107 protein-coding genes (1 of these 107 cut by a window edge) are annotated in these 113698 nt (G+C 61.2%); 51 read left to right on the top strand and 56 right to left on the bottom strand.

What is annotated here, in order from left to right; all coding sequences use genetic code 11:
* Window positions 1-364, top strand: partial view of a hypothetical protein gene (locus ACQRBT_RS27710; protein ID WP_412047056.1) — the final stretch only. Its footprint begins 1460 nt before the window's first position; 364 of the gene's 1824 nt are visible here — the last part of the coding sequence; its start codon lies off the left edge, out of view; the stop codon is at window positions 362-364.
* Between the two features lie 5 nt (window positions 365-369).
* Here ACQRBT_RS27710 and ACQRBT_RS27705 read toward each other — a convergent pair whose 3' ends face one another.
* Window positions 370-687: a hypothetical protein gene (locus tag ACQRBT_RS27705; RefSeq protein WP_060752295.1), complete on the bottom strand. Its 318-nt coding sequence runs from the start codon at window positions 685-687 to the stop codon at window positions 370-372.
* A gap of 309 nt (window positions 688-996) precedes the next feature.
* Window positions 997-3435: a Lon protease family protein gene (locus ACQRBT_RS27700; protein WP_412047057.1), complete on the bottom strand. Its 2439-nt coding sequence runs from the start codon at window positions 3433-3435 to the stop codon at window positions 997-999.
* Window positions 3436-3705: 270 nt separating this feature from the next.
* On the opposite strand from ACQRBT_RS27700, the gene ACQRBT_RS27695 reads away from it, so the two are divergent.
* The 4 genes from ACQRBT_RS27695 (at window position 3706) to ACQRBT_RS27680 (ending at window position 7894) form a co-directional block, all read left to right on the top strand.
* Window positions 3706-4194 (top strand): DUF3015 domain-containing protein, encoded by a 489-nt coding sequence (locus tag ACQRBT_RS27695; protein ID WP_060752297.1) that lies wholly within the window; start codon window positions 3706-3708, stop codon window positions 4192-4194.
* 91 nt (window positions 4195-4285) lie between these two features.
* On the top strand, window positions 4286-6139 hold the full coding sequence (locus tag ACQRBT_RS27690) for a DUF4105 domain-containing protein (RefSeq protein ID WP_104996025.1): 1854 nt from the start codon (window positions 4286-4288) through the stop codon (window positions 6137-6139).
* A 156-nt stretch (window positions 6140-6295) separates the two neighbouring features.
* Window positions 6296-6589, top strand: coding sequence for a chorismate mutase (locus ACQRBT_RS27685; RefSeq protein ID WP_412047058.1), 294 nt, complete (start codon window positions 6296-6298; stop codon window positions 6587-6589).
* A 210-nt stretch (window positions 6590-6799) separates the two neighbouring features.
* A complete protein-coding gene (locus ACQRBT_RS27680) occupies window positions 6800-7894 on the top strand; it encodes a type I restriction endonuclease (RefSeq protein WP_411985593.1) in 1095 nt (364 codons plus the stop codon).
* Between the two features lie 82 nt (window positions 7895-7976).
* On the opposite strand, the gene ACQRBT_RS27675 is transcribed toward ACQRBT_RS27680, so the two are convergent.
* Complete coding sequence (locus ACQRBT_RS27675) at window positions 7977-8267, bottom strand: DUF3077 domain-containing protein (protein WP_411985592.1); 291 nt, start codon at window positions 8265-8267, stop codon at window positions 7977-7979.
* 429 nt (window positions 8268-8696) lie between these two features.
* On the opposite strand from ACQRBT_RS27675, the gene ACQRBT_RS27670 reads away from it, so the two are divergent.
* Both ACQRBT_RS27670 and ACQRBT_RS27665 read left to right on the top strand, forming a co-directional pair.
* Window positions 8697-9053: a hypothetical protein gene (locus ACQRBT_RS27670; protein ID WP_060752300.1), complete on the top strand. Its 357-nt coding sequence runs from the start codon at window positions 8697-8699 to the stop codon at window positions 9051-9053.
* 70 nt (window positions 9054-9123) lie between these two features.
* Window positions 9124-9621 carry a GreA/GreB family elongation factor gene (locus ACQRBT_RS27665; RefSeq protein WP_060752301.1) on the top strand — a complete coding sequence of 166 codons (498 nt, stop codon included), beginning with the start codon at window positions 9124-9126 and terminating at the stop codon, window positions 9619-9621.
* On the opposite strand, the gene gdhA is transcribed toward ACQRBT_RS27665, so the two are convergent.
* Both gdhA and ettA read right to left on the bottom strand, forming a co-directional pair.
* Window positions 9618-10955, bottom strand: a complete 1338-nt coding sequence (gene gdhA, locus ACQRBT_RS27660) for an NADP-specific glutamate dehydrogenase (protein WP_412047059.1) — start codon at window positions 10953-10955, stop codon at window positions 9618-9620. The two genes, ACQRBT_RS27665 and gdhA, sit on opposite strands and share 4 nt — an antisense overlap.
* Window positions 10956-11303: 348 nt before the next feature.
* Window positions 11304-12968 (bottom strand): energy-dependent translational throttle protein EttA, encoded by a 1665-nt coding sequence (gene ettA, locus ACQRBT_RS27655; RefSeq protein ID WP_060752303.1) that lies wholly within the window; start codon window positions 12966-12968, stop codon window positions 11304-11306.
* A 284-nt stretch (window positions 12969-13252) separates the two neighbouring features.
* Here ettA and ACQRBT_RS27650 point away from each other — a divergent pair, with 284 nt between their 5' ends.
* Both ACQRBT_RS27650 and glyA read left to right on the top strand, forming a co-directional pair.
* A complete protein-coding gene (locus ACQRBT_RS27650; RefSeq protein WP_412047060.1) occupies window positions 13253-17104 on the top strand; it encodes a sensor domain-containing protein in 3852 nt (1283 codons plus the stop codon).
* A 157-nt stretch (window positions 17105-17261) separates the two neighbouring features.
* On the top strand, window positions 17262-18515 hold the full coding sequence (gene glyA, locus ACQRBT_RS27645; RefSeq protein WP_060752305.1) for a serine hydroxymethyltransferase: 1254 nt from the start codon (window positions 17262-17264) through the stop codon (window positions 18513-18515).
* A gap of 182 nt (window positions 18516-18697) precedes the next feature.
* Here glyA and yjiA read toward each other — a convergent pair whose 3' ends face one another.
* The 3 genes from yjiA to ACQRBT_RS27630 form a co-directional block, all read right to left on the bottom strand.
* A complete protein-coding gene (gene yjiA, locus ACQRBT_RS27640; RefSeq protein WP_090365719.1) occupies window positions 18698-19657 on the bottom strand; it encodes a GTPase in 960 nt (319 codons plus the stop codon).
* Between the two features lie 150 nt (window positions 19658-19807).
* Complete coding sequence (locus ACQRBT_RS27635) at window positions 19808-20005, bottom strand: YbdD/YjiX family protein (RefSeq protein WP_003194308.1); 198 nt, start codon at window positions 20003-20005, stop codon at window positions 19808-19810.
* 15 nt (window positions 20006-20020) lie between these two features.
* Window positions 20021-22087 (bottom strand): carbon starvation CstA family protein, encoded by a 2067-nt coding sequence (locus ACQRBT_RS27630; RefSeq protein ID WP_161548406.1) that lies wholly within the window; start codon window positions 22085-22087, stop codon window positions 20021-20023.
* Between the two features lie 173 nt (window positions 22088-22260).
* Between ACQRBT_RS27630 and ACQRBT_RS27625 the strand changes: the two genes are divergently transcribed.
* A complete protein-coding gene (locus ACQRBT_RS27625) occupies window positions 22261-22629 on the top strand; it encodes a PilZ domain-containing protein (protein ID WP_205344966.1) in 369 nt (122 codons plus the stop codon).
* Window positions 22630-22633: 4 nt separating this feature from the next.
* Here ACQRBT_RS27625 and ACQRBT_RS27620 read toward each other — a convergent pair whose 3' ends face one another.
* From ACQRBT_RS27620 to katB, 4 genes are read right to left on the bottom strand one after another with little or no spacing between them, the layout of a single operon-like run.
* Entirely contained in the window at window positions 22634-23371 is a 738-nt protein-coding gene (locus ACQRBT_RS27620) for a hypothetical protein (RefSeq protein ID WP_412047061.1), read from the bottom strand.
* 16 nt (window positions 23372-23387) lie between these two features.
* Window positions 23388-24755 carry a DNA repair protein RadA gene (radA, locus tag ACQRBT_RS27615; RefSeq protein WP_060752310.1) on the bottom strand — a complete coding sequence of 456 codons (1368 nt, stop codon included), beginning with the start codon at window positions 24753-24755 and terminating at the stop codon, window positions 23388-23390.
* 35 nt (window positions 24756-24790) lie between these two features.
* Entirely contained in the window at window positions 24791-25330 is a 540-nt protein-coding gene (locus ACQRBT_RS27610) for an ankyrin repeat domain-containing protein (RefSeq protein WP_060752311.1), read from the bottom strand.
* Window positions 25331-25385: 55 nt separating this feature from the next.
* Window positions 25386-26927, bottom strand: coding sequence for a catalase KatB (katB, locus tag ACQRBT_RS27605; protein WP_412047062.1), 1542 nt, complete (start codon window positions 26925-26927; stop codon window positions 25386-25388).
* A 287-nt stretch (window positions 26928-27214) separates the two neighbouring features.
* Here katB and mscL point away from each other — a divergent pair, with 287 nt between their 5' ends.
* Window positions 27215-27631, top strand: a complete 417-nt coding sequence (gene mscL, locus ACQRBT_RS27600; RefSeq protein WP_060752313.1) for a large-conductance mechanosensitive channel protein MscL — start codon at window positions 27215-27217, stop codon at window positions 27629-27631.
* A gap of 39 nt (window positions 27632-27670) precedes the next feature.
* On the opposite strand, the gene ACQRBT_RS27595 is transcribed toward mscL, so the two are convergent.
* Window positions 27671-28447, bottom strand: a complete 777-nt coding sequence (locus ACQRBT_RS27595) for a ferredoxin--NADP reductase (RefSeq protein ID WP_412047063.1) — start codon at window positions 28445-28447, stop codon at window positions 27671-27673.
* Between the two features lie 445 nt (window positions 28448-28892).
* Between ACQRBT_RS27595 and ACQRBT_RS27590 the strand changes: the two genes are divergently transcribed.
* Window positions 28893-29603, top strand: a complete 711-nt coding sequence (locus ACQRBT_RS27590; RefSeq protein ID WP_412047087.1) for a helix-turn-helix transcriptional regulator — start codon at window positions 28893-28895, stop codon at window positions 29601-29603.
* Between the two features lie 143 nt (window positions 29604-29746).
* Window positions 29747-30871 carry a methyltransferase gene (locus tag ACQRBT_RS27585; protein WP_412047064.1) on the top strand — a complete coding sequence of 375 codons (1125 nt, stop codon included), beginning with the start codon at window positions 29747-29749 and terminating at the stop codon, window positions 30869-30871.
* A gap of 65 nt (window positions 30872-30936) precedes the next feature.
* On the opposite strand, the gene ACQRBT_RS27580 is transcribed toward ACQRBT_RS27585, so the two are convergent.
* From ACQRBT_RS27580 to ACQRBT_RS27570, 3 genes are read right to left on the bottom strand one after another with little or no spacing between them, the layout of a single operon-like run.
* Window positions 30937-31104: a DUF2474 domain-containing protein gene (locus ACQRBT_RS27580; protein ID WP_081086932.1), complete on the bottom strand. Its 168-nt coding sequence runs from the start codon at window positions 31102-31104 to the stop codon at window positions 30937-30939.
* A 13-nt stretch (window positions 31105-31117) separates the two neighbouring features.
* Window positions 31118-32125 (bottom strand): cytochrome d ubiquinol oxidase subunit II, encoded by a 1008-nt coding sequence (cydB, locus tag ACQRBT_RS27575; RefSeq protein WP_060752317.1) that lies wholly within the window; start codon window positions 32123-32125, stop codon window positions 31118-31120.
* 1 nt (window position 32126) lies between these two features.
* Complete coding sequence (locus tag ACQRBT_RS27570) at window positions 32127-33566, bottom strand: cytochrome ubiquinol oxidase subunit I (RefSeq protein ID WP_104996036.1); 1440 nt, start codon at window positions 33564-33566, stop codon at window positions 32127-32129.
* A 317-nt stretch (window positions 33567-33883) separates the two neighbouring features.
* Here ACQRBT_RS27570 and ACQRBT_RS27565 point away from each other — a divergent pair, with 317 nt between their 5' ends.
* Window positions 33884-35122, top strand: a complete 1239-nt coding sequence (locus tag ACQRBT_RS27565) for an MFS transporter (RefSeq protein WP_104996037.1) — start codon at window positions 33884-33886, stop codon at window positions 35120-35122.
* Here the strand turns inward: ACQRBT_RS27565 and ACQRBT_RS27560 are convergent.
* The 4 genes from ACQRBT_RS27560 to ACQRBT_RS27545 all read right to left on the bottom strand — a co-directional run bounded on the left by ACQRBT_RS27560 (window position 35119) and on the right by ACQRBT_RS27545 (window position 39337).
* The gene (locus tag ACQRBT_RS27560) at window positions 35119-37302 is read right to left on the bottom strand and encodes a xanthine dehydrogenase family protein molybdopterin-binding subunit (RefSeq protein ID WP_412047065.1); all 2184 of its coding nucleotides are present in this window, start codon (window positions 37300-37302) and stop codon (window positions 35119-35121) included. The two genes, ACQRBT_RS27565 and ACQRBT_RS27560, sit on opposite strands and share 4 nt — an antisense overlap.
* On the bottom strand, window positions 37299-38288 hold the full coding sequence (locus ACQRBT_RS27555) for an FAD binding domain-containing protein (protein WP_412047066.1): 990 nt from the start codon (window positions 38286-38288) through the stop codon (window positions 37299-37301). Before ACQRBT_RS27555 ends, ACQRBT_RS27560 begins: the two co-directional genes overlap by 4 nt.
* On the bottom strand, window positions 38285-38794 hold the full coding sequence (locus ACQRBT_RS27550; protein ID WP_104996039.1) for a (2Fe-2S)-binding protein: 510 nt from the start codon (window positions 38792-38794) through the stop codon (window positions 38285-38287). Before ACQRBT_RS27550 ends, ACQRBT_RS27555 begins: the two co-directional genes overlap by 4 nt.
* Before the next feature lie 96 nt (window positions 38795-38890).
* Complete coding sequence (locus ACQRBT_RS27545; protein ID WP_090365702.1) at window positions 38891-39337, bottom strand: DUF4879 domain-containing protein; 447 nt, start codon at window positions 39335-39337, stop codon at window positions 38891-38893.
* A gap of 222 nt (window positions 39338-39559) precedes the next feature.
* Between ACQRBT_RS27545 and ACQRBT_RS27540 the strand changes: the two genes are divergently transcribed.
* The 4 genes from ACQRBT_RS27540 to ACQRBT_RS27525 all read left to right on the top strand — a co-directional run bounded on the left by ACQRBT_RS27540 (window position 39560) and on the right by ACQRBT_RS27525 (window position 43393).
* Entirely contained in the window at window positions 39560-40855 is a 1296-nt protein-coding gene (locus ACQRBT_RS27540) for an NCS2 family permease (RefSeq protein ID WP_034100857.1), read from the top strand.
* Entirely contained in the window at window positions 40852-41931 is a 1080-nt protein-coding gene (trmA, locus tag ACQRBT_RS27535) for a tRNA (uridine(54)-C5)-methyltransferase TrmA (RefSeq protein ID WP_090365700.1), read from the top strand. Before ACQRBT_RS27540 ends, trmA begins: the two co-directional genes overlap by 4 nt.
* Window positions 41932-42098: 167 nt before the next feature.
* Complete coding sequence (gene aroQ, locus ACQRBT_RS27530; RefSeq protein ID WP_060752326.1) at window positions 42099-42548, top strand: type II 3-dehydroquinate dehydratase; 450 nt, start codon at window positions 42099-42101, stop codon at window positions 42546-42548.
* Window positions 42545-43393 (top strand): shikimate dehydrogenase, encoded by an 849-nt coding sequence (locus tag ACQRBT_RS27525; RefSeq protein ID WP_104996040.1) that lies wholly within the window; start codon window positions 42545-42547, stop codon window positions 43391-43393. Before aroQ ends, ACQRBT_RS27525 begins: the two co-directional genes overlap by 4 nt.
* 184 nt (window positions 43394-43577) lie before the next feature.
* Here the strand turns inward: ACQRBT_RS27525 and ACQRBT_RS27520 are convergent, their stop codons facing one another.
* Window positions 43578-44219 (bottom strand): TetR/AcrR family transcriptional regulator, encoded by a 642-nt coding sequence (locus ACQRBT_RS27520; protein WP_060752328.1) that lies wholly within the window; start codon window positions 44217-44219, stop codon window positions 43578-43580.
* 77 nt (window positions 44220-44296) lie between these two features.
* Entirely contained in the window at window positions 44297-46198 is a 1902-nt protein-coding gene (quiC, locus tag ACQRBT_RS27515) for a 3-dehydroshikimate dehydratase QuiC (RefSeq protein WP_412047067.1), read from the bottom strand.
* Between the two features lie 224 nt (window positions 46199-46422).
* Between quiC and ACQRBT_RS27510 the strand changes: the two genes are divergently transcribed.
* Complete coding sequence (locus ACQRBT_RS27510; protein ID WP_161548411.1) at window positions 46423-47757, top strand: MFS transporter; 1335 nt, start codon at window positions 46423-46425, stop codon at window positions 47755-47757.
* Between the two features lie 36 nt (window positions 47758-47793).
* On the opposite strand, the gene ACQRBT_RS27505 is transcribed toward ACQRBT_RS27510, so the two are convergent.
* The gene (locus ACQRBT_RS27505) at window positions 47794-48672 is read right to left on the bottom strand and encodes a DMT family transporter (protein ID WP_090365694.1); all 879 of its coding nucleotides are present in this window, start codon (window positions 48670-48672) and stop codon (window positions 47794-47796) included.
* Between the two features lie 199 nt (window positions 48673-48871).
* Between ACQRBT_RS27505 and ACQRBT_RS27500 the strand changes: the two genes are divergently transcribed.
* Genes ACQRBT_RS27500 through ACQRBT_RS27490 form a run of 3 tightly spaced genes read left to right on the top strand, consistent with a single transcriptional unit; the run spans window position 48872 to window position 51217 of the window.
* The gene (locus tag ACQRBT_RS27500) at window positions 48872-49288 is read left to right on the top strand and encodes a membrane lipoprotein lipid attachment site-containing protein (protein WP_060752332.1); all 417 of its coding nucleotides are present in this window, start codon (window positions 48872-48874) and stop codon (window positions 49286-49288) included.
* Window positions 49289-49342: 54 nt separating this feature from the next.
* A complete protein-coding gene (gene ypfJ / locus ACQRBT_RS27495) occupies window positions 49343-50230 on the top strand; it encodes a KPN_02809 family neutral zinc metallopeptidase (protein ID WP_060752333.1) in 888 nt (295 codons plus the stop codon).
* Window positions 50231-51217 (top strand): alpha/beta hydrolase, encoded by a 987-nt coding sequence (locus tag ACQRBT_RS27490; protein WP_412047068.1) that lies wholly within the window; start codon window positions 50231-50233, stop codon window positions 51215-51217.
* Window positions 51218-51401: 184 nt separating this feature from the next.
* On the opposite strand, the gene ACQRBT_RS27485 is transcribed toward ACQRBT_RS27490, so the two are convergent.
* From ACQRBT_RS27485 to ACQRBT_RS27475, 3 genes are read right to left on the bottom strand one after another with little or no spacing between them, the layout of a single operon-like run.
* Entirely contained in the window at window positions 51402-52001 is a 600-nt protein-coding gene (locus ACQRBT_RS27485; RefSeq protein WP_412047069.1) for an HAD family hydrolase, read from the bottom strand.
* Window positions 51998-52867: an acyl-CoA thioesterase II gene (tesB, locus tag ACQRBT_RS27480; protein ID WP_060752336.1), complete on the bottom strand. Its 870-nt coding sequence runs from the start codon at window positions 52865-52867 to the stop codon at window positions 51998-52000. Before tesB ends, ACQRBT_RS27485 begins: the two co-directional genes overlap by 4 nt.
* Window positions 52868-52905: 38 nt before the next feature.
* Window positions 52906-53475 (bottom strand): GNAT family N-acetyltransferase, encoded by a 570-nt coding sequence (locus tag ACQRBT_RS27475; RefSeq protein WP_060752337.1) that lies wholly within the window; start codon window positions 53473-53475, stop codon window positions 52906-52908.
* A gap of 75 nt (window positions 53476-53550) precedes the next feature.
* Here ACQRBT_RS27475 and ACQRBT_RS27470 point away from each other — a divergent pair, with 75 nt between their 5' ends.
* Both ACQRBT_RS27470 and ACQRBT_RS27465 read left to right on the top strand, forming a co-directional pair.
* Window positions 53551-54471, top strand: coding sequence for a histone deacetylase family protein (locus tag ACQRBT_RS27470; protein WP_060752338.1), 921 nt, complete (start codon window positions 53551-53553; stop codon window positions 54469-54471).
* Between the two features lie 172 nt (window positions 54472-54643).
* Window positions 54644-55870 carry a TIGR03862 family flavoprotein gene (locus ACQRBT_RS27465; protein ID WP_412047070.1) on the top strand — a complete coding sequence of 409 codons (1227 nt, stop codon included), beginning with the start codon at window positions 54644-54646 and terminating at the stop codon, window positions 55868-55870.
* A gap of 116 nt (window positions 55871-55986) precedes the next feature.
* Here the strand turns inward: ACQRBT_RS27465 and ACQRBT_RS27460 are convergent, their stop codons facing one another.
* On the bottom strand, window positions 55987-57321 hold the full coding sequence (locus ACQRBT_RS27460; protein WP_104996045.1) for a DEAD/DEAH box helicase: 1335 nt from the start codon (window positions 57319-57321) through the stop codon (window positions 55987-55989).
* Window positions 57322-57369: 48 nt separating this feature from the next.
* Complete coding sequence (yedA, locus tag ACQRBT_RS27455; RefSeq protein WP_104996046.1) at window positions 57370-58266, bottom strand: drug/metabolite exporter YedA; 897 nt, start codon at window positions 58264-58266, stop codon at window positions 57370-57372.
* A gap of 161 nt (window positions 58267-58427) precedes the next feature.
* Between yedA and ACQRBT_RS27450 the strand changes: the two genes are divergently transcribed.
* Together ACQRBT_RS27450 and ACQRBT_RS27445 are read left to right on the top strand one after the other, a co-directional pair.
* Entirely contained in the window at window positions 58428-58883 is a 456-nt protein-coding gene (locus ACQRBT_RS27450; protein ID WP_090365685.1) for an Lrp/AsnC family transcriptional regulator, read from the top strand.
* Complete coding sequence (locus ACQRBT_RS27445) at window positions 58873-59571, top strand: cyclase family protein (protein ID WP_412047071.1); 699 nt, start codon at window positions 58873-58875, stop codon at window positions 59569-59571. The genes ACQRBT_RS27450 and ACQRBT_RS27445 overlap by 11 nt, the downstream gene beginning before the upstream one ends.
* Before the next feature lie 118 nt (window positions 59572-59689).
* Here ACQRBT_RS27445 and ACQRBT_RS27440 read toward each other — a convergent pair whose 3' ends face one another.
* From ACQRBT_RS27440 to ACQRBT_RS27430, 3 genes are all read right to left on the bottom strand, one after another.
* Window positions 59690-60301 carry a 3'-5' exonuclease gene (locus tag ACQRBT_RS27440; protein ID WP_104996048.1) on the bottom strand — a complete coding sequence of 204 codons (612 nt, stop codon included), beginning with the start codon at window positions 60299-60301 and terminating at the stop codon, window positions 59690-59692.
* 43 nt (window positions 60302-60344) lie between these two features.
* Entirely contained in the window at window positions 60345-60821 is a 477-nt protein-coding gene (locus ACQRBT_RS27435) for an NYN domain-containing protein (RefSeq protein ID WP_060752345.1), read from the bottom strand.
* Between the two features lie 128 nt (window positions 60822-60949).
* Window positions 60950-61714 (bottom strand): DUF2076 domain-containing protein, encoded by a 765-nt coding sequence (locus tag ACQRBT_RS27430; protein ID WP_090365680.1) that lies wholly within the window; start codon window positions 61712-61714, stop codon window positions 60950-60952.
* Window positions 61715-61895: 181 nt separating this feature from the next.
* On the opposite strand from ACQRBT_RS27430, the gene ACQRBT_RS27425 reads away from it, so the two are divergent.
* Both ACQRBT_RS27425 and ACQRBT_RS27420 read left to right on the top strand, forming a co-directional pair.
* On the top strand, window positions 61896-62555 hold the full coding sequence (locus ACQRBT_RS27425; RefSeq protein WP_126870832.1) for a YciC family protein: 660 nt from the start codon (window positions 61896-61898) through the stop codon (window positions 62553-62555).
* A 41-nt stretch (window positions 62556-62596) separates the two neighbouring features.
* Window positions 62597-63685: an endonuclease/exonuclease/phosphatase family protein gene (locus ACQRBT_RS27420; RefSeq protein WP_412047072.1), complete on the top strand. Its 1089-nt coding sequence runs from the start codon at window positions 62597-62599 to the stop codon at window positions 63683-63685.
* A 63-nt stretch (window positions 63686-63748) separates the two neighbouring features.
* Here ACQRBT_RS27420 and hrpB read toward each other — a convergent pair whose 3' ends face one another.
* Window positions 63749-66256 (bottom strand): ATP-dependent helicase HrpB, encoded by a 2508-nt coding sequence (hrpB, locus tag ACQRBT_RS27415; protein WP_412047073.1) that lies wholly within the window; start codon window positions 66254-66256, stop codon window positions 63749-63751.
* 252 nt (window positions 66257-66508) lie between these two features.
* Here hrpB and ACQRBT_RS27410 point away from each other — a divergent pair, with 252 nt between their 5' ends.
* Window positions 66509-66928: a hypothetical protein gene (locus ACQRBT_RS27410; RefSeq protein WP_060754700.1), complete on the top strand. Its 420-nt coding sequence runs from the start codon at window positions 66509-66511 to the stop codon at window positions 66926-66928.
* A 9-nt stretch (window positions 66929-66937) separates the two neighbouring features.
* Window positions 66938-67831: a cation diffusion facilitator family transporter gene (locus tag ACQRBT_RS27405; RefSeq protein ID WP_104996053.1), complete on the top strand. Its 894-nt coding sequence runs from the start codon at window positions 66938-66940 to the stop codon at window positions 67829-67831.
* On the opposite strand, the gene ACQRBT_RS27400 is transcribed toward ACQRBT_RS27405, so the two are convergent.
* Complete coding sequence (locus ACQRBT_RS27400; protein ID WP_412047074.1) at window positions 67828-68877, bottom strand: DUF6515 family protein; 1050 nt, start codon at window positions 68875-68877, stop codon at window positions 67828-67830. The genes ACQRBT_RS27405 and ACQRBT_RS27400 overlap by 4 nt on opposite strands.
* A 431-nt stretch (window positions 68878-69308) precedes the next feature.
* On the opposite strand from ACQRBT_RS27400, the gene ACQRBT_RS27395 reads away from it, so the two are divergent.
* Together ACQRBT_RS27395 and ACQRBT_RS27390 are read left to right on the top strand one after the other, a co-directional pair.
* The gene (locus ACQRBT_RS27395) at window positions 69309-69788 is read left to right on the top strand and encodes an Lrp/AsnC family transcriptional regulator (RefSeq protein WP_003194418.1); all 480 of its coding nucleotides are present in this window, start codon (window positions 69309-69311) and stop codon (window positions 69786-69788) included.
* 205 nt (window positions 69789-69993) lie between these two features.
* Window positions 69994-70203 carry a DUF2788 domain-containing protein gene (locus ACQRBT_RS27390; protein WP_032884769.1) on the top strand — a complete coding sequence of 70 codons (210 nt, stop codon included), beginning with the start codon at window positions 69994-69996 and terminating at the stop codon, window positions 70201-70203.
* On the opposite strand, the gene ACQRBT_RS27385 is transcribed toward ACQRBT_RS27390, so the two are convergent.
* The 4 genes from ACQRBT_RS27385 to ACQRBT_RS27370 form a co-directional block, all read right to left on the bottom strand.
* A complete protein-coding gene (locus ACQRBT_RS27385) occupies window positions 70198-70833 on the bottom strand; it encodes a pseudouridine synthase (RefSeq protein ID WP_412047075.1) in 636 nt (211 codons plus the stop codon). The two genes, ACQRBT_RS27390 and ACQRBT_RS27385, sit on opposite strands and share 6 nt — an antisense overlap.
* Window positions 70834-70905: 72 nt before the next feature.
* Window positions 70906-72378, bottom strand: coding sequence for an AMP nucleosidase (gene amn / locus ACQRBT_RS27380; protein WP_161548420.1), 1473 nt, complete (start codon window positions 72376-72378; stop codon window positions 70906-70908).
* Between the two features lie 100 nt (window positions 72379-72478).
* On the bottom strand, window positions 72479-74128 hold the full coding sequence (locus tag ACQRBT_RS27375; protein WP_412047076.1) for an acyl-CoA dehydrogenase family protein: 1650 nt from the start codon (window positions 74126-74128) through the stop codon (window positions 72479-72481).
* 110 nt (window positions 74129-74238) lie between these two features.
* Window positions 74239-76656: a hybrid sensor histidine kinase/response regulator gene (locus ACQRBT_RS27370; protein WP_412047077.1), complete on the bottom strand. Its 2418-nt coding sequence runs from the start codon at window positions 76654-76656 to the stop codon at window positions 74239-74241.
* Window positions 76657-76943: 287 nt separating this feature from the next.
* On the opposite strand from ACQRBT_RS27370, the gene ACQRBT_RS27365 reads away from it, so the two are divergent.
* The 4 genes from ACQRBT_RS27365 (at window position 76944) to ACQRBT_RS27350 (ending at window position 80495) form a co-directional block, all read left to right on the top strand.
* On the top strand, window positions 76944-77741 hold the full coding sequence (locus ACQRBT_RS27365; RefSeq protein WP_090365667.1) for a hydroxymethylpyrimidine/phosphomethylpyrimidine kinase: 798 nt from the start codon (window positions 76944-76946) through the stop codon (window positions 77739-77741).
* Window positions 77742-77773: 32 nt separating this feature from the next.
* Window positions 77774-78400, top strand: coding sequence for a thiamine phosphate synthase (gene thiE, locus ACQRBT_RS27360; protein ID WP_060754708.1), 627 nt, complete (start codon window positions 77774-77776; stop codon window positions 78398-78400).
* 30 nt (window positions 78401-78430) lie between these two features.
* The gene (gene hemL / locus ACQRBT_RS27355) at window positions 78431-79714 is read left to right on the top strand and encodes a glutamate-1-semialdehyde 2,1-aminomutase (protein ID WP_161548422.1); all 1284 of its coding nucleotides are present in this window, start codon (window positions 78431-78433) and stop codon (window positions 79712-79714) included.
* A 226-nt stretch (window positions 79715-79940) separates the two neighbouring features.
* Window positions 79941-80495, top strand: coding sequence for a tetratricopeptide repeat protein (locus ACQRBT_RS27350; RefSeq protein ID WP_161548423.1), 555 nt, complete (start codon window positions 79941-79943; stop codon window positions 80493-80495).
* 147 nt (window positions 80496-80642) lie between these two features.
* Here ACQRBT_RS27350 and ACQRBT_RS27345 read toward each other — a convergent pair whose 3' ends face one another.
* A complete protein-coding gene (locus tag ACQRBT_RS27345; RefSeq protein ID WP_040071161.1) occupies window positions 80643-80969 on the bottom strand; it encodes a DUF1820 family protein in 327 nt (108 codons plus the stop codon).
* A 132-nt stretch (window positions 80970-81101) separates the two neighbouring features.
* Here ACQRBT_RS27345 and miaB point away from each other — a divergent pair, with 132 nt between their 5' ends.
* The 5 genes from miaB (at window position 81102) to lnt (ending at window position 86509) form a co-directional block, all read left to right on the top strand.
* A complete protein-coding gene (gene miaB / locus ACQRBT_RS27340) occupies window positions 81102-82430 on the top strand; it encodes a tRNA (N6-isopentenyl adenosine(37)-C2)-methylthiotransferase MiaB (protein WP_412047078.1) in 1329 nt (442 codons plus the stop codon).
* 215 nt (window positions 82431-82645) lie between these two features.
* Window positions 82646-83644 (top strand): PhoH family protein, encoded by a 999-nt coding sequence (locus ACQRBT_RS27335; protein WP_060754711.1) that lies wholly within the window; start codon window positions 82646-82648, stop codon window positions 83642-83644.
* Window positions 83637-84095, top strand: a complete 459-nt coding sequence (gene ybeY, locus ACQRBT_RS27330) for an rRNA maturation RNase YbeY (RefSeq protein WP_060754712.1) — start codon at window positions 83637-83639, stop codon at window positions 84093-84095. The genes ACQRBT_RS27335 and ybeY overlap by 8 nt, the downstream gene beginning before the upstream one ends.
* 42 nt (window positions 84096-84137) lie before the next feature.
* A complete protein-coding gene (locus ACQRBT_RS27325; protein WP_017735641.1) occupies window positions 84138-84977 on the top strand; it encodes an HlyC/CorC family transporter in 840 nt (279 codons plus the stop codon).
* An 8-nt stretch (window positions 84978-84985) separates the two neighbouring features.
* On the top strand, window positions 84986-86509 hold the full coding sequence (lnt, locus tag ACQRBT_RS27320; protein WP_412047079.1) for an apolipoprotein N-acyltransferase: 1524 nt from the start codon (window positions 84986-84988) through the stop codon (window positions 86507-86509).
* Between the two features lie 48 nt (window positions 86510-86557).
* Here the strand turns inward: lnt and ACQRBT_RS27315 are convergent, their stop codons facing one another.
* Complete coding sequence (locus ACQRBT_RS27315; protein ID WP_244385031.1) at window positions 86558-87319, bottom strand: YdcF family protein; 762 nt, start codon at window positions 87317-87319, stop codon at window positions 86558-86560.
* Between the two features lie 102 nt (window positions 87320-87421).
* The gene (locus ACQRBT_RS27310; RefSeq protein ID WP_060754716.1) at window positions 87422-87745 is read right to left on the bottom strand and encodes a hypothetical protein; all 324 of its coding nucleotides are present in this window, start codon (window positions 87743-87745) and stop codon (window positions 87422-87424) included.
* Window positions 87746-88005: 260 nt separating this feature from the next.
* Here ACQRBT_RS27310 and leuS point away from each other — a divergent pair, with 260 nt between their 5' ends.
* The 5 genes from leuS (at window position 88006) to ACQRBT_RS27285 (ending at window position 94051) form a co-directional block, all read left to right on the top strand.
* A complete protein-coding gene (gene leuS / locus ACQRBT_RS27305; RefSeq protein ID WP_412047080.1) occupies window positions 88006-90612 on the top strand; it encodes a leucine--tRNA ligase in 2607 nt (868 codons plus the stop codon).
* An 88-nt stretch (window positions 90613-90700) separates the two neighbouring features.
* Complete coding sequence (gene lptE, locus ACQRBT_RS27300; protein WP_060754718.1) at window positions 90701-91306, top strand: LPS assembly lipoprotein LptE; 606 nt, start codon at window positions 90701-90703, stop codon at window positions 91304-91306.
* A 39-nt stretch (window positions 91307-91345) separates the two neighbouring features.
* On the top strand, window positions 91346-92383 hold the full coding sequence (gene holA, locus ACQRBT_RS27295) for a DNA polymerase III subunit delta (protein ID WP_090365653.1): 1038 nt from the start codon (window positions 91346-91348) through the stop codon (window positions 92381-92383).
* A gap of 116 nt (window positions 92384-92499) precedes the next feature.
* Complete coding sequence (gene arfA / locus ACQRBT_RS27290; protein WP_003176285.1) at window positions 92500-92664, top strand: alternative ribosome rescue factor ArfA; 165 nt, start codon at window positions 92500-92502, stop codon at window positions 92662-92664.
* Between the two features lie 61 nt (window positions 92665-92725).
* Entirely contained in the window at window positions 92726-94051 is a 1326-nt protein-coding gene (locus ACQRBT_RS27285; protein ID WP_412047081.1) for a lytic murein transglycosylase, read from the top strand.
* Between the two features lie 118 nt (window positions 94052-94169).
* Here ACQRBT_RS27285 and ACQRBT_RS27280 read toward each other — a convergent pair whose 3' ends face one another.
* The 13 genes from ACQRBT_RS27280 to ACQRBT_RS27220 form a co-directional block, all read right to left on the bottom strand.
* Window positions 94170-95090 (bottom strand): S66 peptidase family protein, encoded by a 921-nt coding sequence (locus ACQRBT_RS27280; RefSeq protein ID WP_244700714.1) that lies wholly within the window; start codon window positions 95088-95090, stop codon window positions 94170-94172.
* A gap of 138 nt (window positions 95091-95228) precedes the next feature.
* Window positions 95229-96230, bottom strand: a complete 1002-nt coding sequence (gene lipA / locus ACQRBT_RS27275) for a lipoyl synthase (RefSeq protein WP_161548486.1) — start codon at window positions 96228-96230, stop codon at window positions 95229-95231.
* A gap of 26 nt (window positions 96231-96256) precedes the next feature.
* Entirely contained in the window at window positions 96257-96904 is a 648-nt protein-coding gene (lipB, locus tag ACQRBT_RS27270; RefSeq protein ID WP_060754723.1) for a lipoyl(octanoyl) transferase LipB, read from the bottom strand.
* On the bottom strand, window positions 96904-97179 hold the full coding sequence (locus tag ACQRBT_RS27265; protein WP_060754724.1) for a DUF493 domain-containing protein: 276 nt from the start codon (window positions 97177-97179) through the stop codon (window positions 96904-96906). Before ACQRBT_RS27265 ends, lipB begins: the two co-directional genes overlap by 1 nt.
* Window positions 97180-97263: 84 nt before the next feature.
* Window positions 97264-98421: a D-alanyl-D-alanine carboxypeptidase family protein gene (locus tag ACQRBT_RS27260; protein WP_060754725.1), complete on the bottom strand. Its 1158-nt coding sequence runs from the start codon at window positions 98419-98421 to the stop codon at window positions 97264-97266.
* A 182-nt stretch (window positions 98422-98603) separates the two neighbouring features.
* A complete protein-coding gene (locus ACQRBT_RS27255; RefSeq protein ID WP_412047082.1) occupies window positions 98604-99605 on the bottom strand; it encodes a septal ring lytic transglycosylase RlpA family protein in 1002 nt (333 codons plus the stop codon).
* A complete protein-coding gene (mltB, locus tag ACQRBT_RS27250; RefSeq protein WP_060754727.1) occupies window positions 99605-100615 on the bottom strand; it encodes a lytic murein transglycosylase B in 1011 nt (336 codons plus the stop codon). Before mltB ends, ACQRBT_RS27255 begins: the two co-directional genes overlap by 1 nt.
* A 17-nt stretch (window positions 100616-100632) precedes the next feature.
* Entirely contained in the window at window positions 100633-101736 is a 1104-nt protein-coding gene (rodA, locus tag ACQRBT_RS27245) for a rod shape-determining protein RodA (protein ID WP_057703348.1), read from the bottom strand.
* Between the two features lie 31 nt (window positions 101737-101767).
* Complete coding sequence (gene mrdA / locus ACQRBT_RS27240) at window positions 101768-103666, bottom strand: penicillin-binding protein 2 (protein ID WP_060754728.1); 1899 nt, start codon at window positions 103664-103666, stop codon at window positions 101768-101770.
* 15 nt (window positions 103667-103681) lie between these two features.
* On the bottom strand, window positions 103682-104149 hold the full coding sequence (gene rlmH / locus ACQRBT_RS27235; protein WP_003176297.1) for a 23S rRNA (pseudouridine(1915)-N(3))-methyltransferase RlmH: 468 nt from the start codon (window positions 104147-104149) through the stop codon (window positions 103682-103684).
* A gap of 9 nt (window positions 104150-104158) precedes the next feature.
* Window positions 104159-104653, bottom strand: a complete 495-nt coding sequence (rsfS, locus tag ACQRBT_RS27230) for a ribosome silencing factor (protein ID WP_003176298.1) — start codon at window positions 104651-104653, stop codon at window positions 104159-104161.
* A gap of 69 nt (window positions 104654-104722) precedes the next feature.
* Window positions 104723-105367, bottom strand: coding sequence for a nicotinate-nucleotide adenylyltransferase (nadD, locus tag ACQRBT_RS27225; protein WP_412047083.1), 645 nt, complete (start codon window positions 105365-105367; stop codon window positions 104723-104725).
* Window positions 105367-106632 carry a glutamate-5-semialdehyde dehydrogenase gene (locus tag ACQRBT_RS27220; RefSeq protein ID WP_104996065.1) on the bottom strand — a complete coding sequence of 422 codons (1266 nt, stop codon included), beginning with the start codon at window positions 106630-106632 and terminating at the stop codon, window positions 105367-105369. Before ACQRBT_RS27220 ends, nadD begins: the two co-directional genes overlap by 1 nt.
* A 174-nt stretch (window positions 106633-106806) precedes the next feature.
* Here ACQRBT_RS27220 and ACQRBT_RS27215 point away from each other — a divergent pair, with 174 nt between their 5' ends.
* Both ACQRBT_RS27215 and ACQRBT_RS27210 read left to right on the top strand, forming a co-directional pair.
* The gene (locus ACQRBT_RS27215) at window positions 106807-107490 is read left to right on the top strand and encodes a DNA-3-methyladenine glycosylase (RefSeq protein ID WP_060754731.1); all 684 of its coding nucleotides are present in this window, start codon (window positions 106807-106809) and stop codon (window positions 107488-107490) included.
* 25 nt (window positions 107491-107515) lie between these two features.
* Complete coding sequence (locus tag ACQRBT_RS27210) at window positions 107516-108832, top strand: bifunctional DedA family/phosphatase PAP2 family protein (RefSeq protein ID WP_060754732.1); 1317 nt, start codon at window positions 107516-107518, stop codon at window positions 108830-108832.
* Here ACQRBT_RS27210 and ACQRBT_RS27205 read toward each other — a convergent pair.
* From ACQRBT_RS27205 to ACQRBT_RS27195, 3 genes are read right to left on the bottom strand one after another with little or no spacing between them, the layout of a single operon-like run.
* A complete protein-coding gene (locus ACQRBT_RS27205; protein WP_060754733.1) occupies window positions 108826-109419 on the bottom strand; it encodes an LON peptidase substrate-binding domain-containing protein in 594 nt (197 codons plus the stop codon). The genes ACQRBT_RS27210 and ACQRBT_RS27205 overlap by 7 nt on opposite strands.
* Before the next feature lie 21 nt (window positions 109420-109440).
* Window positions 109441-110157 carry an LrgB family protein gene (locus ACQRBT_RS27200; protein WP_161548431.1) on the bottom strand — a complete coding sequence of 239 codons (717 nt, stop codon included), beginning with the start codon at window positions 110155-110157 and terminating at the stop codon, window positions 109441-109443.
* Window positions 110154-110507 (bottom strand): CidA/LrgA family protein, encoded by a 354-nt coding sequence (locus ACQRBT_RS27195; protein ID WP_060754735.1) that lies wholly within the window; start codon window positions 110505-110507, stop codon window positions 110154-110156. The genes ACQRBT_RS27200 and ACQRBT_RS27195 overlap by 4 nt, the downstream gene beginning before the upstream one ends.
* A 160-nt stretch (window positions 110508-110667) precedes the next feature.
* On the opposite strand from ACQRBT_RS27195, the gene ACQRBT_RS27190 reads away from it, so the two are divergent.
* The 3 genes from ACQRBT_RS27190 to ACQRBT_RS27180 all read left to right on the top strand — a co-directional run bounded on the left by ACQRBT_RS27190 (window position 110668) and on the right by ACQRBT_RS27180 (window position 113619).
* Complete coding sequence (locus ACQRBT_RS27190) at window positions 110668-111123, top strand: MaoC family dehydratase (RefSeq protein ID WP_003194496.1); 456 nt, start codon at window positions 110668-110670, stop codon at window positions 111121-111123.
* 105 nt (window positions 111124-111228) lie between these two features.
* Window positions 111229-112947: a C13 family peptidase gene (locus ACQRBT_RS27185; RefSeq protein ID WP_060754737.1), complete on the top strand. Its 1719-nt coding sequence runs from the start codon at window positions 111229-111231 to the stop codon at window positions 112945-112947.
* Between the two features lie 30 nt (window positions 112948-112977).
* The gene (locus tag ACQRBT_RS27180; protein WP_412047084.1) at window positions 112978-113619 is read left to right on the top strand and encodes an oxidoreductase; all 642 of its coding nucleotides are present in this window, start codon (window positions 112978-112980) and stop codon (window positions 113617-113619) included.
* Window positions 113620-113698: the final 79 nt, after the last annotated feature.

Below are 113698 nucleotides of genomic sequence, written 5' to 3'. Positions count from 1 at the left end.
CCTGTTCCCGGAAACCCCGGCATACGTGGTGGGCTCGATTCCCTTGTTCCTGGCGAACATCGAGAAAAGCACGATTGACGTCGCCAAACTGCCCAAGGGCCTGACGCTTAAAGACAACGCCCTGATCGTCGACCAGAAGGCATTCCCTTCCGACAGCTGGCGCTTCTACGCCAAGGACGCCAGCGGCAACTATCTCAAGGAAATCCTCGGTGTCAGCCACCGTGCAGAGGAATACGGCACGGCCATGTTCGACGTGCATTATTTCTATGGCAAGCCGACCACTCTGGAAAGCTACCAGCGCACCGACCTGAGCACCGTGCAATACGGCTTTGAGGTCAAGTTGGACAAGCCTGAGAGCCAATAACCTGGCTACAGCGCCAGACGCTCCTGGCTACCGTTGAGCTGTCGCAGGTGTGCCTGCATATGCAGGCACCAGATCTGCGGATCGTCCGCCTGCTCGTAACCGTGCAGGGTCAGGCTGTCGACAATCGACTGAAGAATAGTTTCTGCCACGAAGGGTCCATGAAACGGGCCTTGGGACTTGATGGTGGAAGGCTGTTCGCCGGTCATTCCGGCGGCAAACAACAACGTCCACATCCCGTTATCCCCTGCCAGAGGACGAATGGAGCATTCGATACGGGTGACCAGGCCCAGGCACTGGCGGGTAAGGCTGAGGTTGCGCGACATGGCGGCGACCCTCGGTAGATCGGTGTTCAACCTCAGGCACATGGCGAGGCTGTTTCTATCCTGCGACTCCTGTGGATATCCCTTAAGTTGAGAATAGAGGAAAACCACAACAAACCAAGGTTGTAGGGACCAACGGGCATGGCCCCTCAATAATCGTCAATTTATTGGCTAGCCACCTCAAAAAAAATAAACCGCCAACCCAATGTGGGAGCTTGCTCCCGATAGCGATGTGTCAGTCAACCTATTCAGTGATGACCTACCGCTATCGGGAGCAAGCCCCCTCCCACACTTGCCGCGTCAAACCTAAATTCAGGTGGGTTTGGCTTCAACCAGGGCTTGCTGTGCCAGCTCTTTCTCCGCTTCCTTCAGGTCTTCCTCGCTGATCATCTCCGCAATCGCCCGCAGGCGCTCAACCACTCGCGCATTCACGCTGCCTTCCGGGAATTGCCCTTCGGCATCCGGCTCGCCGGCAGGCTCGCCCACCAGCAGGCTCAAGGCCTCATCCGCCTGACGCACGGCATAGATGTGGAATTGGCCGTTGCGCACCGCCTGCAATACCTTCTCGTCGAGCATCAGCGTGGCGACGTTGGCCTGGGGAATGATCGCCCCTTGCTCGCCGGTCAACCCACGGGCCTCGCAGAGGCGGAAGAAGCCTTCGATCTTCTCGTTGACCCCGCCCACCGCCTGCACTTCACCAAACTGGTTGATCGAACCGGTGATCGCAAAACACTGCTTGAGCGGCGTCTTCGACAACGCCGAGATCAACGTGCACGCCTCGCCCAGGGACGCGCTGTCGCCGTCCACGTAACCGTAGGACTGCTCCAGCGCGATACTCGCCGAGATCGCCAGCGGGAATTCCTGGGCATACCGGCTGCCCAGGTAACCGGTGAGGATCATCACGCCCTTGGAGTGAATCGGCTGGCCGAGGTTAACTTCACGCTCGATGTCGACGATGCCACTGCCGCCGGGATACACCGTGGCGGAAATCCGCGCCGGCACGCCGAAGGCCGAATCGCCGACTTCCAACACTGTCAGCCCGTTGCACTTGCCGACGGCTGCACCGGCGGTGTCGATCAGGATCACCCCGGCGAGCATGTCGTCGAGAATCCGCGCCGACACACGCCCGGTGCGCGTGGCCTTGGCCTTGAGCGCACGTTCGATATGGCCGGCGTCGGTCATTTCGTCACCCGCCAGATGGCGAATGAAGTCCGCTTCGCTGACCAATTGGAACAAATCGCCAATCCGCGCCGACAAACGCCCCTGATGTTCCGCCAGCCGCGCACTGTAGGTGGCCAGGCGCGCCACCGCATCCGAGGTCAGCGGTGCCATGCCTTCTTCTGACGTGCGGGTTTTAAGCAACTGGGCGAACTGCTCCAGGCTTTCGTCGACCATCGGGATGTCTTCGTCGAAGTCCACCAGCACGCGGAACATCTCCTGGAAGTCCGGATCGGCGTCCTGCAACGCGTAGTAGAGCTGGCGCGAGCCGATGATGATGACCTTGACCTGCAACGGAATCATCTGCGGGTTGAGGGTCACGGTGGCCAAGCGGCCCAGCTCGCCCAGGGGCGACTCCATCTTCAACTTGCGCGATTGCAGGGAACGCTTGAGCGCGTCCCACACAAACGGCTCGCCGAGCATTTTTTCCGCTTCAAGGATCAGGAAACCGCCATTGGCACGGTGCAGGGCACCCGGGCGCAACTGGCGATAAGTGGTGTAGAGCGCGCCCTGGTCGGTGCTGTATTCGATACGACCGAACAGGTTGTCGTAGGTCGGGTGCGGTTCGAAAACCACCGGCGCGCCGCCATTGGTCGGGTGGCCTACCACCAGGCTCGGGCAGTATTGCTCCTCGAGCAGCTTGCGGGCCTGGGCGTCGGTCTTGGCATCGTCCACCAGTTGCTCGACCACGGTCTTGAGCAGGTACACCTGCATGGCTTGCAGGTAACCGCAGACGGCGGCGTTTTCCGCGTACTTTTCCGACAGCGGAGCGAGCAATGGCTGCAGGGCCAGGGTGATGGTTTCTTCGTTGAATTGGCGCAGTTGGTTGTTGGACTCACGCTTCCACTGCGGCAGGCTGGCCAGTTCCTCGTTGAGGCGCTCTTCCAGCTCGGAAATGTCCGTGTGGAAGCGCTCGCGGTCGGCTTCCGGCAATTGCGAGAACTCGGCTTCGTCCAGCGCCTTGCCGTCGAGCATCGGCGTGAAAGCGATGTTGGAGCTGTCGCGGTACAGCGCTACGTCTTTTTCCAGGGCCAGGCGTTCGATGACGTCCAACGCCTTGTCGTAACGCTGGTTGAAGGCGCGGTCGATGGCGCTTTTGCGCTGTTGATAAGTCGGGTGTTCGAAGACCGCCGGGAAAGTCGCCACCAGGTTGTCGACCAGGCCGTTGATATCGGCGATGAACGCTGCGGCGGCGCCGCCTGGCAGCTCCAGGGCACGCGGTTCGCGCGGCTCATCGAAATTATTCACATAGACCCAGTCCGCCGGGGTCTGCAGGCGTTTGCCTTCGGCCTTCAGGTAGCGTTTGACGAACGAAAAGCGGCCAGTACCGGGCTCGCCCATGACAAACACGTTGTAACCGGGGCGTGGCATGGCCACACCGAACTGCAAGGCTTCGACCGCACGTTCCTGGCCAAGCACACCGCGAAAAGGCTCCAAATCATTGGTGGTCGAGAAGCTGAACTGTTCAGCGGAGAAAGGGCGAGTCAGCGCTTCGGGCGCTAGACGCAAGCTGGCAGCAACAGGATCAGGCATCGGGCTTCCTTACATCAGGCGGGGCAGATGACGGCATTCTGGCTCTCGCTTGCGCGCTATGGCAAGGCGCGCCGTTGGGAAAGCTGCGCTGCGGTAGGCGCCCTGCAAAAAAAATCGCGATAAGGCCGATTGTTTTATAAAAAATAACGGAACCCCAGGATCATGCCTAAACTCCAAACTGCGCGGGTTGGACTAATAACTGGCCCCTTAGGGCGCTGCGAAGCGCCTGAACCCCTTGTCCATTGGTTTGCACACAAAGAGAACAAAGCTATGAAACGGATCCTTCTTGGTACTCTCTTCACCGTTGTCTCCCTCAATGCTATGGCAGAAGCACCAGGCGGCCCGAACTGCGGTTGGGGCAACATGCTGTTCGAAGGCCAGCGCGGTACTCCGGCGCACTTCCTCGCGTCGACCACCAACGGCACCTCGGGTAACGCCACCTTCGGCATGACCTCGGGCACCAACGGCTGTAACACCAACAGCAAGCTGACCTACGGCGGCAAGTCCTGGATTGCCATGAATGGCATGATGAACGAGCTGTCCGAAGACATGGCCAAAGGCAATGGCGAAGCACTGACCACCTACGCGGTGGTACTGGGCGTAGCCCCTGAGGACCGCGAGCACTTTGCGGCAGTGACCCACGAGCACTTCCAGCAGATCTTCAGCAAAGCTGACGTGACCGCCGACGACGTGCACACCAACACCCTCGCTGTACTGAAAGGCGATGCCCGCTTGGCGAAATACGCGACCCAAGCTTAAGCTCGACCCGCCCGCGTCTTGCGAGACGCGGGCCTTATTTTTTGGACCCGCCCCCCTTTGGGTCTCACTTATTCCGACTTAAGTTGCCCCTATGCTCAAACGCTTTGCCTGGTTGGCACTCTTCGCTTGCGCCCCGCTGTATGCGGCCGCGCCTATTGATGATCAACGTTTGCAGCAACTGGCCAACGACCCGTTCTGGCTATCTTTGGGCCATTACGAAGCCGGCAAAATCAGCGGCTGGCGCAGTTATGTCAGCGACAAGAAATTCTTCATTGCTGCCGATGGCGCACACCACCCGGATGCCGAACTCAAGGCCACCGTCCAGGCGCTGTACCAACCTGCCAGCCTGGGTGAAAAACACGCCCAATGCGTGTACCCCGCACGGACCCGCTGGCTCAAGGACCAGTTGCACCTGACCGACCTGCCCGCCGTGGACTGCACAGAGTTCAAGCAATGGTTCAAGGACGTCGCGCCCCACAGCGCCGTGATGATCTTCCCGGCGGCCTACCTCAACAGCCCGTCGTCGATGTTCGGTCACACGCTGCTGCGCATCGACCAGGCTGACGTGCAGAGCAACAACACCGCCCTGCTCAGCTATGCAATCAACTTCGGCGCCTATATCGAAGGCTCCGACAACAGCATTCTTTACGCCTGGAAGGGCCTGATGGGCGGTTATCCCGGCCTGTTCGCGCTGGTGCCTTACCAGGAAAAACTTTCGGAGTACCGTAGCCTCGAAAACCGCGACCTGTGGGAATACCGCCTGAACCTGACCCAGGTCGAAACCGAACGCATGGTCGAGCATGTGTGGGAGCTCAAGCAGATCCAGTTCGACTACTTCTTCTTCGACGAAAACTGCTCGTACCGCCTGCTGGAGCTGCTGCAAGTAGCCCGTCCCGGCCTGCGCCTGACGGAGCAATTCCCGCTGACCGCCATTCCAACCGACACCGTCAAGGCGGTAAAGGATGCGGGGTTGGTCGAGAAGATCGACTATCGCCCGTCCCGCGAGCGCGAGTTGCTGGAGCGCGCCAAACCACTGGATGGCGATGAACAGCAATGGGTGCTGAAAATCAGCGACGACCAGAAGCAATTGCAGGCGCCGGCCTTCAAAGCCCTGCCCCGCGAGCGCCAGGCGCTGATCATCGACGCGGCCTACCGCCTGGGTCGCTACCGCGCCAATGGCCTGGAGCGCGACACCGAACGCTCCCAGCGCAGCTTCGAACTGCTGCGCGCCATCAACCAGAACCCGGCGCCCGACCTCAAGATCGAACGCCCCGGCCTGCCCGAGAACGGCCATGAGTCACGCACCTGGCAGGCCGGCATCGGCACACGCGGCAGCAAGACCTTCGGCGAATACGGCCTGCGCATGGCCTACCACGACCTCAACGACAACGCCGAAGGCTTCCCGCTTGGTGCACAGATCGAAATCCTGCAAATGAAACTGCGCCAGTACGAAGGCAACCACTGGCAGCTGCAGCAACTGGACCTCGCCACCATCCGCTCCCTGACCCCGCGCAACGCCCTTTTGCAACCCTGGTCATGGCAAGTCACCGGCGGCCTGGAACGCGTGCCGGGCAAGCACGACGACCAAACCCTGGTGGCCCACGTCAACGGTGGTGCGGGCAGCACCTGGCAACTGAGTGACGACATGCTCGGCTTCGCCCTCGGCACCGTACGCGTGGAGCATAACAACGACTTCAGCGAAGCCATCTCCCCTGCAGCCGGGTTCAACACCGGCGTGCTGTGGAAAAACCCGTTGGGGAATCTGAGCCTGGAAGCCAAGGGCGACTTTTTCACCAATGGTGAAGTGCGGCGCAGTATCAGCCTGAACCAGCAATGGGAGTTGTCACGTAACCTCGGATTACGCTTGAGTGCGCAGCGCGAGTACAGCCACCTGTCGACGCCGATGAATGAAGTGATGCTTGAAGTGAAGTGGTACCACTACTGATTCCAAGTGTGGGAGGGGGCTTGCTCCCGATAGCGGTGTGTCAGTCACTGGCTACTTGACTGATGCCATGCCATCGGGAGCAAGCCCCCTCCCACATTTCGGCTCGCGTATATTCAGCTACATCGCATCGCCCACCCATTCAGGAGCTCAACCAACATGGCTGTTACCTGCACTACCCTCGAAGAAGTCCGAACCCACATCGACCACCTCGACCAACAAATCGTCACCCTGCTGGCCGAGCGCGGCCGCTACGTCTCCCAGGCCGCACGCTTCAAAAAAGACACCGATGGCGTCAAGGCGCCCCAGCGGGTTGAACAGGTGATCGCCAAGGTAAGAGGTTTATCGCAGACCGTGGGCGCCAACCCTGCAGTCACTGAACAGGTGTATCGCGCGATGATTGCGGCGTTTATCGAGCAGGAATTGGCGGAGCATGCAGTGCTGACAAACTAAACCGTCATCTACGCATCAAATTCGCAACCCACTTCTAACCCTTTGATAAATATGAGGGAAATTTCGGACAAAATTTTAGCTTTTTTCAATCAACCCAAAATGTGCCTCTTACTTCATTCTCTTTATGGGATTTTATGACTAGTATCGGATGGCAAATCAAATTGCCACCACCCCATCTATACACGGATCTGAATAGGTAAGAGGCTCACCATGGATTTCTTTGAAAAGCTAACCAGCTTGGCAGCAAAAGTGCGGTTACAAGGCCCCGCCATCCAAACAGAAGAAGCGACAAAAAATGCTTTCGTAATGCCTTTCATCAACACCGTATTGGGCTACGACGTATTTGATCCACAGGAAGTGACACCAGAATTTGTCTGTGATATTGGGACAAAGAAGGGTGAAAAAATTGACTACGCAATCATGAAAAATGGTGAAGTCCAAATACTCATCGAATGTAAAAAGATTGGCGAGTCATTGAGCATCAATCACGCCTCACAGCTTTTTCGGTATTTCCATGTTACGAGTGCAAGAATTTCAATTCTCACTAACGGCCAGGTCTACAGGTTTTTTACCGACTTGGACGCTCCCAACAAAATGGACGAAAAGCCATTTTTAGAGTTGGACCTACTGGATATTGATGAGTACGCCGTACCGGAGTTGATTAAACTTACCAAGTCGGCTTTCGATGTTGACTCCATCATCAATGCTGCCGGAGAACTGAAATACGTTAGCCAACTCAAAAAACTCATCGGCGCCCAAGTTATCAAGCCAGAGGATGACTTCGTAAAATTTTTCGCATCTCGTGTTTACGAAGGCGTGATCACGCAAAAAGTGCGTGAGCAGTTTTTCGAACTGACTCGAAAAGCATTAGCACAATTCCTGAACGACCAGATCAACGAACGGCTGAAATCCGCAATGAGCGGTGCTATCGCACCGACAATGGCATCACTCCCCGTCGCGAACAGCGCGAACAGCGCGAGTGCAGATGTTCAGGACAGGAACGAGTCAGAAGACAAGATTCTAACGACGCTTGAAGAGCTAGAGGGTTATCACATCGTCCGAGCCCTCGTTAGATCCGTCGTTGATGCAAAACGGATAGTTCAACGGGATACCCAGAGCTATTTCGGAATACTGCTGGACGACAACAATCGCAAACCTATTTGCCGCCTTCACTTCAATCGCAGCCAAAAGTACCTCGGAATATTCGACGAGGAAAAAAATGAGACCCGGCACGCGATTTCGTCTATCGACGAGATTTACGAGTACGCGGAACAGCTGAAGAAGACAGTGGGCTATTACGACTGAAGGCCACATCGGCCTGCCTTGAGCCATTGGAAGTCCTATGGCGAGCAGAGCAAGCCTGCTCGCCACATGCGTGGTCCTGGCGTTAAGTGTCGGGCGTCATCGCTTGGGTCAGGTCGTCCACGACGGCCTTGCCCATCTCACACAGATAATGCGCAGCCCATGCGTATTGTTCGCCACGCACATCCATCGCAGCTTCCATAGCGAGTTTCTTGGAGTAGAAAAGCAAAGTGGAGGCGTGTTCCAGAGCCTCATCAATCGGCATGCCGGAATTGACGCGGAACAGTGGTTTTTCGTTTTCACCGTAGTCGCCGAAGGTAACGACGCCGAGAGTGGTAATTGAAGATAGGGGCGGATCTGGGACGACTTTAGACATGGTGTACCTACTAAGTGAGATGAAGGACCACCACAACACGTCGCTAAACATATAGGGGTGGCAGCTGTACGCAGGTTAGCGAACCGGTCACCTAGACACCCGGCAGATCCGAAGATCTCCCGCGCACAGCCGCCATGACACGTTATCGACAGGCGTAAAGAATTCCTGCCAAGTGTGTAAAGAGGATGAATCTTAGTGATTCGGGTCGCTAAACCCGGTCGCTGTTTTCACAGCGAAGCCAGGAGACTAGTGACCCAAACCGTAAGGCACAATAGGTCGGAGATTCTCTAGGAATCGTCCTGCAAATTAAAGAGAATCATCGTTGATGGCCCTTTAACCCAACACCGTTCTCACACCCCTTTCACGCCGCCCCGACAAATTCCCTTCTAGACTTCCCCTATCAGCCGTGAAACGGCCAGGGAGCAAGCAATGTGGCGGTATGCGGTAATGCTGTGTGCGGCAGTGTGGTTGTCGGGTTGCCAGTCCACCCATCAAGAGTTGCTGGCCAAGGGTTATCCACCGGCCTTTGCCGATGGCTTCGATGATGGCTGCAGCAGCGGTCGCCAGGCTGCCGGGGTGATCAGCGGGGAGTTTCGCAAGAACGTGCCGCGTTATCTGAAAGACCGCGAATACGCCGCGGGTTGGGAAGATGGCTTTCGCCAGTGCAAGGCCATGCGTGAGAACGAAGAGCTGCGTGACTACAAGGACAACCATTGGGACGAGCGTGAGCGCGCCTGGCAGCAGGAAAAGGACCGCGACGCCGCCCGGGCTTATCGCTCGCAATAGGTCGCTTTCAGACATCCGCAGAAACTAAAGCGCGGCGAACATGGCCCAAGCTCCATAGAGGGAGAATGTCATGAGCCGAGCTTTTGTTAATGAAGACAGCGCCGCCGCCCAGGCCGACCAGCCGGTGGAGCGTCAGGTCAGCGGCCAGCCCAATCGCCTTACCGCCCAAGGGCTGGCGCAGTTGCAGGCCAGGGTTGCGCAATTGCAGCACGCGTACAGCGCCGAAGCCGCCAAGGGCGAGCAGGCCGACAAGCAGCGCCAGGCCGACCTTGAGCGGGATTTGCGTTACTTCAACCAACGCGTCCAGAGCGCTCAGGTCGTGCCTCCCGCCTTGTCGACCGACAAGGTGCAGATCGGCAGTTGGGTGACCTTTGCCAATGAGCAAGACGAGCAGCAACGCATTCAACTGGTCGGAGAAGACCAGGCCGATGCTCACGCCCATTTGATCAACTGGGGCTCGCCGCTGGGCCGCGCATTGCTGGGCGCCCAAGTGGGCGACGAGGTGCTGTGGAAGCGCCCCGTCGGCGATCAGTTGATCGAAGTGATGCGTATCGAGCCCGAGGCTTAGACGATGCCTTGGGCCAGCATCGCGTCGGCCACTTTCACGAAGCCTGCGATGTTCGCGCCCTTCACGTAGTTGACCCGGCCGTTTTCTTCGCCGTAGTGCACGCAGGCGTGATGGATCGACTGCATGATGTTGTGCAGCTTGCTGTCCACTTCACCGGCGGTCCACAACAGGCGCATGGCGTTCTGCGACATTTCCAGGCCACTCACGGCCACCCCACCGGCGTTGGACGCCTTGCCCGGCGCGAACAGGATGCCCGCATCGATAAAGATATCCACTGCCTCCAGCGTGCTCGGCATGTTGGCACCTTCGGCCACGCAGAGGCAGCCGTTGCGCAGCAGGGTACGGGCGGCCTCGGCGTCGAGTTCGTTCTGGGTGGCACACGGCAGGGCAATATCGCAGGCCAGTTCCCAAGGGGTTTTACCCTTACGGAATTCCAGGCCGAAGCGTTCAGCCAGCTCACTGATGCGACCGCGCTGCACGTTTTTCAGCTCCAGCAGCGCCGACCATTGCGCTTCGGTCAAACCGCTTTCGGCGTACAGGGTGCCCTCGGAGTCGGACAGGGAAATTACCTTGCCGCCCAGGTCCATCACCTTACGCGCCGCGTATTGCGCGACGTTGCCGGAACCCGAGATGGCCACGCGCTTGCCTTCAACGCGCTGGCCGTCGCGCTTGAGCATTTCTTCGGCGAAGTACACGCAACCGAAACCGGTGGCTTCAGGTCGGATCAGGCTGCCGCCGTAGGTCATGCCCTTGCCGGTCAGCACGGAGGTGAACTGGTTGCTCAGGCGCTTGTACTGGCCGAACAGGAAGCCGATTTCACGCGCGCCCACGCCGATATCGCCGGCGGGTACGTCCACGTCAGCGCCGATATGACGGTACAACTCGCTCATGAAGGCCTGGCAGAAACGCATGACTTCGGCATCGCTCTTACCTTTCGGGTCGAAGTCCGAGCCGCCTTTGCCGCCGCCCATGGGCAACGAGGTCAGGGAGTTCTTGAAGGTCTGTTCGAAGGCGAGGAATTTCAGTACGCCGAGGTTCACCGACGGGTGAAAACGCAGGCCGCCTTTATAGGGGCCAATGGCACTGTTCATCTGGATGCGGAACCCGCGATTGACCTGGACCTTGCCGTGATCATCCACCCAAGACACCCGGAAGGTAATGGCGCGTTCCGGCTCACAGATGCGCTCGAGAATGCCCGACGCCAGGTAGTGGGGATTGGCTTCAAGAAACGGCCACAGGCTGCGTAGGACCTCTTCCACGGCTTGGTGGAATTCCGGCTGGTCGGGGTCGCGTTTCTTGAGGCGAGCGAGGAAGGATTCGACGGATTCGATCATGAAAAGTCTCGGCAATTTTATTGTAATCAGGGTCGATTTGACCCGGACCTTAACAATTCATATCGCACCTGAAAAGCGCAAAATGTCGCCTTTGTGAATTTAAATGGTGCATTGGATATAAATAACTGGGCTTATTTGCACCAAAAAAGTGATTTCAACCTGGAGCACGCACCAGCAGTTGGAGCGCTATCGGGAGCAAGCCCCCTCCCACATTTGATTGGGTTCCAGCCTTTGGAATGCGGTCGAATGTGGGAGCGGGCTTGCTCGCGAACGAATCCACCTCGGTCTCCGGATAAAAGCAAAAAAAAACGGAGCCCGAAGGCTCCGTTCTTCTATCAACCAGCCAAATCAGGCCAGTTTCTTGTGCCGCACACGGTGCGGCTGGGCAGCTGCTTCGCCCAGGCGCTTTTTACGGTCCGCTTCATACTCGGTGTAGTTGCCTTCGAAGAACACTGCTTGGGAGTCATCTTCGTACGCCAGGATGTGGGTCGCGACGCGGTCAAGGAACCACCGGTCGTGAGAGATCACAATGGCGGCGCCCGGGAAGTCCAGCAGGGCTTCTTCCAGGGAACGCAGGGTTTCAACGTCGAGGTCGTTGGACGGTTCGTCGAGCAGCAGCACGTTGCCGCCCTCTTTCAGGGTCAGGGCCAGGTGCAAGCGACCCCGCTCACCACCCGACAGGTCCTTGACGAACTTCTGCTGGTCACCGCCCTTGAAGTTGAAGCGCCCCACGTAGGTACGCGACGGGATTTCATAGTTGCCGATGCGGATCTGGTCGGAACCGTCGGAGATCTGCTGGAACACGGTCTTGCTGCCGTCGAGGTCGTCGCGGCTTTGGTCCACACAGGCAAGCTGCACGGTTTCGCCGATCTCGATGCTGCCGGAGTCCGGTGTCTCCTTGCCCATCAGCATGCGGAACAGCGTGGACTTACCCGCACCGTTACCGCCAATAACGCCGACGATCGCGCCTTTTGGCATGGAGAACGACAGGTTGTCGATCAACACGCGGTCGCCATAGCCTTTGGTGACGTTCTTGAATTCGATGACCTTGTCACCCAGGCGCGGGCCGGCCGGGATGTAGATCTCGTTGGTTTCGCTGCGCTTCTGGAATTCCTGCGATTGCATTTCTTCAAAGCGTTGCAGACGTGCCTTGGATTTGGACTGGCGGGCCTTGGCGCCTTTGCGCACCCATTCCAGTTCTTCCTTCATGGCTTTTTCGTGGGCCGATTGCTGCTTGGATTCGGCGGCCAGACGCTCGGACTTGGCTTCCAGCCAACCGGAATAGTTGCCCTCGTAAGGAATACCGGCGCCGCGGTCGAGTTCCAGAATCCAGCCGGCAACGTTGTCCAGGAAGTAGCGGTCGTGCGTGATCGCAACCACGGTGCCCGGGAAATCGTGAAGGAAGTGTTCCAGCCAGGCGACGGAGTCGGCATCCAGGTGGTTGGTCGGTTCGTCGAGCAGCAGCATGTCGGGAGCCGACAGCAGCAGGCGGCACAGGGCCACGCGACGTTTTTCACCACCGGACAGGTGTTCGACCTTGGCGTCCCACGCCGGCAGGCGCAGCGCATCGGCGGCGACTTCCAGCTGGCGCTCCAGGTTATGGCCATCGCCCGCCTGCAAGATGGCTTCGAGCTTGGCCTGTTCGGCGGCAAGCTTGTCGAAGTCGGCATCCGGTTCGGCGTAAGCGGCGTAGACCTCGTCCAGGCGCGCCTGGGCGTCCTTGATAACGCTGACGGCCTCTTCGACCACTTCACGTACGGTCTTGGCCGGGTCCAGTTGCGGCTCCTGCGGCAGGTAGCCGATGTTCAGTTCCGGCATCGGGCGGGCTTCGCCTTCGAACTCGGTGTCGACGCCGGCCATGATTTTCAGCAACGTGGACTTACCCGAACCGTTGAGGCCGAGCACGCCGATCTTGGCGCCAGGGAAGAAGGACAGCGAAATGTTTTTCAGGATTTCCCGCTTCGGCGGAACAACTTTTCCCAGCCGATGCATGGTGAAGACGTATTGAGCCATGGTAAACCTAGCGTCAGTGACTGATGGATTAAGCGGGCGAAGCCCGTGCAGGCCATGCGCCACGCGGGCCGTTGACGGAAATCAATGCCTGCGTGCGGAAAAAGCCTGAATGTCTGGGGCTGGAACGCCCCCGCGTAACCGGCAAAGCTACCTCAATGCGCTTGGTCAGTCCAGCCAAGCGGGACTGGCACTTTGCCACAACTCAAGGCATGCTAGCCGCCCTTCGGGCGTCCGGCTTATAGTGCACGTCGCGCGCCAGTCCAGCCAAACCGCAGGATCACAGCTTGTCCAAAGTCACGCCGCCAACTCCCTTGCGCGCCGCTCATATTGCGCCGGGAGCGCCCCTGCACGGCACCCTCAAAGGCGCGTTGGCGACGCTTGTCCTCATGCTGCTCGCCCTATTGTTCTGGCAGTTGCTGGACCAACTGCAGCAAAACCAGAAAAACCAGCAGCAGTACACTATCGATTACAGTGCCGACCTGGCTGAACAGATCAGCCTGAACATGGCCCTGAGCGCGCAGATCGCTCTCAACCTGCTGCCCATTGTCGAGCCGCCAAGCACTCCCGAGCAGCAACAAGCCTTGATGCGCAGCTTACAGCGCTCCTTGCCGGAGCTGCGCAGCTTCGCCCTGCTCGCGCCCAGCGGCGCGATGATCAGCGATACCGCCAGTGACAGCCAGGACAGTGCCTGGCTGGAAGAACTGGTCAAGCGCAGCCATTCCCAGTCCTATTACCTGAGCAACAACAAGGACGGCACCCTCATCTATCTGCTGCTGCACCAGCCCAGCGGCGGCTCGAAGGTGTATTGGGCCTTGCGCCTGGCCCCCAGCTACCTGACCAACCTCACGCCCCAGGACGGCCAGGGGCCGCGCCCGATGTGGGCGATTGAAAACCGCCTGAACCAGCGCGTGGTCAGCCGTGACAGCGGAATGCCGGCTCACTGGCCTGCTGCGCTGACCCCGGACGAGTTGGATAAAAGCGTACTGGTCACGCCCTTGAGCAAAAGCGACTGGCAATTGCGCGGGCTGTTCGACCGCAGTGCGGTGCTGGAGCAGCTGTTGCCGGCGTTTATCGGCAAATGCCTGCTGGGCCTGGCCTTCTCGCTGGTGCCGGTGATCGTGCTGCTGAACATGCGTCGCCGCCAACGCCAGGTGCATGAAGGCCGGCGGCGCTATCAGGACATTTTCGAAGGCACCGGCGTGGCCCTGTGCGTGCTGGACTTGTCGGGCCTCAACAGCTTTTTTGACAAGCCCTACCTGCAGACCCGCGAGCAACTGAATCTTTGGTTGCAGGACAACCCCCACGGGCACAAGCAGTTGCTCAAAGAGTTACGCATCACCGAGGTCAACCAGGTTGCAGTGCGCCTGCTCAACGTGTCGTCCTGCGAGGAAGCCTGGCAGCGGTTGATCAATGACTGCCCGGACAACGCCACGTCCATCGGCCACCAGATACTCGAAGCGTTGCGCACTCACCAGAACCAGCTGGAGCTGGAAATCCGCTGCAAGGACCTGGCCGGCAACGAGCAATACCTGTGGCTGGTCATGCGCCTGCCGGAGCAGCAGGACGATTTTAATGCGGTGATCCTGAGCATCAGCGATATCACCAGCCGCAAGCTGATCGAGCTGTCGCTGGTGGAGCGCGAAAGCTTCTGGTCGGACGTGGTGCGCACCGTGCCCGACCACCTGTATGTGCAGGACGTCATCAGCCAGCGCATGATCTTCAGCAACCACCACTTGGGCCACACCCTGGGCTACAACAAGGCCGAACTGCAGCAAATGGGTGAGTACTTCTGGGAAATCCTGCTGAACCCCGAAGACGCCGAGTACTACCACGACCTGCGCCAGCAACAGCGCCAGGCCGGTTACTCGACCCAATTGCAATGCCAACTGCGCTTTCGCCATCGCAATAACCAGTGGCGGCGCTTCGATATCCGCGAGCAAGCCCTGGCACGCGACAAGAGCGCAGTGGTCACGCGGATCATCGGCGTGGCCAAGGACATTACCGACCAGATCGAAGCCAGCGAATCCCTGCGCGACAGCGAGCAGCGCTACCGCATGCTGGCCGAGAGCATCAGTGACGTGATCTGCTCCACCGACAGCCAACTGGCCCTCAACTACATCAGCCCGTCGGTCAACGCCGTGCTCGGGTATGACGTGGACTGGGTGTTCAAGAACGGCTGGCAGTCGATTATCGCCAACCCGCAGCAATTGACCGGCATTTATACCCTGATGGAGCAAGTCAGCCGTGCCCTGGGTGATGCCGACGCCCTGAATACCCTGCGCGATGAAATACAGACCCAGTTGTTCCTGTTCGACTGCCTGCGCGCCGATGGCCGCAAGGTGCCGATCGAGTTGCGCCTGGTGCTGGTGTGGGATGAGCACGGCGCGTTCGAAGGCATCCTCGGCGTGGGCCGCGATATCAGCCAGCAACGCCGCGCGGAGAAAGACCTGCGCATGGCGGCCACGGTATTCGAACACTCGACGTCGGCGATCCTGATTACCGACCCGGCGGGTTATATCGTGCAGGCCAACGAGGCGTTCAGCCGGGTCAGCGGGTATGACGTGGCGGATGTGCTCGACCAGTTGCCCAACATGCTCACCGTCGACGAACAACAGGAAGCTCATCTGCGCTACGTGCTCAAGCAGTTGCACCAGCACAGCACCTGGGAAGGCGAAGTGTGGCTCAAGCGTCGCAACGGCGAACATTATCCGGCCTGGGTCGGCATTACCGCCGTGTTCGACGATGAAGGCGACCTGGCCAGCTACGTGTGTTTCTTCAGTGATATCAGCGAGCGCAAGGCCAGCGAACAACGCATCCACCGCCTGGCGTATTACGACGCCCTGACCCACCTGCCCAACCGCACGCTGTTCCAGGACCGCCTGCACACCGCGTTGCAGTCGGCCGAGCGGCAAAAGTCGTGGGTGGTGCTGATGTTCCTCGACCTCGACCGTTTCAAGCCGATCAACGACTCCCTCGGCCACGCCGCCGGCGACCGCATGCTCAAGGAAATGGCCACCCGCCTGCTGGGCTGTGTCGCCGAGGACGACACCGTGGCACGCATGGGCGGCGACGAGTTCACCTTGCTCCTGCAACCGCGGGTCAGCCGTGAGATGGCGTTGAACCGTGCGATCACGGTGGCCGAGCAGATTCTCGCCAGCCTGGTGCGGCCTTTTGTACTGGAAGGCCGCGAGTTTTTCGTGACCGCCAGTATTGGTATCGCCTTGAGCCCTCAGGACGGCAACGAGCTGAGCCAGTTGATGAAAAACGCCGACACCGCGATGTATCACGCCAAGGAGCGCGGCAAGAACAACTTCCAGTTCTACCAGGCCGACATGAACGCCAGCGCCCTGGAGCGCCTGGAGCTGGAAAGCGACTTGCGCCACGCGCTGGAGCAGAACGAATTCGTGCTTTATTACCAACCGCAATTCAGCGGCGACGGCAAACGCCTGACGGGCGCCGAGGCCCTGTTGCGCTGGCGCCACCCCCGTCGCGGCCTGGTGCCACCAGGCGACTTTATCCCGGTGCTGGAAGAGTTGGGCCTGGTGGTGGATGTGGGCGACTGGGTGCTCAGTGAAGCCTGCCGTCAACTCAAGACCTGGCACCACAACAAGGTACGGGTGCCCAAAGTCTCGGTGAACATCTCGGCGCGGCAGTTCTCGGATGGTCAGTTGGGTGAACGCATCGCCACCATCCTCAAGGACACGGGCCTGCCGCCGGCGTGCCTGGAGCTGGAACTGACCGAAAGTATCCTGATGCGCGAGGTCAACGAAGCCCTGCAAATCCTCGCCGGCCTGAAAAACCTGGGCCTGAGCATTGCGGTGGATGACTTCGGCACCGGCTATTCGTCGCTCAATTACCTCAAGCAGTTTCCCATCGACGTACTGAAGATCGACCGTACCTTTGTCGACGGCCTGCCGTCAGGCGAACAGGATGCCCAGATCGCCCGCGCCATTATCGCCATGGCCCACAGCCTGAACCTGGCGGTGATCGCCGAAGGCGTGGAAACCCATGAGCAACTGGACTTCCTGCGTGAGCATGGCTGTGATGAGGTGCAGGGTTATCTGTTTGGGCGGCCGATGCCGGCCAACCGGTTCGAGGCGCAGTTCAGCAATGATGCGCTGTTCATGTTCGACTGAACTGGCCTCATCGCGAGCAAGCCCCCTCCCACACAATGGCACCGCTGATCCGTGGATGAGCCCCACTTGTCCGCGACATGATGTCCTTTCATATGCCATCTAAAACCCATTGAGTTAGAATGCCTTCCTTTTCTGCCCCCGATCCTTGAGGACCGCCATGTTCAGCCGTGATTTGACTATTGCCAAGTACGACGCCGATCTCTTCGCCGCCATGGAGCAAGAAGCTCAGCGCCAGGAAGAGCACATTGAGCTGATCGCTTCGGAAAACTACACCAGCCCTGCGGTGATGGAGGCTCAAGGTTCGGTTCTGACCAACAAATACGCCGAAGGCTACCCAGGCAAGCGCTACTACGGTGGTTGCGAGTACGTCGACGTGGTCGAGCAGTTGGCGATTGATCGCGCCAAAGAACTGTTCGGTGCCGATTACGCCAACGTCCAGCCGCACGCCGGCTCCCAAGCCAACAGCGCGGTGTACCTGGCCCTGCTGCAAGGCGGCGACACCATCCTGGGCATGAGCCTAGCCCACGGCGGTCACCTGACCCACGGCGCCAGCGTTTCCTCCTCCGGCAAGCTGTACAACGCCGTTCAATACGGTATCGATGCCAACGGCCTGATCGACTACGACGAAGTCGAGCGCCTGGCGGTTGAACACAAGCCGAAAATGATCGTGGCCGGTTTCTCTGCCTACTCGCAGATCCTGGATTTCCCACGCTTCCGCGCCATTGCCGACAAAGTCGGCGCTTACCTGTTCGTCGACATGGCCCACGTGGCGGGCTTGGTCGCCGCTGGCGTCTACCCGAACCCGGTGCCTTACGCTGATGTGGTCACCACCACCACCCACAAGACCCTGCGCGGTCCACGTGGCGGCCTGATCCTGGCTCGCGCCAACGCCGACATCGAGAAGAAGCTGAACTCCGCCGTCTTCCCAGGCGCCCAGGGTGGCCCGCTGGAGCACGTGATCGCGGCCAAGGCGATCTGCTTCAAGGAAGCCCTGCAACCTGAGTTCAAGGCTTACCAGCAACAAGTGGTGAAAAACGCCCAGGCCATGGCCAAAGTGTTTATCGACCGCGGCTTTGACGTGGTATCCGGCGGTACTGAAAACCACCTGTTCCTGCTGTCGCTGATCAAGCAGGACATTTCCGGTAAAGATGCTGACGCTGCCCTGGGCAAAGCCTTCATCACCGTGAACAAGAACTCGGTACCGAACGACCCACGTTCGCCGTTCGTCACCTCCGGCCTGCGCTTCGGCACCCCGGCTGTGACCACTCGTGGCTTCAAGGAAGCAGAGTGCAAGGAACTGGCCGGCTGGATCTGCGACATCCTGGCTGACCTGAACAACGAAGCCGTGATCGACGCGGTCCGTGAGAAGGTCAAGGCCATCTGCAAAAAGCTGCCGGTATACGGCGCTTGATTGCAGTGGTTTGAATAAGAAGCCCGGCTCCAGAGCCGGGTTTTTTTATGCCATTTTCAATTTGAAATGCCATCAACTGTGGGAGGGGGCTTGCTCCCGATGACGGGGTGCCAGGCAGTTATCTATCACTGCCATACCGCCATCGGGAGCAAGCCCCCTCCCACAGTTGCCTGTATTTCAAGTCAGGATTGGTAAACCTGCTGGAACCCGTCGCGAATCTTCTGTTCCGGCAACTCATCGGCAATGAACACGATCACACTCTCCCGCGCCTCGCCCTCGGCCCATTCGGTATCCCAATCGAACCCGTACAGCTTGAGCACGCCCTGGAACACCAGGCGTCGATCCTCCCCGGCAATGTTCAGCACGCCTTTGTAGCGCAGCAGTTGCTTGCCGTGATCTTCGAGCAACTCGTTCATGAACGCGCTGAGACGATCGATATCCAGCGGCTGGTCGGTGCGCAGCACCAGGCTTGAGATGCGGTCGATGGAAGGCGCGGCACTCACCGGACGCAGTGTCATGCCGGCGTTGAGGTTGAAACCGCGCACATCGAGCAGTTCGGCCAGATCGATAGCGCCATGGTCCACCACACGAATCGGCGCACGGCGGTTGATGCGTGTCAGGCGCTGGCTCAGGGCGTCAAACGTCGCGTCATCCACCAAATCACGCTTGCTCACCAGCAGGCGGTCGGCGAAACCGATCTGGGCCTGGGCGATGGTCTGGGTCAGGTGATGTTCGGCGTGGGCGGCGTCCACCAGGGTGATGATGCCGTCGAGGATGTAGCGCTCGCGCAGTTCTTCGTCGATGAAAAACGTCTGGGCCACGGGCGCGGGGTCGGCCAGGCCGGTGCATTCGATCACCAGGCGGTCGAAGGCGATCTCACCGCTGTCCAGGCGTTCCAGCAGCAGGTACAGGGCTTTGGTCAGGTCGGTGTGGATGGTGCAGCACACGCAGCCGTTCGACAGGGTCATGACTTGCACCGGCTCATCACCCAGGAGTTGGGTGTCGATACCGGCGTCGCTGAATTCGTTTTCGATCACGGCGATCTTCAGGCCGTGCTCGGCTTTTAGCAGGTGCCGCAGCAAGGTGGTCTTGCCGGCGCCCAGGAAACCGCTGAGGACCGTGACTGGAATGGGAGAGGACAAGCGCAATTCTCCTGAAGCAATACATAAACAAATGTGGGAGGGGGCTTGCTCCCCATAACGGAGTGTCAGCCACTAATAAGGTCACTGACACTCCGCTATCGGGAGCAAGCCCCCTCCCACAGTAGAAAACCGCCAACCCGCGCTAACGGGTCAGCAGCACTTGGGCCCACCCTTGCCGCCGTAACGGGCCTCTTGGCGTTCCCGGAAGAACGCCTTGTAGTCCATCACCGGTTTGTCCGGGTGTTTGGTTTGCATATGCTCGACGTAAGTGTCGTAGTCGGGCATGCCGACCATCAGGCGCGCGGCCTGACCGAGGTATTTACCGAGGCGACTGATGTCATTGAACATGGTTGCAACCCTCGATTACGCGTCTGGTACAGCCTGGAATGGGGCTTCTTTATCCGTACGTTCCTTGTTGCCCCAGGCGGCGACACCCACCTTGAGCGCATAGAACAGGATACTGAACACCACAAACAGGAACAGCGCCGTCAGCGTTGCGTTGGTGTAGGCGTTGTAGATCACGTGCTGCATCTGGTCGATGCTCTTGGCCGGGGCCAGGATCTGGCCGTTCGCCAGGGCATCGCTGTACTTCTTGGCCAGCGACAGGAAACCGATCGCCGGGTTCGCGTCGAACAGCTTGATGAAGCCTGCGGTGGTCGTGCAGATCAGCAGCCATACCGCCGGCAGCAGGGTGACCCAGATGTAGCGTTGGCGTTTCATCTTGATCAGCACCACGGTGCCCAGCATCAGCGCGATACCCGCGAGCATCTGGTTGGAGATACCGAACAGCGGCCACAAGGTGTTGATGCCGCCCAGTGGGTCGATCACGCCTTGGTACAGCAAGTAACCCCACATCGCTACGCACCCTGCGGTGGCGATCAGGTTGGCGGTCCAGGATTCGGTGCGTTTGAGCGCCGGCACGAAGGAACCCAGCAGGTCCTGCAGCATGAAGCGACCGGCACGGGTGCCCGCGTCGACGGCCGTGAGGATGAACAACGCTTCGAACAGGATCGCAAAGTGGTACCAGAACGCCATGGTGTTTTCACCCGGCAGTACGCTGTGCAGGATCTGCGCGATACCCACCGCCAGGGTCGGCGCACCACCGGCACGGGCCAGGATGGTGGTTTCACCAATGTCGTGGGCCACGGCCTGCAGCGCCTCGGGCGTAATCGCAAAGCCCCAGCTGCTGACGGTTTGCGCCACGGCCATCACATCACCACCGACCACGGCAGCCGGGCTGTTCATGGCGAAGTACACGCCTGGCTCGATCACCGAGGCGGCAACCATGGCCATGATCGCCACGAACGACTCCATCAACATGCCGCCGTAACCGATGTAGCGGGCGTTGGTTTCGTTATCCAGCAGCTTGGGCGTGGTGCCCGAGGAAATCAGTGCGTGGAAACCCGACACTGCGCCACAGGCGATGGTGATGAACAGGAACGGAAACAGGCCGCCCTTCCAGACCGGGCCGGTGCCGTCGATGAATTGGGTCAGGGCCGGCATTTTCAGCTCTGGCATGGTGACCAGGATGCCGATTGCCAGGGCGATGATGGTGCCGATTTTCAGGAAGGTCGACAGGTAGTCACGTGGCGCGAGGATCAGCCACACCGGCAGCACCGCGGCGACGAAACCGTAGCCGATCAGCATCCAGGTGATCTGGATACCGGTGAAGGTAAAGGCTTTGGCCCAGACCGGGTCGGCCGCGATCTGCCCGCCCAGCCAGATCGAACCCAGCAGCAGGAACACCCCGAGGATCGAGATCTCACCAATGCGGCCCGGGCGGATGTAGCGCATGTACACGCCCATGAACATCGCGATCGGGATGGTCGCCATCACCGTGAAGATGCCCCATGGGCTCTCGGCCAGTGCCTTGACGACGATCAGCGCCAGCACCGCGAGGATGATGATCATGATCAGGAAGCAGCCGAACAGCGCGATGGTTCCCGGGATGCGGCCCATCTCTTCACGGACCATGTCGCCCAGCGAACGGCCATTGCGACGGGTGGACAGGAACAGCACCATGAAGTCCTGCACCGCACCGGCCAGTACCACACCGGCAATCAGCCACAGGGTGCCGGGCAGGTAGCCCATTTGCGCCGCCAAGACCGGGCCGACCAGCGGGCCTGCACCGGCAATCGCCGCAAAGTGGTGACCGAACAGAATATGTTTGTTGGTCGGCACATAGTCCAGACCGTCATTGTTGAGCACTGCGGGGGTGGCCCGCCGAGGATCGAGTTGCATCACGTTGTTAGCGATGAACAAGCTGTAGTAGCGATAGGCAACCAGATAAATGGCCACCGCCGCGACCACAATCCACAAGGCGTTGATCGCCTCGCCGCGGCGCAAGGCCACTACGCCCAGGGCGCACGCTCCTACAATCGCCAGCACCAGCCAGGGTAGGTGGCGTAGCAGGCTATTATTATTTTTCATTTTTATATTCCAGCCAGGGTGGACAGAAGGACAGCCACCCCGAGTTTAGCGCTGTTGGCTTCAAAGACCACCCCCCTACGTTGGTCTAGAGCCTTGCAATGGCAAAAAAAGCAGAAAACCACGCCCGATGATGGCGCAGGGCTACAATGCTTCTATCCACAGAGGGATTCACCATGACCGAACACCCGCCTGAACGTCGCTGCTTCCGCCGGATCGCAATGGACGCTGTGACCGAACTTCGGCAAAACGGCCACGAATGGCCGGTTAAATTAGTGGACTTGTCGCTGAAGGGTTTGGCAATAAAACGACCCGAAGCCTGGAAGGGTAACAAGGCATTACCGTTCGAGGTCGATATCCGCCTGGACCCAAAGGCGCACATCAAGATGCAGGTGAAACTGGCCCACGATGGCGACGACCAATTAGGGTTTGTGTGCAAGGAAATCGACCTGGAGTCGATCAGCCATCTGCGCCGGCTGATCGAGCTGAACCTGGGTGACCCGGAAGAACTCGAGCGCGAACTCGGCGCCTTACTGGAAGTGTGATCCCTCAGGGAAATGCCGTTCGTGCCGGGAAGTCGCTTTCCATGTCCCAGTAACCCTGTTTCTGACTTGAAGTGCTCTGCCATTGCCCGTCGACAAAGCGATAAGTCTGATAACGGGCGGTGAAATCATCCTCCTCACCTTCACCCTCGCCCTCCATGAAGCATGACACCTGCAATAACTCATCCGGCCCGCCGCTGGCCGGATGAGCCACTTTCCAGGCCGCCTTGCCCGTGTGGGCCAGGGTCAACGGCTGGACTTTGCCCTCGGCATTCTTGTAGCTCATCGGCTTGAGTTGCTGTGTAGCCGGCTGCAACAGTTGGGTGGCCGGGCCGCTGTAGGTGCCCATCGGCGCGGTTTGATCAACGATCAAAAAATACACAGGTTCGGGCAGCCCGTTGAGCGCAGCTTTCTTGACCTTGGCCAACGGGTAGCCCAGGTCCTGCTGCGCGATCTCCTCACCGGCAGCCGACACCAGCCGCACGCGGGCTTCAAGCAGCGGGTTGTCGACCAGGTCGCCAGGCTCGTCAAACGAGTCTTCAAGCTGCCCGTTGCCCCAACTGTCCTTATGCAGCTGCGCGCTGATGCGCTGGTCCTCCAGCACTTGCAACTGACGGCCCTCTTCGATCGTCAGTGTCTGCGCCAGGCGGTAACCGGCCGGTAGCTGCGCAGCCCAGGCCATGGCGGGTGCGCCGACCAGCAGGACAAACAGGGCCGCGAGGCCCGGGTAACTCAATCGTTGCATAGCGTCCCTTCCCGATTTATTCGAACAGTGCGTCCAACGCCTGCTCCAGGCGCGTGACAGCAATAATTTGCAAACCTGCCGGCGACTCTTTAGGCGCGTTGCCCTTGGGGACGATAGCGCGCTTGAAACCATGCTTGGCGGCTTCCTTCAAGCGCTCCTGGCCACTGGGCACCGGGCGTACTTCGCCAGACAGGCCGACTTCGCCGAACACCAGCAGGTCATGGGGCAATGGCCGGTTGCGCAGGCTGGACATCACCGCCGCCATCAACGCCAGGTCGGAGGCGGTTTCCAGTACCTTGACCCCGCCGACCACGTTGAGGAACACGTCCTGGTCATGGGTGGGAATACCGCCGTGACGGTGCAATACCGCCAGGAGCATCGCCAGGCGATTCTGATCCAGGCCGAGGGTGACCCGTCGCGGGTTGGCCAAGTGGCTGTCATCCACCAGCGCCTGGACCTCCACCAGCATCGGGCGGGTGCCTTCCCACGTTGCCATCACCACGCTTCCCGGGACTTCTTCCTGGGCACGCGTCAGAAAAATTGCCGACGGGTTGGAGACTTCTTTCAACCCCCTGTCGGTCATCGCGAACACGCCGAGTTCGTTGACCGCGCCAAAGCGGTTCTTCACCGCCCGCAACAAACGCAGACGACCATCGGATTCGCCTTCGAAATACAGCACGGTGTCGACCATGTGCTCAAGCACTCGTGGCCCCGCCAGCGCCCCTTCCTTGGTCACATGGCCGACCAGGAAAATCGCCGTGCCGCTCTGCTTGGCATAACGCACCAGCAGCGCCGCACTTTCGCGCACCTGGGACACGCCGCCCGGCGCCGATTGCAGTTGTTCGGTGAAAATGGTCTGGATCGAGTCGATCACCATGACCTTGGGCTTTTCGATACGGGCCGTGGCGATGATGCTTTCGATGCAGGTCTCGGTCATCACCCGCAGTTGGTCCTGGGGCAAACCGAGCCGTCGAGCACGCATGGCCACTTGCTGTTGGGACTCTTCACCGGTGACGTACAGCGCCGGCATGCGGCTGGCGATGCTGCACAGGGTTTGCAGCAGGATGGTCGACTTGCCGATGCCCGGGTCGCCACCGATCAACACCACCGAGCCATCCACCAGGCCGCCGCCGAGCACGCGGTCCAGCTCGCCGGACGCCGTGGAGAACCGCGGGATCTCCTCGACGCTGACCTCGGCCAGCGTCTTGATCTGCGCCTGTTGCCCGGTCCAGCCGGCACGCCCGGCAGGCGCCGCCGCACCGCCGCTTTCGATCATGGTTTCAGTCAGGGTATTCCATGCGCCGCACTCGCTGCACTGGCCGGCCCACTTGGGAAAGGTCGCGCCGCACTCCGTGCAGCCGTACATGCGCTTGGCCTTTGCCATTTGAGAACCTCCAACCGAAAAACCGCGATGATAGCTCAGCGCGGCGCCGGGGTCCGGATTTCACCACTGGCCAGTCGTGAAGCGCTGTTGCCGATCGGGTCCTCGGCGTTGAGATCGGCGCCTTTGGCTTTCAACGCATCCAGCAACTCGACACGCTTGAACAAGCCGGCGTACATGGCCGCAGTCTGCCCGGCGCCATTGCGTTGGTCGGGGTTGCAGTCGGTGGCCAGCAGGCGCTGGGCGATTTTCAGCTCGCCCTTGAAGATCGCGCCCATCAGCGCAGTGTTGCCGCGTTTGTCCTGCACACAAGCGTCGGCGCCGGCGTTGAGCAAACGTTCCACGAAAGGGCCCTGGCCGTGGTAGGCGGCGAGGATCAGCGCGGTGTAACCCTTGTCGTCCTGCGTATTGAGGCTGTAGCCGGACTCGATAAAGGTATTGAGCATATCGAGGTCGCCACGGCGGGCGGCGTCAAAGTAATAATCCTGAAGCTGCGCCTTGAGTGCCGCCGGTTCTGGGGATTCGGCATGGGCGACAAACGCCAGCATGGCCATCAGCAAACCGATAGAAATTCGCATAGGGTTCTCCTGTCAGAGATCGACGCCCCAGGGAGCGTCGATCGGAACCAACGGATCAGTCAGTCAGTTTTTCAGCCAGCGCCTTCACACGCGCCAAATCACCCTTGGCGACCTTGGCCACGCCGGTGCCGTACTCCGGGTCGGCTTTGTAGAGGAACGACAGGATGATGTGCTTGCTCTCGTCATCGGTGGTGGCCAGGGAGCCGCCAAAGTTTTCGATCAAGTCCTGACGCTCTTTCTTGCTATAGGAGCGGTACAGATCACCGGCCTGCTTGAAGTTCTGCTCACGCTGGATCTTCGCCTGCTGAGTGCTGCCCGACAGGGCCGACTGGCTGTAGCGCGCAGTTTGCGGCTCTTCCCGCGGCATCAGGCGGCTCGGCTGGTAGTTCACACCGGTGGTGGTCTTGCCGATATTCATCGCGCCATCCTGGTTACCGTTGTTGACGGTCACCCGGGGGGCGTTGATCGGCAGTTGCAGGGCGTTCGGCCCCAGGCGGTACATTTGTGTGTCGGCATAGGAAAACACCCGACCTTGCAGCAAGCGGTCTTCCGACGGTTCGATGCCCGGTACCAGGTTGGCCGGGGCCATGGCGACTTGCTCGGTTTCCTGGAACACGTTGGCCGGGTTGCGGTTCAGCACCATTTGCCCGACTTTGCGCTCCGGCACATTCGGCCAGATCTTGGTGGCGTCCAGCGGGTCGAAATCAAACTTGGCCAGGTCTTCGGGCTTGAGCACTTGCACATACAAATCCCACTTGGGGAAATCGCCCTTATTGATATGGGTGACCAAGTCATTGGTCATATGGCTGTAATCACGGCCCTGTACTTCGGTGACTTGCTTGGGATCAAGGTTCTTGATGCCTTGCAGGCTCTTCCAGTGGAACTTGACGTAGTGCACTTCACCCTTGGCGTTAATCAACTTGTAGGCATGTACGCCATTGCCGTCCATTTCCCGGTAACTGGCCGGGGTGCCGGAGTCAGAGTACAACTCGGTCAACGTACGGGTGGACTCTGGAACATGGGAGAAGAAGTCAAAACGGCGTGAGTCGTCGTCCAGGTTAGTGCGTGGGTCCGGTTTGAAGGCGTGGACCATATCCGGGAACTTGATGGCGTCGCGAATGAAGAACGTCGGGAAGTTATTGCCCACCAGGTCCCAATTACCCTCGGCGGTATAGAACTTGGTGGCGAAGCCACGTGGGTCACGCAGGGTTTCCGGGGAATGGTTGCCGTGAACCACCGCAGAGAAGCGCACAAACACGGGGGTGGTTTCACCGGCGGCGAACACTTTGGCCTTGGTCAGGTCGCTGAGGTTATCCGTGACCGTGAAGGTGCCATGGGCGCCGGTGCCACGGGCGTGTACCACACGCTCCGGAATGCGCTCGCGGTCGAAGCGTTGCAGTTTCTGAATCAATTGCACGTCTTGCAGCAGTACCGGGCCGTTGGCGCCGGCGGTTTGTGAGTTCTGGTTGTCACCGACGGCTGCACCGTTGTCACGGGTCAGGTTGGCGGCTTGCACGGAGAGGGAAAGCAGGCTGGCGGTCACCAGTGCCAGCGCACTGCGCGCCGATACCGGCTTGCGGCTAATGAGAGTGTTCATCAAGGTTTCCTCTGGTTTTTTTAGTGCACATTCAGTTGTGCTTGCCAGAGGCTAGTGACCTGGGAGTCAGAAGATAAATAGAAAAACGCCACAGGGCCGATTAAGAAAATAATGTGGTAAACCACTGAATTCAGGCGTATTTCGCGCGCGATTGATGGCACTTTGCAAACTAATTACGATTTAATGTGTCGATAAAAGCCGTCAGTGTTAACAGTTGTGTCAAGCAAGCCTGCTGTGACTGACTTACACTGACCTCCACCCTTCTCATCTGTAACAAGGAATAACCTATGGGCGTGATCAGTGAGTTCAAGGCCTTCGCGGTCAAAGGCAATGTCGTCGACATGGCCGTCGGTATCATCATCGGTGCCGCCTTCGGTAAAATTGTTTCCTCGTTTGTAGGCGACGTGGTGATGCCTCCTATCGGCCTGCTGATCGGTGGCGTGGACTTCGCGGACCTGGCGGTGCAACTCAAGGCCGCACAAGGCGGCGCTCCGGCGGTGGTACTGGCCTATGGCAAGTTCATCCAGAGCATCATCGACTTTGTGATCATCGCGTTCGCGATCTTCATGGGGGTGAAGGCCATCAATCGTCTCAAGCGCGAAGAGGCGGTGGCTCCAACCTTGCCACCGACGCCGACCAAAGAAGAAGAGTTGCTCACCGAGATCCGCGACTTGCTCAAGGCTCAGAACAACAAGCCGCTTTAACCGATGCAACCCAAAGGCGCCCTTCGAGGCGCCTTTTTTCTACCAGTAGTTTTCTACGGCCACCTGGCCCGGACGACGGCTCAGGCTCAGTTGCAGATCGCGCTGCTTGAGCAATTGGCGTGTGTCGTCGACCATTTGCGGGTTACCGCAGATCAGTACGCGAGAGTGTTGCGGGGTTAACTCGACACCGGCCGCACGCTCCAGCTCACCATTTTCGATCAAGGTGGTGATGCGCCCATTCAGCGCACCCGGATGCTGTTCACGGGTGACAATGGGGATATAAGTCAGCTTGTGGGCGTGCTCAGCCAGGTACTCCCGCTCGCCCAGCGTGTGGATCAACGATTGGTAGGCCAATTCCTTGGCCTCGCGGGCGCTGTAGACCAGCACGATACGCTCAAATTTCTCCCAGACTTCGAAGTCCTGCAGCATCGACAGGAAGGGTGCCACACCGGTCCCCGTGCCCAGCAGCCAGAGATCACGCCCATCCACAAAGCGGTTCAGGGTCAGGAAGCCGGTGGCCTGACGCTCCACCATCAGCGTATCCCCCACCTGCAAGCGGCTCAGCTCGCTGGTGAATTCGCCCCCCGGGACGACAATCGAAAAAAAGTCCAAGTGCTCGTCAAAAGGCGCAGACACGATGGAATAGGCGCGCCATACGGTGCTGCCATCCGCCTTGGTCACCCCCAAGCGCAAGAACTGGCCGGCGGTAAACCGAAAGCCGGAGTCGCGCGTGGTGCGCAGTGTAAAGAGACTGGGGGTCAGCGACTGCACGTCGAGCAAGGTCTGGCGGGTAAATTTCTCAGCACTGGCCGTCATGGGGAACTCCGTTTTGCACAGAGCCCTAGTGTCCCTCAAAGCAGCGTGCGCAAACACCGCTGATTTGTACTGGCATTGCCGAAGGGGTCGTGATGCGCACCGGTACAGATTGCGTCAAGATCAAAAACAGTTGCCGAATAACGGCACATTAGTTCAGACAAACTATTTAGCTATTAGCCCGGCGACTTTCTACTGGCAGATGGAACAGTGCGCTCAAGCGCCATCAGTTTGGCACTACCCACAACCCATTAAATTCAATAAAAAAGTTATTGCAGGCAAGACTATTTGTACAAATCAACACCAAACGTACAACTTACTAAGAACTACGCCCTGGTTACTTAGAGCATTTTTTCCCACGCAAAGATAGGCGATGTCCTACACTATTTTCGTGCTGCGTAGGGATGAGGACGTACCCACGCCACGCAAAATCCATGGAGAGTTACAAATGGTGAAATGGCGCAATACCCGGCTCCCCAAACTGGAAGGTGAAAACGATATTACCAGTGTATTTGACATGGTCCTTAACCGTACCAATGAACTCGGCTTCCAATTCTGTTCCTTTACTATGAGTACCCAACTCGCTGACGACCAAACAAAACCCATTCAAGTCAATAACTACCCAGAGAAATGGAACGAGCTGTATCAACAGGCGCACTTCTTCCCCATCGACCCTGTTGTTGCGCACTGTAAACGCTGTGTACTGCCTATTGTCTGGGAGCAAAAGGCATTCGACTCCTCACCCAACTTATGGTCGTTGGCCCAGACGTTTGGTGTGGATTGTGCCTGGACACAGCCGGTGCACGACTTCCAGGGTGTCTACAGCATGCTGACCCTCGCACGCAGCAGTGGTGAAGTGAGCCCGCAGGAGCTGTATGAAAAAGCCGGCCAGGTGTTATGGCTTTGCCATGCAATGCACTCGGTGGTCGCACGCAAGTACACCGATGAGCCCAGTGCATCGCCCTGCTGCAAACTGACCCCTCGGGAGACGGAAATACTCAAATGGTCAGCCTTGGGCAAGACCGCCGGGGATATTGCGACCATTCTGTGCCTGTCAGAGCGCACCGTAGGCTTTCACATCAAAAGCACGTTCAACAAACTGGGGGTCAACAACAAGATTGCCGCCGTCCTCAGAGCCTCCAAAGCGGGGTTGTTTTAGCCGGCACGGAAACACCACATGTCATCAGGCTCAAAAAAAAGTACCATTTACGACCCATTCTGAGTGTTGAGCGGCGCCTTCAGGTGTCACCTCGTAGTTCACTCAGACGGTTCCGCCGATGATCACCCAGAGCCTCCCCCGCCATGCCCCTGCTCCACAGCCCGTTCGCCCAGCTCGATCTGATCCGCCAACCCGAGCAACATAACGATCCGCTGCAAGCCTTCGATGCCGCCGACGAATACCTGCTCGACTATCTGGCGCAGCAGCAACCGGCGGCGACCACTCGCGTGCTGGTGCTCAATGACAGCTTTGGCGCCTTGGCCGCCAGCCTCCAGGGGCAGGTGCAAGTGACCTCCAGCGGTGATTCGTTTCTTGCAGCCTTGGGGTTGGAAAAAAACCTGGTGCGCAACGGCAAGACGTTTGATGCGGTGCCGTTCATCCCGGCCAGCCAGATGCCCACGGGGCCGTTCGACCGGGTGCTGATCCGCGTGCCGAAAACCCTGGCATTACTGGAGGAACAGTTGATCCGCCTGCAGGGTCAGCTGGCACCGGGTGCCGAAGTGATCGCCGGGGCGATGATCAAGCACCTGCCACGGGCTGCGGGGGAATTGCTGGAGCGCTACATCGGGCCGATGCACGCCTCACTGGCGGTCAAGAAGGCACGCTTGTTGATCGCGACCGTCGACCAACGGCCCACCGCCCTCTCGCCCTACCCCACCCGCTACGCCCTCGACGCCCCGGCCATCGAACTGCTCAACCACGCCAACGTATTCTGCCGTGAAGGCCTGGATATCGGCACCCGCGCCATCCTGCCCCACCTGCCGAAAAACCTCGGCAACGCCCGCGTGGCGGACCTGGGCTGTGGCAACGGTGTATTGGCAATCGCCAGCGCCTTGCAAAACCCCGCTGCGCACTACACCTTGGTGGACGAGTCCTTTATGGCGGTGCAATCGGCCGCCGAGAACTGGCGCGCCGCGCTGGGTGAGCGCGACGTGGTGATACGCGCAGGCGACGGCCTGGCCGGCCAGGAGGCACAGTCGCTGGACGTGGTGCTCTGCAACCCGCCTTTCCATCAGCAACAGGTGGTCGGCGATTTCCTCGCGTGGCGCATGTTCCAGCAGGCGCGGGAAACCCTGGTCGTCGGCGGTGCTCTTTACATCGTCGGCAACCGTCACTTGGGCTACCACACCAAACTGGCCCGGTTGTTCCGGGGTGTCGAGCAAATCGCCACCACGCCAAAATTCGTGATTATCAAAGCGCGCAAATAAAAAAACCCTGCCACTCGTGCAAATGGCAGGGCTGAAAGCCGGGCCGTGAGGCCCGGATTGGGATGTCAGTGCGTGGTCAAGCCGGCCGCGTTCATGAACAGGCGCATCAGGCTGGCCACGATGAACAGGGCCAGCACGCTGCCGGTCCAGATCATCGCCAACCACCCCAGGCGCCGCCACAACGGCTGTTTCTCGGCCTGTTCAATCTCGTGCAACGTCGGTTTGCCGGACATGGGACGCTCCCTCCTAGTGGTAACCGTCTTCATGGGTGACCTTGCCGCGGAACACGTAGTAGCTCCAGAAGGTGTAGCCCAGGATGAACGGAATGATGAACAACGTACCCACCAGCATGAAACCCTGGCTCTGCGGCGGTGCGGCGGCATCCCAGATCGAAACTGATGGCGGGATGATATTTGGCCACAGGCTGATCCCCAGGCCGCTGTAACCGAGGAAGATCAACACCAGCGTCAGCAGGAACGGCGTGTAATGGGCATTACGTGCCACTGCGCGAATCAGCCCGTACATGGTCACCAACACCAGGATCGGCACCGGCAGGAACCAGAACAGGTTCGGCAGGGTGAACCAGCGCGAGGCGATTTCCGGGTGCGACAGGGGCGTCCACAGGCTGACGATACCGATCACCGCCAACACCACGAAGGCCAATGGCCGCGCCAGGTTGTGCATCTGCTCCTGCAACTTGCCTTCGGTCTTCATGATCAGCCAGGTGCAACCCAGCAGGGCATACGCAACCACCAGGGCGACACCGCAGAACATCGTGAACGGCGTCAACCAGTCCAGCGAGCCGCCGGCGAACTGACGATTCACCACCGGGATGCCGTCAATGAACGCCCCCAGCGCCACACCCTGGAAGAACGTCGCGGCAATCGATCCGCCGATAAACGCCTTGTCCCACAGGTGGCGCTTGTGGTCCTTGGCCTTGAAGCGGAACTCGAACGCCACGCCACGGAAGATCAGCCCGACCAGCATCAGGATCAGCGGCAGGTACAGCGCCGACAACACCACCGAATAGGCCAGCGGGAAAGCGCCGAACAACGCCGCGCCGCCCAGTACCAGCCAGGTCTCGTTGCCGTCCCATACCGGGGCGACGGTGTTCATCATGACGTCACGGTCGACTTTGCCCGGAATAAACGGGAAGAGGATGCCGATACCCAGGTCGAAGCCGTCCATCACCACGTACATCATGATGCCGAAGATGATGATCACGGCCCAGATCAGCGGAAGATCAATACCCATCTCAATTCCCCTTGTGCTGGATGTCGGCGTGTTGGTCATCACTGCCGTCATCGGCCGCCGACAACGGACGCGCCGGTGTACGTTTCTGGCCAGGGCCACCGTGGGTTGGCTCGGTACTTTCGTGGGTGACCGGACCTTTGCGCACCAGACGCATCATGTAACCCAGACCTGCGCCAAACAGCGCGAAGTACACCACCACGAACAACACCAGGGTGATCGTCATCTGCGCCAGGCTGTGTCCGGAAGACGCATCCGCCGTGCGCATCAAACCGTAAACCACCCACGGCTGGCGGCCAATTTCGGTGGTGAACCAGCCGGCGAGAATCGCGATCAACCCGGACGGGCCCATCCACAACGCCAGGTACAGGAACGGTTTGCACGAGTACATTTTGTCGCCCTTGCGCAGCCAGAGGCTGAACAAGCCGGTGAAGATCATCAGGAAACCCAGGCCAACCATGACCCGGAACGACCAGAACACGATGGTCGAGTTGGGGCGGTCCTCAGGCGGGAACTCCTTGAGCGCCGGCACCTGCTTGTCCAGGGAGTGGGTCAGGATCAGGCTGCCCAGGTACGGAATTTCCACCGCGTACTTGGTTTTTTCGGCCTGCATGTCCGGCCAGCCGAACAGGATCAGCGGCGTCGGTTCGTTGCCGACGTTTTCCCAGTGGCCTTCAATCGCGGCAATCTTTGCCGGTTGGTGCTTGAGGGTGTTGAGGCCATGGAAGTCGCCGATGACCGCCTGGATAGGCGCGACGATCAGGGCCATCCACATGGCCATCGACAACATGGTGCGGATTGCCGGGTTGTCCTTGCCGCGCAACAAGTGCCAGGCCGCCGAGGAGCCGACGAAGAACGCGGTGGCCACGAAGGCCGCCGTGGCCATGTGTGCCAGGCGGTAAGGGAACGACGGGTTGAAGACCACCGCGAACCAATCGGTCGGGATCACGCGTCCGTCAACGATCTCAAAGCCCTGAGGCGTCTGCATCCAGCTGTTGGACGACAGGATCCAGAAGGTGGAGATCAACGTACCGACGGCCACCATCACCGTGGCGAAGAAGTGCAGCTTGCGCCCCACTTTGTTCCAGCCGAACAGCATCACCCCCAGGAAGCCTGCTTCCAGGAAGAACGCCGTGAGCACTTCATACGTCAACAGCGGGCCGGTGACGGAGCCGGCGAAGTCCGAGAAGCGGCTCCAGTTGGTGCCGAACTGGTAGGCCATGACCAACCCGGAGACCACGCCCATGCCGAAGTTGACGGCAAAGATCTTCGACCAGAAGTGGTAGAGGTCACGGTAGGTGTCGTTGTGGGTCTTGAGCCACAAACCTTCCAGTACCGCAAGGTAACTGGCCAGGCCGATGGTGATCGCCGGGAACAGGATGTGAAACGAGATGGTGAACGCAAATTGAATTCGGGCGAGATCTAGCGCCTCCAAACCGAACATAAGTTTTCCTCTGTCAGGTAATACCGGCTGCTGGCGGGAGCCTGCACCCACTGCCCCCACGGATATGGAGCCTGTCGAATTTCAATTCGTTTCTTTTTTTTACCCACCACGCGGGGAATCTGGCCTTGCGGCCGCCAGAACAATTCCGGGGCCGGTTTTGATCTGGATCAAGCATTGCTGAAAGAGTAGTCCCATTTTCGTTGCAGGACGGCGTGGTCTTTTGCCGCGTGACAGACTGCCTCAGCTCAGTTCCTGCAACCATCTGTTACAACTTGATGATAATCTCGGCCTTTCTCCGGCCCTGACCTGAACTCCCGATGCCAAGCGAACCCGTGTTGCTGTTGCGCCATCACCGCCCTTTCATCGCGTTCTGGCTGGCGCGGATCTTTACCGCCAGCGGCTTCCAGATGCTCACCGTGGCGATTGGCTGGAACCTCTACCAATTGACCGGCAACGTGCTGGACCTGGGCTTGGTGGGTTTGGTCGAATTTGTGCCGCGCGTACTGTTCATGCTGCATACCGGGCATGTGGCCGACCGTTACGAGCGCCGCAAGGTGGCCGCCATCTGCCAGACCGTGCAGGCATTGATTGCCCTGAGCCTGGCCATCGGCGGCCTGACCGGCCACGTGACCCGCGAGATGATCTTCATCCTCGCGTTCCTGTTGGGCGCCGCACGCTCTTTTGAAATGCCCACCACCCAGGCGCTGCTGCCAAGCATCGTGCCCAGCGCATTGTTCCCACGGGCGGTGGCGTCATCCCAGTCGGCCCAGCAACTGGCGACCATCGTCGCGCCGGCGCTTGGCGGTTTGCTGTATGCATTCGGCAGCGTGTGGGTCTACGGGCCTACCGTGGTGCTTTACCTGATTGCCTGCACGCTGACCCTCAACCTGCCCGCCCGCCAGACCCCACTCAATAAAGGCAAGGCCACCCTGGATTCGCTGCTGGCCGGCATCCGTTTCATCCGCAGCCGCCCGGACATTCTCGGCGCCATTTCCCTGGACCTGTTCGCCGTGCTGCTGGGCGGCGCCACAGCGTTGCTGCCGGTGTTCGCCAAGGACATCCTGCTGACCGGTGCCTGGGGCCTGGGCCTGCTGCGCTCGGCACCGGCGGTGGGTGCGTTGTTGATGTCGTTGTGGCTGGCGCGGTTTGCCGTGGACCGGCACGTGGGACGCGTGATGTTCACCGCCGTAGGCGTATTCGGCGTGGCGACTATCGCCTTCGGCCTGTCGACCTCGTTCTGGTTCTCCCTCGGGGTACTGGTGGTGTTGGGCGCGGCGGACATGATCAGCATGGTGATCCGCGCCTCGTTCGTACAACTGGAAACCCCGGATGAAATGCGCGGGCGCGTCAGTGCGGTCAACGGCCTGTTCATCGGCGCGTCCAATCAACTCGGCGAATTCGAGTCCGGGATCACCGCCCACTGGTTCGGCACCGTGCCCGCCGTGGTCATGGGCGGGGTCGGGACATTGCTGGTCACCGGCGTGTGGATCAAGCTGTTCCCGACCCTGGCCAACCGCGACCGGATGCATGTTCCGGTCGAAGAGGCCAAGGTTTAAAGCACCTTATCCAGGGTGATCGGGAAGTCCCTGACCCGCTTGCCGGTGGCGTGGTAGACCGCATTCGCGACGGCCGCCGCCACCCCGACAATGCCGATTTCACCGACCCCCTTGGAACCCAGGGCATTGACGATCTCGTCGTGTTCTTCGACGAACAGCACGTCAATGTCACCGATATCGGCGTTTACCGGAATGTGGTACTCGGCCAGGCTGTGATTCATGTAACGACCCAGCTGATGGTCAACTTGGGTTTCTTCGTGCAGCGCCATACCGATGCCCCACACCACCCCGCCGAGAATCTGGCTGCGGGCCATCTTGGGGTTCACCACACGCCCGGCCGCAACCGCGCTGACCACCCGGCTGACGTGCACAGTGCCGAGGTCTTCGTCCACCCGCACCTCCACGAACACCGCTGAATGGGTGGCGGTGGCGTAGCCTTCGCGCTTTTTGTCGGGCTCGCTGTCGACCTGGACTTCCAACGCCTCTTCACCGCTGTCCTTGACCAACTGGGCCAGTGAAACACTGACATCCCCGCAGTGCAGTTGGCCGTCTTCGAAGCGCACCGCTTCAGCCCCTTTAAAAACCGGGTAAGTCTGCCGGGCGATTTTCAGCAACTTGGCGTTCAACGCTTCGCACGCTTGCTGAACGGCGGTCCCGACGGAAGACACAGTAAACGAGCCCCCTTGCAGCGGCGCCGTGGGCAACGATGAATCCCCCAACAGAAACGCCACGTCCTTGACCGCCACCCCACTGGCCTGCGCCGCAATCTGGGTCATCACGGTATAAGTTCCGGTGCCGATATCCGTGGTGGCGCTGCTCACCGTCAGCTTGCCTTGCGCGTCGATCCGCGCCTTGGCGCTGGCCTTCATCTGCATGGCCTCCCACACACCGCCGGCCATGCCCCAGCCGATCAATTGCCGGCCCTCCCGCATGCTGCGCGGCTCCGGGTTGCGCCGCTGCCAGCCGAAACGTTCGGCGCCTTCGCGGTAGCACTCACGCAGAGCTTTACTCGACCAGGGTTTGTCTTCGTTCTGGTTGCGCTCGGCATAATTGATCAGGCGCAGTTGCACCGGGTCCATGCCCAAGGCACACGCCAGTTCATCCATGGCGCATTCCAGGCCGATCACACCCAGGGCGGCGCCAGGCGCACGCATATCTAGCGGGGTGAATACATCGAGCGGCACCAGTTTGTAGGTCAGTTGCACGTTGTCGCAGTGGTAGAGCATGCCGCTCCATTCCACCACGTGCTCACTGAAGTCCTCGAAACGCGAAGTCTGGCCGATTGCGGTATGCCCAAGTGCCAGCAATTGCCCGTTGGCGGCGGCGCCCATTTGCAGGCGCTGCAAGGTGCGCGGGCGGTAGCCGAACGTGAACATCTGCTGACGCGTCAGGGTGACCCGTACCGAACGCTTGAGCGCCAGCGACGCCATCACCGCCAGCGGCAATTGATACTGCGGACGCAAGCCCGAGCCGAACGCCCCGCCGACGAAAGCGGCAAAGATACGCACCTGGCTTTTATCCAGGCCGAACACCTTTTGCACATAGGCCTGGCAGTTCTGTGGCCCTTGGGTTTTATCATGGATATGCAGGGTGCCATCCGGCTGATACAGCACCGTACTGGCATGCGGCTCCATAGGGTTGTGATGCTCGATGGGCGTGCTGTAGTGCAGATCCAGGCTGACGGCGGCGGCGCTCCACTGCGCCTGAAAGTTGCCACGCGGCTTGGGCGGCGTTTGCGGGGAAGCGTGGGCCTGCTCCTGCATCGCCAGCAAGTCGGTCTCGAAAGCCTCGCGCTCGTACTCGATATGCACCAGCGAACCGGCATGCCGCGCCAGCTCCAGGTTATCGGCTATCACCAGGGCCAATGGCTGGCCGCTATAGAGCACGCGGTCGTTGTACAACGGGCGAAACGGCGACCCGTCCGCGGCATCGGCATCGGCAAACGCGTCGTCGTAACTGGCGAGTTTCGGCCGGTTGAGGTGATCGAGCACCATGACCACGCCGGGCAATGCCAGGGCCCTGGACGCATCAATCCTGACCACTCGCCCCTTGGCGATAGTACTGGATACCACGCTGCCGTGGAGCAGGTCCTGACCGGCAAACTCACCGGCATAACGCGCCTGGCCCGTCACCTTGAGCAGACCCTCGACGCGGTCCAGGGGTTTTCCGATAGCGGTCATGGGCGTTCTCCTGCGACAGCGGCATCGCTCAGGGCGCGGATAATCGCCCGACGCGCCAGCTTGATCTTGAAGGCGTTGTGTTCCAGCGGCTCGGCATCCTGCAACAAGGCGTCAGCGGCACTGCTGAAGGTTTCGCGGCTGACCGTACGGCCGATCAGCGCGGTTTCCACCGCACGGTCTCGCCAGGGTTTGTGCGCCACGCCGCCAAGGGCCAGACGGGCGTCGACGATGGTGTCACCGTCCAGCTCCAACGCGGCGGCAACCGACACCAGGGCAAACGCGTATGACGCACGATCGCGCACTTTCAAATAATGACTGTGGCCCGCCAGACGGTCGGCCGGTAACTCAATGGCCGTGATCAGTTCATCATCGGCCAACAGGTTGTCGCGCTGCGGCGTGTCGCCCGGCAAGCGATGGAAATCGGCAAACTCAATCACACGCGAACCGCCACGCCCCTCCACATGCACCCGTGCCTCCAGGGCGGCCAGGGCGACACACATGTCCGACGGGTGGGTCGCCACGCACTGCTCGCTGGCACCGAGAATGGCATGAATGCGGTTCAAGCCGGTTCGCGCCGGGCAGCCACTGCCCGGCTCTCGCTTGTTGCAGGGCACGCCGGTGTCATAGAAGTAATAGCAACGGGTGCGCTGCAACAGGTTGCCGCCAGTACTGGCCATGTTGCGCAACTGCGGTGACGCACCGGCGAGGATCGCCTGGGACAGCAAAGGGTAACGGGCTTCGATCAACGGGTGCCAGGCCAGGTCAGCGTTGCTGACCAAGGCGCCGATCATCACGCCACCACTGGCCGTAGGTTCAACGCCATGCAGCGGCAGGCCGGTGATATCGATCAAGTGTTCGGGCCGGCTGATGTTCTCTTTCATCAGGTCCAGTAAATTGGTGCCGCCGGCAATAAAGCGCGAGGCGGCGCTACTCAGCCGCACCGCTTCATGTACGTCGGTCGGCTTGCTGTACTGGAAAGGGTTCATGGTTTGTCTCCCAGCACGACCGCTTCAATCGCATCGCGGATGTTGCTGTAGGCACCACAGCGGCACAGATTGCCGCTCATCAGTTCCTGGATCTGCGCGGGGTCCTGGGCCCGCCCCTCATTGGCCAGGCCAACGGCAGAGCAAATCTGCCCGGGCGTGCAATAGCCACACTGGAACGCGTCATGCTTGATAAACGCCTGCTGCATCGGATGCAGCTCGTCTCCGTCAGCCAAGCCCTCGATGGTGGTCAACTCGGCACCGTCGCACATCACCGCCAGGGTCAGGCAGGCATTCACGCGTTTGCCGTCACGCAACACGGTGCAGGCACCACATTGGCCGTGGTCGCAGCCCTTTTTGCTGCCGACCAGGTCAAGTTGTTCGCGCAGCAGGTCGAGCAAGGTGGTCCAGGGCAACACGTTCAGCTGGCGCTGCTGGCCGTTCAGGGTCAGGCGTATCGGGTGGCTGACGAACGGTTGAGCCGCCGCGTCATTGGGGGTTGCGCTCATAAACACCTCACGGGTTGAAGTCCGTTCGCGGCGTTCGGGAAAGTCGCCGTCTCTGGGGTACGACTACCCGTGGTTATGAGCGTTCAAGAGGATTGATCAGCGGATATTGAGCATCACCTTCAAGGTATTTTGCGGGCCGTTGATCGACGTATTACTGAACTCGAACCACCCCTGGGCTTCGACATTCAAGTCAAACACATAGATGTAGCCCATCAGCGTGCCCACGCCATTGCACGCCTCGCTGATATTGCCGACCTGGCACACCGGCGTGCGCCGCCCGTCCAACTCGGCGCCATTGAAGCGGCCCATGGGGCTGTTACCCAGGCCGACTTCCATCACCGAAACCTGGGTCGGGCCACGGTGCTCGCACATCTGGGTACTCTGGGCGCCTTCCGCGACTTTCTCGCTGCAACGCGCCGACTCGACCTTGAACACCCGCACCTCGCTCAAGGGCGGTGCAGCTGCGCCCCACGCTGGTGCCGCGCCCCACCACAGGCTGAGACTGGCGATCAGAGCTAGACTCCACGCGTTGGCTTTTTTCATGCTGTTAACGACCCTGCCTTGAACGTCGGCGCAGTATGCCTCAAGGCCATGATCCACAGCCATGCATCGCCAAGCCAACCCCGTGCGCCACACGGCCTCGGCTGCTGGTATGATGCGCCGCTTTTTCCGATCCTCTCTGAAACCACAGGCGCTTGGCGCAGTTTGTGCTTTGACTTAGAGGTCAACAAATAACGACGCAAGATAGCGTCACAGGGAGCCGGCATGCTGGAAAAGCTGTTTCAACTCAAAGCACACAACACCAACGTGCGCACCGAGATTCTCGCGGGTATCACCACGTTCCTGGCGATGGCCTACATCCTGTTCGTGAACCCGAGCATCCTCGGCGAAACCGGCATGGACAAGGGCGCCGTGTTCGTCGCGACCTGCCTGGCGGCCGCCATCGGTTCGACCGTGATGGGCCTGATCGCCAACTACCCGATCGCCCTGGCACCGGGCATGGGCCTCAACGCCTTCTTTACCTACACCGTGGTGCTGCACATGGGCCACACCTGGCAGGTTGCCCTGGGTGCGGTATTCATTTCGGCAGTGCTGTTCTTCCTGCTGTCGATCTTCCGTATCCGTGAGTGGATCATCAACAGCATCCCGCTGCCGCTGCGCTCGGCGATTGCCGCCGGTATCGGCCTGTTCCTGGCGCTGATCGCCCTGCATAACGCCGGTATCGTGGTCAGCAACCCGGCCACCATGGTCGGCCTGGGCGACCTGAAACAACCGGCGCCGATCCTCGCCACCCTCGGTTTCGCGCTGATCGTGGCGCTGGAAGCCCTGGCCGTGCGCGGCGCGGTGCTGATCGGCATCCTGGCAGTGACCATCGTCTCCATCGTCATGGGCTTCACCCCGTTCGGCGGCGTGACCTCGATGCCACCCTCGCTGGCCCCGACCTTCCTGCAACTGGATATCAAAGGCGCGTTGGATATCGGCCTGGTCAGCGTGATCTTCGCGTTCCTGTTCGTCGACCTGTTCGACAACTCCGGCACCCTGATCGGCGTCGCCAAGCGCGCCGGGCTGATGGGCAAGGATGGCCACATGCCGAAAATGGGCCGTGCGCTGATCGCCGACAGCACCGCCGCCATGGCCGGTTCCCTGCTGGGCACCTCGACCACCACCAGCTACATCGAGTCCGCCGCAGGCGTAAGCGCCGGTGGCCGTACCGGCTTGACCGCCATCGTGGTGGCGATCCTGTTCCTGCTGGCGCTGTTCTTCTCGCCACTGGCCGCCAGCGTACCGGCCTTCGCCACCGCACCGGCGCTGCTGTTCGTGGCCGTGTTGATGACGTCGGGCCTGGCGGAAATCGACTGGGATGACATTACCGTGGCAGCACCGGTGGTGATCACCGCCCTGGCGATGCCTTTCACTTACTCCATCGCCAACGGCATCGCCTTCGGTTTCATCGCCTGGACCGCCATCAAGCTGCTTTCGGGCCGCTACCGTGAGCTGAACCCGGCACTGGTGATCCTGTCGATTCTGTTCGTGATCAAGCTGGGCTGGTTCAACGCATGACTTTTGACGCCGCACGCTACACCGCTCAACTGCAAGACAAGGTCACGCGCTTGCGTGACCTGCTGGCACCGTTCGACGCACCCGAGCCACAGGTCTTCGATTCGCCGCTGCAGAACTTCCGCCTGCGGGCGGAGTTCCGCCTGTGGCGCGAAGGTGGTGAACGCCACTACGCGATGTTCTCCCAGGACGACAAGCGCACGCCGATCCTGATCGAAGAGTTCCCCATCGCCAGCCACCGCATCAACCAGTTGATGCCGCAACTCAAGGCCGCCTGGCAAGCCAGCGCCGCCCTGAGCCACAAGCTGTTCCAGGTGGAGTTCCTCACCACACTGGCTGGCGACGCGATGATCACCCTGTGCTATCACCGCCCACTGGATGAGCATTGGCACACCGCCGCCAAACAGCTGGCCGCCGACTTGAATGTCAGCATCATCGGCCGCTCCAAGGGCAAGCGCGATGTGATCGGCCATGACTACGTGGTGGAAAAACTCGAAGTCGGCGGCCGTACCTTCAGCTATCGCCAACCCGAAGGCGCGTTCACCCAGCCCAACGGCACGGTGAACCAGAAGATGCTCAATTGGGCGTATGAAGCCTTGGGCGATCGCCCGGATGACTTGCTGGAACTGTACTGCGGCAACGGCAACTTCACCCTGCCGCTGGCCACCCGCGTGCGTAAGGTGCTGGCCACCGAGATCAGCAAAACCTCCGTGAACGCAGCGCTGGCCAACCTCGATGAAAACGCTGTGGATAACGTCACCCTGGTGCGCCTGTCTGCCGAAGAACTCACCGAGGCGCTCAATGAAGTGCGTCCGTTCCGTCGCTTGCAAGGTATAGACCTGAAGAGCTATGAATTCGGCAGCGTGTTCGTCGACCCGCCCCGCGCCGGCATGGACCCGGACACCTGCGAGCTGACCCGGCGCTTCGACAACATCCTGTACATCTCCTGCAACCCGGAGACCCTGGCCGCGAACATCGCGCAACTGCATGACACGCACCGCATTACCCGCTGTGCAATGTTTGACCAGTTCCCGTGGACGCACCATATGGAATCCGGCGTGTTGTTGACCCGACGCTGACCCGTACGCCGCCCGCATTCGGGCGGCGCACCTTCTGCAGCGACTGCCCTGGATTAATGGTTCGATAATCGAACACATGCCAACCCGGGTACACTGCCGTCGATTGACCAAATTAACCATTCAGTACATTTTACCTCCACAACGAACAATAATTGTGGAGACACCCCATGCCGCCCCTCATCCTGGTGCTCAACGGCCCCAATCTCAATCTGCTCGGCACCCGTGAGCCGGCCACCTACGGGCATGAAACCCTGGCCGACATCGCTGCCCTATGTGGCCGCAGCGCTGAACAACTGGGGTTGAAACTGGAGTTTCGCCAAACCAACCACGAAGGCGAACTGCTCGACTGGATCCACGGCGCCCGCGCCCGTTGCGCCGGGATCGTGATCAACCCGGCCGCCTGGACCCACACTTCAGTCGCGATTCGTGACGCACTGGTAGCCAGTGAAGTGCCGGTGATCGAAGTGCACTTATCCAATGTGCATGCGCGTGAGGCGTTTCGGCATCACTCCTTTGTATCGCCGGTCGCCACCGCAGTGCTGGCCGGCTTCGGCAGCCACGGCTACCACTTGGCCCTGAGCCACTTCAGCCAGTTGCTAAAAGGATCGACCCGATGAAACCGCGCATCCTCGCCGGCCTGATCGGCTCGGGCATCCAGGCTTCCCGCACCCCGGCGCTGCATGAGCAGGAAGGCGACGCCCAAGGCCTGCGTTACCTGTATCGCCTGATCGATCTTGCACCGTTGCACCTGGACATCAACGCCCTGCCCGACCTGCTGCGCGCCGCCGAGTTGATGCACTTCACAGGGCTGAACATTACCTACCCGTGCAAGCAGGCGATTCTGCCGTTGCTCGATGAACTCTCCGACGAAGCCCGAGGCATCGGCGCGGTCAACACCGTGGTATTCAAGGCCGGCAAGCGCATCGGCCACAACACCGACTGCCTGGGGTTTGCCGAAGGGTTTCGGCGCAACTTCAATGATGTCGCGCGCCAACGCGTGGTCCAGATGGGCGCCGGCGGTGCGGGAGCGGCCGTGGCCCACGCACTGTTGGCCGAAGGCGTACAGCACTTGAGTATTTTTGACGTGGAGATCAGCCGCGCCCGCGACCTTGTCGATAACCTTGCGCAGCGTTTCGGCAGCGGGCGTGCCCAGGTCGCCAGCCACTTGGAAAGCGCCATGGCCGAAGCCGATGGGTTGGTCAACACCACACCGATGGGCATGGACAAACTGCCGGGCACGCCGGTGCCGCCCGCGCTGTTGCGGGCTGAATTATGGGTCGCGGAAATTGTGTACTTCCCCCTGGAAACCGAACTGCTGCGCGACGCCCGCGCCTTGGGTTGCCGCACCCTGGATGGCGGCAACATGGCGGTGTTTCAGGCGGTGAAGGCGTTTGAGTTGTTCAGTGGCAAGGCGCCAGACGCCGACCGCATGTTGGCGCACTTCCAGAGCATGAATACCTGACCGGCAAAAAAATCCCAATGTGGGAGCGGCTTGCCCTAATGCCAGTCAGTTAAGCGATAGAGCGGACGATGGTTAACCTGTGGGAGGGGGCTTGCTCCCGATAGCGGCAAGTCAGTCGAAAAACTGCTGACTGGCACAACGCTATCGGGAGCAAGCCCCCTCCCACATGGGTCCTGTTTCAGCCTTAGGCCTGCAAGTAACGCATCACCGAATCACAAATCATCTCGCGGTGGCGCTGCTTGATCGCCTCGTCCGACAGCTCGATCTGAAAAATCTCACTGAACGTATGGCGGTTGGACACCCGGTAAAAGCTGAAAGAGTTGATCAGCAGGTGCACGTCCAACGGCTCCAGCCCCTCGCGGAACAGCCCCATCTCGGCCCCCCGACGCAAGGTGGCGCCCAGCGCTTCAAGGATGTTGCTGTTCATCGCCTTGATCGCATCCGAACGCTTCACGTATTCGGCGTTGTGGATATTCTCGATGCTGACGATACGCACGAAATCCACGTTCTGGTCGTGGTGATCAAAGGTGAACTCCACCAGGCGCCGGATCGCTTCACGGGGCTCCAGCGCGGTGAGGTTCATACGGGTTTCGGTATTACGGATGTCGCCGTAGAGCTTCTCCAGTACTTCGACGTAGAGCTGCTCCTTACTGCCGAAGTAGTAATAGATCATGCGTTTGGAAGTGTGGATGCGCTCGGCGATCGCATCCACGCGAGCGCCGGACAGGCCCTGTTGAACGAACTCGACGATGGCTTCCTGAAGGATGTTTTCGCGGGTCTTTTCCGGATTGTTCTTACGACTCTTGCGCGGTGCTTCGGAGGTCATGGTGCGCTCACGGCCAGTGTTATGCAGGCGGTGATTATGGGCCGCGCCGCCCGCCGAAGGAAGCACCCGACACGCCGTTATAAACGCGCCTGCCGCGCCGCGCCGCTACGGGATTTGGCCATCGCCGCAAGACGTACCGCCACGTTGGCCGCGCCATAGCCGGCGTAACCGTTCTTGCGCTGGATAATCTCGAAGAAAAACCGCCCTTCGAACGCCTCGGTGTACACATGAAACAACTCACCGCCCTGGGCGTCGCGGTCGTACAACACGTTGTAGTACGCCAACTCGCTGAGGAACTCATCGTCGAAATCGAACCGCGCCGCCAGGTCGTCATAGTAGTTGAGCGGGATATCCAGCAACGGCACACCCGCCGCCTTCGCCCGGCTGACCTCGGCGAAAATATCCGCGCAGTCGAACGCAATGTGGTGCACCCCCGAGCCTCGATAGCTCGATAGTGCGTGGGAAATGGCGGTGTTGCGGTTCTCGGAAATATTCAACGGCAGGCGGATCGAGCTGCAACGGCTGCGCAGCGCACGGCTTTTCACCAGGCCGTAAGGGTCGGGCAACACCACTTCGTCATCGGCCTCGAAATCCAGCAGGCTCTTGTAGAACAGCACCCAACTGTCGAGGCTGTCGGCCGGCAAGGCCATCGCCATATGGTCAATGCGCAGCAGGCCGCCGCTGGAAAGCGCTGCCGGCTGCAAGTTGAAATCAGTGTCGTACAAGTCGCCTTCGCTTGGGTCCACCAAGTAAATCAGGCTGCCATCCGGTGCGCGAACCGCGCCCAGTTCCAGCTCGTTGGGCCCCACCAATCCGCGATACGGCTGGCCTTTGTAGGCCACTGCCCGTGCCATCGCCTTGGCACTGTCCTTGACCCAAATCGCCGTGGCACACAACGATGGCCCATGGGCCTCGAAAAAATTGTGCGCGAAGGAATACGGCTCACAGTTGAGGATCAGGTTGATATCCCCCTGGCGCAACAGGCTCACACTCTTGGAACGGTGCTGCCCGGCCTTGACGAAGCCCAGGCGCTCCAGCCATTGAGTGAGCCTGGCCCCGAGGTTTTCATCCACGGCGAACTCCAGGAACTCGATGCCACCGTATTCGCTGGCGGCCGGGGTATCGAACAGGATATCGACGGGCTGGGCAGGCGCTTGCTGCTGGAGGCGTTCACGGGTTTTCTCTTCCAGGTACAGCAGCGAGCGCAAGCCGTCCGCCGCATTCGCCCGGGTGGGTGCCGCGCGGAAACCATCGTTGAAGATCTCCAGGGATAACGGCCCGGTGTAGCCGCTCTGGATGATCGGTGCGAGGAACCCCGCCAGGTCGAATTCGCCCTGCCCGGGGAAGCAACGGAAGTGCCGGCTCCACTCCAGCACATCCATGGCCAGGATCGGCGCGTCAGCCATTTGCACAAAGAAGATCTTGTCGCCGGGGATCTGCGCGATCGCGCTCGGGTCGCCCTTGAGCGACAAGGTGTGGAAGCTGTCGAGCAGCACGCCGAGGCTGGGGTGATCGACCTGGCGCACCAGGTTCCACACCTGCTGCCAGGTGTTGACATGCTTGCCCCAGGCCAGCGCTTCATAACCAATGCGCAGTCCACGGCGCCCGGCGTGTTCGGCCAGCAGGCTCAAGTCGTCGAGCAAAATGCGTTCATCGCCCACGCAATCTGCCGAAGCATTACTGCACACCAGCACCAGGTCGGTGCCCAGTTCCTGCATCAAGTCGAACTTGCGCTCGGCCCGTTCAAGGTTGCGCGCCAGGCGGTCGCGGCGGCAGCCTTCGAAGTCGCGGAAGGGCTGGAACAAGGTGATGGCAATGCCCAGGTCGGCACACATTTGCCTGACTTCCCGCGGGCTGCCGTCGTAATACAACAAGTCATTCTCGAAGATCTCGACCCCGTCAAACCCGGCGGCGGCAATGGCTTCAAGCTTTTCCGGCAGAGTACCGCTCAAGGAAACGGTGGCAATGGAACGTTGCATGGGGCGACTCCCGGCAATTGTTGTTTGTAGCAAATTATTCGCCCCCAGCCTACACGCAGCAATTAAAATGTACGAACCGGTTAGTTTTTGGTGCGATTATCGAACACTAAGCCCCTTTGGCGAATTGACGATTTTTTAACCGCTACGCACCATCGTTCTCGCAGCTACACCCGAAAAAGAAGCCCAGCACACACCATAACAATTTCAAAAACGGGTACCACCTCATGCCTTCGCAAAACTCCGTCCTGGCCGCGCGCCCGGGCAACCCGCACGCCGGCATCGGCGACAAGATCCGCGGCGCCCTGGCCGTGGGTAAAACCCGCTGGGGCATGCTGGCCCTGGTGTTCTTCGCCACCACACTGAACTACATCGACCGCGCCGCCCTGGGCGTGATGCAACCGATCCTGGCCAAGGAAATGAGCTGGACGGCGATGGACTACGCCAACATCAACTTCTGGTTCCAGGTGGGTTATGCCATCGGTTTTGTACTGCAAGGCCGGCTGATCGACCGCATCGGCGTCAAGCGCGTGTTCTTCTGCGCGGTCTTGCTGTGGAGCCTGGCCACCGGCGCCCACGGCCTGGCCACCTCGGCGCTCGGCTTTATGATCTGCCGTTTTATCCTCGGCATCACCGAAGCCGCCAACTATCCGGCCTGCGTCAAGACCACGCGCCTGTGGTTCCCGGCGGGTGAGCGCGCAGTCGCCACCGGCATCTTCAACGCCGGCACCAACGTCGGTGCGATGCTGACGCCGATGCTGCTGCCGTTGATCCTGCACGTGTGGGGCTGGCAGGCGGCGTTCCTGTGCATGTCGGCACTCGGCGGGATCTGGCTGGTGTGCTGGGGCCTGAAGTACTACAACCCGGAAGACCACCCCACCGTTAAACAATCCGAACTGGATTACGTACAGCAGGAACTCGAACCGGAACAACCTCGCGTCCCGTTCAGCCGCATCCTGCGCATGCGTGGTACCTGGGCCTTCGCCCTTGCCTACGCGATGACCGCACCAGTGTTCTGGTTCTACCTGTACTGGCTGCCGCCGTTCCTGAACCAGCAATACAACCTGGGCATCAACGTGACCCAGATGGGCATCCCGCTGATCATCATTTACCTGACTGCCGACTTCGGTAGTGTGGGCGGGGGCATTCTGTCGTCGTTCCTGATCGGCCGCGGGATGAACCCGATCAAGGCGCGGTTGCTGTCGATGCTGCTGTTTGCCTGCTGCATCATCGGGGTGATCATGGCGGCCGGTTCCAGCCAGCTGTGGGTCGCAGTGTTTGCCATTTCCCTGGCCATCGGCGCGCACCAGGCCTGGACCGCCAATATCTGGAGCCTGGTGATGGACTACACGCCCAAGCACATGATGAGCACGGTGTTCGGTTTCGGTGGCATGTGCGCGGCGATCGGCGGCATGTTCATGACCCAGATCGTCGGGCATATCCTCACGGTCACGAACAACAACTACACGGTGCTGTTCACCCTGATCCCGGCGATGTACTTCATTGCCCTGACCTGGATGTACTTCATGGCACCGCGCAGAATTCCTACCGTAGACGTCTGAGCTACCCCACGAGCTATCCCCCGAGCTCCCCCCGAGCTATCTGCGCCGCTGCTGCCAGGCAGCGGCCAACCCGCTCATGCAGATCACCCCGATCCCGACCACCGTGGTCAGGTCCGGGGTGTGATTGAACACCAGCCAGCCCAACAACCCTGCGAACACGATCTGGCAATAGCCGAACGGTGCCAGCAAGGCCGGCGCCGCGAAGCGGAACGCCTGGGTCAACAGCAGGTGCGCCGTCATCCCGCACGTACCCAGCGCCAGCATCAGCACTGCGTGCCATAGCGTGGGGATTTGCCAGAAGAACGGCACCATGGCACTCATCACCAGGGTATTGCACAGGCCGGCGAAGAAGTTGCTGGTGGTCGGTGTGTCGTATTGGCTGAGGATGCGCGTGAGCAGTTGGTAGAAGCAGAAAAACAGCGCCGAACACAGCGGCAACAACACCGCCGGGGTAAACAACTCGCCCCCCGGATGGATGATCACCAGCACCCCGACAAAACCGCAGATCACCGCCAGCCACTGGCCGCGCGTGACATGCTCGCCGAGCAGCGGCACGGACAGCGCCGTCACCAGAATCGGCGCGAGGAAGTTCACCGCCGTGGCTTCCGCCAGCGGGATGTAATGCAGCGCCGTGGTGAAAAACAGGCTGGTGCCTAGCAGGCACAAAGCGCGCACCACCTGCATCCCCGGCCGTTTGCTGCGCAATACCCGCAAGCCCGATTGCGGCAGGAAGATCCCGGCCATCAACAGGGTGTGCACCAGGTAACGCGCCCACACCACCATCACGATCGGATAGAACCCGGCCAGGTATTTGGACAAGGCGTCGTGGCTGGAAAACAGAAAGGTCGCCACCACAATCAGCAAAATGCCTTTGAAGGGACGGTTGACGCCGGAAAGGGGGGTGCTGACGGTCATTGAATTCTCTTGCATGGCGGGCTGAACGCTGAGCACTGAACACGGCAGCACTCAACCCGGTAATCTAGCAGTCGGGTCGGAGTCTGCCCCAAGAGCATAACCAAACACCGTGCGAACAGCGCACTAAATCACGGTATTCGAGTCCAACGCAGCACGTTTGCCCAAGGGCTGCACACTTTTTGATCAAGGCCATGTCGCTATGAAAAAAATACTCTTTGTTCTGCCTGCCCTTGCCCTGCTCACCGCCTGCAATAAAGAGCCAACGCCCGCGCCCAAACCCGCTCCCGCCTCGGTACAGGCCACGCTGGTACCGGCAACCCCGCCGACCGATAAATGGGTCGGCAAGTGGATCGGCGTCGAAGGCTTGAGCCTGACCATCGCCAAGGACGACAGCATCGGCCGTGGCCACTACCTGCTGACCATGAAATACGGCCTGGATAACGACGACGCCGGCACCTTCAAAGGGGAAGCCAACGAGGACGGCATTACCTTTACCCGTCCCGACGGTCCGCAGCAATTGAGCGCCGGCGACGGCGAGGCCACCGGCCTGAAATGGCTGGCGGATAAAAAGGACTGCTTGATTGTCGATACCGGCGAAGGTTATTGCCGCGATTAACGGCCATACTCTTTCCCAATTAATGTAAGACCGTTTACCGAGAGGATTGCCCCCATGCTATGGAAAAAAGGCCGACGCAGCGACAACGTGGTGGATGCCCGCGATGACAGTGGCGGCGGTGGTGGAGGCATGCGCTTTGGTGGCGGCAAGGGCCTGAGCCTCACGGCGATTGTGCTGATCGTCGGCATAGGCTGGCTGACCGGCCAGGACCCGCTGCAGATCCTCGGCCAGTTGACCGGCCAGATGGAACAAGCGCCCTCGGTGAGCACACAAACCCGCCAGGCACCGCCGGCCAACGACCAACAGGCTGATTTCGTGCGCGCCGTGCTGGGCGATACCGAAGACACCTGGGGCCAGGTGTTCAAGGAAAATGGCCTGGTCTACAAGAACCCCAAGCTGATTCTGTTCCGTGGCCGGGTCAACTCAGCGTGCGGTAGCGCCACCTCGGCCAGCGGCCCGTTCTACTGCCCGGCCGACCAACAGGTGTATCTGGACCTGGATTTCTTCCGGGAAATGTCGCAACGTTTCCAGGCTGCCGGCGAGTTCGCCCAGGCGTATGTGATCGCCCACGAAGTCGGGCACCATGTGCAAACACTGCTGGGCATCTCATCCAAGATCCAGGCCGCGCGCCAGCAAGGCCGGCAAATGCAAGGTGACGGCGGTTTGCTGGTACGCCAGGAGCTGCAGGCCGACTGCTTCGCCGGGGTGTGGGCCAACCGTGCGCAAAAACGCCTGAACTGGCTGGAGCCCGGCGACATTGAAGCCGCACTGAACGCCGCCAACGCCATTGGCGATGACCGTTTGCAGCAACAGGGTCAAGGGCGCGTCGTGCCGGACTCGTTTACCCACGGCACCTCGGCACAGCGCGTGCGCTGGTTCAAGACCGGCTTTACCGAGGGGCAGATCACTCAATGCGATACCTTCGCCGCCAAGAGCCTCTAAATGAACCAACGACTGGGTCTACTGCTGGGCTTGATGATCAGCTGTTCCGCCAACGCCTGGGCCGCCGAGAAAGCGCACGGCGTCAAAGTGGTCAGCCCCGAGCGTTTTCATCTGCAGGCGGGTGACCTGAGCCTGGGCCTGAGTCAGGACTGGCGCCAGCCGCTGCCCAACGTCACCCGTGCACTGATCATCGTGCACGGTCGCTTGCGCAATGCGCAGACCTACCTCAAAAGCGGCGAAGATGCCGCCGCACACGCAGGCGTTGCCAGCCATACCCTGGTGATCGCACCGCAGTTTCTCAATGAGCTGGATGTGCAACGCAATCACCTGGCTAAGCAGGTGCTGCGCTGGCACGGCAATGACTGGATGGCCGGCGAACTGTCGACCGGCCCGGGCCAACTCAGCTCCTACGGTGCGCTGGACCAGATCATCAAGCACCTGGGCAACCGCAAACTGTTCCCGGCGCTGAAAGAAATCGTGGTCGCCGGCCACTCCGGCGGCGGCCAAGTGGTGCAGCGTTTTGCCCTCACCGGCCATGATCACCCGCTGCTGCAAACCGAAGGCATCAGCCTGCGTTACGTGGTGGCGAACCCCTCGTCGTACGCCTATTTCAGCCCGCAGCGCCCAGTGAAGTTCGATGTGGCCAGTTGCCCAAGCTTCAACGAATGGAAGTACGGCATGCAGCACCTGCCCGCCTACGCAACAGGCCAGGGCGCCGAGCAGCTTGAGCAGGCTTATGTGTCACGCGACATCACCTACCTGCTGGGCCAGCAGGACACCGACCCGAACCACCCGGCCCTGGATAAAAGCTGCGAAGCCGAGACCCAGGGCGCGTACCGGCTGGTTCGTGGGCACAACTACTTTGACTACCTCAAGACGCGCCATCCGCAACTGAGCCATAAGCTGGTGGAAGTACCGGGCGTGGGCCATGACGGCGACAAGATGTTCACCTCGCCTGCGGGCGAGAAGGTGCTGTTTACCCAGTAAGCACTGAATAAACCAACTCAAAATGTGGGAGGGGGCTTGCTCCCGATGGACTGCGTAGCAGGCCCATTTTTGAGGCCGCTGCGCGGCCTATCGGGAGCAAGCCCCCTCCCACAGGTTATCCATCGTCCGCTCTATCTCTTAACTGACAGGCATTAGGGCTTGCCCCCTCCCACACTTCGCTTTTTCAGTGGCTGGCCTGGATCATCTGGTGCAATGCCACACAGTCTGCGGCATGCCAATCCGCCAACGCTGGCCACGGGTTCTCCGGCAAGTTCACCAACACCGTCCGGGCTCCCGCCGCCCGGCCGCAATCCAGATCAAAGCGGTAATCCCCCACCATCACCATCCGGCCCGGCGAAACATCCCAGGCCGCCGCCAGCTTCAGCAAGCCGCCCGGGTCTGGCTTGGGCGGCGCATCATCACGGCCTAATACATCCTCGGCGGCAAAGCAGTCCGCCAAGCCAATCGCCGCCAGGGTGATATGCGCCAGCTCCCGCGCATTGCGGGTCAGGATGCCCAGGCGATAACCGCGCCCGGCCAGCTCGCGCACCAGCTCCACCGCGCCTGGCGCGGCAACCGAGCCCACCGCCAACTCGCGCTCATGCTCCAGCAACCAGGCATGCTTGGCCGCTGCCACATCGGCCGGCAACGCCGCCAGGTGGGTGAGGATGTCGTCCTCCGGCGGAATGTCCAGGGCCACGCGAATGGCCGCAAAATCATGCACGGCCACCGTGAGGGTGCCGTCCATGTCAAAGACCCAATGTTGGATATGCGCCAGGCTCATGCCCAATCCTTGCGATGACGAATCAAGCCTTCCTGGGTCACCGAGGCCACCAGCTGCCCGGCGCGGTTGTACACGCTGCCACGGGAGAAACCACGGGAGTTGCCCGCCCATGGGCTGTCCATGGCGTAAAGCAGCCAGTCATCGGCACGCAGGTCCGCGTGGAACCACAGCGCATGATCGAGGCTGGCTACCTGCATATCTTTCTGCCACACGGTCTTGCCGTGGGGCAGCAGCGAGGTGGTCAGCAGACCGAAGTCCGAGGCGTAGGCCAGCAGGTATTTATGCAGCGCCGGCAAGTCGGCCAGGGCGCCGTCGGCACGAAACCATACGTACTTGACCGGGTCGGACGGCTGCGGGTTGAACGGGTCTTTCTCGGTCACCGGGCGCACTTCGATCGGCTTGGGGCACAGCAGCTTGTCGCGCATGTGCTCGGGGATCAGGTGGGCGCGTTGCTGGGTCAGTTCCAGCTCGGAGGGCAGGTTTTCCGGGCCGACCACCACAGGCATGGTGCTCTGGTGCGTAAAACCTTCCTCGTCATATTGGAACGAGGCGCTGCAGGTGAAGATCGGGTTGCCCTTCTGGATCGCGGTGACACGGCGCGTGCTGAAACTACCGCCGTCACGTACGCGGTCCACCGAGTACACCACCGGCAATGCGGCATCGCCCGGGCGCAGGAAATAGCCATGCAGGGAATGCACATGCCGCGCGTCTTCTACGGTCTGGCTGGCCGCCGACAGCGACTGGCCGAGCACCTGGCCGCCGAACAGTTGGCGAAACCCCAGGTCCTGGCTGCGGCCACGAAAGAGGTTTTCCTCGATCGGCTCCAGGGTCAGCAGGTCCACCAGATCTTCCAATACTTGGCTCATAGAGCAACTCCTACAATCTATGGGGCATTCCGGTCTGCTTATCCGTGCAGCGTGTCCAACCATTGGGCGCGGGTGATGCGATACAAAACATGATGGCGCAGCGGGTCATCGGCTGCGACCTTGGGGTGTTCAAAATCTGCCTGGGGATCGTAATGCATACCGATGGCCTGCATGACTTTTTGTGATGGCAGATTGGACTCAGTGGTGAAGGCCAGGATCTCATCCACCTGCAAACGATCGAAGCCGCAACGCAAGGCGGTCCACGCCGCCTCGCTGGCATAACCCAGGCCCCAGTGTTCGCGGGCCAGGCGCCAGCCAATCTCCACGGCCGGGGTAAAGTCGGCCTCGAAGTTGACATTCTGCAGCCCGGTCAAGCCGATAAACTCGCGAGTGTCCTTGCGCTGCAAGGCCCAAAAACCAAAGCCGTACTCGGCAAAGTGCCCGCGAATCCGCCCGATCAACGCAGCCGTTTCCAGGTGGCTCAATTTAGCCGGGAAATAGCGCATCACCTGCGGGTCGGCGCACATGCGCGCAAATTCCGGCAGGTCGCTGTCGCGCCATTGGCGCAGCACCAGGCGTGCGCTTTCCAATTCCAGTATCGGCTCCATGGGTCCCCTCCCTTGCCATGTGCGTGAGTGTACAACGCGGGTAAGATGCGTCGCAGGTTCCCGTCAGAAAATCCCATGCCCTTGCCATTGATCTATCACGATGACTACAGCCCCGAGTTCCCGGCGGACCATCGGTTCCCCATGGACAAATTCCGCCTGCTGCGCGACCACCTGGTCGACAGCGGCCTGACCGAAGACCGCCAACTGCTGCGCCCGCAACTGTGCCCACCCGAGATTCTGGCCCTGGCGCATGACCGTGGATATATCGAGCGCTATATGAGCGGCGAGTTGTCCCGTGAAGACCAGCGGCGCCTCGGCCTGCCCTGGAGCGAAGCCCTGGCCCGGCGCACCGTGCGGGCGGTCGGCGGCTCGCTACTGGCGGCGGAGCAGGCATTGGAACACGGCCTGGCCTGCCACTTGGCGGGCGGCACCCATCACGCCCATTACGATTACCCGGCGGGCTTTTGCATCTTCAACGACCTGGCGGTGATCAGCCATTACCTGCTGGCCAGCGGCCGGGTCAACCGCGTGCTGATCTTCGACTGCGACGTGCATCAGGGCGACGGCACCGCGCGTATCCTCCACGACACGCCGGAGGCGATCACGGTGTCGCTGCATTGCGAAAAGAACTTCCCGGCACGCAAGGCCCAAAGCGACTGGGACATCCCGCTGCCCATGGGCATGGGGGACGCCGACTACCTCAAAGTGGTGGACGACGCACTCAACTACCTGTTGCCGCTCTACCAGCCGGACCTGGTGCTGTACGACGCCGGCGTCGACGTGCACAAGGACGACGCCCTCGGCTACCTGAAGCTGACCGACGCAGGTGTCGCCGCCCGCGACGAAAGCGTGATGCGCCACTGCCTGGGCCGTGATATTGCGGTGATGGGCGTGATCGGCGGCGGTTACAGCAAAGACCGCCCCGCCCTGGCCCGTCGCCACGGCATCTTGCATCACAGCGCCCAGCGGGTGTGGGCGTCATCAGGTTGTCATTGAACCCTGGGCGTTACCCACAATGCCTGTGGAACCACCTGTGGATAACTTGAGCGTAAGCGTCTGAACGCTGCTTTACATAAGGCTTGTAGGAAGCTGTATGTTTTTTGATCAGGCGTTTGCGCTGTCGTCGGGTAGAATGCTCGGCCTATTCAAGCGACCGTAGCCCTGCCCCATGCCCGATACCCCTTCCCAACACGTCATCATTATCGGCGGCGGCCCTGCCGGGCTGATGGCCGCTGAAGTCTTGAGCCAGGCAGGCGTGCGGGTCGACCTCTACGACGGCATGCCGTCGGTGGGGCGCAAGTTCCTGCTGGCGGGTGTAGGCGGCATGAACATCACCCATTCGGAAGCGTACCCGGCGTTCCTGTCGCGCTATGCCGAACGCGCCCCACAAATGGCGCCATTGCTGCGCGCGTTTGGTGCCCAAGCGTTGTGCGAATGGATTCACGGCCTAGGCATACAGACCTTTGTCGGCACTTCGGGCCGCGTCTTTCCTACGGACATGAAGGCCGCCCCGCTGTTGCGCGCCTGGCTCAAGCGCTTGCGCGACCAGGGCGTGGTTATCCACACCCGCCATCGCTGGGTGGGTTGGGCCGCAGACGGCGGGCTGGTTATCCACAGCCCGGACGGCGAAAAAACTGTCCACAGCCCTGCCGTATTGTTGGCCCTCGGCGGCGGTAGCTGGTCGCGCCTGGGTTCCGACGGAGCCTGGCTTAAGCTGTTCGAAGATCAAGGCTTGCCGTACGCCCCTTTGCAGCCGAGCAATTGTGGTTTCGAGGTGTCGGCCTGGAGCGACTTGATGATCAGCAAATTCGCCGGTGCACCACTGAAAAACGTCGCCATCGGCCTAGCGGATGACAAGCCGCGGCTGGGGGAATGTGTGGTCACCGCCACGGGCATCGAGGGCAGCTTGATCTATGCGCTGTCGGCACCGATTCGCGAAGCGATCAATCGCGACGGTTCAGCCACCGTGCATATCGACCTGCTACCGAGCAAGCCGCTGGACAAGGTGCAAGCCGCCTTGGCCAAGCCCCGTGGCTCGCGTTCGATAAGCAAGCACTTGCACAGCCAGTTGGGTCTGGATGGGGTCAAGTCGGCCTTGTTGCGTGAGCTGACGCCAGCTGAACACTTCAATGATCCGACGCAGTTGGCGGTGGCGATCAAGGCACTGCCGTTGACACTGGTTAAAACCCGGCCAATCGATGAAGCGATCAGCACAGCGGGCGGCGTGCCGTTCGAGGCGTTGGATGAGCGCTTGATGCTCAAGCAGTTACCGGGGGTGTTCTGTGCGGGAGAGATGCTGGACTGGGAAGCACCGACGGGCGGGTACTTGCTGACGGGGTGTTTTGCCAGCGGCAAAGCGGCGGGGCATGGGATGCTGGAGTGGCTCAAGCGCTGAGATTTGTGGTGATTTTAATGCCGCCATCGGAGGCAAGCCCCTCCCATATTTTGAACGGTGAACAGATTCAAAATGTGGGGGCTTGCTTCTGATGAGGCTATCAGCCACGCAGCAAATTACTTCTTCTTACGCGGCCCGGTGTTAAACACCGGCACCTTGCGCACCGGTTTGATCGATGGCTCTGCCGGCGCCACTTCGCCACTGTCCACCCATTTGCCCAGGTTACGTTTGCCGCCACCGCCCGAAGCCTTGGGCTTCTTCGGTTTTTTCGGTTTCTTTACCACCTGCCCACTGGCATCGGTGTCCGGCACGCGGTGCTCGGGCTCGAAATCCGGCTCGACTTTGCGGGTCAAGGTCTGACGCGTCAGCATCTCGATGGCCGACAGCATGTTCACTTCATCGGCGCACACCAAAGAGATCGCCTCACCGGTGTTGCCCGCACGCCCGGTGCGGCCAATGCGGTGGATGTAATCTTCGGCGACGATCGGCAGGTCGAAGTTGACCACCAGCGGCAAGTCTTCGATATCCAGGCCACGGGCGGCCACATCGGTGGCCACCAGGATCTGCACCTCGCCGGCCTTGAAGCGGTCCAGCGCCCGTTGGCGGGTGGCCTGCGGTTTGTCACCGTGGATACCATCGGCATTGACGCCCAGGCCCTGCAACTTATCCACCAGTGCATCCACGCCGTTGCGGGTCTTGGCGAACACCAGTACCTGCTTCCAGCGGCCTTTGCGCATCAGGTGCACAAACAGCTCTGGCTTGCGCTTCTTGTCCACCGGCACCACCCATTGCTTGACGGTGTTGGCCGCGACGTTGCGCGGGCTGACTTCGATGCTCAGCGGGTCGTTGAGCATCTGCCCGGCGAGCAGGCGGATGTCATCGGAGAAGGTCGCGGAGAACAGCAGGGTCTGGCGCTTTTTCGGCAGCATGCGGTAGATGTTCGCCAGTTCTTCGGAAAAGCCCAGGTCGAGCATGCGGTCGGCTTCATCCAGCACCAGGGTTTGCAGCTGATTGAGTTTCAGCGCGTTCTGGCGGAACAGGTCGATCAGGCGGCCAGGGGTGGCGACCAGAATGTCGACACCTTTGCGCAGCTTCATCATCTGCGGGTTGATACTCACGCCGCCGTACACCGCGTAAGTGGTCAGCGGCAGGTGTTGAGCGTACTCGGCGACACTGGCGTGAACCTGCTCGGCCAGCTCGCGGGTCGGGCACAGGATCAGCGCGCGCGCCGAGTTGGGAGCGACTTTCGGCCCTTCCAGGGTCAGCAATTGCAGGAGCGGCACGGCGAAACCTGCGGTCTTGCCGGTGCCGGTCTGGGCCGCGGCCATCAGGTCGCGACCGGCCAGCACCGCCGGAATGGCCTGCGCCTGCACCGGCGTCGGGGTCTGGTAGCCAAGCGTCTCAAGGGCGCGCAGCAAGGGTTCGATCAGGCCAAGGGTGGCGAAAGTCATGTGTTTACCGTAGGAAAAATTCAGCGCAAGTGCTTAATGCGCCGCAGTTTACCTTATTTCAGGCTTGGGCTTTCGCCACTGGGGCAGGCTGATCAACAGCACCGCGCTGATGATCACCAGCATTGCCAAGGCTTCTTCCATGCCGATGGTCTCACCGACGAACACGATCCCCAGCAACACGGCCACTGCCGGGTTCACATAGGCATAGCTGGTCGCCGCCGCCGGCCGCACGTGCTTGAGCAGGTACATGTAGGCGTTGAAGGCAATGATCGAACCGAACACGGTCAGGTAGGCCAGCGCCAGCCAGCCTTCCAGTGGCGGCACGGCCTGCAGGCGCTCACCGGAAAGCGCGCTGACCAGCAGCAGCGCCACACCGGCAACCAGCATCTCCGCAGCACTGGCCATGGCGCCCTGGGGCAGCGGCAATTGCCGGCTCCACACCGAACCGAACGCCCACGACGCGGCCGCCACCAACAGCAGAACCGCGCCCATGGGGCTCGACTGCAACGTGCTGCCCATGTTGAGCATGGCAATGCCGATAATACCCAGGATCACCCCGGCCCATTCCAGACGGGTATTACGTGCGCCCCAGAAATACCCACAGAGCAAAGTGAACAACGGCACGGTCGCCACGGCCAACGCCGCTACGCCGGACGACACGCCCATATGTTCAGCCATGCTCACGCCACCATTGCCGATGGTGAGCAGCAAAATGCCAATCATCCCGGCCGCTTTCCACTGAGCCCAGGTCGGCGCCGGCACCCCGCGCCACCTGAGGAAGCCGTACATCAACACCCCGGCCGTGCAAAACCGAATCCCGGCCAGCAACAACGGCGGCCAGTACTCCACGCCGACGCGAATCACAAGGTAGGTAGACCCCCATATCACGTACAACGCAAAAAAGGCGGCGATCAACGGTAAGGGAAAGCGACGTGGGCCAGGCATTGGGCGGCTCTATGGCAGGAGGACAGAAGACATATTCTAAAAAGGCAGGTTGATAAACATAAGTTACAAAACCTGTTTAAAACGCCAATACACTTTTCAAAACACGGTTATGAGGGATATAAACCATAGATTCGAAAGCCACACATTACGGAGCCTTATCATTGGACAAATACGACCGCATGCTCCTCAGTGCCTTGCTCGAAGACGGCCGCGCCTCGTTTGCGCAACTGGCTCGCACGGTCAACCTCTCCGCCCCCGCCGTGGCTGAGCGCGTGGCCAAGCTGGAGGCCAGTGGCGTGATCACCGGGTATCAGGCCAAGGTGGATCTGTCCAAAGTGGGTTTGCCGATTCAGTGTGTGATTGAGCTGCGCCTGACCAATCACGGCAGCCAGAAGGTGTATGACGCCTTATCCGAAATTCCCGAGCTCACCGAATGCCACCGCGTCACCGGTGACCCGTGCGTGATCATGCAAGCCGCCGTGGGCTCGATGCCGGAGTTGGAGAACCTGATCAACCGGATCGCAAAATTCGGGTTCAGCAAGACCTCGATCATTTTGTCGAGCGCGATAGAGCGGCGGGTGCCGCTGGGGCAGTTGGAGGCCAGAAATGCTGGATAAACAGCGCAAGGTCGTCAGCCTCAGCCACCCGGTCAGCCCACGTATCCCGCTATGGCCGGGCGACCCTCCGGTGGTTTTTGCAGAGGTCGCCGCCCTGGAAAAGGATGGCTATTTCCTGCGACGTTTCAGCATGGGTGAACACAGCGCCACGCATATGAATGCGCCGAACAGCTTCTACGCCGACGCAATGGGGATCGACGGTTATCAACCCGAAGACCTGGTGCGGCCGGCAGTGGTAGTGGACGTGCGCAGTAAAACCCAGGGCAACCCCGATTACGCAATCAGCCGGCAGGATATTGAAGAGTGGGAACGCCAGCACGGGCCAATCGAGCCCGGCTCGGTGGTCTTGATGTACACCGGCTGGCAACACCTTTGGCACGACCCGGCGGCGTTCTTCGGGCTGGACGCGCAAGGCTCGCACTTTCCGGGGATCGGCGAGGCGGCGATTGGTTTTTTGCTTGAGCAGCGTCGGATCGCCGGGGTCGGTATTGATACCCATGGGGTTGATCCGGGGCAAAGCACTGCATTCGCGACCAATCGTGCGGTGCTCGCCAGGAATGGGATTGTGCTGGAGTGTTTGACCCATCTCGACCGCCTGCCGGCCATGGGTGCAACATTGGTGATAGGTGTCTTGGCGCTCGAAGGCGGATCAGGGTCGCCCGCATCGGTGATGGCGTTTATTCCCTGACGACACTGTGGGAGGGGGCTTGCTCCCGATGGCGGTGGACCAGCCCGCTAATCTGGAGCTGACACACCGCTATCGGGAGCAAGCCCCCTCCCACAGTTGGAGTTTCATTGTCAGGGGCTCAGAACCCGCGGTGCTTCTTCAGGTGTTCGGTGATCTTCGCCGCCGGTACTTTCTGCAAGGTGCACAGCAGGTCGTGGGAGAGTTCGCGCAAGCCGTGAGTCCCGCGCAGTTCCTGGGCCAGGTACGCCGTGAGGTTGGCCGCCATCTCCGCATCCGCCAGCGCCCGGTGAGCCTTGCCGGTATGGGGCAACTGGGCGTAGCTGTTGAGGGTGCCGAGTTTGTGGTTGGGCGCCGCGGGCATCAGGCGGCGGGCGAGTAACAGCGAGCAGGCGAATTTCTGCAGGCGGGTGCGGCGGATCAGGCCCAGCTCATAGTCCCAGAACTTCTGGTCGAAGGCCGCGTTGTGCGCCAGCAGTGGCGTCGTGCCGACGAACTCGTTGACCTCGTTCATCACACGCTCGGCCGGCGGTGCACTGCGCAGCATGGCGTTACTGATGCCGGTGAGTTGCTCGATAAAGCCCGGCACACGCACACCGGCGTTCATCAGGCTCTGGTAGCGATCCACGATCTGGCCGCGCTCGAGGATGACCACCGCGATTTCCGTGGCCCGGCAGTGGCTGCTCGGGGTGATGCCGGTGGTTTCAAAGTCGATGACCGCTATACGTTCCAAACCCGTTCCAACTCCGTCTAACTGTTTATCAAGCCGCAGCGTTCTATTTGAGCAGCAGCGCGCCTTCGATCGGCACATAGCGGCTGGCGGCGCGTATCAGTGAGTTGGCCGTCAACCCCGGGACACCGTAGGCCACGGCTTCGACGCCATGCTTGTGGATAACGCGCTCGAGCAGCATGTCGAAATCACCGTCGCCGGAGGCCAGTACGATTTCGTCGACGTGGTCGGCGGCATCCATGATGTCGAGGGTGATGCCCACGTCCCAGTCGCCCTTGGCCGAGCCATCGCTGCGCTGGATGTAGGGCTTGAGTTTTACCGTAAAGCCCAGGTTGCGCAGGATCTGCTGGAATTGCTGCTGCTTGCTGTCGCCACGGTCGATGGCATAGGCATACGCCTCTACGATCTGCCCGCGTGAGCTGATGTCAGCCCACAAGGCGGCGTAGTTGAAGTGGCAACCATAGGCTTGGCGCACGGTGTAATAGAGGTTTTGTACATCGGCGAACACCGCAATTTTTTTCACCGCACTTCCCCAGGCTTACCACTTGAACGCCGGACACGAAGGTCCGCAAAGGCGCCAGTATGCCAGCCATGGGAAAGTTTCCGAGAAAAATCAGCCCGGGGCGACGAAGCGCCCCGGTTGAATGCAGGTCAAACGTAGGAGTCGTCGTCGTCAAAAGACGAAGAATTGTCGGAATAGTCGCTGTCTGAAAAGTTGTCAGCGTTGTTGCCGCCCCAACTGTCATTCCCGGCGAAACGCTGGTCGTCATTGCCCCAGTTGCCGTTGTCACTGGCCGGCGCGGGCTCTTCGCGGATGATTTCTTCCACGACCTGCGGCTGTTGCGAATTATGGTTGAACAAGCTGCTGATGCCTTCGGCCAGCATCACACCACCGGCCACGCCGGCGGCAGTTTTCAGGGCGCCACCGAGAAAACCACTGCCAATCGGCGCTGCCGGCGCCTGTTGCGGCTGTTGATAGTTCTGCGGCGGTGCAGCGTAGTTTTGTTGCGGCGCAGGTTGGCCGAACGATGGCCGCCCCGGTTCACGCCAGCCGCCACCCGTCGAAGCCGGCGCGCTCTGAGCCGGTTGTGGATCGCGGGAACCGCCGCCAAAGATGCTCGACAGGAAACCGCCACTGCTCGGCGCAGGCTGGGCCGCCTGGGAACGGGCTTGTTGCAGCTCATCCTGCAATTGCTGGATCTGCTGCGCCTGCTGCTTGTTCTGCGCGTCGAGACTCTTGATCGCGTGTTCCTGCACCAGGATCGATTGGGTCATGTAGTAGCCGGCGGCCGGTTGGCGAGTCATGTGTTCCTTGATCCGCGCTTCGGCCAGGGCGTCGCGGGGGGCTGAGTCCTTTTCGGCTTGTTGCAACCGTGAAAACAGTCCATCGATCAGGGTTTGCTCTTCGCTGTTCATGGCGACCTCGTTAGATTGCCGGTAGAAATCATGGGCCTGCCTGGGACCAGGCAAGCTACGCGACTAGTTATGGGGCTGTTACCAGACGTTTCAATAGTCTTTACCTAAGGTTTACGTTTGCTTAACGCCAGCCCTGATCGGTTAAAGTGTGGGCCTTGCTTTTTGGCCTGCGATGACCCTGATGAATCCGTTAGACGTACTGCGCGACTCCTTCCGTTTCACCCAACGCAACCTGGGCGCCATCGTCCAGCTGTGCCTGCCGCTGGTGATCCTCGAAGCCCTGCTGCAACAGGTGCTGGACCACACGCTGGGGCCGGATGCGTTCCCCGGTTACAGCGTGGTCGTCGGGCTGCTGGTGTATCCGCTGTACACCGGCGCCCTGATCCTGTTTCTGGATGCGCGCACCCGCGGCGAGTCGCCGCGCACCAAGGATGTCTGGGCCATGGCCCTGACCCTGTGGCCACGCTTCGCCCTGCTGACGGCCATGAGCACGCTGCTGATTCTGCTGGGCTTGTCGTTGTACTTCCTGCCCGGCCTGTGGCTGATGGTGGTGCTGGCGTTTGCCGAGTACCTGCTGGTGCTGCGCGGCATGCCGGCACTGGACGCGATGAAGGAAAGCTTTCGCCTGAGCCGTGGGCACTTCTGGCGAATCCTGGTCTGCCTGCTGTGCGTGATGACGCCGCTGTGGTTGCTCAAAGGCGCGAGCGCTGCGGCCTATCCAGACCCGGGTCCGTTACTGGGGCTGTTGATGGACAGTGCCCACAGTTTCCTGCAGTTGTTTACCAGTGTGGTGTTGTTCCGTTTATTCATGCTGATCGGTGGCGACGCCGACGCACGGTGATATGCTCCGTGCCTGTCCTGACACGCTGATAAGCCGAGCCAATGACCCGTTTATTGCGCATCTTCCTGCTGGGCCTGCTGATCATCGCAGGCCTGCTCATTGCCCTGATCTACAGCTTGACCTGGCGCCCTGCCGACAAGCAAACCCTGCCCGTCAGCTGTGGCGCCCCCCGCGCGCCGACCCTGCTGCCGGGGCAGGCGCTCAAGGTGATGACCTGGAACGTGCAATACCTGGCCGGTAAAAACTACGTGTTCTGGTACGACACCCCCGACGGCAGCGGCCCGGACGACCGTCCGACCGTGGAAGATATGGCCTACAGCCTCGATGAAGTGGCGCGGGTGATCCGTGACGAACAACCCGACATCCTGCTGTTGCAGGAACTCGACGAAAACGCCAAGCCATCCCACTATCAAGACCAGTTGGCCCTGTTGCAGGAACGCCTGGTCGACCTTTACCCGTGCAGCGCCCAGGCGTTCGACTGGAAAGCCGATTTCATCCCCAGCCTGCATATTTTCGGCAGTGTCGGCCGCAAACTGGCGATCCTGAGCCGCTACCAGATCGAACACGCCGAACGCCTGCAACTGCCGGTATCACCCGGCAACTTCATCAGCCGCCAGTTCCAACCCAAGCCGGCCTTGCTGCTGACGTACCTGCCGCTGAGCGATGGCGGCCAACTGGCGGTGCTCAATACGCGTCTGGATAGCGATGTGCCTGGGCGCTCGGCGGTGGATGAGCAAGTCAAGGCAACGGTGAAACTGCTGGATAAGCTCGAAGGCCGAGGCACGCCCTGGTTGATCGGCGGGGATTTCAACCTGCTGCCGCTGGGGCAGTTCCTGCGCCTGGAAGCGGGCAAGCGCGGTCAGTATTCGCCGGACAGCGAGTTGCATTTGCTGTGGGACAAATACCCGATGATCCCCAGCAACAGCGAAGCCAGCGGCATCGACCGCGCGAAATGGCTGACGCACTACCCCAACGACCCAAGCCTCGACGGCCCGGATCGCACCTTGGACTATCTGTTCTACAGCCCACGCATCAAGCGGGTCGAAGCCAAGGTGCGGCAGGAGGATACGTTGCGCATTTCCAACCATTTGCCGGTGATTGCCCGGTTCCTGCTGCCCGCCGCGCCCTGACAGGCACCACCGAAATAATGTGGGAGGGAGCTTGCTCCCTCCCACAGTTGTTCTCTGTTGTGGCTACTTGCGGGGTTTGATCCGGGCCGTCGCCTCGGCGACCAACGGATCATCCGGCCAGTAATGCTTTGGATAGCGCCCTTTCAAATCCTTCTTCACCTCGGCATAGGTGCTGCGCCAGAAGTTAGCCAGGTCCTGCGTCACCTGCACCGGGCGCCGCGCAGGCGATAACAAGTGCAGCTTCACCACCTGCCGCCCACCGGCAATGCGCGGCGTATCCGCCAACCCGAACAATTCCTGCAGGCGCACCGCCAGGATCGGCGGCTGTTCGCTGTAGTCCAGTCGCACCGACGAACCCGATGGCACCTTCACATGCTGCGGTGCCAGTTCGTCCAGGCGCTGTGGCAGCGGCCAGGGCAGCAGGTTGTGGAGGAAACTGGAGATATCCAGGTTGGAAAAATGACTGAGGCGCGAGACCTTGCCCAAGTACGGCATCAGCCAGTGCTCCAGGCTGGCGAGCAAGGCGCTGTCGCTAAGGTCGGGCCATTCGCTGGTTTTTCCGGCGTCCAGCTGGCGCAGCAGCATGACACGGGCCTGCCATTGGCGCAGCTCCGGGGTCCAGGGCAACAGCGCCAGCCCCTTGCGGCGGATAAGGTTGACCAACGCCTGGCTGCGGGCGGACTCATCCAGGCCGGTCAGCGGCTCGCGGCTGAGCACCAGTTCGCCGACTTTGCGTTGGCGCTCGGCGCGCAGCACGCCTTCGCGCTCGTCCCAATCCAACTGGTCGACGTTGCGCACCTGTTCGGCCAATACCGTATCGAATAGCGCCGGGTCGAAATCCGCCGCGAGGTAGATGCGCTCTTCCCGCTGGCCCTGGCGGCTGCCGAGGTCGGCGATCACCAGCCAAGGTTGTTTCATCAGGCTGTCAGCCTCGGCGAACAGCGCGGCGCGCCCATTGGCCAGGCGGTATTCGGCGCCACCCGGGCGACGTTGTTGCGCGACGCGGTCCGGGTAGGCCAGGGCCAGCAAGGCGCCGAGCCAGCGCGGGTGGTCGGGATCAGCCACCGCCTGAGTCGCCTTGCCGCGCAGATAACCACGGTACTGCCGGGCCAATTGCCTGGCTCTTTGCACACCACCCTGGGTGCCACGTGCGCGCTCTTCTCCGGACAGCAAGGCCAACCGACTGTGCAAATCGGCACCGCCACCGCGCAGGATATCGCGCTCGCCCAACAGGGCAGCCACCTCACAGGCCGTGGCCGCCAAACCCAGGTCCTGCCCACGCAGCAATAAATGAGCGATACGCGGATGCGCCGGCAACTCGGCCATTTTCTGACCGTGCGGGGTCAGCTTGTCGTCCTCCAGCGCGTCCAGGCGTACCAGCAAATCCTGGGCCTGGGCATAGGCGGCGGTCGGCGGCACATCCATCCACACCAGTTGCGTCGGGGCCACGCCCCAACGCGCCAGCTGCAAGGCCAGGCCTGCAAGATCCGCCGCGAGGATTTCCGCGCTGCCATACGCCGCCAGACCTTCATGCTGATCCTCGGACCACAACCGATAACACACCCCCGGCTCCAGACGCCCCGCCCGGCCGGCGCGCTGCGTGGCACTGGCGCGGGAGATGCGCTGGGTGTCGAGACGGGTCATGCCGCTGCCGGGGTCGAAACGCGGCACCCGCGCCAACCCGGCGTCGATCACTACGCGCACGCCGTCAATCGTCAAGCTGGTCTCAGCGATGTTGGTAGCCAGTACCACTTTGCGTTTACCGGCAGGCGCCGGGTCGATGGCGGCACGTTGGGCGTTGAGGTCCAGTTCGCCGTGCAGCGGGCAGAGCAGCACATCATTGCGCTCGCCCAGGGCGTCCGCCAGTTGCTGGTTGACCCGACGAATTTCCGCCTGCCCCGGCAGGAACACCAGCACACTGCCGGCTTCGTCCTGCAAGGCCTCAAGGATGGTCTGCAGCACACGCGGCTCGATAAATTCACCGGCCTGATACGGCCGCCCCCAACGCACCTGCACCGGGAACATGCGCCCTTCGCTGCGCAGGATCGGCGCATCCTCCAGCAGGCTCGCCAGGCGTTCACCTTCGAGGGTGGCCGACATCAACAGGATCTTCAGCGGCTGTTCATCACGAAACAGCTCGCGGCCGTTGAGGCTCAGGGCCAGCGCCAGGTCGGCATCGAGGCTGCGCTCGTGGAATTCGTCGAAGATCAGCAAGCCCACGCCCTCCAGTGCCGGATCGTCCTGCAGGCGACGGGTGAGAATGCCTTCGGTGACGACCTCGATACGGGTGTTCGGGCCGACCTTGCTGTCCAGGCGAATGCGATAACCGACGGTTTCACCGACTTTTTCACCCAACTCGCTGGCCAGGCGTTCGGCCGCGGCGCGGGCGGCCAGGCGTCGGGGTTCGAGCATCAGGATGGTTTGCCCGGCCAGCCACGGCTCGTTCAACAAGGCCAAGGGCACGCGGGTGGTTTTACCGGCGCCGGGCGGCGCTTCGAGCACGGCTTCATGGCGAATCGCCAAGGCGTCACGCAGGGCGGGTAAAACTTCATCAATCGGCAACGAATTCATACTGGCTCCAGAACAGAGCGGCGAGTATAACGGCGAACTGCCGGATGCCGATGATGGTCTCAACAACACCACGGTTCTGGGCTGTCGACGCGGCAACTGTGGGAGGGGGCTTGCTCCCGATAGCGGTGGGTCAGTAGCCAAGCAGTTGCCTGACACATTGCCATCGGGAGCAAGCCCCCTCCCACACTTGATCATCGTCGCCTGACAAAACTGGCTTATATTCACCCTTAAAACGTGTTCAGGAGAGTTTCCATGCGTATCGCTTCCCGCATCATCGGCGGTGTCCTCGCCGTCACCCTGTTGAGCCAGCTGACCGCCTGCGGTTCGATCTTCTACCCGGACCGCCGTGGCCAGATCGACGGCAAGATCGACCCGGCGATTGCCGTGCTCGACGCCGTGGGCCTGCTGTTCTATGTGATCCCCGGCCTGATCGCGTTCGGCGTGGACTTCGCCACCGGCGCCATCTACTTCGAACCGGGCAAGACCGCCCAGGTTGACCCGGCAAAACTCCACGAAGCCATTGGCGCAGACGGCAAGGTCGACAACGCCAAGCTGCAAACCATCATCCAGAAAGAAACCGGGCGCAGCCTGCCACTCGATGACCCGCGCCTGATCCAGTTCAAGGGCAGCGTGCAACAACTGGCCGCTCTGGGCCTGCAACCCGCTGCCTAAGGATCGTCCATGACCAGCAGTCCTGAACACGCCAGGCTCCTGCGCCTGGCCACCCGCGCTTCAGTGGGCGTGGCCTCCGCGCTGATTATCACCAAGGCGATCGCCTGGTGGTTCAGCGGCTCGGTGAGCATGCTCGCCGGGTTGACCGACTCGCTGCTCGATGGCGTGACCTCGCTGCTGAATTTGCTCGCCGTGCATTACGCGCTGCGCCCGGCCGATGACGACCACCGTTATGGGCACGGCAAGGCGGAATCGCTGTCGGGCATGGCCCAGGCGCTGTTTATCGCCGGCAGCGCGGTGTTGATCGCGTTCCAGGCGTACCAGCGCTTGCAGCATCCGGAACCCGTCGGCGCGCCGTGGTTGAGCATCGGGGTGATCGTCTTTTCGCTGTTGATGACGGTGGCGCTGCTGATGCTGCAACACCGGGTCATCCGTGAAACCGGCTCCAACGCGGTGCGCGCCGACTCGCTGCACTATCGCTCGGACTTGATGCTCAACGGCAGCATCCTGGTGGCGCTGGTGTTGGCGGGTTTTGGTTACCATCAGGTCGACGCCTGGTTCGGCCTGGGCATTGCCGCCTACATCTTGTGGAGCGCCATCCAGATCGCCCGGGAGAGCTTTGCGGTATTGATGGACGAGGAACTGCCAGCGGACGTGAGCCAGCACATGCTGGAACTGGCCCGTGGCGTCCCCGGTGTATTGGGCGCCCATGATTTGCGCACGCGAATCTCCGGCAGCCACTGGTTCGTGCAGTTGCATCTGGAATTGCCGGGGGAGTTGACGCTGTCAGTCGCCCATGGCATCAGCGATCAAGCCGCCGACGCCATTCACCAAGCCTACCCGCGTGCCGAAGTGCTGGTGCACGCCGACCCGCGGGAAGTGGTCACGGGCACTAAAACCTAATACTGCACCTGATAGCCGCGACTGCTCAGGCAGTTGCCCTGGGCCTGACGGTAGGTTTGCACCACCGCGGGCGCCGGGGCGTAGGTCACCGCCTGCGGATCAAAACCGCTTTGCTGCACCGCCCAGCGATAGCAGTCATAACCATCCTGTTGCACCTGGCCCGGTGACTGGCCGTTGGCAGGGTAGGCCACCACGTCGTAACCATTGCCCTGTGGCGCCGGCGGCGGCGTCGGCACTTGGGTCGGCGGTTGCACCACCACGTACTGCTGGGTGCTGCTTTCATAGGTGTAATAGGCGCCGGCCGCGAGGAAGAACAGCGTACTGCCCACCCACACTTCCCGTGCGTAATCCGGCAGGTATTGCACGCGGATACCGTACGGCGGCGTTACCACCACATAACGCGGGCCTTGCGGGCGATACCAGTAGCCACCGGAGAAGAAATAGTCCTGGCCACGGTAGGGCACGCGATAATTACGCTCGGGGAAACGGTCGACGACATAGCCCGGTCGGTATTGCGGGCCTGGGCCCCAGCCATTGCCGTGCCCATCGGGGCGGCCGGGCCAACGGTGATCATCGGGCCGGCCATTGTTGAAACCGCCGCCGGGACGCGGCCCGGGGCCATTACCCGGTTGCCAATGCGGATTGCCGTCATTACGCCGTGGGATGTCCTGGTAGTAACCCTGGCGCGGCTCCTGGGTTTGCCGAACGGTGTCCGGGCGCCCCTGGATCGGCAGGTTATTCGCAGGCTGCGGCGCCGGCCGAGACGGTTCGGCGCCTTGCGGCCGGCCTTGCCACTGCCCGTGCCCCTGCTGCTCGCCACGCTCGAAATGCTCGTTTTGCGGGCGCGGCGCATTGTTCTCGAAATGTTGATTCTGTGGACGGGGCTGGTTGTTTTGCGGGCGGGGCGGTTCGTTGCCCTGCCGCCCACCCTCCGGCCCTCTTTCATGTTGGCCGCCGCCTTCAGAACGGGGGTCATCAGCCATCACTTGCGCGCTGACGGTGACCATCAGCAAACCTACACCTGCCAAACGCCAGATGCGTTTCATGCTATTCCTCACTGCGGATTAGGGCCTGGATACCCGGCCTCATACATGAGACTGGAAAAGCCTCACCCGGTTCTGAGACAGGTTATCAGTCACGAGAACAATTTTCTCAAGGCAAAGAAAAAGGGGCGACCCGTCGGCCACCCCTTGAGAATTTTGTCCTGGCTCAACGCTTTTGACGTTGGCTCACCTCACGCCGTCTGGTAGACAGTGTGCAGCCTGGAGGCCGGCTCAACCCTGCTGGGGCGGCGGCCGCAGCGTGCCTGATTGGGCTCGCTGGGAGTGGACTGTTGTCCAGGCGGTGATTCTGTTGATAACGATACCCGCGTGTGCCCGACAGATGATTGCGAAGATTGCGTCAATAAACAGTGCTTGCGCAATTTTTAACCCTTCATAGATAATTCACCGCAATAGTTACGACAAAGGCCAACCCAATGAGCAAGCTTGACCGATACGACCTGAGTATTTTGGCGGAATTGCAGCGCGACGCGAGGATCTCCAATCAGGAGTTGGCCGAGCGCATCGGCCTGTCACCGTCGCCCTGCTCTCGCCGGGTCAAGCAATTGGAAGACGACGGCTACATTGCCCGCCAGGTCGCCTTGCTCGACCGCAAGATGCTGGGCCTGAGCCTCACAGCCTATGTATTGATCGGCATGGACCGTCACACGCCAGAGCGTTTCGAGAACTTCGAAGCGGCCATCCGCACCCTGCCCCAGGTGCTGGAATGCAGCCTGGTGACCGGGATGGATGCGGACTATCAGTTGAAAGTCGTGGTGCCGGATATGGACCACTATCAAAAATTGCTGCTGGGCCACCTGACCCGCATCGAAGGCGTGACCAGCGTGCGGTCGAGCTTTGTGCTGAACCAGGTGTTGAACAGCACCGAACTGCCCCTGACCCACCTGCGCACCTGACCCCAGGACCAATGGCGATCCAATGTGGGAGGGGGCTTGCTCCCGATGGCAGTGTGTCAGTTGATGCATCCAGTGAATGACACTCCGCTATCGGGAGCAAGCCCCCTCCCACAGTTGGAACGGACTTCGATCCAGGTCAATATTGCGTCAGTAGCGCTGCCGTATACTCTCCGCCTTCACTGTCGGAAAAATCCCCATGAACAACATCGACCCCGCCCTGTTTGAAGAATGGATGATGACCGGCCTGGTCACTGTCCTGATTATTTTCATGGGCTTTATCGTCTGGGACCTCGCGAAGAAGTCCAAAGCCGGTCGCTTTGGCTCGTTCATCCTGTTTTTCGTACTGGGGCTGGGCGTGGCAGCGTTCATCATCAAAAGCGTGGTGATCGGCCTGATCGAATCCGGCGCCCTATAAGCGCGCCGGCACTTCCTTCCACTGGCCTTGATCCAGGCCATCGATCGACCAGCCGCCAATGCGTACCCGCACCAGGCGCAAGGTCGGCAACCCAACCGCCGCCGTCATGCGCCGCACCTGGCGGTTGCGGCCTTCGCGAATCACCAACTCCAGCCATGACGTCGGCACGCTTTTGCGAAAGCGTACCGGTGGGTTGCGTGGCCACAACTGGGGCTCATCCAATTGGCGCGCGTCGGCGGGCAGGGTCATGCCGTCGTTAAGCTCCACGCCGTCACGCAGGCGTTGCAGCTGCTCTGGCGTTGGCTCGCCCTCGACTTGCACCCAGTAGGTTTTCGCCAGCTTATGCTTGGGGTCGGCAATCCGCGCCTGCAGTTGCCCATCGTTGGTCAGCAACAACAACCCCTCGCTGTCACGGTCCAGGCGACCGGCCGGGTAGATACCGGGGATGTCGATAAAGTCCTTGAGGGTCGCACGCCCGCCTTCGTCGCTGAACTGGGTCAGTACATCGAACGGCTTATTGAACAGGATCAGCTTCGGCTCGGCCGGGGGCGCCTTGGCGACACGCCGCGCAGCGGTATACGGAGGTTTCACGCCAGGGCGGCGCGAATCGGGGCGAGTGGGACGGGACATGGCAAAAAGAACATCTAACGGTCAGGGCCGACAATGCTAGTGGCCTGACCGCTAAATGACCATCCCAACCGCTTAGCGGAACGGTGGTTCGTCGAAGCTGCGCAGCTTGCGCGAGTGCAGCGAGTTGAGCTCGGTGCGCAACAGGTCGACCGCCTCGATGCCGATCTTCAAGTGCTGGCTGACCGCGCGCTCATAGAACGCGTTGGCCGAACCTGGCAGCTTGATCTCACTGTGCAACGGTTTGTCCGACACACACAGCAAGGTGCCGTAAGGCACACGCAAGCGGTAGCCCTGGGCGGCAATGGTGCCGCTTTCCATGTCCACCGCCACGGCGCGGGACAGGTTGATCAGCGGCCGTTCCTGGGCCCAACGCAGCTCCCAGTTGCGGTCGTCGTAGGTCAGCACGGTGCCGGTGCGCAGGCGTTTTTTCAGCTCTTCGCCTTTCTCGCCGGTGACATTCGCCGCGGCCTGCTGCAGCGCCAGTTGCACTTCGGCCAGGGCCGGGATCGGAATGTTCGGCGGCACAACGCGGTCGAGAATCCCGTCGCGGCGCATATAGGCGTGGGCCAGTACGTAGTCGCCGATGGTCTGGGATTGGCGCAGGCCGCCGCAGTGGCCGATCATCAGCCAGCAATGAGGGCGCAGCACAGCCAGGTGGTCGGTGATGTTCTTGGCGTTGGACGGGCCGACGCCAATGTTCACCAGGGTCACGCCGTGGCCGTCAGCGGCCTGCAAGTGGTAGGCCGGCATCTGATAGCGGTGCCAGACCACACCGGCGGCAATCGCCGAGGCTTCGCCGTGATCCATGCTCTTGTCGATCACCACGTTGCCCGGCAGCACCATGCGGATAAAGCGCGGGTCGCTGCGCAGTTGCTCCAGGCCATGCACGATGAACTGGTCAACATAGCGATGGTAGTTGGTCAGCAGAATCCACGGCTGCACATGGCGCCAGTCGCTACCGGTGTAGTGCACCAGGCGACGCAGGGAAAAGTCCACGCGGGCCGCATCGAACAGTGCCAGAGGCAGCGGGTCGGTGTTTTCCCAATCGTAGAGGCCATCGGCAATGCCGTCGGTGGCGGCGGACAGGTCGGTGCTGGGGAATACGCGAGCCAGGGTCGCAGCGGTAACGCCGGAGCCGGCCAATTCGTCGCCCTGCTCCACCACGTACGGGTAAGGGATGTTCTGCTGGCTGACGCCCACTTCCACCGTCACGGTGAAGTCGTGCATCAGCGGCACCAGTTGCTCCAGCAGATACTTACGGAACGCCGCAGGATGGGTGACGGTAACGCTGTAGGTTCCCGGCAGTTGGACCTTGGCATATGCCCGGGTGGTCTGTGGGACTTCACCGTGGCAGTGATAGGTCAGGCGCAGTTCCGGGTAGCGAAACAGTGCGCGTTGTTCGGCGTCGGGTTCGACGCGGTTCTTGAGGTATTGCTTGAGGGCCTGATTGAGCGCGCCGGTAGCGCGCTCATGCAGAGCCGCCAGCCGGTCCACGGCTTCTTCAGCGGTTTGAACGACAACAAAAGCTTCGGTCACGGTAAGCATCCTGTGTTCTGACTTGCAGGCCTTTATCTTGCCTGTATCCCTGCTGGACGGAAACCAAGGATTGAAATGCGTGCAAAATGGGTGGGCTTGACCGAGCGCATCAAAGGGCTGGCGTGGAACGCGCAACAATCGCCTCGACCTCCACCCCTCGCGGCAAGGTGCCATACACGCGGCCGGACGATGCCCCCAGCCGGCTGGCGATAAACCCCTCACTGACCGCCGCATTCCCCGCTTCCAGCAACAGCTTTGCCTGTAAGGCCAGGGCGATATCCTCGGTCAGTTGCCGTGCGCGGTACTGGATATCCTGGGTGTCCATGAACGCCGTCTTCAACTGTTCGATATGCCGCGCCAGTTGTTTATCGCCGTGACCGCTGCCCAGTTCGACGAACAGCGCCTCCAGCACGCCCGGCTCTTTGGACAACGCCCGCAGCACGTCCAGGCACTGCACATTGCCCGAACCTTCCCACGTCGAGTTCACCGGTGCCTCACGGTACAGGCGCGGCAGGATGCTGTCCTCCACATACCCGGCGCCGCCCATGCACTCGGCCGCTTCGTTGATCATCGCCGGCGCACGCTTGCAGATCCAATATTTGCCCACCGCCGTGACCAGCCGGGCGAACTTGGCTTCCTGCTCGTCAGCGAGATGGTCCAACGCCCGTCCCATGCGCAGGCTCAATGCCAGGGAGGCTTCGCTCTCCAGGGCCAGGTCGGCCAGTACGTTTTGCATCAGCGGTTGCTCGCTGAGCACGCGGCCGCCGACCGAGCGATGGGCGCAATGATGGCTGGCCTGGGTCAGCGCCTGGCGCATCAGGGCACTGGAGCCGACCATGCAATCGAAGCGAGTCATGGCGACCATCTCGATGATGGTCGGCACGCCACGCCCCTCCTCGCCGATCATCCAGGCCAGGGCGCCGCGAAACTCCACTTCGCTGGACGCATTGGAGCAGTTGCCGAGCTTGTTTTTCAGGCGCTGGATGTAGAACTCGTTGCGCGTGTCATCCGGGCGGTGCCTGGGCAGCAGGAAACAGGTGAGCCCCTTGTCGGTCTGGGCCAGGGTCAGGAACGCGTCGCACATCGGTGCCGAGCAGAACCACTTGTGCCCCACCAGTTCATAGGCTTGCCCGGGGCCGCCCGCGCCCACCGGGTAGGCACGGGTGGTGTTGGCGCGCACATCGGTGCCACCCTGCTTCTCGGTCATGGCCATGCCGATGGTGGCACCGCCCTTGTGCGCGATGCCGACGTTGCGCGGATCGTATTGGGTGTTGAGCACTTTGGGCAGCCAGGTCTGCGCCAGGTCTGGCTGCAGGCGCAGCGCCGGCACGCAGGCGAAGGTCATGGTCAGCGGGCATCCGGTACCGGCTTCGGCCTGGCTGTGCAGGTAGGTCATCGCAGCGCGGGCCACATGGGCACCGGGCTGCGGATGGGCCCAGGGCAGCGACGGCAGGCCATGTTCGACGGCGGTGCGCATCAGTTCATGATAAGCCGGGTGAAATTCAACCAGGTCAATGCGATGACCATAACGGTCATGGCTGTTGAACACCGGCTTGTTCTGGTTGGCCAGGAACCCGGCTTCCATCAACGGACCACCGGCCAGCGCACCGTAAGCATCGATACGTGTCTGCGCCCAGCCGGCGCCGAAACGCCGCGACCATTCTTGCAGGGGCAAGTCGACGCGGTAGAGGTTGGTACCGTCCAGGGAGGGCGGCTGGTTGGTGACGTCGTGGGTTTCGGCGAACGAATGCAGGTTCATGGCGGGCCTCCTGAAATAAAGGCCACGTCGATCAAGGCGGTTTACAGGAGCGAGCTTGCTCGCTGCTGCACGCTGCCTACCGGTAGGGCCGAAGTTTCAGTTAAGCACCGTCATCGGCCTTTAAAAAGTGGCATAAACGCCGAATATCCGGCGCTTTCGCCCTCTACCGAGCACAGTACACGCCGCTCCAGTACCGCCTGCAAAGCGTCGAAGCGCACGGGTTTTGACAGGCGGTCGCTGACGCCGACACCGTGGCAACGCTCACGTTCCGGCGCCTGCAAAGAGGTACTCAAGGCAATCACCGGCAACTCACCGCACCCCGGCAAGGCACGGATCTGACAGCACAATGAGAAACCACCTTCGGGCACATCCAGCAACACGGCATCGAAGGTTTCGTCTTGCAGGAGCGCCAGGGCTGACGCGCCACTGTCTACGGTTTTCACCCGGTAACCGAGCTTGAGCAACATCCCGCGCACCGCCAGTTGGCCCACGCTGTTGTCGTCCACCAACAGCACCGCGCAATCCTGAGGAGCACGCTGCCTGTCGGAGGCGACTTTCGGTTCAGGCGGCACTTTCAGCTCAGACGGCGCTGCGCCAACTTCCATCTCCAACTGGAACCGGCTGCCTTTGCGCGGCTCGGAATGGTGGGTCAGACGCCCGCCCAGCAACTCGATCAACTGCCGGCAAATCGCCAAGCCAATACCCAGGCCGCCGTATTCGCGGGTGGTCGAACCATCGAGTTGGAAGAAGCGCTGGTACAGCGTGGCCTCGTCCAGAAAGGCGAAGCCCACGCCGGTGTCGGTTACGATAAAGCTCAAGCGCAACCCGCCATCCGCATGGGGCACGCCCACCACGCGCAAACGCACACTGCCTTCGTGGGTGAACTTGAAGGCATTGTCCAACAGGCAATCCAGGCACTGAGTGAGTTTGCCCGCGTCACCGATCATGCGGTCCGGCAGTTCATCGGCGACATCGATGGAAAACGCCAGCCCCTTGCTCTGGGCGCTGGAGCTGAACTGCTGGCGCAAAGTATCCAGGGTGCCGCGCAGGCTGAATACCTGGGGCTGAGCGGTGAGGCGCCCGGCTTGCAGTTCGGTCAAGGTGAGGATGCCGTTGACCATGCGCATCATGTCCCGCGCCGAGCCGGCAGCCGTTTGTTGGTACTGCGCCAAGTCATCGTCCAGCGGCACGGTGTGCATCAGCTCCAGGGAACCGATCACGCCATTCATCGGCGTACGCAACTCGTGGGTCAGCGTGGCGAGGAATTCATCCTTGAGGCGGTTGCTGCGGGCCAATTGCTGGTTGAGCACTTCGAGCTTCTGGCTGGCATCGAAGAGGATTTGCGCCTGTTGCTCACGCATGCCGTTGATGCGATCGGCCAGGGCCAGGGACAGCAACGCCACCTCAATGGCCGAGCCGAGTTGGCTGGCGTACATGGTCAGGAACACATTGGGCAGGTAGCCCAGCACCATCATCGTGTTGACCACCCCGCCCAACAGGAACGCCGACCAGGCAATGATGAAATAACGCGCCATGCGCTGGCCACAGAACCAGGCCTTGATGGCCGTGAAAAAGATGGTCACGGTAAACACCAGCGCCAGGCCGGTCGCCAGGCGCAAGGCCAGTGCATAGCTGGTCAGCAGCGCCAGCACCATCACCACCGAGCCGCAGGCCGCCAACGCCAGCAACAGACGATCAAGCCAGCGGCTGTGCTGCGCCGTGTGCAGGAAGCTGCGTGCGAACAGGCTGCCGAACAGCGCTGCCGAGCCGATCAGGAACGGCACCGCCGCATTCGCCCACCACGGGCTGTTCGGCCAGAAATACTCCATGGCCACGCCATTGACCGCCAGTTGATAGAGGCCGAACGAGGCAATGTAGAGGATGTAATAGAGGTAGCTGGTGTCGCGCACGCTCAAGTAGATGAACAGGTTGTAGACCAGCATCCCCAGCAATACGCCATAGATGGCCCCGAGCACGTAAAGGCGCAGTGGTTGCTGTTCCAGGTAGGCGGTGCCGGACCACAGTGTCAGCGGCGCCTGGATCGAACCTTCACTTTGCAGGCGCAGATAGACGGTTTCCTGCTGGTCGGGCACGAAATTGAGCTTGAACAGGTAGTTGCTCTGGCGGACCTCACGGCTGGAAAACGGCAGGGCGCTGCCCGTGCGCGCCGTCAGGCGGTAGTGACCGGTGCCGTCCTTCTGGTACAGGTCCACATGGTTGAGCGGCGGATAGGCCAGTTCCAGAAACCAGCCACGCGGGGCGCGGGGGTCTTGGGCGAGATAATGCAGGTCGACCTTGAGCCAGAACACCGAGCGCGAATAGCCGGCATTGAGGGTGGCTTTATCATGGGTCTTGAACTGGGCAGCGTAAGCCGGGGAACTGACTTCGGCGATGGTGAGGGCATCCGTGGGGTCTTCGAGCACTTGCATGACCCGGCCCAGCGGCAGGCTTCGAGTCTCCTGATCGAAGTCGACGGCGTTGGCGAGCAGCGGCAACCCGCACAACAATAAGATCAGCAAATAGCGCATAGAGCCCCAGCGTGGACTGTCCGGTTATGTCAAAAGCCCCCCATTCCTTTTGAGTAGACGTACACCGGCGATACCGTGAGTTGTTTGAATCCACTCTAGCATAGCCAGTAAAGGCCATTAGACACTATTGAAATAATTTTTTGAAAGCCTCTATCACGAGGCTTTCAGCGCTTTTTCATGGGCTCAGTCAGATCGTTGGCGGGGAATATCCAGGAGGTTTTCAAGCCATTAATTCCCCCCACGCCCGACAGCCACGCCAAAAGCGTTTGGTGGTAAGCTCGCGCACCATGAATATCTACAGCTCTCGTCCCGTTGTCCTCTGTCTCTCCGGCCACGACCCCAGTGGTGGCGCCGGCTTGCAGGCAGATATCGAAGCCCTGCTCGCCCAAGGCTGCCATGCGGCCCCGGCCGTCACCGCGTTGACCGTGCAGAACACGGTCAACGTCAGTGATTTCCGCGTGCTCGACCGCGAATGGGTGCTGGCCCAGGCCAATGCCGTGCTCGGCGACTCCGAAGTGGCGTCGGTCAAACTGGGCATGCTGGGTTCCATAGCAATGGTCGACACCGTGGTCGAACTGCTACAGGCGCATCCGCACCTGCCAGTGGTGTGCGACCCGGTGCTGCGCGCCGGCGGTGGTGGCAGCCTGGGCAAGGACGAAGTCGGCTATGCGATGCGTGAGCGCCTGTTGCCGCTGTCGCTGATCGCCACGCCGAACCTGCCTGAAGCGCGCATCCTCGCCGAGTTGCCTGAGGGGACGGCGGACGAATGCGCCGAGAAGCTGTTGCCCTATATCAAGCACCTGCTGATCACCGGCGGCCATGGCGACGAGCACGAAGTGCACAACCGCCTGTACAGCCGTGACGGCAGCCGCCAGACCTTTACCTGCCAGCGCTTGCCCGGCAGTTATCACGGCTCGGGTTGCACGCTGGCCAGTGCGCTGGCCGGCCGCATCGCCCAGGGCGAAGGCTTGGCCAGTGCCGTGCAATCGGCGCTCAACTACACTTGGCGGACCCTGCGCGACGCCGAACAACTCGGCCAGGGCCAGTTCGTGCCGCGCCGGCTGCCGCTGGATTTCTGCTCGTAACTTTTCGTCCTTAAAAGCAAGAGGCCTGCCCGATGAAACTACGTGGCCTGTATGCCATAACCGACAGCCAACTGTTGGCCGGCAAATTCCTCGCCTACGTCGAAGCGGCGTTGGAAGGCGGTGTGAGCCTGTTGCAATACCGCGACAAAAGCAGCGACGAAGCACGGCGCCTGCGCGAAGCCGAGAAGTTGCGAGAGCTGTGCTCGCGCTACAAGACCCAGCTGATTATCAATGATGACGCCGAATTGGCCGCACGCCTGGGCGTCGGCGTGCATCTGGGCCAGACCGACGGCCCACTGACCCCTGCCCGCGCCCTGCTGGGCTCCAAGGCAATTATCGGCGCCACCTGCCACAGCCAGATCGAACTGGCGGAGCAGGCCGCCAGGGAAGGCGCAAGCTACGTCGCTTTCGGCCGTTTCTTCAATTCCAATACCAAGCCTGGCGCCCCCGCTGCCACCGTCGAAATGCTCGCCCAGGCCCGCACCCGGTTGCAGTTGCCGATCTGCGTGATCGGCGGCATCACCCTGGAAAACGCCGAACCACTGGTGGCCCACGGTGCCGACCTGCTGGCCGTGGTGCATGGCCTGTTCGGTGCCGACAGCACCCAGGAAGTCACGCGTCGCGCCCGCGCATTCAACGACCTTCTGCGCCTTAAATAGACAACACACCTGAATTCAGAGAGCCCCGACATGTCCCGTTCCGAAACGCTGTTTGCCAATGCCCAGAAACACATCCCCGGCGGTGTGAACTCCCCCGTGCGTGCGTTCAAGAGCGTGGGCGGCACGCCACTGTTCTTCAAGCATGCCGAAGGCGCCTACGTCACCGACGAAGATGACAAACGCTATGTGGATTACGTGGGTTCCTGGGGCCCGATGATCCTCGGCCATAGCCACCCGGACGTACTCGACGCCGTGCGCAAGCAACTGGAACATGGCCTGTCCTATGGCGCGCCGACCGCGATGGAAACCGAGATGGCCGACCTGGTGTGTGCCATCGTGCCATCCATGGAGATGGTGCGCATGGTCAGCTCGGGCACCGAAGCCACCATGAGCGCGATCCGGCTGGCCCGTGGCTTTACCGGCCGCGACAGCATCATCAAGTTCGAAGGCTGCTACCACGGCCACTCCGACAGCCTGCTGGTGAAAGCCGGTTCCGGCCTGCTGACCCAAGGTGTACCAAGCTCGGCCGGCGTACCGGCGGCGTTCGCCAAACACACCCTGACCCTGCCGTTCAACGACATCGCCGCCGTCGAGCAGATGCTCAATGAAGTCGGCCAAGACGTGGCGTGCATCATCGTCGAACCGGTGGCCGGCAACATGAACTGCGTACCACCGGCGCCAGGCTTCCTCGAAGGCTTGCGCGAACAGTGCGACAAACATGGTGTGGTGCTGATCTTTGATGAAGTGATGACCGGTTTCCGAGTCGCGCTCGGCGGCGCCCAGGCCTACTACGGCGTCACGCCGGACTTGAGCACCTTCGGCAAGATCATTGGTGGCGGCATGCCAGTAGGCTGCTTCGGCGGCAAACGCGAAATCATGCAGCACATCGCACCGTTGGGCCCGGTGTACCAGGCTGGCACCTTGTCGGGTAACCCGTTGGCGATGGCGGCCGGCCTGACCACCCTGCGCCTGATCAGCCGCCCAGGCTTCCACGCCGAGCTGACCGACTACACCACGCGCCTGCTGGACGGCCTGCAACTGCGCGCCGATGCCGCGGGCATCCCGTTTGTCACCACCCAGGCGGGCGGCATGTTCGGCCTGTACTTCAGCGGTGCCGACGACATCGTCACCTTCGATGACGTCATGGGCAGCGATGCCGACCTGTTCAAACGCTTCTTCCACCTGATGCTGGAAGGCGGTGTGTACCTGGCACCAAGCGCCTTTGAAGCCGGCTTCACTTCGATCGCCCATGGCGAAGCCGAGCTGAAACTGACCCTGGATGCTGCCGAGCGTGCCTTCGCCGCGTTGAAATAACAGTGACAACACGTCAGGCGTTGCCTTGGGCGACGCCTGATTTACTACTTTGCCTACAGACTTTTCCTAGTTTTTTCGAGAATCTCCCTGCAATCCGGCAGATAACTTGCCCTCGCAGCAGAAAATCGAGTAAAGACTTTGTAAGCAGGGGCCTGCTTATTTCATAATGCGCGCTCATTGGACTCCCCGAGGGTCCGCGCGCCCCGTCAGAGGTAAGTCGATTCCCATGAAACGCACCGGCCGCACCCTGGTACTGGGCTGCCTGTTGCTCCTTCAGCCGCTGCTGGCACATGCACAAGCAGGCGGCAACTCGTTGTTAATCCCAGCGATGGGTCGTTGCACCCTCAATACACAGCCAGACAGCCAGGCCGAAGCCCTGAGCGCGTGCCAGAAACAGGCCGACGGCGGTGATGCGCAGGCGCAATACGAGTTGGGTGAGTATTACCACGACAGTAAAAACCCGGCCCGCGACCTCAACAAAGCCTTGAGCTACTTCGAGAAAGCCTCGTTGCAGGGCCACGCCCAGGCGCAATTCCAGCTGGGCACCATGTTCTTCAAGGGCGAAGGCGTACCGGCCAATAACGTCCAGGCGTATATCGTGCTGAAAATGGCCGCGGTCAACGGCGCCGAAGACGCGCTGGACACCGCCGACGAAGTCGCCGCAAACATGCAGCGTGATGAGTTGGAAGTAGCCACCCAAGTACTGGGCCAGATCTTCCGCAATTACCTGCAGGAATTGCAGAGTGCCGATGGGCGCTCGCCCTTCTCCCCCCTCCCCTGATCAGAACCTGTAGTGAGCGGGCTTGCCCCGCGCTGGGTGGCAAAGCCGCCCCAACAAGTACGCCACGGTGCTTCAGAAAAACCGAGGTGGCCGGTTTTGGGGCGGCTTCGCCACCCAGCGCGGGGCAAGCCCGCTCACTACCAAGCTTTATTTTTCGGGCATCGGCATCGGAAACGGCATGACATTGCCCACGCCCCGGGCCTCGCTGATCTTCGGCGTGCCCAGGCGCTCCACCTCGTCGATGCGCACAATCGAATGCATCGGCACAAAGCTGCGTACCACGCCTTCAAACTGCGCCTTGAGCTTTTCCTCGCCCGGGTCGACGACCAACTGGGTGCGCTCGCCAAAGACGAACTCTTCCACTTCCAGGAAGCCCCACAGATCACTTTGATAGATCTGCTTGGCGTACATTTCGAACACCTGGCCCTGGTTGAGGAAAATCACCTTGTAGATTGGAGCTTCACGTTTGGTCATGGCGGGCAAACAACACATCGGGGGATATAAAAGGGGGCGCGAACTATAGCATGCCACCCGATGCACAACGCTAGGAACCCATGGGCATGCCCCCTATAATGCGCGGTTCTTTACCACCAGTTGACGATCCCCATGGCCAAGAAGCTTTACATCGAAACCCACGGTTGCCAGATGAACGAGTACGACAGCTCGCGCATGGTCGATCTGCTGGGCGAACACCAGGCCCTGGAAGTCACCGCCCGCGCCGAAGATGCCGACGTGATCCTGCTCAACACCTGCTCGATCCGCGAACGAGCCCAGGACCGTGTGTACTCCCAGTTGGGCCGTTGGCGCGAATTGAAGCTGGCGAACCCGGAGATGGTAATCGCCGTCGGCGGCTGCGTGGCCAGCCAGGAAGGTGCTGCGATCCGCGACCGCGCGCCCTATGTCGATGTGGTCTTCGGCCCACAGACCCTGCACCGCCTGCCGGAAATGATCGACGCCGCCCGCGTGACCAAGATGCCGCAGGTCGATGTCTCGTTCCCGGAAATCGAAAAATTCGACCACTTGCCCGAGCCGCGCATCGACGGGCCGAGCGCCTACGTGTCGGTGATGGAAGGCTGCAGCAAGTACTGCACCTTCTGCGTGGTGCCTTACACACGCGGTGAAGAAGTCAGCCGGCCGTTTGACGATGTGCTGTCGGAAATCATCCACCTGGCCGAAAACGGCGTGCGCGAAGTGACCCTGCTGGGCCAGAACGTCAATGGCTACCGCGGCCAGACCCATGATGGACGAATGGCCGACCTGGCGGAACTGATCCGCGTGGTGGCCGCGGTCGACGGCATCGAACGCATTCGCTACACCACCTCCCATCCGCTGGAGTTCTCCGACAGCCTGATCCAGGCCCACGCCGAAGTACCGGAACTGGTCAAGCACCTGCACTTGCCGATGCAGTCGGGCTCGGACCGCATTCTGGCGGCCATGAAGCGCAACCATACCGCCCTGGAATACAAATCCAAACTGCGCAAACTGCGGGCGGCGGTGCCGGGCATCTGCATCAGCTCGGACTTCATCGTCGGCTTCCCGGGCGAGACCGAAAAAGACTTCGAGCAGACCATGAAGCTGATCGAAGATGTTGGTTTCGACTTTTCCTACTCGTTCGTCTACAGCCCGCGCCCGGGCACCCCGGCCGCCGATCTGGCGGACGACACCCCCGAAGCGCTGAAAAAAGAACGCCTGAACGCACTGCAGCATCGCCTGAACCAGCAAGGTTTCGAGATCAGCCGACAAATGGTCGGCTCGATCCAACGCATCCTGGTCACCGACTATTCGAAAAAAGACCCGGGCGAACTGCAAGGCCGCACCGAGAACAACCGAATCGTCAACTTCCGCTGCGACAATCCGACCCTGATCGGCCAATTCGCCGACGTGCACATCGACGCGGCACAACCGCACTCGTTGCGCGGGTCGTTATTGCCGTGACCTTGTGAACGACACAGATCAAATGTGGGAGGGGGCTTGCTCCCGATGAGGGAGTGTCAGCCCCAGATGCTTTATCTGGACCACTGCTATCGGGAGCAAGCCCCCTCCCACACTGGGATTACGCCGAATTCGGGTTATATAAGTGCTTTCGCACACCGGCGGCTGGCGTTATCCTCTCTTTCACCTCAACAGCCAAAGGGCGGCTAAAAGCGACCTTGAACGCACCCATAGAACCTCATCGTTTTCTCCTCGAGCCCTTTGAGGCTCGCCGTTTCGCCAACCTGTGCGGACAGTTCGACGAGCACCTGCGCCTGATCGAACAACGTCTGAGCATCGAGATCCGCAACCGCGGCAATCAGTTCGAGCTGATTGGCGAACCCCAGCACACCACGTCGGCAGAAAACCTGCTGCGTCGCCTCTACCGCGAAACCAAAGGTAGTGAGCTGTCGCCGGAGACCGTGCACCTGTACCTGCAGGAATCCGCCGTGCAAGACCTGGCCAACAACCCGGTGGCCGAAGCCAGCGTGGCACTGCGCACCAAGAAAGGCATGATTCGCCCACGCGGCTTGAATCAGCAGCGCTACGTCAAGGAAATCCTCGGCAACGACATCAACTTCGGCATCGGCCCCGCCGGTACCGGCAAGACCTACCTGGCGGTAGCCTGCGCGGTGGATGCCCTGGAGCGCGAGCAAGTACGCCGCATCCTGCTGGTGCGCCCGGCGGTCGAAGCTGGCGAGAAACTCGGCTTCCTGCCCGGCGACTTGGCGCAGAAGATCGACCCGTACCTGCGCCCGCTCTACGACGCACTTTACGAGATGCTCGGCTTTGAATACGTGGCCAAGCTGATCGAGCGCCAGGTGATCGAGATCGCCCCGCTGGCCTATATGCGCGGTCGCACCTTGAACAACAGCTTCATCATCCTCGACGAGAGCCAGAACACCACCGTCGAGCAGATGAAAATGTTCCTGACCCGTATCGGTTTCGGCTCCACCGCCGTGATTACCGGTGACATCACCCAGGTCGACCTGCCCAAGGGCACCAAATCGGGCCTGGGCCAGGTGATCGAGGTACTCAAGGATGTGCCGGGCATCAGCTTCACGCATTTCATGCCCAAGGACGTCGTGCGCCACCCGCTGGTGCAGCGCATCGTCGAAGCCTACGAGCGCTTCGAACACCAGGGCGACGCCCCGAAGGACGCACGCCACGATGCTTGAGCTAGACCTGCAACTGGCGACCGACGCGCCCGCGCCCAGTGAAGAACAGTTTCGCCGCTGGTGCGCCCTGGCCCTGCGCCAGCGCACCGCCGACTCTGAGCTGACCATCCGCCTGGTGGACGAGCCTGAGGGCCGTGAGCTGAATCACACCTGGCGGCAAAAGGATTACGCCACCAACGTGCTGTCCTTCCCCGCCGACGTACCGGATGAGTTACTGGATATTCCCCTGCTGGGCGATCTGGTCATCTGCGTGCCGGTGGTGGAGCGCGAGGCGCGTGAACAAGGCAAGGAACTTGAAGCCCACTGGGCCCATCTAGTCATCCACGGCTGCTTGCATCTCTTGGGTTACGACCATATAGACGATGACGAAGCCGAGGAAATGGAAACACTGGAACAAACGTTGCTTGCAGAACTGGGTCACCCTGACCCTTATGCAGATGACGAAAACTGATCAACACTTAACCTATACAACAAAGGATTCAGAGTAATCGCTATGAGCGAAGACCGATCGAGCAACGGGCAGAAGTCATGGCTGGGCAAGTTGACCCAGGCTTTTGCCCACGAGCCGAAAAACCGCCAGGAGCTGCTGGAGCTGCTGCGCGAAGCCCATCAGAACAAGTTGCTGGACAGCGAAGCGCTGGCCATCGTCGAGGGCGCCATCCAGGTCGCTGACCTGCAAGTACGGGACATCATGGTCCCGCGCTCGCAGATGATCAGCATCAAGGCGACCCAGACCCCACGGGAATTCCTCCCGGCCGTGATCGACTCGGCGCACTCGCGCTACCCGGTGATCGGTGAAAGCCATGACGACGTCATGGGTGTCCTGCTGGCCAAGGACCTGTTGCCGCTGATCCTCAAGGAGAACGGTGACAACTTCAACATCAAGGACCTGCTGCGTCCGGCCACCTTCGTGCCTGAATCCAAGCGCCTGAATGTGTTGCTGCGCGAGTTCCGCGCCAACCACAATCACATGGCCATTGTGATCGACGAATACGGTGGCGTGGCGGGCCTGGTAACGATCGAAGACGTACTGGAGCAGATCGTCGGCGACATCGAAGACGAACACGACGTCGAAGAAGACAGCTACATCAAGCCCCTGCCCAGCGGTGACTTCCTGATCAAGGCGCTGACGCCGATCGAGAACTTCAACGAGTTCTTCGACAGCGAATTCTCCGACGATGAGTTCGACACAGTAGGCGGCCTGGTAATGAATGCGTTCGGGCACCTGCCAAAGCGTAACGAAACCACCGAAATCGGTGCGTATCGCTTTCGCATCCTGAATGCGGACAGCCGTCGCATCCACTTGATCCGCCTGACACCTATTGCCCGCTAAGGACTGATATGCGCCGCTTGATCGCCCCCGGCTGGCCCGGTAACTTGCTGGCCGTGGTGGCCGGCGCCGTCACCACCCTGGCCCTGGCACCCTTCGACCTGTGGCCGTTTGCCCTGGTGGCCGTCGGATTGTTCTATGTCGGGCTCCGGGAACTGACGCCACGCCAGGCCCTGGGCCGTGGCTGGTGTTTCGGTTTCGGCCTGTTTGGCGCCGGCACCAGCTGGATCTACTACAGCATCCACCACTTTGGCGGCGCTTCGGCGCTGCTGGCCGGCTTCCTGATGCTGCTGTTCACCGCCGCCATCGCCTGGTTCTTCGCCCTGCCCGCGTGGCTATGGGCACGCTGGCTGCGCCGTAATGAGGCGCCGCTGGCGGACGCGCTGGCCTTTGCTGCGTTGTGGGTCGGCCAGGAAGCGTTCCGCGGTTGGTTCCTCACTGGCTTCCCGTGGCTGTACTCCGGCTATAGCCAGCTCGACGGCCCGCTCAGCGGACTCGCCCCGCTGGGCGGCATGTGGCTGATTTCCTTTGCCCTGGCACTCACGGCGGCCCTGCTGTGCAACCTGCCCCGCCTGTTGGCGGGCAAGCGCAACGCTTTTATCGGCGCGGGCCTGGTGCTGCTGGTTGGGCCATGGGCCGTCGGCTTTGCACTTAAACACCATGCCTGGACCAGCCCTGCCGGCGCGCCACTGAGCGTGGCCGCGATCCAGGGCAACGTCGAACAAAGCATGAAGTGGGACCCCGAGCAACTCAATGCGCAGCTGGCGCTGTACCGCGACATGAGCTTCAGCGCCAAGCGCACCGACCTGCTGATTTGGCCGGAAACCGCTGTACCGGTGCTCAAGGAGTCCGTCGAGGGTTACCTGGGCATGATGGGCAAGTTCGCCGCCGAGCGGAATTCCGCGCTGATTACCGGCGTACCGATTCGCCAGGAAGTCCATCACGAGAAGCGCTACTTCAACGGCATCACGGTTGTGGGCGAAGGCGACGGCACCTACCTCAAGCAAAAGCTGGTGCCTTTCGGTGAGTACGTGCCGCTGCAAGACCTGTTGCGCGGGCTGATCGCCTTCTTCGACCTGCCCATGTCGGACTTCGCCCGAGGCCCTTCTGACCAGGCCATGCTCCAGGCCAAGGGCTATCACGTTGCGCCGTTCATTTGCTACGAAGTGGTGTACCCGGAGTTTGCCGCAGGCCTGGCGGCCCAGAGCGACCTGCTGCTGACCATCAGCAACGACACGTGGTTCGGCCGCTCCATCGGCCCATTGCAACACCTGCAAATGGCGCAGATGCGGGCTTTGGAAGCCGGTCGCTGGATGATCCGCGCCACCAACAACGGCGTGACCGGCCTGATCAACCCATTCGGGCAGATCACTGCGCAGATCCCACAGTTCGAACGCGGGATTCTCTACGGAGAGGTCGTGCCGATGCACAACCTGACGCCGTACCTGCAATGGCGTTCGTGGCCGCTGATCATCGTGTGCGTGCTGCTGTTTGGCTGGGCGCTGCTGGCCGGCCGGATGTCCAAGGCGCTCTAACCGAATGTGGGAGGGGACTTGCTAACTCCCACATTTTGATCTGCGGTGTTATCGGTAGAACAACCGATACCCTACCTGCCCCACGGCCTCGTTGAGCAACTGCCCGCTCTGCCACACCGACTTGAACTCGGGCATCCAGCCTCCTAGCGGTCGCGCATTGTCTATGCCAAGGAACCCCACCGGCCCCGGCACCACCGTGAAACCGGCCTTCTCGAAGCTCCACACCGAACGCGGCATATGCCAGGCCTGGGTCACTACGACGACGCGCTTGATGCCCTGGGGCAACAGGATCTCGGCACTCATCTGTGCGTTTTCCCAGGTGGTACGGCTACGCTCTTCCTTCCAGCGTACGGTGACGCCAAAGTCATCCTGCATCGACACAGCCATCAGCTCGGCCTCGCTGGGCGGCGTGCCGTAGTGCAAGCCGCCGCTGGTCAACACCGGCAAGCCGGATGCCTTGGCCAGACGTGCGGCATAACGCTCGCGCTCCAACCCGATCCCGGTCGGCTGGTCAGTTCCCCATGCGGAGTCACCGCGCTCGCGCCCCGAACCCAGTACCACAATCGCATCGGCCCGTTGCGCCAGGCTCGCCCACTCTTCACGGGCCAGGGGTGGTTCGGTCTCCAGCGCATGCGCTCCCCATTGCACCATCACCGGCAGGCTCATCAGCCACATGCCCCCCAAACCCAGGGCAAAGCAAAACCCTGCCAGGCGCGGGCGGCTGCGACGAACCCACCAGGCGAACGCCAGCAACAGCAAGAAGATGCCGGGCGGCAGCAATAGTTGTTTGATGAAATAACGAAAAGGCATCGGGCATCTCCTAAGATGCCCGAAGCCTAGATGCAACGGGGTTCAGCGACAATCCTTACCAGCACATTCCGAGAAAAACCAACGACAGACACGCGGTTTATTTCACTTGCACCTCACCGCCTTGAGTTTGTCGCCTGCCCGCCCGGCGGACAGGTCCTTCAGCCAGATCACCTTGGCTGAACGCGTCGGCTCTTGAGACTGGGACGGCGGGGAAGCCTGCCCAGAAGAGGCGCGATGTTGATTCAATTCCAGGTAGCGCTTGATCAGTTCAAGTTCAGCCTGGCTCAAGCCTCGCAACTCCAGTTCCAGAGGCCGCTCATCACGCAATCGGCCTGCGGTTTTTGCAGCATCCAATGCCCGACCCAAACGGTCGATCAGCCCTTCATACAATTGCGGTTTCGTTAAGGTTCGCTGCGATTCACCCATCCCCTCACCTCATTGAAGAAATACTTGCTCCCCAATAAACAGCGTAGTCTGCGTGACTGTGCCTGCCCAGCGCCGCGACAGACGGCCTCGACCGCGCAATCAGGGTTTCCCTCGATAGAGTGGGGTCATGTATGCTACGGCGCTTCCTGTAACTCCACTTCCCGCAGGGTTTGGGCACAGACGCGCCGCTTTTTGGCGTCGATCACCTGAATGTTGTACCGAAGAGGATTAGGCCACCCCTATTCAGTTCAAAAGTAGCCATGCACGAACAATATCAGCCCCGTGAAATAGAAAATGCCGCCCAAACCTTCTGGGACGAGCAAAAGTCCTTTGAAGTCAGTGAACAGCCAGGCAAGGAGACTTACTACTGCCTATCGATGTTCCCTTACCCCAGCGGCAAGCTACACATGGGGCATGTGCGCAACTACACCATCGGCGACGTCATTTCCCGCTACCAGCGCATGCTCGGCAAGAACGTCCTGCAACCCATGGGTTGGGACGCCTTCGGCATGCCGGCGGAAAACGCCGCGATGAAAAACAACGTGGCGCCCGCCAAGTGGACCTACGAAAATATCGCCTACATGAAGACCCAGCTGCGCAGCCTGGGCCTGGCGGTGGACTGGTCCCGCGAAGTGACCACCTGCAAGCCGGACTACTACCGCTGGGAACAATGGCTGTTCACGCGCCTGTTCGAAAAGGGCGTGATCTACCGCAAGAACGGCACCGTGAACTGGGACCCGATCGACCAGACCGTACTGGCCAACGAGCAGGTCATCGACGGTCGCGGCTGGCGTTCCGGCGCGCTGATCGAAAAGCGCGAAATCCCGATGTACTACTTCAAGATCACCGCCTACGCGGATGAACTGCTGTCGAGCCTTGACGACCTGCCGGGCTGGCCGGAACAGGTCAAGACCATGCAGCGCAACTGGATCGGCAAATCCAAGGGCATGGAAGTGCAGTTCCCGTACAACGTCGGTTCGATCGGCGAAGCGGGCGCACTGAAAGTCTTCACCACCCGTCCGGACACCCTGATGGGCGCAACCTACGTTGCCGTCGCCGCCGAACACCCGCTGGCCACCCAGGCCGCGCAGAACAACCCTGAGCTGCAGGCATTCATCGCCGAATGCAAAGGCGGCAGCGTGGCCGAAGCCGACGTCGCCACCCAGGAAAAGAAAGGCCTGCCAACCGGCCTGTTCGTCGAACACCCGCTGACCGGCGAGAAGCTGCCGGTGTGGGTCGCCAACTACGTATTGATGCACTACGGTGACGGCGCGGTAATGGCTGTGCCGGCGCACGATGAACGCGATTTCGAGTTCGCCACCAAGTACAGCCTGCCGATCAAATCCGTGGTGCGCACCAGTTCCGGCGACACCAACCCGGCCCCGTGGCAAGACGCCTATGGCGAGCACGGCACGCTGATCAACTCCGGTGAGTTCGACGGCCTGGATTTCCAGGGCGCTTTCGACGCCATCGAAGTCGCCCTGATCAAGAAAAACCTCGGCGCCTCGCGCACCCAGTTCCGCCTGCGCGACTGGGGCATCAGCCGCCAGCGCTACTGGGGCTGCCCGATCCCGATCATCCACTGCGAAAGCTGCGGTGATGTACCGGTGCCGGAAGACCAATTGCCGGTGGTACTGCCGGAAGACGTGGTGCCGGATGGCGCCGGTTCGCCGCTGGCGCGCATGCCCGAGTTCTACGAGTGCAACTGCCCGAAATGCGGACAGCCGGCCAAGCGTGAAACCGACACCATGGACACCTTCGTCGAGTCCTCGTGGTACTACGCCCGCTACGCCTCGCCGCACTATGAGGGCGGCCTGGTGGAAAAGGCCGCGGCCGACCACTGGCTGCCGGTGGATCAGTACATCGGCGGTATCGAACACGCCATTCTTCACCTGCTGTACGCGCGTTTCTTCCACAAGCTGATGCGCGATGAAGGCCTGGTAAGCTCCGATGAACCGTTCAAGAACCTGCTGACCCAGGGCATGGTGATCGCCGAGACTTACTATCGCCGCGAAGCCAATGGCGCCTACACCTGGTTCAACCCGGCGGACGTCGAGCTTGAACGCGACAGCAAAGCCAAGGTGATCAGCGCCAAGCTGAAAGCCGACGGCCTGCCGGTGGAAATCGGCGGCACCGAGAAGATGGCCAAGTCGAAGAACAATGGCGTCGACCCACAGTCGATGATCGACCAGTTCGGCGCCGACACCTGCCGCCTGTTCATGATGTTCGCCTCGCCGCCCGACATGAGCGCCGAATGGTCCGACTCGGGCGTCGAAGGTTCACACCGCTTCCTCAAGCGCGTCTGGCGCCTGGCGCACGCCCATGTCAGCCAGGGCCTGCCGGGCAAGCTGGACGTTGCAGCCTTGAGCGATGAGCAGAAAGCCGTTCGCCGCAGCACTCATCTGGCTATCCGCCAAGCCAGCCAGGACGTGGGCCAGAACCACAAATTCAACACCGCCATCGCCCAGGTGATGACGCTGATGAACGTGCTGGAAAAAGCACCGCAAGCCACCGAACAGGACCGTGCGTTGATCCAGGAAGGCCTGGAAACCGTCACCCTGTTGCTGGCACCGATCACGCCGCACATCAGCCACGAACTGTGGAGCCGCCTGGGCCACAGCGACGCGGTCATCGATGCACGCTGGCCAGTGCAGGACGACAGCGCCCTGGTACAGGACACGCTGCAACTGGTGATCCAGGTCAACGGTAAACTGCGCGGCCAGATCGACATGCCGGCCAGCGCTTCTCGCGAGGAAGTTGAAGCGGCGGCGCGTTGCAACGAAAACGTGCTGCGCTTTACCGAAGGCCTGACGATCCGCAAAGTGATCGTAGTGCCGGGCAAACTGGTCAATATCGTCGCTAGCTAATCGGATCGGGCGCAGGGCTTGGGCCCTGCGCCGAACAAAGCCTTCAGGGCCTCGATAGGGCCCACATGGTTTCAAGGGGAGCAACAAAATGATCAAACGCAACCTGCTGGTAATGGGCCTTGCCGTGCTGCTGAGCGCTTGCGGCTTCCAGCTGCGCGGTACCGGCACCAACGAGCTGTCACTCAAGGAACTCGACGTCAGCGCCCGCAACGCCTACGGTGAGACCGTCAAGCAACTGCGCCAGACCCTGGAAAACAGCGGTGTGCACGTCTACGAAGGTGCGACTTACAAGCTGAACCTGATCGACGAGCAGGAAACCCAGCGTAACCTCAGCTACGCCAGCGCCGGTCGTGCGTCGGACATCGAGCTGAATACCAAAGTCGTGTATGAACTGCGTGGCCGTGATCAACTGCCATTGATGGGCGACAAGGTTGAAGTGCAGAAGGTCGTCAGCCACGACGGCAACAACCTGGTGGGCTCGGACTCGGAAATTATCCAGGTGCGCAAGGAAATGCGTCGTGAGCTGATCCAGCGTCTGATGGTCCGCCTGCAACAGCTGACCCCGGAAAAACTGGCAGCCCTGCAACAGACGGCTGACAACAAGGCCAAGGCTGACGCCGATGCCCTGAAAGCCGCGCAGGAGTATGAAGACAACACGCCGAAACAATCGCCTGTTGAAGTCCCTGCCGAGTAAGCCATACGGGGCGCCCCAGGCGCCCCGTTCGCCCTGCCTATGAAACTCGCTCCCGCTCAACTCGCCAAACACCTGCAAAGTGGCCTCGCGCCTGTCTACATCGTCAGTGGGGATGACCCGCTGCTGTGCCAGGAAGCCGCCGACGCTATCCGCGTGGCTGCGCGCCAGCAGGGCTTCGATGAACGCCAGGTGTTCAGCGCCGATGCCAGTTTCGACTGGGGGACGTTGTTGCAAGCCGGCGCGAGCATGTCGCTGTTCGCCGAAAAACGCCTGCTGGAACTGCGCCTGCCTTCGGGCAAACCCGGTGACAAGGGCGCAGCCGCCTTGATGGAATACTGCTCACGCCCCGCCGAAGACACGGTCTTGCTGATCAGCTTGCCCAAGCTCGATGGCAGTGCGCAGAAGACCAAGTGGGGCAAGGCGCTGGTTGAGGGTGCGCAGACCCAGTTCATCCAGATCTGGCCGGTAGACAGCAACCAGTTGCCCCAGTGGATTCGTCAACGGTTGTCCCAATCGGGGCTGTCGGCGACGCAAGACGCGGTCGAGCTGATCGCTGCGCGGGTCGAAGGCAACCTGCTTGCCGCCGCCCAGGAAATCGAAAAGCTCAAGCTGATGGCCGAGGATGGGCAGATCACCGTCGAAACCGTGCAAGGCGCAGTGGCTGACAGCGCGCGCTTCGACGTATTCGGGCTGGTGGATGCGATCCTCAACGGTGAGCCCGCCCACGCCCTGCGCATGCTCGAAGGGTTGCGCGGTGAAGGCGTCGAACCGCCGGTGATTCTCTGGGCCCTGGCCCGGGAGCTACGGGTGCTGGCCAATATTGCCCTGCAATACAGCCAGGGTACGCCCCTGGACAGAGCCTTCAGCCAAGCCAAGCCACCCGTCTGGGACAAACGCAAACCCCTGATGAGCAAAGCCCTGCAACGGCACTCGGCGCAACGCTGGGCGCAGTTATTGCTGGAGGCACAACGCATTGACGCGCAGATCAAGGGCCAGGCGGCAGGTTCGCCGTGGATGAGCCTGAGTCGCTTGTCGCTGTTGATGGCGGGTCAGCGGCTCAGCCTTCCCGCCGAATAACCGTCCTTCGCAGATTTTGACTGCGCTTACATTCCAAGAAACTTCTCAGGCTTTACAGCCGCACAACTTCGGCAGATTATTTGCACCGCTTCTTCCCCCCAACGAGAGTACCCACCATGAGCAAAAAGCCATCCAAGCATGGCCCCAACAAGGCCAAATCCATCATCGCCCAGCCACTGTTCCGCAGCCGTCAGGAACGCGCTGGCAAGGGCAAAGGCAGTTACCGCCGCGAAGCCTTCCAGTCTAATAGCTGGGAGGCTTCTTACTTTCTGGCTGCCTGAAGGCAAGCGCCCCTCCGGCATGATAAGGTCTGCACCTGATCTGTAATTCCTGGACCTGTGCATGCCCTCTAGTCTTTCCCGTCGTTGGCACCTTCGCCAATTGATCGCTGCCTCCAGCCTCATTCTGCTTGTCGCCTGCGCGGAAAAACCCACCGCCGCAGATGCCCAGCCCCTGCCTAAACTCCAGACCGCGCCGGCCGTAGCGCCCGCAGTGGTGGCCCCGTTGGCGGTGGACAATCTCGATATCCAGCCGACCCAAACCTTTGCCGAGTGGATGGCCGGGTTTCGTGCCGAAGCCCTGAAGGCCGGCATCACGCCGGCGGTGTTCGATAACGCCTTTGCCGGGGTCACTCCCGATATGGCGGTTATCCGCGCCGACCGCAGCCAACCAGAGTTTTCCCGCCCGGTATGGGAATACCTCGACGGTGCACTGTCGCCGCTGCGTGTACGTAATGGCCAGGCCTTGCTGATCAAATACGCCGACATCCTGCAACGCATCGAGGAGCGTTACGGCGTTGATCGCCAAGCACTGGTCTCCGTCTGGGGCATGGAAAGCAACTTCGGCCAGTTCCAGGGCAACAATTCGGTGATTCGCTCCCTGGCGACCCTGGCCTATGAAGGCCGTCGCCCGGCGTTCGCCCAGGCCCAACTGCTGGCGGCGCTGCAAATCATCCAGCATGGCGATATCGCTGCCGACCAGATGAAAGGCTCCTGGGCCGGCGCCATGGGCCAGACCCAGTTCATCCCGACCACCTATAACACCCACGCGGTCGACTTCGACGGCGACGGTCGCCGCGACATCTGGAACAGCCCGGCCGACGCCCTCGCCTCCACCGCCCATTACCTGCAGAGCTCCGGCTGGCAGCGCGGCCAGCCGTGGGGCTTTGAAGTACGGCAATTGCCAGCCAACTTCGACTACAGCCTGGCCGACGGAGGCATCCGCAAGACCGTCGCCGAATGGATGCGGCTGGGTATCCAACTGCCGCCCGGCAGCAGTATGCCGCCGAATGTCGAGCAACTCTCCGCCGCCCTGCTGCTGCCGGCCGGTTATCGAGGCCCGGCATTCCTGGTGCTGGATAACTTCCGGGCAATCCTCAAGTACAACAACTCTTCATCCTATGCGCTGGCGGTGGGCTTGTTGTCGCAGCGGTTTACCGGAGCAGGTGTGATCCTTGGCAGCTGGCCTAAGGACGAGCTGCCGCTGAGCCGCTCCCAGCGTATAGATTTGCAGACAGTGCTCAGCGCCAAGGGTTATGACGCGGGCAACGCAGACGGGATCATCGGCGCGAATACGCGCAAGGCCATTCGCGCGGCGCAGCAGTCATTGGGCTGGCCGGCAGATGGGTATCCGACGGTGAAGCTGCTGGAGTCGTTGCAGGGCCGATAGATCGGCTTATGGCGACTGGCGCCATCGGGAGCAAGCCCCCTCCCACACTGGCTGTATTCACATATCTGAATTTGTGAACACCGTCGTTGTGGGAGGGGGCTTGCTCCCGATGGCGGTTTCAGGGTTTAAACACCACATCCTGTTCCAACACCACCCGCTGCTCCCCCGCATCCAACCGCACCAACGCGCCCATCGGCAGTGTCAGGTTCGGATCGCAATGCCCACTGCGCCAGCCGGACAGCACCGGAATGCACAGCGGCTCGAAGGTCTGCTTCAGCAGGCGCTCTAACGCCGCTTGATCCACCCCGGCGACATCCCCCACCAGCACGCCGGCGACCTGGGCCAACTTGCCTGCCAGGCGCAAATGGGTCAGCAGCCGGTCGATCCGGTAAAGGGGTTCGTTGACGTCTTCGATCAACAGGATGATGCCCTCAGCCTCGATCTCGTAAGGCGTGCCCATCACTGCCGCGATCATCGACAGGTTGCCGCCCAGCAAGCGCCCGCAGGCAATGCCCGGCGAGACGGTGCTCAACGGGTAGGCCACCGGGTGCGCTAGCACGCTGCCGGTGCCCAGTTGGCCGCGCAGCATGGCGAACAATGAAGACTCGGTAGGTGGCAGCTTGCCTCCCAACAGGTCGGCATTGAGCATGGGGCCATGGAAGGTCACGAACCCCGCGTAACGGCTGATTGCCAGGTGCAGCGCGGTAATGTCGCTATAGCCCACGAAAGGCTTGGGGTGGGTGCGTAGCAGGTCGAAATCGATGCTATCGAGCAGCCGGGGCGTGCCGTAGCCGCCGCGCAGGCAGAAGATCGCGTCGATGTCAGGGTCGGCAAACGCCTTGTGAAGATCGTTGAGGCGGGTTTTATCGCTGCCGGCAAGGTAGCCGTCGCGCTCGTAGACCCCAGGAAAGATTCGCAGCTGGTAGCCGCGGGCACGCATCCACTGGCCGGCTTTTTCGACATCCAGCGCGGCGGGGCCGGCGGGTGCGATCAGGGCAATGGTGCCTTCGGAACGCAGGGCTGGAACGGCTACGGTCATACACAACTCTCCCTAACTGACACGCAACGAAATGTGGGAGGGGGCTTGCTCCCGATAGCGGTACATCTGCAGCACATAAGCTGCCTGATACTCCGTTATCGGGAGCAAGCCCCCTCCCACATTGGGTCTGAATCCCTATCAGGAAACCAGGCTTGCCTTGACCAGCTTGGCCTGCTCATCGGCATGGTACGAGGAGCGTACCAACGGGCCGGAAGCCACGTTCTTGAAGCCCATCTTGTAACCTTCCTCGGCGAACCAGGCGAAGGTGTCCGGGTGCACGAAACGCTGCACCGGCAGGTGGCTGCGCGACGGTTGCAAGTACTGGCCCAGGGTCAGCATGTCGATGTCGTGCTCGCGCATGCGCTTCATGACTTCGATCACTTCCTCGTCCGTCTCGCCCAGGCCGAGCATCAGGCCGGATTTGGTCGGAATGTGCGGCATCATCTGCTTGAATTTCTGCAGCAGGGTCAGCGACCACTGGTAGTCCGAACCAGGACGTGCAGCCTTGTACAGGCGTGGCACGGTTTCCAGGTTGTGGTTGAACACATCCGGCGGCTCGGCAGCGGTGATTTCAAGCGCTACGTCCATACGGCCGCGGTAGTCCGGCACCAGGGTTTCCAGCATCACGTTCGGCGACAGCTTGCGGATTTCACGAATGCAGTCGGCAAAGTGCTGGGCACCGCCGTCGCGCAGGTCGTCACGGTCTACCGAAGTGATCACTACGTACTTGAGGCGCAGGTCGGCGATGGCGATGGCCAGGCTTTCCGGCTCGTTGACGTCCAATGGCTTCGGCCGGCCGTGGCCAACGTCGCAGAACGGGCAACGACGGGTGCAGATATCACCCATGATCATGAAGGTGGCGGTGCCGCCGGAGAAGCATTCGCCCAGGTTCGGGCAGGAGGCCTCTTCGCACACGCTATGCAGCTTGTGCTTGCGCAGCAGGGACTTGATACGGTCGACTTCCGGGGAAACCGGGATGCGCACGCGGATCCAGTCAGGTTTCTTCGGCAGTTCGGTGGTCGGGATGATCTTCACCGGGATGCGTGCAACCTTCTCGGCGCCGCGCAGCTTGACGCCGGCTTCCACCTTGGCACGCGGGGCCGGGGCCGGACGTTCGGTAACGTCCACCGTCGGGATCATGGTTTGCACTGCATCAGTAGTCATAATCAGTCGATTCCGCCCGTCAGGGTCGTCTGCTCAGCATAGTCGAGGTGTTTGACGAGCTGCGCACGCAGCCGGGCACTTACCTCGGCAAATTTAATCGGTGTGGCATGCTCGCTCAATTGGGTCATGGCCAGCCCGGCGTAACCGCACGGGTTGATCCGGCGAAACGGCGCCAGGTCCATGTCCACGTTCAGGGCCAGGCCATGAAAGGAACACCCATGACGAATACGCAGCCCCAGCGAAGCGATTTTCGCGCCTTGCACGTACACACCCGGCGCATCGGGCTTGGCCGCGGCCGTCACGCCGTAACTGGCCAACAGCTCGATCAGGCAAGCCTCCATGCGGCTGACCAGATCGCGTACGCCGAAACCCAGCTTGCGTACGTCCAGCAGCAGGTAAGCCACCAGTTGACCAGGCCCATGGTAAGTCACCTGGCCACCTCGGTCGACCTGCACCACCGGAATATCACCCGGCAGCAGCAGATGCTCGGCCTTGCCGGCCTGGCCCTGGGTGAACACCGGCGGGTGTTCCACCAGCCAGACTTCATCGGCAGCCGAAGTACCGCGTTCGTTGGTGAAGCGCTGCATGGCATGCCAGACGGGCTCGTAGTCCATCCGGCCGAGCTCGCGAAAGCCCAGGACCTGCGACATCACAGCACCATGTGTACGAAGCCGGTGGCCCGCAGTTCGCTGTTGATGTTGTAGAGCTGGTCCTGATCCGTCGCAACGATGTGCAATTGGATCGTGGTGTACTTACCGTTGGTGCTCGAACGCTCGTCCACCCGGTTGTCGTTGATCGTGGCGTGTTTACGTACGATCTCGAGAATCCTGTCCTTGTTGCCTACACCGGTATCGCTGATCACTTTGACTGGATAATCAGTCACTGGGAATTCGATCTTTGGCGCCTTTACTTCTTTATCGGTCATGGCGTAACGGCCTCGTAAGCGTAAGCCGTGGCGACGGGCAAAGCCCCGTGTCGGGTCGACACGGGGCTTTGCAGGTGCACACTATCAGTTGAACAAGCTGTAGAAGAATAGACGGATGCTATCCCACACGCGGCGGAAGATACCACCTTCATCGACGGCGTCCAGAGCGATCAAGTCGGCGCTGTGCACCACTTTGTCGTCCAGCTTCACTTCGACCTTACCGATCACGTCGCCCTTGGCGATTGGCGCAACCAGATGCGGGTTCATGGTCATGCTGGCAGCGAGCTTTTTCAGCTGGCCTTTCGGCATGGTCAGGGTCAGGTCTTCAGCCAGGCCGGCCTTGACTTGGGAAGTTGCGCCTTTCCATACCGGCGCGGTCGCAAGCTCGGCACCCTTCTTGTAGAAGGTCTGGGTTTCGAAGAAACGGAAGCCGTAAGTCAGCAGTTTTTGCGTCTCGGCCGCACGGGCCTGCTCGCTGTTGGTACCGAAGACTACAGCGATCAGACGCTGGCCATCACGTACAGCGGACGACACCATGCAGTATCCGGCTTCGTCGGTGTGGCCGGTTTTCAGACCGTCGACGGTCTTGTCACGCCACAGCAACAGGTTGCGGTTAGGCTGCTTGATGTTGTTCCAGAAGAATTCTTTCTGGGAGTAGATCGCGTAGTGAACCGGGTCGACACGGATGATGGCACGAGCCAGTACCGCCATGTCATGCGCCGAGGAGTAGTGCTCAGGGTTCGGCAGGCCGGTCGGGTTCATGAAGTGGCTATTGGTCATGCCCAGGTCGCCGGCGGTCTTGTTCATCAGGTCGGCGAATGCATCTTCGCTGCCGGCGATGTGCTCGGACAGGGCGACGCTGGCGTCGTTACCGGACTGGATAATGATGCCGTGCAGCAGGTCACTGACAGTCACCTGCGAACCCACCTTGATGAACATCCGCGAACCGCCGGTACGCCAGGCGTTTTCGCTGACGGTCACCGGGTCGTTCTCGCCGATCTGGCCGCGACGGATTTCCAGGGTCGCGATGTAAGCCGTCATCAGCTTGGTCAGGCTGGCCGGTGGCAGGCGTTCGTCACCGTTGCTCTCGACCAGCACGTTGCCGCTGGCGGCATCCATGAGGACCCAGGCCTTGGCGGCCAGTTGCGGGGAAGCCGGCACCATCTCAGCCGCCCAGGCGGCCGGGGTGATGATCAGCGAAAGAAGCAGGCACGTGCGTTTGGCTAAGGTGGTGATGTTCATCCGTCTCTCGAAATTGCTTATAAAAACTTGCCCTCGCGGGCAAAACTATTCAGACAGCCCGCTTCCAGACTGTCGCGTGTTCGGTTGCCCGCTCACCCCTTGCCCCTGGGTTTTTATTGTTCAACGAGCCAACAACCAAGGCTCGAACCCGCGTGCGGGCCCAAGCCATCAATCCCTTACTTTTACTCTGCGGTGACCACGCTGGGTTGCCCCAGGTTGGCCAGACGCACGCTGTTCTGTACTTGCGCAACCTCGCTCGGCGAGCCGATCGGGCCCATGCGCACACGGTGCAGGGTCTGCTGGTTACGCACGATGGAGCTGATGAATACCGGCGCCCTGACCATACCGCTGAGTTTCGACCTTAGCAGTTCCGCCGCGTCCGGGTTGGCGAAAGCGCCCACTTGCAGGTATTGCCCGCCGGCCATCGAGGCGCCGGGTGCGGCACGCGGTACAATCACGGTATCCGGTGCGTGCTGCGCCGGCGGCGGCGTCCACTGTTCGATCTTGCCGGCCGAAGCGGTGACCTGTGGCTGTGGCGTCTGCGGTTCGTTGAGCATCAACGGCGCCGGCTTGCCACGCTGGGCCCAGTACTGCGCCGGGTCGATACCTTCAACCTTCACCCGCGCCGTGCCGGTCTCGGCATAACCGAGCTTCTTGGCGGCCGCGTAGGACAGGTCGATGATCCGGTCGGAATAGAACGGCCCCCGATCATTGACCCGCAGGATCACCGTGCGATTGTTGTCCAGGTTGGTCACCCGCACATAGCTGGGCAGCGGCAAGGTCTTGTGGGCCGCGCTCATGCCGTACAGGTCATACACTTCGCCATTGGCAGTGTTCTGGCCGTGGAACTTGGTGCCGTACCAGGACGCCGTGCCCGTTTGCGAGTAGCTCTTGGAGTCCTGCAACGGGAAGTAGTTTTTACCCAGCACGGTATAGGGGTTGGCCTTGTACGGGCCGGTGTGCAGGGTTGGGGTGGCGTCCGGGATCTTCGAAACATCGACATCCCACCACGGTGCGCCATCTTTATGCGCACGGTTGATGTCCAGGCCCGGCTGGGCGCGGACGATAGCCCCGCCCTTCGACGCGGGTGCGCGACTGGTCGTGGAGGAGCAACTGACAACCAGCAAGGACAACGCGGCAAACGCCACCAGCTTGAGCGGTTTATTGAACGGCGATACCCGCATTACTTGTTGCCCCGTGCTTGGACCAGCATGTCTGACAGCTGATGCACGGCCATGGCGTACATCACGCTGCGGTTATAACGCGTGATTGCGTAGAAATTCTTCAGGCCCATCCAGTATTCCGGGCCATTTTCACCTTCCAGGCGGAACGCCGTCACCGGCATATCATCGCGTGGCGCATTCTGACTCGACCAGCCCAGCGCCCGCAACTCCCCGACCGTCTTGGCAGGCTCGATACCCTGGGTCAGGCCTTCATCGGCGCGATCGCCGGTCACATCGGCACGGATCACCACGGGTTCGCCGGCCACCCAGCCATGGCGCTTGAAGTAGCTGGCCACGCTGCCAATCGCGTCGTCGGGGTTGCTCCAGATATTGATGTGGCCGTCGCCGTCGAAATCCACCGCATAAGCCCGGAAGCTGCTCGGCATGAATTGCGGCAGGCCCATTGCGCCGGCATAGGAGCCCTTGAGGGTCAACGGGTCAACCTGCTCTTCGCGAGCCAGCAAGAGAAATTCGCGCAGCTCCTTACGGAAGAATTCGGCGCGCGGCGGGTAATCGAAGCCCAGGGTCGACAAGGCGTCGATCACCCGGTAACTGCCGGTATTGCGCCCGTAGAAGGTTTCAATGCCGATGATCGCAACGATGACCTGGGCCGGCACACCGTATTCCTGTTCGGCGCGGGCCAGTACGGCCTCATGCTGACGCCAGAAGTCCACGCCACGCGCCACGCGGGCATCGGTGAGGAACATGGGACGATATTCCTTCCACTGCTTCACGCGTTCGGCGGGGCGCGAGATCGCGTCGAGGATCGCCTGCTTGCGCTGGGCTTCGCGAAACACGCCCATCAGCTGTTCGCCAGCGAAACCGTAGTCGCGGGTCATTTCACCGACAAATTCGGCAACCTGCGGTGAACCATCGTAGTCACCGGCCAGCGCCTCCTGCGTCGCGCCCAGCAGCCCGACCAGGCCCATCCAGGACGCGTGCCGAGTCGCCCAGCCGCGCATTACTTGCATTGACATCTTCACCTTATTCAAACCTGTGCGATCCACTTGCGATGCGTATGAATCGACATCAAAACCCCAAACGCTGACAGCAATGTCACCAGCGAAGTTCCGCCGTAGCTAATGAACGGCAACGGCACCCCAACCACCGGCAGCAGGCCACTGACCATACCGATGTTGACGAAAACGTAAACAAAAAAAGTCATGGTCAGGCTGCCGGCCAGCAATTTACCGAACAGCGTCTGCGCCTGGGCGGTAATCACCAACCCGCGACCGATCAGCAGCAGATAGATCAGCAACAGCGCGCAGATGCCCACCAGGCCGAACTCTTCACCCATCACCGCAATAATGAAGTCGGTGTGGCTTTCCGGCAAAAAGTCCAGGTGCGACTGGGTGCCCAGCAACCAACCCTTGCCAAATACGCCACCTGAGCCAATGGCCGCCTTGGACTGGATGATGTTCCAGCCGGTGCCCAACGGGTCGCTTTCCGGGTCGAGGAAGGTCAAGATCCGTTGCTTCTGGTAATCGTGCATAAAGAAGAACCACATGGCCACGGCCACGGGGATGGCGGCAGCCAATACGCTGAGAATCCAGCGCCAGCGCAGCCCACCCATGAACAGCACGAACGCACCACCCGCGAGAATCAACAGCGAGGTGCCAAGGTCGGGTTGGCGCACGATCAGGATAAACGGTACGCCGATCAGGATCAGGCTGATGCCCACATGCTTGAGCTGCGGCGGCAAGGTGCGCTTGGACAGGTACCAGGCGATGGTCGCCGGCATCAGGATCTTCATGAATTCCGACGGCTGGAAGCGAATCACCCCTGGAATGTTGATCCAGCGGGTCGCACCCATGGCGTTATGCCCCATCACATCCACCACCACCAGCAGCAACACACCGGCCACGTAACCCAGCGGCACCCAGCGCGCCATGAACCGTGGCTCCAGCTGGGCGATCACCACCATCGACAACAGTCCCAGGCCGAACGAGGACGCTTGTTTGATCAGCAAATCCCAGTTTTTGCCGCTGGCCGAATACAGCACGAACAGGCTGCCGGCCGCCAGGGTCAGCAGCAGGATCAACAACGGGCCATCAATGTGCATGCGCTGCAGCAGCGTCGCACGGCGACGCATCACATCGTCGCTGGAGAGGATGCGGTCAAAATTACTCTTCACGGGCCGTAACCTCGGGGCTTGAAGGGGGACCACCATATTCGGGCTTGAGCCTGCCGTCGTCGGCCAACAACCAGGCGTCCATCACTTGGCGCACCACGGGCGCGGCAACGCCGGAACCGGACTCACCGTTTTCGACCATCACGGCCACCACGATTTTCGGGTCGTCCGCCGGGGCGAAACCGACAAACAAGGCGTGGTCACGGTGGCGTTCCTGAACCTTGGAGCGGTCGTATTTCTCGCCCTGCTTGATCGCGACCACCTGGGCCGTACCGCTCTTGCCGGCGATGCGGTATTGCGCGCCGATTGCCGCCTTGCGCGCCGTACCGCGGGCGCCGTGCATCACCTGCTGCATGCCGTGATTGACCTTGGTCCAATCGGACGAGTCGCGCAGCACGATGTCCGGGATCGGGTTTTCATCCACGGGCTTCTCGCCTTCGATGGTCTTGGCCAGGTGCGGGCGGTTCCAGATCCCTTTGTTGGCCACCAGCGCCGTCGCCTGGGCCAGTTGCAAAGGCGTGGCCTGCATATAACCCTGGCCGATGCCGAGGATCAGGGTTTCACCTGGGAACCAGGCCTGGCGACGGGTCGCACGCTTCCACTCCCGCGACGGCATCAGGCCGGGGGATTCTTCGAACATGTCCAGGGAGACTTTCTGACCGAGGCCGAACTTGCTCATATAGGCGGACAGGCGATCGATCCCCAGCTTGTGGGCCAGGTCGTAAAAATAAGTGTCGTTGGAACGCATGATCGCAGTGTCCAGGTCGACATAGCCGTCGCCGGTACGGTTCCAGTTACGGTATTTGTGATCGTAGTTGGGCAGCATGTAATAGCCGGGGTCGTACACACGGCTGGAGGCGGTCACCACGCCAGCATCCAGGCCGGCAATCGCCACGGCGGGCTTGATCGTCGAACCCGGCGGGTACAGGCCGCGCAGCACGCGGTTGAACAGCGGCCGGTCGATGGAGTCGCGCAGCTCGGCGTAGGCCTTGAAGCTGATCCCGGTGACAAACAGGTTCGGGTCGAAGCTCGGCTGGCTGACCATCGCGAGCACTTCGCCTGTCTTCGGGTCTAGCGCTACCACGGCGCCACGACGTCCACCCAGCGCCATCTCAGCCGCTTCCTGCAGCTTGATGTCCAGGCTCAACACAATGTCTTTGCCCGGCACCGGATCGGTACGCTTGAGCACCCGCAGCACCCGGCCGCGAGCGTTGGTCTCGACTTCTTCGTAACCGACCTGGCCGTGCAGCTCGGGCTCGTAGAAGCGCTCGATACCGGTTTTGCCGATATGGTGAGTGCCGCTGTAATTGACCGGGTCGAGGGTTTTCAGCTCTTTCTCGTTGATCCGCCCCATATAGCCTACGGAGTGGGCAAAGTGCGGCCCTTGCGGGTAATGCCGCACCAACTGCGCCACCACTTCCACACCCGGCAGGCGGAACTGGTTCACCGCGATCCGCGCGATCTGTTCTTCGGTCAGCTCAAACAGGATCGGCACCGGCTCGAATGGCCGACGCCCCTGTTTCATGCGCTTCTCGAAGATCGCCCGGTCTTCCGGCGTCAGTTGCAGCACCTCGACGATCACGTCGAGGACCTGCTGCCAGTCGCCGGAACGCTCGCGGGTCATGCTCAGGCTGAAGCTGGGTCGGTTGTCCGCCACCACCACGCCATTGCGGTCGAAAATCAGGCCACGGGTCGGCGGAATCGGCTGCACATGCACCCGGTTGTTCTCCGACAACGTGGAGTGATAGTCGTACTGGATCACCTGCAGGAAATACAGGCGCGCAATCAGCACACCCAGCAGGGCGACCACCAGAATCGCACCAAACACCACCCGCGAACGTACCAGACGTGCGTCTTTCTCGTGGTCCTTGATGCGGATCGGCTGGGTCATCGGGAGGGGCGCAGACTATTTGTGGTAAGGGTGCCCGGACAGCACTGTCCAGGCGCGATACAGCTGTTCACCGATCAGGATCCTTACCAACGGGTGCGGCAACGTCAGCGCCGACAGCGACCAGCGCTGGTCGGCCCGCGCACAGACTTCCGGGGCCAGCCCTTCGGGGCCGCCGACCATGAAGTTGACGGTGCGCGAGTCCAGGCGCCAGCGATCCAGCTCCACCGCCAACTGCTCGGTGCTCCAGGGTTTGCCGTGCACTTCGAGGGTGACGATGCGCTCGTTGGGGCCGACCTTGGCCAGCATGGCTTCGCCTTCCTGACGGATAAAGCGAGCCACGTCGGCATTCTTGCCCCGGGTATTGAGCGGTATTTCCACCAGTTCCAGCGACAGCTCAGCGGGCAGACGCTTGGCATACTCGTGCCAGCCTTCTTCCACCCACTTGGGCATGCGTGAACCGACAGCGATCAGACGCAGGCGCACAGCCGTTCCTTATTCCTGGTCTTTGTTGAGCTTGTCGAAGTGTGCGTGGCCCACTTCCGGGCTGTGGTGCTTGCCGTCAGCCGCGCGGCTCTGCTCGGCGCCTTTCCACAGACGCTCCAGGTCGTAGAACTGGCGGGCGTTGGACGTCATCATGTGAACGATCACGTCGTCCATGTCCAGCAGCACCCAGTCGCTGTCGCCCTTGCCTTCTTCACCCAGCGGCTTCACGCCCTGGGCTTTGACGGCTTCGCGGACCTTGTCCAGCATCGCGCCGATCTGGCGGTTCGAAGTACCGGTGGCGATGATCATGAAGTCGGTGATGCTTTGCTTGTCGCGTACGTCCAGCACCTGGATGTCCTGGGCCTTGACGTCTTCCAGGGCAGCCACGGCAACCTTTACCAGCTCTTCGCCGGCCAGCTCCGGGCCAACATGGGCTTCAACCGGCAACGGCGCGCTTTTGAAGGTGCCTTTGCGCTTAACTTTGCTTACGTCTTTGTTCGTCATATAAAACTCGTTTTGCTCGTATGTTCGGGCGCTTGCTGCACGACTGTGCGTGCGTTCAAGCGCGCCTTTTCAGTTCGACGCACGGTAAAGCCCGTGCGCATCGATGTAGGCCAGGACCGCGTCAGGCACCAGGAAACGTACCGACTTCCCGCTGGCCAGCAGTTGACGGATCTGGGTGGCGGACACCGCAAGCGGGGTCTGCCAGACGAATGCAATATTCCCGTTCGGCCCGGTCAGGGCCAAGGGGTCACTTACCGACCGCGCGGCCAGCAGGTTGCGCAAGGCATCCGGCGGTTCGCTGTCGGCATCCGGGCGTTGCAAAACCAGGATGTGGCAATGCTGGAGGAGTTCCTCCCAGCGATGCCAAGAGGGCAGGCCGCAAAATGCGTCCCAGCCCAAAAGCAGAAACAACTGGTCATCCGCGGCCAACTCGACGCGCATCAGCTCCAGGGTGTCAACAGTGTAGGACGGTTTATCGCGCTTGAGCTCACGGTCGTCCATCACCAGCGGCGCAATGCCCTCCACCGCCAGGCGCACCATTTCCAGGCGCTGCTGCGGTGACACCTGCGGCGTATCGCGATGCGGCGGCCGTGCGTTGGGCATCATGCGCAGCTCATCCAGCGCGAGGGCATCCGCGACTTCCAGCGCGCTGCGCAAATGGCCGATGTGCACGGGATCGAAGGTACCGCCGAGCAGCCCGATGCGTTTAGTCATCAAGTGCGCACATGACCGTCGCCGAACACCACGTATTTCTCGCTGGTCAGGCCTTCCAGGCCCACCGGACCACGAGCGTGCAGCTTGTCGGTGGAGATACCGATTTCCGCCCCCAGGCCATACTCGAAGCCGTCGGCAAAACGCGTCGAGGCGTTGATCATCACCGAAGCGGAGTCCACTTCGTTGAGGAAACGCCGGGCATCGCTGAAATGCTCGGAAACGATGGCGTCGGTGTGCTTGGAACCGTAGGTGTTGATGTGTTCGATAGCCTCGTCCAGATCGTCGACAATCTTGATCGACAGGATCGGCGCGGTGTACTCGGTGTACCAGTCCAGCTCGGTCGCTTCGATCACGTCCGCGCCCAGCAACGCACGGGTACGCACACAACCGCGCAGTTCCACGCCCTTGTCCCGGTAGATGGCAGCCAGCGGCGGCAGCACGCGCTCGGCAATGCCGGCGTGCACCAACAGGGTTTCCATGGTGTTGCACGGAGCGTAGCGGTGAGTCTTGGCGTTGTCGGCAATGCGGATGGCCTTGTCGATATCGGCGGCGACGTCGATGAACACGTGGCACACGCCGTCCAGGTGTTTGATCACCGGCACCTTGGCATCACGGCTGACACGCTCGATCAGGCTCTTGCCACCCCGTGGCACGATGACATCGACAAACTCCGGCATGGTGATCAGCGCACCTACGGCAGCGCGGTCGGTGGTTTCCACCACCTGCACCACTTCGGCCGGCAACTCGGCCACTGCCAGGCCCTGCTGAATGCACGCGGCAATGGCGCGGTTGGAATTGATCGCCTCGGAACCGCCGCGCAGGATGGTGGCATTCCCGGACTTGAGGCACAGGCTCGCGGCGTCGATGGTCACGTTCGGGCGCGACTCATAGATGATGCCGATCACGCCCAGGGGCACGCGCATCTTGCCGACCTGGATGCCGGACGGCAGGTAGCGCATATCGCGGATTTCACCGATGGGGTCAGGCAGCTTGGCCACCTGACGCAGGCCTTCGATCATGTCGTCGATACGCGCCGGGGTCAGCGCCAGGCGGTCCAGCAGGGCTGGCTCAAGGCCATTGGCGCGGCCGTTGGCCAGGTCCAGCTCGTTGGCGGCGGTCAGCTCGGAGCGCGAGGCGTCCAGAGCATCGGCGGCGGCCAACAGGGCGCGATTCTTCTGCGCGGTGCTCGCACGGGCGATCAATCGCGAGGCCTGACGGGCAGCGCGACCCAGGCGGGTCATGTAGTCAAGAACGGACTCAGTCATAGTCAGGGAGTCTTGGCAGGGAGGAAAGCGGCAGATTATAGCTGTGACGCCGCTCGACTGACAGCGGTGAGGGGCGGATGGTCGAAATGAACTGTAAAAATCCGAGGTTCAGCGGTAATTAAGGTGGGAGTTGTTATGATTCCGTCACATTTAGCCGTATTCCCCCCTACCGCCATGTCGATTTTTTTGCCCGAACACCCTGCCAGCGCGCTGCCCGACAGCTTTTTCGACCGCGACGCGCAAATGCTTGCGCGCGATTTACTCGGAAAAGTCATACGTCATCGCGTCGGCGATCTCTGGCTTTCAGCGCGAATTATTGAAACCGAAGCCTACTACGTGGCCGAAAAAGGCAGCCACGCCTCACTGGGCTACACAGAAAAGCGTAAGGCTTTGTTTCTGGATGGTGGTCATATCTATATGTATTACGCCCGCGGTGGCGATTCGCTGAACTTCAGCGCCAAGGGCCCCGGCAATGCCGTGCTGATCAAATCGGCCTATCCCTGGGTCGACGAAGTGTCCGGCCCGGCCAGCCTGGCGCAGATGCTGCTGAACAACCCGGACGCCAACGGCCACCCGCGCCCCTCGCACAAGCTGTGCGCCGGCCAGACCCTGCTGTGCAAAGCGCTGGGCCTGAAAGTGCCGATGTGGGACGCAAAACGTTTTGACCCGCAATCGCTCTACGTGGAAGACGTCGGCCAGGCGCCGACGCATATCCTCCAGACCACTCGCCTGGGCATACCCAGCGGGCGCGACGAACACCTGATGTACCGCTTTGTCGATGCCGGCTATGCCGCTTATTGCACGCGGAACCCGCTGCGCCGGGGCCAGGTCGAAGGCCGCGATTATTTTTTATTGTGAACAAGGCATGTGGGAGTGAGGATTTATGAGCCAATGGCTCGATAGCATTACCGGCTGGCTGACGCTGAACCCCGAATGGCTGGCGGTGGCGGTGTTTGTCGTCGCGTGCGTGGAGTGCCTGGCCATTGCCGGGCTGATCGTACCCGGCACGGTGTTGCTGTTTGCGATTGCCGCGCTGGCCGGCAGCGGCGCGCTGTCCTTGAGTGAAACCCTGTTGCTGGGTTTCCTCGGCGGCTTGCTGGGGGATGGGGTTTCCTACTACCTGGGCCGGCACTTCCATCAGAATATCCGGCGCCTGCCCGGCCTGCGTCACCATCCAGAATGGATGAACGGTGCCGAAACCTATTTCCACAAGTACGGCATCGCCAGTCTGTTGGTAGGACGGTTCATAGGCCCGTTGCGCCCCATGCTGCCGATGGTGGCCGGCATGTGCGACATGCCCTTCCCACGCTTCGCCGCCGTGAGCCTTGTGGCGGCGGCAGGTTGGTCGGTGGCCTATCTGTTGCCGGGCTGGGCGACGGGCGCAGCGTTCCGCTTGCCGCTGCCCGAAGGCTTCTGGCCCCAAGCCGGGGTGGTCGCCGCCTGTCTCGCGGTGCTGCTGGGGCTGAGCTTGAACGCCAGCTTGCGCGGCCATCGTCGTGCCACTTTGTGGATAGGCTGCGCCAGCCTGACGCTATTGGTTGCCTTGTTTATCGGCTACCCGCACCTCGACGCGTTCGATCAGGGCTTGAGCGCACTGGTGCAGGAACACCGCAGCCCGTGGCTGGACGAGGCCATGGTGATGATCACCCAGTTAGGCGAGTTCAAGAAGATGTTTGTCGCCAGCGCCGTGTTCACCGGCCTGCTGTTTTTGGCGCGGCAATGGCGCCATGCGCTGTTCGTCGGCGCGACCTTGGCCGGGGCGGCGGTGATCAACACGGGCACCAAGTTGTTTTTCGCTCGTGGCCGCCCTGAAATCCTCACCGACCCCTTGACCAGTTTCAGCATGCCCAGCGGGCACGCCTCAGGTTCATTTGCGTTCTTCCTCGCCCTGGCCGTGCTGGCCGGTCGCGGCCAACCCACACGCCTGCGCCTGACCTGGCTGCTGCTGGGCTGCATTCCCGCCGCATTCATCGCGCTGTCACGGGTTTACCTGGGCGCGCATTGGCCAACGGATATTCTGGCCGGCACGCTGCTGGCGATGAGTGTGTGTGCCTTGAGCCTGACCGCCAGCCAATACCGCAGCCCGCTGCCCGCCATGCCGCAAAAAACCTGGTGGTTGCTGTTGCCGGTGATCGTGGCGGTGCTGAGTGTCATTGCCTTCACCGGCACCTCCAGCGCCCTGCTGCGCTACGCCTACTGAGCGAAAAGTTCGCCCTGCAACTCGTCGAGCAACATCTGGATGGCATCCAATCGTTGTTGCGGATCGTCGAGTTGCAGCAGGTCGACCTTGTCCGCCTCGGTGAACGGCAGCAGATAAGCCAGTTGATTGCCCAGGGCCTGCTGGCCCTCGGCCTGGGTGCCCATGTCCAGCGAGGCAACCATCGGGTGTTCGGCCAGGGCCTGCAGCAGCGCCAGCAGGTCTGCATCCTCCTCTTCCAGCGGCTGGTCCGGCAGCTCTTCGAGCCATTGCACCTCGGCCACCAGCAACTGGTCCTTCTGCACACCGGCCTCCCGCACGCGAAAACGCCGCCCGCCTTCGACACGAATGCCTAACAGGCCGTTGTCCTGCTGCTTGAAGTCGCGGATCAACGCCTCACAGCCGATCAGCGCGTAACCGTCGGGCGCCTGGCCGACCTCCTTGCCATCGAGGATGCACACCACGCCGAAGCTTTCGCCCCGTTTCATGCAACGGCTGATCATGTCCAGGTAACGCGCCTCGAACAGCTGCAAATCGAGGGTGCAGCCTGGGAACAGCACGGTATTGAGCGGGAACAGCGCCAGACTCATAAAGGTTTCCTTAACCCCGGTTTAAACAATCACCGACACGGCCAACGGCAAGAAAACCGCCGTGGCCACGCCCATCAGACTCATGGCCAGCGCCGCAAAGGCGCCGCACTCTTCGCTTTCCTGCAAGGCCACTGAAGTGCCCACCGCGTGGGCGGTCATGCCCAGGGCCATGCCACGCGCTTCGGGGCTGCGCACGCCCAGTGCCGAGAGGTACGCCGGCCCGATCATCGCGCCGATCACCCCGGTGATCAGCACAAACACCGCCGCCAACGCCGCCACGCCGCCGATCTGCTCAGCCACCAGCATGGCGATCGGTGAAGTCACCGACTTGGGTGCCATGGTCATCAACATCATATGCTCGGCACCAAACCACCAGCCCAGCCACACGCACAGGCCGGTGGCCAATACCCCGCCTACCACCAGCGTAGTAAAAATCGGCCAGAACAATTGGCGAATCCGCCGCAAATTCAGATAAAGCGGTACAGCCAGGGCGACGGTCGCGGGGCCGAGCAGGATGCCCATGATCTCGGTGCTCTTGCGGTATTCGGTATAACTCAGGCCGCAGGTGAGCAGCACCGCGACCACCAGCAACATGGAGACCAGCACGGGTTGCAAGAAGATCCAACGGGTTTTCTCGAAACCGGCCAACACCAGTTGATAGGCGCCCAGGGTGATACCGATACCGAATAACGGATGATGAATCACCGCCGCCCACGCGCCCGCCCAGTCGAAGGTCATTGGTCCTTCTCCTTACGCTTGACCAGCTGTTGCATCAGCAGGCCGACAAAGCCCATGGCGATCACCAACGACACCACCAGCGCTCCGACGATGGCCCAGAAGTCGGCGGCAATGTCCTTGGCGTACACCATCACCCCCACCGCCGGCGGCACCAGCAGCAGCGGCAAGTAACGCAACAGGCTGCCGGCCGCCAGGCTCAGGGGCTCGCCGACTTCACCGCGCCAGATCAGGAACCCCAGCATCAGCAGCAAGCCAATGATCGGCCCCGGCAGCACCGGCAACAGCAAGTGGTTGATCGCCGTACCGATCAATTGAAACAGCACCAGCCAGGTCAGGCCACGTAACAGCATCCGCTCTCTCCCCCCTCAAGACTCGCCCGCATTATAAGCATGCCCGCCCTATGCTCCGGCATTCGCCGAAGGCATGGTGGGTTGACCGAGCTGATTGCCCATGATGATCTACCATGGATCTGGCCCCCTATAAAAAACCGATGAACCAAGGAGAGTCGCAATGCCCTATGTACCTGTAGCGCAGCTCAAAGATTATGTCGGCAAGGAACTGGGACGTTCCGAATGGCTCACCATCGACCAGGCGCGTATCAACCTGTTCGCCGAAGCCACCGGCGATCATCAGTTCATCCACGTCGATCCGGTCAAGGCCGCCCAGACACCGTTCGGCAGCACCATCGCCCACGGTTTCCTGTCGCTGTCGCTGATGCCCAAGCTGATGGAAGACATCCTGATCATGCCCGAGGGCCTGAAGATGGCGGTCAACTATGGCCTGGACAGCGTACGTTTCATCCAGCCGGTGAAAGTGAACTCCAAGGTCCGCCTGAACGTCACCCTCACCGACGTCACCGAGAAGAAACCTGGCCAATGGCTATTTAAAGCCACCGCCACCCTGGAAATCGAAGGCCAGGAAAAACCCGCTTACATCGCCGAGTCGCTGTCACTCTGCTTCGTGTAACGGCGTGCCTGTGGTGAGGTGATAAACCTTGCCACAGTGTATGTAAATTTATGTATGAACCTCGCAGCTGCGGCATACTCGGCGCTCAATTATCCGGATCCCGCTATGCGCCCACTTGCTCCCCTTGCCCTTGCCCTGTTGCTCACCGCTTGCGGAGACGGCGAATCGCTGTTGCCGCCCGATGCGCGCCTGCCCGATGGCGGCCGCTATCGTGGCGATGTGGTCGACGGTTTGTTGCAAGGCCAGGGCCGTGTGGACTACCCCAACGGCAGTTGGTACGCCGGCCATTTCGACAAGGGCCAGTGGCACGGCCAGGGCGAATGGCATGGCAGCAACGGCGAGGTCTATAAAGGCCAGTTCAAGCAAGGCTTGTTCGACGGTCAGGGCAGCCTGACCACCCCGGGCAGCAGCTACGTCGGCGGGTTCAAAAACGGTCGACGCAACGGCGAAGGCACCCTCAAAGAAGGGCAGATGACCTATCGCGGCGAGTTCCTCGATGACCAGTATTCCGGCCTCGGTCGCCTCGAGCTGGCTGATGGCAGCCAGTACCAAGGGCAGTTCGCCCACGGCAAACCCAATGGCGAAGGCCAGCGCAACGACGACAGCGGCAACCAGTTCAGCGGCCACTTCGTCGATGGCCAGCTCGAAGGCAATGGCACCTTCAACAGCGCCGACGGTGATATCTATGTCGGCCAGTTCAAGCAGAACCAGCTCAACGGCAAAGGCCGCTATGAAAACGCCGACGGCGACGTGTGGATCGGCCAGTTCAAGGAAGGCGCACTGAGCGGCAAGGGCGAACTGATCGGCATCGATGGCAGCCACTATGTGGGCCAGTTCAGCGAATGGCGCTTTACCGGCGAGGGTCGCCTGAACCTCACCGATGGCAGCTTCTATATCGGTGGTTTCGACAGCGACAACTATCAAGGCAAAGGCACCCTCGTCCTCACCGACGGCACGGTACAGGCCGGCACCTGGGTCAACGGCATGCGCGTGCGTGATGCCGACGGCAAGCTGCTGCCCGACCCGCTGGAAATCGGCGTGCTGGCCCAAGGCCGCTTGCTCGAGGCGGCCCTCGCGGCGGTGCCGCCCTCCACGCCCGCCGTCGAGCTCTACACCTTGGCCATCGCCGGCGATGGCAAGCAAAGCGTGTTCCTGCGCGAAGCCGACTACGTCAGCAATATGCTCGCCAGCCGCTTCGGTGCGCGAGGGCAGATTCGCCTGGTCAACCACCGCGACCATATCACCGACCGCCCGCTGGCCACTCGCGAGAGCCTGCGCCGCGCCGTGCAGACCCTGGCCGAACGCACCGGGCCGGAAGACCTGGTGTTCATTTACATGACCAGCCACGGCACCCACGAACATGAGTTCGTGCTGGACCAGCCGCGCATGGAACTGGCCGACCTGCCCGCCGACGAATTGGCCGCCGTGCTCGAGCCGCTGAAAAACCGTGACAAGATCATCGTGATCTCCGCCTGCTACTCCGGCGGCTTCATTCCGGCACTCAAAGATGAACGCACCTTGATCATGACCGCTTCGCGCGCTGATCGCGTGTCCTTCGGCTGCTCAGAAGAGGCAGACTTTACCTACTTTGGCGATGCCCTTTTCGTACAGGCTTTCAACCAGACCGACGATTTACAACACGCGTTCAAGCTGGCACAACTACACGTGGCCGAGCGCGAACAAGCTGACAACTTCGAAGCCTCGGAACCGCAGATGTGGGCCCCCAAAGGCGTGATTGCCCATTGGCAACTCTTACGTAAACAGCAGGCCCGAAAGGCGCTCGAAAGCGTCTCAATGAATAGCAAGGAAGCCAAAGGCAACTAAGCTGTAACGTGTAACAAGGGGGGAAACACCATGTACCTGACACCTCAACATATCCTGTTGGCCGGAGCTTCCGGGCTGACCGGCGAGCATCTGCTCGACCGCTTGCTCAACGAGCCTACGGTGACCCGCGTACTGGCGCCGAGCCGCAAACCCCTGGCCGAACACCCGCGCCTGGAGAACCCTGTAGGCGATCCCGCCGTGTTCCTGCCGCAACTGGGCGGCCAGGTGGATATCGCCTTCTGCTGCCTGGGCACCACCATCAAGCAAGCGGGCTCGGAAGCCGCCTTTCGCGCCGTTGACCTGGACATGGTGGTGGCCTTTGGCAAGCGCGCACGGGAATTGGGCGCGCGCCACTTGATCGTGATCAGCGCCATTGGCGCCGACCCGAAATCCTCGATTTTCTACAACCGGGTCAAAGGCGAAATGGAGCTGGCGTTGAAGGCACAGGATTGGCCGCAACTGACCATCGTGCGGCCTTCGCTATTGCTGGGGGAGCGCCTGGAACCGCGGCTGGCCGAACAATTGGCCGGGCCATTGTCGCGATTGATCCCGGGCAAATACCGCGGCATCGAAGTCTGTGAACTGGCCCGCGCCATGTGGCGTCTGGCGCTGGAAGAGCAGGATGGCGTGCGGGTGGTGGAGTCGGACGAGCTGCGCAAGCTCGGCAAATAACCCTTTTAAAGACCTGAAAACACAAAACCCTGTGGGAGGGGGCTTGCTCCCGATAGCGGCAGGTCAGTTACAGATAAGC

This window comes from Pseudomonas sp. R19M (genome assembly GCF_050312585.1).
Classification (GTDB): Bacteria; Pseudomonadota; Gammaproteobacteria; order Pseudomonadales; family Pseudomonadaceae; genus Aquipseudomonas; species Aquipseudomonas palleroniana.
The sequence above is the reverse complement of the archived record's forward strand: the minus strand, read 5'-3'. Positions and strand labels throughout refer to the sequence as shown.

Coding starts and splice junctions, on each gene's coding strand:
- ACQRBT_RS27685 (WP_412047058.1), top strand. CDS start 6,296: ATGGCTGTTACCTGCACTACCCTCGAAGAAGTCCGAACCCACATCGAC.
- trmA (WP_090365700.1), top strand. CDS start 40,852: ATGACTTTTGACGCCGCACGCTACACCGCTCAACTGCAAGACAAGGTC.
- ACQRBT_RS27375 (WP_412047076.1), bottom strand. CDS start 74,128: ATGAACCTGCATTCGTTCGCCGAAACCCACGACGTCACCAACCAGCCG.
- ACQRBT_RS27560 (WP_412047065.1), bottom strand. CDS start 37,302: ATGACCGCTATCGGAAAACCCCTGGACCGCGTCGAGGGTCTGCTCAAG.
- ACQRBT_RS27205 (WP_060754733.1), bottom strand. CDS start 109,419: ATGAGTCTGGCGCTGTTCCCGCTCAATACCGTGCTGTTCCCAGGCTGC.
- ACQRBT_RS27580 (WP_081086932.1), bottom strand. CDS start 31,104: ATGTCCGGCAAACCGACGTTGCACGAGATTGAACAGGCCGAGAAACAG.
- mscL (WP_060752313.1), top strand. CDS start 27,215: ATGGGCGTGATCAGTGAGTTCAAGGCCTTCGCGGTCAAAGGCAATGTC.
- quiC (WP_412047067.1), bottom strand. CDS start 46,198: ATGCAACGTTCCATTGCCACCGTTTCCTTGAGCGGTACTCTGCCGGAA.
- nadD (WP_412047083.1), bottom strand. CDS start 105,367: ATGACTAAACGCATCGGGCTGCTCGGCGGTACCTTCGATCCCGTGCAC.
- lipB (WP_060754723.1), bottom strand. CDS start 96,904: ATGTCGCAGGTCCTGGGCTTTCGCGAGCTCGGCCGGATGGACTACGAG.
- ACQRBT_RS27260 (WP_060754725.1), bottom strand. CDS start 98,421: ATGAACATCACCACCTTAGCCAAACGCACGTGCCTGCTTCTTTCGCTG.
- ACQRBT_RS27190 (WP_003194496.1), top strand. CDS start 110,668: ATGCCCTATGTACCTGTAGCGCAGCTCAAAGATTATGTCGGCAAGGAA.
- tesB (WP_060752336.1), bottom strand. CDS start 52,867: ATGAGCCAAGTATTGGAAGATCTGGTGGACCTGCTGACCCTGGAGCCG.
- ACQRBT_RS27465 (WP_412047070.1), top strand. CDS start 54,644: ATGCCCGATACCCCTTCCCAACACGTCATCATTATCGGCGGCGGCCCT.
- ACQRBT_RS27345 (WP_040071161.1), bottom strand. CDS start 80,969: ATGACCAAACGTGAAGCTCCAATCTACAAGGTGATTTTCCTCAACCAG.
- hrpB (WP_412047073.1), bottom strand. CDS start 66,256: ATGAATTCGTTGCCGATTGATGAAGTTTTACCCGCCCTGCGTGACGCC.
- ACQRBT_RS27505 (WP_090365694.1), bottom strand. CDS start 48,672: ATGACCGTCAGCACCCCCCTTTCCGGCGTCAACCGTCCCTTCAAAGGC.
- ACQRBT_RS27370 (WP_412047077.1), bottom strand. CDS start 76,656: ATGCGCTATTTGCTGATCTTATTGTTGTGCGGGTTGCCGCTGCTCGCC.
- ACQRBT_RS27675 (WP_411985592.1), bottom strand. CDS start 8,267: ATGTCTAAAGTCGTCCCAGATCCGCCCCTATCTTCAATTACCACTCTC.
- ACQRBT_RS27565 (WP_104996037.1), top strand. CDS start 33,884: ATGCCAAGCGAACCCGTGTTGCTGTTGCGCCATCACCGCCCTTTCATC.
- ACQRBT_RS27625 (WP_205344966.1), top strand. CDS start 22,261: ATGACCGAACACCCGCCTGAACGTCGCTGCTTCCGCCGGATCGCAATG.
- ACQRBT_RS27570 (WP_104996036.1), bottom strand. CDS start 33,566: ATGTTCGGTTTGGAGGCGCTAGATCTCGCCCGAATTCAATTTGCGTTC.
- ACQRBT_RS27545 (WP_090365702.1), bottom strand. CDS start 39,337: ATGAAAAAAGCCAACGCGTGGAGTCTAGCTCTGATCGCCAGTCTCAGC.
- lptE (WP_060754718.1), top strand. CDS start 90,701: ATGATCAAACGCAACCTGCTGGTAATGGGCCTTGCCGTGCTGCTGAGC.
- ACQRBT_RS27500 (WP_060752332.1), top strand. CDS start 48,872: ATGAAAAAAATACTCTTTGTTCTGCCTGCCCTTGCCCTGCTCACCGCC.
- ybeY (WP_060754712.1), top strand. CDS start 83,637: ATGCTTGAGCTAGACCTGCAACTGGCGACCGACGCGCCCGCGCCCAGT.
- ACQRBT_RS27555 (WP_412047066.1), bottom strand. CDS start 38,288: ATGAACCCTTTCCAGTACAGCAAGCCGACCGACGTACATGAAGCGGTG.
- ACQRBT_RS27630 (WP_161548406.1), bottom strand. CDS start 22,087: ATGAAAAATAATAATAGCCTGCTACGCCACCTACCCTGGCTGGTGCTG.
- glyA (WP_060752305.1), top strand. CDS start 17,262: ATGTTCAGCCGTGATTTGACTATTGCCAAGTACGACGCCGATCTCTTC.
- yedA (WP_104996046.1), bottom strand. CDS start 58,266: ATGCCTGGCCCACGTCGCTTTCCCTTACCGTTGATCGCCGCCTTTTTT.
- ACQRBT_RS27510 (WP_161548411.1), top strand. CDS start 46,423: ATGCCTTCGCAAAACTCCGTCCTGGCCGCGCGCCCGGGCAACCCGCAC.
- ACQRBT_RS27180 (WP_412047084.1), top strand. CDS start 112,978: ATGTACCTGACACCTCAACATATCCTGTTGGCCGGAGCTTCCGGGCTG.
- ACQRBT_RS27665 (WP_060752301.1), top strand. CDS start 9,124: ATGAGCCGAGCTTTTGTTAATGAAGACAGCGCCGCCGCCCAGGCCGAC.
- ACQRBT_RS27525 (WP_104996040.1), top strand. CDS start 42,545: ATGAAACCGCGCATCCTCGCCGGCCTGATCGGCTCGGGCATCCAGGCT.
- ACQRBT_RS27610 (WP_060752311.1), bottom strand. CDS start 25,330: ATGCGAATTTCTATCGGTTTGCTGATGGCCATGCTGGCGTTTGTCGCC.
- radA (WP_060752310.1), bottom strand. CDS start 24,755: ATGGCAAAGGCCAAGCGCATGTACGGCTGCACGGAGTGCGGCGCGACC.
- ACQRBT_RS27265 (WP_060754724.1), bottom strand. CDS start 97,179: ATGACCGATAAAGAAGTAAAGGCGCCAAAGATCGAATTCCCAGTGACT.
- ACQRBT_RS27365 (WP_090365667.1), top strand. CDS start 76,944: ATGAATATCTACAGCTCTCGTCCCGTTGTCCTCTGTCTCTCCGGCCAC.
- ACQRBT_RS27680 (WP_411985593.1), top strand. CDS start 6,800: ATGGATTTCTTTGAAAAGCTAACCAGCTTGGCAGCAAAAGTGCGGTTA.
- ACQRBT_RS27695 (WP_060752297.1), top strand. CDS start 3,706: ATGAAACGGATCCTTCTTGGTACTCTCTTCACCGTTGTCTCCCTCAAT.
- cydB (WP_060752317.1), bottom strand. CDS start 32,125: ATGGGTATTGATCTTCCGCTGATCTGGGCCGTGATCATCATCTTCGGC.
- ACQRBT_RS27310 (WP_060754716.1), bottom strand. CDS start 87,745: ATGGGTGAATCGCAGCGAACCTTAACGAAACCGCAATTGTATGAAGGG.
- gdhA (WP_412047059.1), bottom strand. CDS start 10,955: ATGATCGAATCCGTCGAATCCTTCCTCGCTCGCCTCAAGAAACGCGAC.
- ACQRBT_RS27410 (WP_060754700.1), top strand. CDS start 66,509: ATGCGTATCGCTTCCCGCATCATCGGCGGTGTCCTCGCCGTCACCCTG.
- aroQ (WP_060752326.1), top strand. CDS start 42,099: ATGCCGCCCCTCATCCTGGTGCTCAACGGCCCCAATCTCAATCTGCTC.
- ACQRBT_RS27405 (WP_104996053.1), top strand. CDS start 66,938: ATGACCAGCAGTCCTGAACACGCCAGGCTCCTGCGCCTGGCCACCCGC.
- ACQRBT_RS27690 (WP_104996025.1), top strand. CDS start 4,286: ATGCTCAAACGCTTTGCCTGGTTGGCACTCTTCGCTTGCGCCCCGCTG.
- ACQRBT_RS27595 (WP_412047063.1), bottom strand. CDS start 28,447: ATGACGGCCAGTGCTGAGAAATTTACCCGCCAGACCTTGCTCGACGTG.
- ACQRBT_RS27395 (WP_003194418.1), top strand. CDS start 69,309: ATGAGCAAGCTTGACCGATACGACCTGAGTATTTTGGCGGAATTGCAG.
- ACQRBT_RS27195 (WP_060754735.1), bottom strand. CDS start 110,507: ATGCTGTTACGTGGCCTGACCTGGCTGGTGCTGTTTCAATTGATCGGT.
- ACQRBT_RS27540 (WP_034100857.1), top strand. CDS start 39,560: ATGCTGGAAAAGCTGTTTCAACTCAAAGCACACAACACCAACGTGCGC.
- ettA (WP_060752303.1), bottom strand. CDS start 12,968: ATGGCTCAATACGTCTTCACCATGCATCGGCTGGGAAAAGTTGTTCCG.
- ACQRBT_RS27470 (WP_060752338.1), top strand. CDS start 53,551: ATGCCCTTGCCATTGATCTATCACGATGACTACAGCCCCGAGTTCCCG.
- ACQRBT_RS27425 (WP_126870832.1), top strand. CDS start 61,896: ATGAATCCGTTAGACGTACTGCGCGACTCCTTCCGTTTCACCCAACGC.
- hemL (WP_161548422.1), top strand. CDS start 78,431: ATGTCCCGTTCCGAAACGCTGTTTGCCAATGCCCAGAAACACATCCCC.
- rsfS (WP_003176298.1), bottom strand. CDS start 104,653: ATGACGAACAAAGACGTAAGCAAAGTTAAGCGCAAAGGCACCTTCAAA.
- ACQRBT_RS27400 (WP_412047074.1), bottom strand. CDS start 68,877: ATGAAACGCATCTGGCGTTTGGCAGGTGTAGGTTTGCTGATGGTCACC.
- leuS (WP_412047080.1), top strand. CDS start 88,006: ATGCACGAACAATATCAGCCCCGTGAAATAGAAAATGCCGCCCAAACC.
- ypfJ (WP_060752333.1), top strand. CDS start 49,343: ATGCTATGGAAAAAAGGCCGACGCAGCGACAACGTGGTGGATGCCCGC.
- amn (WP_161548420.1), bottom strand. CDS start 72,378: ATGCTTACCGTGACCGAAGCTTTTGTTGTCGTTCAAACCGCTGAAGAA.
- ACQRBT_RS27200 (WP_161548431.1), bottom strand. CDS start 110,157: ATGACCTTCGACTGGGCGGGCGCGTGGGCGGCGGTGATTCATCATCCG.
- thiE (WP_060754708.1), top strand. CDS start 77,774: ATGAAACTACGTGGCCTGTATGCCATAACCGACAGCCAACTGTTGGCC.
- ACQRBT_RS27590 (WP_412047087.1), top strand. CDS start 28,893: ATGGTGAAATGGCGCAATACCCGGCTCCCCAAACTGGAAGGTGAAAAC.
- ACQRBT_RS27185 (WP_060754737.1), top strand. CDS start 111,229: ATGCGCCCACTTGCTCCCCTTGCCCTTGCCCTGTTGCTCACCGCTTGC.
- ACQRBT_RS27430 (WP_090365680.1), bottom strand. CDS start 61,714: ATGAACAGCGAAGAGCAAACCCTGATCGATGGACTGTTTTCACGGTTG.
- mrdA (WP_060754728.1), bottom strand. CDS start 103,666: ATGACCCAGCCGATCCGCATCAAGGACCACGAGAAAGACGCACGTCTG.
- ACQRBT_RS27705 (WP_060752295.1), bottom strand. CDS start 687: ATGTCGCGCAACCTCAGCCTTACCCGCCAGTGCCTGGGCCTGGTCACC.
- ACQRBT_RS27635 (WP_003194308.1), bottom strand. CDS start 20,005: ATGTTCAATGACATCAGTCGCCTCGGTAAATACCTCGGTCAGGCCGCG.
- ACQRBT_RS27350 (WP_161548423.1), top strand. CDS start 79,941: ATGAAACGCACCGGCCGCACCCTGGTACTGGGCTGCCTGTTGCTCCTT.
- ACQRBT_RS27285 (WP_412047081.1), top strand. CDS start 92,726: ATGCCCTCTAGTCTTTCCCGTCGTTGGCACCTTCGCCAATTGATCGCT.
- ACQRBT_RS27475 (WP_060752337.1), bottom strand. CDS start 53,475: ATGGAGCCGATACTGGAATTGGAAAGCGCACGCCTGGTGCTGCGCCAA.
- ACQRBT_RS27280 (WP_244700714.1), bottom strand. CDS start 95,090: ATGACCGTAGCCGTTCCAGCCCTGCGTTCCGAAGGCACCATTGCCCTG.
- miaB (WP_412047078.1), top strand. CDS start 81,102: ATGGCCAAGAAGCTTTACATCGAAACCCACGGTTGCCAGATGAACGAG.
- ACQRBT_RS27585 (WP_412047064.1), top strand. CDS start 29,747: ATGCCCCTGCTCCACAGCCCGTTCGCCCAGCTCGATCTGATCCGCCAA.
- ACQRBT_RS27445 (WP_412047071.1), top strand. CDS start 58,873: ATGCTGGATAAACAGCGCAAGGTCGTCAGCCTCAGCCACCCGGTCAGC.
- ACQRBT_RS27520 (WP_060752328.1), bottom strand. CDS start 44,219: ATGACCTCCGAAGCACCGCGCAAGAGTCGTAAGAACAATCCGGAAAAG.
- holA (WP_090365653.1), top strand. CDS start 91,346: ATGAAACTCGCTCCCGCTCAACTCGCCAAACACCTGCAAAGTGGCCTC.
- ACQRBT_RS27490 (WP_412047068.1), top strand. CDS start 50,231: ATGAACCAACGACTGGGTCTACTGCTGGGCTTGATGATCAGCTGTTCC.
- ACQRBT_RS27220 (WP_104996065.1), bottom strand. CDS start 106,632: ATGACTGAGTCCGTTCTTGACTACATGACCCGCCTGGGTCGCGCTGCC.
- ACQRBT_RS27485 (WP_412047069.1), bottom strand. CDS start 52,001: ATGAGCCTGGCGCATATCCAACATTGGGTCTTTGACATGGACGGCACC.
- arfA (WP_003176285.1), top strand. CDS start 92,500: ATGAGCAAAAAGCCATCCAAGCATGGCCCCAACAAGGCCAAATCCATC.
- ACQRBT_RS27700 (WP_412047057.1), bottom strand. CDS start 3,435: ATGCCTGATCCTGTTGCTGCCAGCTTGCGTCTAGCGCCCGAAGCGCTG.
- ACQRBT_RS27620 (WP_412047061.1), bottom strand. CDS start 23,371: ATGCAACGATTGAGTTACCCGGGCCTCGCGGCCCTGTTTGTCCTGCTG.
- ACQRBT_RS27550 (WP_104996039.1), bottom strand. CDS start 38,794: ATGAGCGCAACCCCCAATGACGCGGCGGCTCAACCGTTCGTCAGCCAC.
- rodA (WP_057703348.1), bottom strand. CDS start 101,736: ATGCGTCGCCGTGCGACGCTGCTGCAGCGCATGCACATTGATGGCCCG.
- lipA (WP_161548486.1), bottom strand. CDS start 96,230: ATGATCCCGACGGTGGACGTTACCGAACGTCCGGCCCCGGCCCCGCGT.
- mltB (WP_060754727.1), bottom strand. CDS start 100,615: ATGCAAGTAATGCGCGGCTGGGCGACTCGGCACGCGTCCTGGATGGGC.
- ACQRBT_RS27255 (WP_412047082.1), bottom strand. CDS start 99,605: ATGCGGGTATCGCCGTTCAATAAACCGCTCAAGCTGGTGGCGTTTGCC.
- ACQRBT_RS27670 (WP_060752300.1), top strand. CDS start 8,697: ATGTGGCGGTATGCGGTAATGCTGTGTGCGGCAGTGTGGTTGTCGGGT.
- ACQRBT_RS27460 (WP_104996045.1), bottom strand. CDS start 57,321: ATGACTTTCGCCACCCTTGGCCTGATCGAACCCTTGCTGCGCGCCCTT.
- ACQRBT_RS27325 (WP_017735641.1), top strand. CDS start 84,138: ATGAGCGAAGACCGATCGAGCAACGGGCAGAAGTCATGGCTGGGCAAG.
- ACQRBT_RS27420 (WP_412047072.1), top strand. CDS start 62,597: ATGACCCGTTTATTGCGCATCTTCCTGCTGGGCCTGCTGATCATCGCA.
- ACQRBT_RS27315 (WP_244385031.1), bottom strand. CDS start 87,319: ATGCCTTTTCGTTATTTCATCAAACAACTATTGCTGCCGCCCGGCATC.
- lnt (WP_412047079.1), top strand. CDS start 84,986: ATGCGCCGCTTGATCGCCCCCGGCTGGCCCGGTAACTTGCTGGCCGTG.
- katB (WP_412047062.1), bottom strand. CDS start 26,927: ATGAACACTCTCATTAGCCGCAAGCCGGTATCGGCGCGCAGTGCGCTG.
- ACQRBT_RS27210 (WP_060754732.1), top strand. CDS start 107,516: ATGAGCCAATGGCTCGATAGCATTACCGGCTGGCTGACGCTGAACCCC.
- ACQRBT_RS27385 (WP_412047075.1), bottom strand. CDS start 70,833: ATGTCCCGTCCCACTCGCCCCGATTCGCGCCGCCCTGGCGTGAAACCT.
- ACQRBT_RS27215 (WP_060754731.1), top strand. CDS start 106,807: ATGTCGATTTTTTTGCCCGAACACCCTGCCAGCGCGCTGCCCGACAGC.